General features: G+C 47.1%; 109 protein-coding genes, 1 tRNA gene and 1 pseudogene (1 of these 111 running past the window's edge). 63 read left to right on the top strand and 48 right to left on the bottom strand.

The genetic code is table 11. The annotated features are described in order from the left end of the window. Window positions 1-1,295 carry the 5' portion of an OprO/OprP family phosphate-selective porin gene (locus tag BLU57_RS04715; protein WP_090317128.1) on the bottom strand. 421 nt of this gene lie to the left of the window's left edge, so only the first 1,295 of its 1,716 coding nucleotides appear in the window; the start codon lies at window positions 1,293-1,295; its stop codon lies beyond the left edge, outside the window. A 375-nt stretch (window positions 1,296-1,670) separates the two neighbouring features. Here BLU57_RS04715 and BLU57_RS04710 point away from each other — a divergent pair, with 375 nt between their 5' ends. The 8 genes from BLU57_RS04710 (at window position 1,671) to hslU (ending at window position 8,257) form a co-directional block, all read left to right on the top strand. Further along, complete coding sequence (locus BLU57_RS04710) at window positions 1,671-2,480, top strand: methane monooxygenase/ammonia monooxygenase subunit C (RefSeq protein ID WP_090316992.1); 810 nt, start codon at window positions 1,671-1,673, stop codon at window positions 2,478-2,480. A gap of 148 nt (window positions 2,481-2,628) precedes the next feature. Beyond that, a complete protein-coding gene (locus tag BLU57_RS04705; protein WP_090316984.1) occupies window positions 2,629-3,066 on the top strand; it encodes a PGPGW domain-containing protein in 438 nt (145 codons plus the stop codon). 205 nt (window positions 3,067-3,271) lie between these two features. Further along, the gene (locus BLU57_RS04700; RefSeq protein WP_090316981.1) at window positions 3,272-3,793 is read left to right on the top strand and encodes a GNAT family N-acetyltransferase; all 522 of its coding nucleotides are present in this window, start codon (window positions 3,272-3,274) and stop codon (window positions 3,791-3,793) included. A gap of 20 nt (window positions 3,794-3,813) precedes the next feature. Then, on the top strand, window positions 3,814-4,641 hold the full coding sequence (gene dapF, locus BLU57_RS04695) for a diaminopimelate epimerase (protein ID WP_090316978.1): 828 nt from the start codon (window positions 3,814-3,816) through the stop codon (window positions 4,639-4,641). Between the two features lie 14 nt (window positions 4,642-4,655). Then, a complete protein-coding gene (locus BLU57_RS04690; RefSeq protein ID WP_371113140.1) occupies window positions 4,656-5,366 on the top strand; it encodes a DUF484 family protein in 711 nt (236 codons plus the stop codon). Continuing rightward, window positions 5,350-6,243, top strand: coding sequence for a tyrosine recombinase XerC (xerC, locus tag BLU57_RS04685; RefSeq protein WP_090317125.1), 894 nt, complete (start codon window positions 5,350-5,352; stop codon window positions 6,241-6,243). Before BLU57_RS04690 ends, xerC begins: the two co-directional genes overlap by 17 nt. A gap of 66 nt (window positions 6,244-6,309) precedes the next feature. Next, window positions 6,310-6,831 (top strand): ATP-dependent protease subunit HslV, encoded by a 522-nt coding sequence (hslV, locus tag BLU57_RS04680; protein ID WP_090316972.1) that lies wholly within the window; start codon window positions 6,310-6,312, stop codon window positions 6,829-6,831. Window positions 6,832-6,925: 94 nt separating this feature from the next. Beyond that, window positions 6,926-8,257, top strand: coding sequence for an ATP-dependent protease ATPase subunit HslU (gene hslU, locus BLU57_RS04675; RefSeq protein ID WP_090316969.1), 1,332 nt, complete (start codon window positions 6,926-6,928; stop codon window positions 8,255-8,257). Here the strand turns inward: hslU and BLU57_RS04670 are convergent, their stop codons facing one another. Then, on the bottom strand, window positions 8,258-8,953 hold the full coding sequence (locus BLU57_RS04670; RefSeq protein WP_090316967.1) for a laminin B domain-containing protein: 696 nt from the start codon (window positions 8,951-8,953) through the stop codon (window positions 8,258-8,260). Window positions 8,954-9,192: 239 nt separating this feature from the next. On the opposite strand from BLU57_RS04670, the gene BLU57_RS04665 reads away from it, so the two are divergent. From BLU57_RS04665 to nudB, 3 genes are all read left to right on the top strand, one after another. Next, the gene (locus tag BLU57_RS04665; protein WP_090316964.1) at window positions 9,193-9,498 is read left to right on the top strand and encodes an FmdB family zinc ribbon protein; all 306 of its coding nucleotides are present in this window, start codon (window positions 9,193-9,195) and stop codon (window positions 9,496-9,498) included. 102 nt (window positions 9,499-9,600) lie between these two features. Further along, the gene (gene aspS, locus BLU57_RS04660) at window positions 9,601-11,382 is read left to right on the top strand and encodes an aspartate--tRNA ligase (RefSeq protein ID WP_090316961.1); all 1,782 of its coding nucleotides are present in this window, start codon (window positions 9,601-9,603) and stop codon (window positions 11,380-11,382) included. 20 nt (window positions 11,383-11,402) lie between these two features. Beyond that, window positions 11,403-11,846 (top strand): dihydroneopterin triphosphate diphosphatase, encoded by a 444-nt coding sequence (nudB, locus tag BLU57_RS04655; RefSeq protein ID WP_090316958.1) that lies wholly within the window; start codon window positions 11,403-11,405, stop codon window positions 11,844-11,846. 542 nt (window positions 11,847-12,388) lie between these two features. Here nudB and BLU57_RS04650 read toward each other — a convergent pair. The 7 genes from BLU57_RS04650 to BLU57_RS04620 all read right to left on the bottom strand — a co-directional run bounded on the left by BLU57_RS04650 (window position 12,389) and on the right by BLU57_RS04620 (window position 23,452). Beyond that, window positions 12,389-12,616, bottom strand: a complete 228-nt coding sequence (locus BLU57_RS04650) for a hypothetical protein (RefSeq protein ID WP_090316956.1) — start codon at window positions 12,614-12,616, stop codon at window positions 12,389-12,391. A gap of 302 nt (window positions 12,617-12,918) precedes the next feature. Continuing rightward, complete coding sequence (locus BLU57_RS04645) at window positions 12,919-13,971, bottom strand: carboxysome shell carbonic anhydrase domain-containg protein (protein WP_176776362.1); 1,053 nt, start codon at window positions 13,969-13,971, stop codon at window positions 12,919-12,921. A gap of 45 nt (window positions 13,972-14,016) precedes the next feature. Beyond that, complete coding sequence (locus BLU57_RS04640; protein ID WP_090316950.1) at window positions 14,017-15,522, bottom strand: complex I subunit 4 family protein; 1,506 nt, start codon at window positions 15,520-15,522, stop codon at window positions 14,017-14,019. 1 nt (window position 15,523) lies between these two features. After that, window positions 15,524-17,119 (bottom strand): complex I subunit 4 family protein, encoded by a 1,596-nt coding sequence (locus BLU57_RS04635; protein WP_090316947.1) that lies wholly within the window; start codon window positions 17,117-17,119, stop codon window positions 15,524-15,526. 7 nt (window positions 17,120-17,126) lie between these two features. Then, complete coding sequence (locus BLU57_RS04630) at window positions 17,127-18,695, bottom strand: NADH-quinone oxidoreductase subunit 5 family protein (RefSeq protein WP_090316943.1); 1,569 nt, start codon at window positions 18,693-18,695, stop codon at window positions 17,127-17,129. A 1-nt stretch (window position 18,696) separates the two neighbouring features. Beyond that, on the bottom strand, window positions 18,697-21,969 hold the full coding sequence (locus BLU57_RS04625; RefSeq protein WP_090316940.1) for a DUF2309 domain-containing protein: 3,273 nt from the start codon (window positions 21,967-21,969) through the stop codon (window positions 18,697-18,699). 10 nt (window positions 21,970-21,979) lie between these two features. Next, on the bottom strand, window positions 21,980-23,452 hold the full coding sequence (locus BLU57_RS04620) for a complex I subunit 4 family protein (RefSeq protein ID WP_090316937.1): 1,473 nt from the start codon (window positions 23,450-23,452) through the stop codon (window positions 21,980-21,982). 660 nt (window positions 23,453-24,112) lie between these two features. Here BLU57_RS04620 and BLU57_RS04615 point away from each other — a divergent pair. After that, window positions 24,113-24,364 carry a hypothetical protein gene (locus BLU57_RS04615; RefSeq protein ID WP_090316934.1) on the top strand — a complete coding sequence of 84 codons (252 nt, stop codon included), beginning with the start codon at window positions 24,113-24,115 and terminating at the stop codon, window positions 24,362-24,364. Window positions 24,365-24,470: 106 nt separating this feature from the next. Here BLU57_RS04615 and BLU57_RS04610 read toward each other — a convergent pair whose 3' ends face one another. Continuing rightward, window positions 24,471-25,622 carry a class I SAM-dependent RNA methyltransferase gene (locus BLU57_RS04610; RefSeq protein WP_090316931.1) on the bottom strand — a complete coding sequence of 384 codons (1,152 nt, stop codon included), beginning with the start codon at window positions 25,620-25,622 and terminating at the stop codon, window positions 24,471-24,473. 41 nt (window positions 25,623-25,663) lie between these two features. Here BLU57_RS04610 and msrB point away from each other — a divergent pair, with 41 nt between their 5' ends. The 7 genes from msrB (at window position 25,664) to BLU57_RS15995 (ending at window position 32,064) form a co-directional block, all read left to right on the top strand. Further along, window positions 25,664-26,131, top strand: a complete 468-nt coding sequence (gene msrB, locus BLU57_RS04605) for a peptide-methionine (R)-S-oxide reductase MsrB (protein WP_090316927.1) — start codon at window positions 25,664-25,666, stop codon at window positions 26,129-26,131. Further along, complete coding sequence (gene nhaC, locus BLU57_RS04600; RefSeq protein WP_256206115.1) at window positions 26,115-27,575, top strand: Na+/H+ antiporter NhaC; 1,461 nt, start codon at window positions 26,115-26,117, stop codon at window positions 27,573-27,575. Before msrB ends, nhaC begins: the two co-directional genes overlap by 17 nt. A gap of 2 nt (window positions 27,576-27,577) precedes the next feature. Then, window positions 27,578-27,973 carry a lysophosphatidic acid receptor gene (locus BLU57_RS04595; protein WP_090316924.1) on the top strand — a complete coding sequence of 132 codons (396 nt, stop codon included), beginning with the start codon at window positions 27,578-27,580 and terminating at the stop codon, window positions 27,971-27,973. 270 nt (window positions 27,974-28,243) lie between these two features. Next, window positions 28,244-28,864: a PEP-CTERM sorting domain-containing protein gene (locus tag BLU57_RS04590; RefSeq protein ID WP_090316920.1), complete on the top strand. Its 621-nt coding sequence runs from the start codon at window positions 28,244-28,246 to the stop codon at window positions 28,862-28,864. Between the two features lie 186 nt (window positions 28,865-29,050). Beyond that, the gene (locus BLU57_RS04585; RefSeq protein ID WP_090316917.1) at window positions 29,051-29,986 is read left to right on the top strand and encodes a response regulator transcription factor; all 936 of its coding nucleotides are present in this window, start codon (window positions 29,051-29,053) and stop codon (window positions 29,984-29,986) included. 340 nt (window positions 29,987-30,326) lie between these two features. After that, window positions 30,327-31,019: a PEP-CTERM sorting domain-containing protein gene (locus BLU57_RS16435; protein ID WP_256206116.1), complete on the top strand. Its 693-nt coding sequence runs from the start codon at window positions 30,327-30,329 to the stop codon at window positions 31,017-31,019. Window positions 31,020-31,335: 316 nt separating this feature from the next. Further along, window positions 31,336-32,064 carry a PEP-CTERM sorting domain-containing protein gene (locus BLU57_RS15995; protein ID WP_176776361.1) on the top strand — a complete coding sequence of 243 codons (729 nt, stop codon included), beginning with the start codon at window positions 31,336-31,338 and terminating at the stop codon, window positions 32,062-32,064. A 222-nt stretch (window positions 32,065-32,286) separates the two neighbouring features. Here the strand turns inward: BLU57_RS15995 and BLU57_RS04570 are convergent, their stop codons facing one another. Next, window positions 32,287-32,724: a CopD family protein gene (locus tag BLU57_RS04570; RefSeq protein WP_090317109.1), complete on the bottom strand. Its 438-nt coding sequence runs from the start codon at window positions 32,722-32,724 to the stop codon at window positions 32,287-32,289. 120 nt (window positions 32,725-32,844) lie between these two features. Between BLU57_RS04570 and BLU57_RS04565 the strand changes: the two genes are divergently transcribed. Further along, window positions 32,845-34,350: a carboxypeptidase M32 gene (locus BLU57_RS04565; protein ID WP_090316892.1), complete on the top strand. Its 1,506-nt coding sequence runs from the start codon at window positions 32,845-32,847 to the stop codon at window positions 34,348-34,350. Window positions 34,351-34,363: 13 nt separating this feature from the next. Here the strand turns inward: BLU57_RS04565 and pbpG are convergent, their stop codons facing one another. The 5 genes from pbpG to flgA form a co-directional block, all read right to left on the bottom strand. Next, window positions 34,364-35,191, bottom strand: coding sequence for a D-alanyl-D-alanine endopeptidase (gene pbpG, locus BLU57_RS04560; RefSeq protein WP_090316889.1), 828 nt, complete (start codon window positions 35,189-35,191; stop codon window positions 34,364-34,366). Between the two features lie 485 nt (window positions 35,192-35,676). Further along, a complete protein-coding gene (locus BLU57_RS04555) occupies window positions 35,677-35,904 on the bottom strand; it encodes a hypothetical protein (RefSeq protein WP_090316886.1) in 228 nt (75 codons plus the stop codon). A gap of 203 nt (window positions 35,905-36,107) precedes the next feature. After that, window positions 36,108-36,476, bottom strand: a complete 369-nt coding sequence (locus tag BLU57_RS04550) for an Mth938-like domain-containing protein (protein WP_090316883.1) — start codon at window positions 36,474-36,476, stop codon at window positions 36,108-36,110. Window positions 36,477-36,602: 126 nt separating this feature from the next. Beyond that, complete coding sequence (locus tag BLU57_RS04545) at window positions 36,603-36,881, bottom strand: acyl carrier protein (protein ID WP_090316881.1); 279 nt, start codon at window positions 36,879-36,881, stop codon at window positions 36,603-36,605. A 143-nt stretch (window positions 36,882-37,024) separates the two neighbouring features. Next, window positions 37,025-37,720: a flagellar basal body P-ring formation chaperone FlgA gene (gene flgA, locus BLU57_RS04540; RefSeq protein ID WP_090316878.1), complete on the bottom strand. Its 696-nt coding sequence runs from the start codon at window positions 37,718-37,720 to the stop codon at window positions 37,025-37,027. Window positions 37,721-37,948: 228 nt separating this feature from the next. Between flgA and flgB the strand changes: the two genes are divergently transcribed. The 11 genes from flgB (at window position 37,949) to flgL (ending at window position 48,482) form a co-directional block, all read left to right on the top strand. Further along, window positions 37,949-38,359, top strand: a complete 411-nt coding sequence (flgB, locus tag BLU57_RS04535) for a flagellar basal body rod protein FlgB (RefSeq protein ID WP_090316875.1) — start codon at window positions 37,949-37,951, stop codon at window positions 38,357-38,359. A 3-nt stretch (window positions 38,360-38,362) separates the two neighbouring features. Further along, window positions 38,363-38,767: a flagellar basal body rod protein FlgC gene (flgC, locus tag BLU57_RS04530; RefSeq protein ID WP_090316871.1), complete on the top strand. Its 405-nt coding sequence runs from the start codon at window positions 38,363-38,365 to the stop codon at window positions 38,765-38,767. Between the two features lie 11 nt (window positions 38,768-38,778). Then, complete coding sequence (locus BLU57_RS04525; RefSeq protein WP_090316868.1) at window positions 38,779-39,447, top strand: flagellar hook assembly protein FlgD; 669 nt, start codon at window positions 38,779-38,781, stop codon at window positions 39,445-39,447. 12 nt (window positions 39,448-39,459) lie between these two features. Then, the gene (flgE, locus tag BLU57_RS04520; RefSeq protein WP_090316865.1) at window positions 39,460-40,722 is read left to right on the top strand and encodes a flagellar hook protein FlgE; all 1,263 of its coding nucleotides are present in this window, start codon (window positions 39,460-39,462) and stop codon (window positions 40,720-40,722) included. 50 nt (window positions 40,723-40,772) lie between these two features. Further along, window positions 40,773-41,516, top strand: coding sequence for a flagellar basal-body rod protein FlgF (gene flgF, locus BLU57_RS04515; RefSeq protein ID WP_090316862.1), 744 nt, complete (start codon window positions 40,773-40,775; stop codon window positions 41,514-41,516). A gap of 30 nt (window positions 41,517-41,546) precedes the next feature. Further along, entirely contained in the window at window positions 41,547-42,329 is a 783-nt protein-coding gene (flgG, locus tag BLU57_RS04510; RefSeq protein ID WP_090316859.1) for a flagellar basal-body rod protein FlgG, read from the top strand. A 74-nt stretch (window positions 42,330-42,403) separates the two neighbouring features. Further along, on the top strand, window positions 42,404-43,072 hold the full coding sequence (locus BLU57_RS04505; RefSeq protein ID WP_256206129.1) for a flagellar basal body L-ring protein FlgH: 669 nt from the start codon (window positions 42,404-42,406) through the stop codon (window positions 43,070-43,072). A gap of 51 nt (window positions 43,073-43,123) precedes the next feature. Further along, window positions 43,124-44,233 (top strand): flagellar basal body P-ring protein FlgI, encoded by a 1,110-nt coding sequence (locus BLU57_RS04500; RefSeq protein WP_090316853.1) that lies wholly within the window; start codon window positions 43,124-43,126, stop codon window positions 44,231-44,233. 17 nt (window positions 44,234-44,250) lie between these two features. Further along, entirely contained in the window at window positions 44,251-45,258 is a 1,008-nt protein-coding gene (gene flgJ, locus BLU57_RS04495) for a flagellar assembly peptidoglycan hydrolase FlgJ (RefSeq protein ID WP_090316850.1), read from the top strand. Window positions 45,259-45,341: 83 nt separating this feature from the next. Next, window positions 45,342-47,246 carry a flagellar hook-associated protein FlgK gene (gene flgK, locus BLU57_RS04490; protein WP_090316847.1) on the top strand — a complete coding sequence of 635 codons (1,905 nt, stop codon included), beginning with the start codon at window positions 45,342-45,344 and terminating at the stop codon, window positions 47,244-47,246. Between the two features lie 24 nt (window positions 47,247-47,270). Beyond that, entirely contained in the window at window positions 47,271-48,482 is a 1,212-nt protein-coding gene (flgL, locus tag BLU57_RS04485) for a flagellar hook-associated protein FlgL (RefSeq protein ID WP_090316844.1), read from the top strand. Window positions 48,483-48,488: 6 nt separating this feature from the next. On the opposite strand, the gene purD is transcribed toward flgL, so the two are convergent. The 5 genes from purD to BLU57_RS04460 form a co-directional block, all read right to left on the bottom strand. Beyond that, window positions 48,489-49,811, bottom strand: coding sequence for a phosphoribosylamine--glycine ligase (purD, locus tag BLU57_RS04480; protein ID WP_090316841.1), 1,323 nt, complete (start codon window positions 49,809-49,811; stop codon window positions 48,489-48,491). A gap of 12 nt (window positions 49,812-49,823) precedes the next feature. Beyond that, on the bottom strand, window positions 49,824-51,383 hold the full coding sequence (purH, locus tag BLU57_RS04475; RefSeq protein ID WP_090316835.1) for a bifunctional phosphoribosylaminoimidazolecarboxamide formyltransferase/IMP cyclohydrolase: 1,560 nt from the start codon (window positions 51,381-51,383) through the stop codon (window positions 49,824-49,826). Beyond that, window positions 51,380-51,622, bottom strand: coding sequence for a helix-turn-helix domain-containing protein (locus tag BLU57_RS04470; protein WP_090316832.1), 243 nt, complete (start codon window positions 51,620-51,622; stop codon window positions 51,380-51,382). Before BLU57_RS04470 ends, purH begins: the two co-directional genes overlap by 4 nt. Window positions 51,623-51,629: 7 nt before the next feature. Then, window positions 51,630-52,634: a tRNA dihydrouridine synthase DusB gene (gene dusB / locus BLU57_RS04465; protein ID WP_090316829.1), complete on the bottom strand. Its 1,005-nt coding sequence runs from the start codon at window positions 52,632-52,634 to the stop codon at window positions 51,630-51,632. A 169-nt stretch (window positions 52,635-52,803) separates the two neighbouring features. After that, the gene (locus tag BLU57_RS04460; protein WP_090316826.1) at window positions 52,804-53,976 is read right to left on the bottom strand and encodes an FAD-dependent monooxygenase; all 1,173 of its coding nucleotides are present in this window, start codon (window positions 53,974-53,976) and stop codon (window positions 52,804-52,806) included. Between the two features lie 331 nt (window positions 53,977-54,307). On the opposite strand from BLU57_RS04460, the gene BLU57_RS04455 reads away from it, so the two are divergent. Both BLU57_RS04455 and BLU57_RS04450 read left to right on the top strand, forming a co-directional pair. Continuing rightward, window positions 54,308-55,057: an ankyrin repeat domain-containing protein gene (locus tag BLU57_RS04455; protein ID WP_090316824.1), complete on the top strand. Its 750-nt coding sequence runs from the start codon at window positions 54,308-54,310 to the stop codon at window positions 55,055-55,057. An 83-nt stretch (window positions 55,058-55,140) separates the two neighbouring features. Then, a complete protein-coding gene (locus BLU57_RS04450) occupies window positions 55,141-55,815 on the top strand; it encodes a tetratricopeptide repeat protein (protein ID WP_090316821.1) in 675 nt (224 codons plus the stop codon). 64 nt (window positions 55,816-55,879) lie between these two features. Here BLU57_RS04450 and BLU57_RS04445 read toward each other — a convergent pair whose 3' ends face one another. From BLU57_RS04445 to BLU57_RS04435, 3 genes are all read right to left on the bottom strand, one after another. Continuing rightward, window positions 55,880-56,929 carry a class I fructose-bisphosphate aldolase gene (locus tag BLU57_RS04445; RefSeq protein WP_090316819.1) on the bottom strand — a complete coding sequence of 350 codons (1,050 nt, stop codon included), beginning with the start codon at window positions 56,927-56,929 and terminating at the stop codon, window positions 55,880-55,882. A 119-nt stretch (window positions 56,930-57,048) separates the two neighbouring features. Beyond that, the gene (locus BLU57_RS04440) at window positions 57,049-57,696 is read right to left on the bottom strand and encodes a response regulator (RefSeq protein WP_090316817.1); all 648 of its coding nucleotides are present in this window, start codon (window positions 57,694-57,696) and stop codon (window positions 57,049-57,051) included. Beyond that, a complete protein-coding gene (locus BLU57_RS04435) occupies window positions 57,665-58,879 on the bottom strand; it encodes an ATP-binding protein (RefSeq protein ID WP_090316815.1) in 1,215 nt (404 codons plus the stop codon). The genes BLU57_RS04440 and BLU57_RS04435 overlap by 32 nt, the downstream gene beginning before the upstream one ends. Window positions 58,880-59,116: 237 nt before the next feature. Between BLU57_RS04435 and BLU57_RS04430 the strand changes: the two genes are divergently transcribed. After that, a complete protein-coding gene (locus tag BLU57_RS04430; RefSeq protein WP_090316813.1) occupies window positions 59,117-61,510 on the top strand; it encodes a DNA internalization-related competence protein ComEC/Rec2 in 2,394 nt (797 codons plus the stop codon). An 81-nt stretch (window positions 61,511-61,591) separates the two neighbouring features. Here BLU57_RS04430 and BLU57_RS04425 read toward each other — a convergent pair whose 3' ends face one another. From BLU57_RS04425 to BLU57_RS04390, 8 genes are all read right to left on the bottom strand, one after another. Further along, a complete protein-coding gene (locus BLU57_RS04425; protein ID WP_090316810.1) occupies window positions 61,592-63,028 on the bottom strand; it encodes a sensor histidine kinase in 1,437 nt (478 codons plus the stop codon). A gap of 15 nt (window positions 63,029-63,043) precedes the next feature. Beyond that, the gene (locus BLU57_RS04420) at window positions 63,044-63,436 is read right to left on the bottom strand and encodes a response regulator (RefSeq protein WP_256206119.1); all 393 of its coding nucleotides are present in this window, start codon (window positions 63,434-63,436) and stop codon (window positions 63,044-63,046) included. A 173-nt stretch (window positions 63,437-63,609) separates the two neighbouring features. Next, window positions 63,610-64,464, bottom strand: a complete 855-nt coding sequence (hslO, locus tag BLU57_RS04415) for an Hsp33 family molecular chaperone HslO (protein WP_090316804.1) — start codon at window positions 64,462-64,464, stop codon at window positions 63,610-63,612. 30 nt (window positions 64,465-64,494) lie between these two features. Then, window positions 64,495-65,685, bottom strand: a complete 1,191-nt coding sequence (locus tag BLU57_RS04410) for a Kae1-like domain-containing protein (protein ID WP_256206120.1) — start codon at window positions 65,683-65,685, stop codon at window positions 64,495-64,497. Continuing rightward, window positions 65,609-66,526, bottom strand: coding sequence for a hydrogenase nickel incorporation protein HypB (gene hypB, locus BLU57_RS04405; protein ID WP_090316799.1), 918 nt, complete (start codon window positions 66,524-66,526; stop codon window positions 65,609-65,611). Before hypB ends, BLU57_RS04410 begins: the two co-directional genes overlap by 77 nt. 12 nt (window positions 66,527-66,538) lie before the next feature. Further along, on the bottom strand, window positions 66,539-66,880 hold the full coding sequence (gene hypA, locus BLU57_RS04400) for a hydrogenase maturation nickel metallochaperone HypA (protein ID WP_090316796.1): 342 nt from the start codon (window positions 66,878-66,880) through the stop codon (window positions 66,539-66,541). A 23-nt stretch (window positions 66,881-66,903) separates the two neighbouring features. Next, a complete protein-coding gene (locus BLU57_RS04395; RefSeq protein ID WP_218131632.1) occupies window positions 66,904-67,221 on the bottom strand; it encodes a HupE/UreJ family protein in 318 nt (105 codons plus the stop codon). After that, window positions 67,218-67,661, bottom strand: coding sequence for a hydrogenase maturation protease (locus BLU57_RS04390; RefSeq protein WP_090316791.1), 444 nt, complete (start codon window positions 67,659-67,661; stop codon window positions 67,218-67,220). The genes BLU57_RS04395 and BLU57_RS04390 overlap by 4 nt, the downstream gene beginning before the upstream one ends. Window positions 67,662-68,137: 476 nt before the next feature. On the opposite strand from BLU57_RS04390, the gene BLU57_RS04385 reads away from it, so the two are divergent. Then, window positions 68,138-68,737 carry an FxDxF family PEP-CTERM protein gene (locus BLU57_RS04385; RefSeq protein ID WP_090316788.1) on the top strand — a complete coding sequence of 200 codons (600 nt, stop codon included), beginning with the start codon at window positions 68,138-68,140 and terminating at the stop codon, window positions 68,735-68,737. A 77-nt stretch (window positions 68,738-68,814) separates the two neighbouring features. Here BLU57_RS04385 and BLU57_RS04380 read toward each other — a convergent pair whose 3' ends face one another. Together BLU57_RS04380 and recQ are read right to left on the bottom strand one after the other, a co-directional pair. After that, window positions 68,815-69,000, bottom strand: a complete 186-nt coding sequence (locus BLU57_RS04380) for a membrane lipoprotein lipid attachment site-containing protein (RefSeq protein ID WP_256206121.1) — start codon at window positions 68,998-69,000, stop codon at window positions 68,815-68,817. Between the two features lie 86 nt (window positions 69,001-69,086). Continuing rightward, window positions 69,087-70,907: a DNA helicase RecQ gene (gene recQ / locus BLU57_RS04375; RefSeq protein WP_090317103.1), complete on the bottom strand. Its 1,821-nt coding sequence runs from the start codon at window positions 70,905-70,907 to the stop codon at window positions 69,087-69,089. 303 nt (window positions 70,908-71,210) lie between these two features. Here recQ and glnA point away from each other — a divergent pair, with 303 nt between their 5' ends. The 3 genes from glnA (at window position 71,211) to BLU57_RS04360 (ending at window position 73,729) form a co-directional block, all read left to right on the top strand. Next, window positions 71,211-72,620 (top strand): type I glutamate--ammonia ligase, encoded by a 1,410-nt coding sequence (gene glnA, locus BLU57_RS04370; RefSeq protein WP_090316785.1) that lies wholly within the window; start codon window positions 71,211-71,213, stop codon window positions 72,618-72,620. A 172-nt stretch (window positions 72,621-72,792) separates the two neighbouring features. After that, window positions 72,793-73,242, top strand: coding sequence for a DUF4124 domain-containing protein (locus BLU57_RS04365; RefSeq protein ID WP_090316782.1), 450 nt, complete (start codon window positions 72,793-72,795; stop codon window positions 73,240-73,242). 37 nt (window positions 73,243-73,279) lie between these two features. Then, complete coding sequence (locus tag BLU57_RS04360; RefSeq protein ID WP_090316779.1) at window positions 73,280-73,729, top strand: DUF4124 domain-containing protein; 450 nt, start codon at window positions 73,280-73,282, stop codon at window positions 73,727-73,729. A gap of 7 nt (window positions 73,730-73,736) precedes the next feature. Here BLU57_RS04360 and xth read toward each other — a convergent pair whose 3' ends face one another. From xth to BLU57_RS04330, 6 genes are all read right to left on the bottom strand, one after another. Next, entirely contained in the window at window positions 73,737-74,504 is a 768-nt protein-coding gene (gene xth, locus BLU57_RS04355) for an exodeoxyribonuclease III (RefSeq protein ID WP_090316776.1), read from the bottom strand. 2 nt (window positions 74,505-74,506) lie between these two features. After that, on the bottom strand, window positions 74,507-76,192 hold the full coding sequence (locus BLU57_RS04350) for a hypothetical protein (RefSeq protein WP_090316773.1): 1,686 nt from the start codon (window positions 76,190-76,192) through the stop codon (window positions 74,507-74,509). A gap of 59 nt (window positions 76,193-76,251) precedes the next feature. Beyond that, window positions 76,252-78,174, bottom strand: a complete 1,923-nt coding sequence (locus BLU57_RS04345) for a DNA repair helicase YoaA (protein WP_090316770.1) — start codon at window positions 78,172-78,174, stop codon at window positions 76,252-76,254. Window positions 78,175-78,371: 197 nt separating this feature from the next. Beyond that, window positions 78,372-78,746, bottom strand: a complete 375-nt coding sequence (locus BLU57_RS04340) for an allophanate hydrolase-related protein (protein ID WP_176776360.1) — start codon at window positions 78,744-78,746, stop codon at window positions 78,372-78,374. A gap of 452 nt (window positions 78,747-79,198) precedes the next feature. Beyond that, the gene (locus BLU57_RS04335) at window positions 79,199-79,444 is read right to left on the bottom strand and encodes a hypothetical protein (RefSeq protein WP_090316766.1); all 246 of its coding nucleotides are present in this window, start codon (window positions 79,442-79,444) and stop codon (window positions 79,199-79,201) included. A gap of 419 nt (window positions 79,445-79,863) precedes the next feature. Then, window positions 79,864-79,939 (bottom strand) — tRNA-Lys (locus tag BLU57_RS04330). A 411-nt stretch (window positions 79,940-80,350) separates the two neighbouring features. Between BLU57_RS04330 and cysD the strand changes: the two genes are divergently transcribed. The 4 genes from cysD to galU all read left to right on the top strand — a co-directional run bounded on the left by cysD (window position 80,351) and on the right by galU (window position 85,366). Then, window positions 80,351-81,247: a sulfate adenylyltransferase subunit CysD gene (cysD, locus tag BLU57_RS04325; RefSeq protein WP_090316763.1), complete on the top strand. Its 897-nt coding sequence runs from the start codon at window positions 80,351-80,353 to the stop codon at window positions 81,245-81,247. After that, complete coding sequence (gene cysN, locus BLU57_RS04320) at window positions 81,247-83,154, top strand: sulfate adenylyltransferase subunit CysN (RefSeq protein WP_090316760.1); 1,908 nt, start codon at window positions 81,247-81,249, stop codon at window positions 83,152-83,154. The genes cysD and cysN overlap by 1 nt, the downstream gene beginning before the upstream one ends. A gap of 212 nt (window positions 83,155-83,366) precedes the next feature. Beyond that, window positions 83,367-84,401 (top strand): UDP-glucose 4-epimerase GalE, encoded by a 1,035-nt coding sequence (gene galE, locus BLU57_RS04315; RefSeq protein WP_090316757.1) that lies wholly within the window; start codon window positions 83,367-83,369, stop codon window positions 84,399-84,401. A gap of 74 nt (window positions 84,402-84,475) precedes the next feature. After that, window positions 84,476-85,366: a UTP--glucose-1-phosphate uridylyltransferase GalU gene (gene galU / locus BLU57_RS04310; RefSeq protein ID WP_090316754.1), complete on the top strand. Its 891-nt coding sequence runs from the start codon at window positions 84,476-84,478 to the stop codon at window positions 85,364-85,366. A gap of 154 nt (window positions 85,367-85,520) precedes the next feature. On the opposite strand, the gene BLU57_RS04305 is transcribed toward galU, so the two are convergent. Together BLU57_RS04305 and BLU57_RS04300 are read right to left on the bottom strand one after the other, a co-directional pair. Next, the gene (locus BLU57_RS04305; RefSeq protein ID WP_090316752.1) at window positions 85,521-86,504 is read right to left on the bottom strand and encodes a cupredoxin domain-containing protein; all 984 of its coding nucleotides are present in this window, start codon (window positions 86,502-86,504) and stop codon (window positions 85,521-85,523) included. Further along, complete coding sequence (locus BLU57_RS04300; protein WP_090316749.1) at window positions 86,501-88,210, bottom strand: multicopper oxidase domain-containing protein; 1,710 nt, start codon at window positions 88,208-88,210, stop codon at window positions 86,501-86,503. Before BLU57_RS04300 ends, BLU57_RS04305 begins: the two co-directional genes overlap by 4 nt. Window positions 88,211-88,645: 435 nt before the next feature. Between BLU57_RS04300 and BLU57_RS04295 the strand changes: the two genes are divergently transcribed. The 11 genes and pseudogenes from BLU57_RS04295 (at window position 88,646) to BLU57_RS04250 (ending at window position 101,570) form a co-directional block, all read left to right on the top strand. Next, window positions 88,646-89,746, top strand: a complete 1,101-nt coding sequence (locus BLU57_RS04295) for an efflux RND transporter periplasmic adaptor subunit (RefSeq protein WP_256206122.1) — start codon at window positions 88,646-88,648, stop codon at window positions 89,744-89,746. A gap of 11 nt (window positions 89,747-89,757) precedes the next feature. After that, complete coding sequence (locus tag BLU57_RS04290) at window positions 89,758-92,916, top strand: efflux RND transporter permease subunit (protein ID WP_090316744.1); 3,159 nt, start codon at window positions 89,758-89,760, stop codon at window positions 92,914-92,916. A gap of 68 nt (window positions 92,917-92,984) precedes the next feature. Continuing rightward, window positions 92,985-93,473, top strand: a pseudogene (locus BLU57_RS16430) (shikimate kinase); the annotation flags it as partial. Between the two features lie 108 nt (window positions 93,474-93,581). Continuing rightward, window positions 93,582-94,679 carry a 3-dehydroquinate synthase gene (gene aroB / locus BLU57_RS04285; protein WP_256206130.1) on the top strand — a complete coding sequence of 366 codons (1,098 nt, stop codon included), beginning with the start codon at window positions 93,582-93,584 and terminating at the stop codon, window positions 94,677-94,679. Then, window positions 94,676-95,797, top strand: coding sequence for a deoxyguanosinetriphosphate triphosphohydrolase (locus BLU57_RS04280; protein WP_090316737.1), 1,122 nt, complete (start codon window positions 94,676-94,678; stop codon window positions 95,795-95,797). The genes aroB and BLU57_RS04280 overlap by 4 nt, the downstream gene beginning before the upstream one ends. 150 nt (window positions 95,798-95,947) lie before the next feature. Beyond that, on the top strand, window positions 95,948-97,021 hold the full coding sequence (gene hemE / locus BLU57_RS04275) for a uroporphyrinogen decarboxylase (protein WP_090316735.1): 1,074 nt from the start codon (window positions 95,948-95,950) through the stop codon (window positions 97,019-97,021). Between the two features lie 31 nt (window positions 97,022-97,052). Beyond that, on the top strand, window positions 97,053-97,748 hold the full coding sequence (locus BLU57_RS04270) for a response regulator transcription factor (protein WP_090316732.1): 696 nt from the start codon (window positions 97,053-97,055) through the stop codon (window positions 97,746-97,748). After that, entirely contained in the window at window positions 97,723-98,997 is a 1,275-nt protein-coding gene (locus BLU57_RS04265) for a sensor histidine kinase (RefSeq protein WP_090316729.1), read from the top strand. Before BLU57_RS04270 ends, BLU57_RS04265 begins: the two co-directional genes overlap by 26 nt. A 300-nt stretch (window positions 98,998-99,297) precedes the next feature. Next, window positions 99,298-100,254: a sodium-dependent bicarbonate transport family permease gene (locus BLU57_RS04260; RefSeq protein ID WP_090316726.1), complete on the top strand. Its 957-nt coding sequence runs from the start codon at window positions 99,298-99,300 to the stop codon at window positions 100,252-100,254. 48 nt (window positions 100,255-100,302) lie between these two features. After that, window positions 100,303-100,620 (top strand): P-II family nitrogen regulator, encoded by a 318-nt coding sequence (locus BLU57_RS04255; RefSeq protein WP_090316724.1) that lies wholly within the window; start codon window positions 100,303-100,305, stop codon window positions 100,618-100,620. A 155-nt stretch (window positions 100,621-100,775) separates the two neighbouring features. Beyond that, the gene (locus BLU57_RS04250; RefSeq protein ID WP_090316722.1) at window positions 100,776-101,570 is read left to right on the top strand and encodes a lysophospholipid acyltransferase family protein; all 795 of its coding nucleotides are present in this window, start codon (window positions 100,776-100,778) and stop codon (window positions 101,568-101,570) included. Here the strand turns inward: BLU57_RS04250 and BLU57_RS04245 are convergent. From BLU57_RS04245 to BLU57_RS04235, 3 genes are read right to left on the bottom strand one after another with little or no spacing between them, the layout of a single operon-like run. Then, window positions 101,521-102,324 (bottom strand): symmetrical bis(5'-nucleosyl)-tetraphosphatase, encoded by an 804-nt coding sequence (locus tag BLU57_RS04245; protein ID WP_090316719.1) that lies wholly within the window; start codon window positions 102,322-102,324, stop codon window positions 101,521-101,523. The genes BLU57_RS04250 and BLU57_RS04245 overlap by 50 nt on opposite strands. Window positions 102,325-102,344: 20 nt before the next feature. Continuing rightward, window positions 102,345-103,151, bottom strand: coding sequence for a 4-hydroxy-tetrahydrodipicolinate reductase (gene dapB, locus BLU57_RS04240; RefSeq protein ID WP_090316700.1), 807 nt, complete (start codon window positions 103,149-103,151; stop codon window positions 102,345-102,347). Window positions 103,152-103,171: 20 nt separating this feature from the next. Beyond that, the gene (locus BLU57_RS04235) at window positions 103,172-103,642 is read right to left on the bottom strand and encodes an outer membrane protein assembly factor BamE (protein ID WP_256206123.1); all 471 of its coding nucleotides are present in this window, start codon (window positions 103,640-103,642) and stop codon (window positions 103,172-103,174) included. A 50-nt stretch (window positions 103,643-103,692) separates the two neighbouring features. On the opposite strand from BLU57_RS04235, the gene fur reads away from it, so the two are divergent. Beyond that, the gene (gene fur, locus BLU57_RS04230; protein ID WP_090316694.1) at window positions 103,693-104,133 is read left to right on the top strand and encodes a ferric iron uptake transcriptional regulator; all 441 of its coding nucleotides are present in this window, start codon (window positions 103,693-103,695) and stop codon (window positions 104,131-104,133) included. A 73-nt stretch (window positions 104,134-104,206) separates the two neighbouring features. Beyond that, entirely contained in the window at window positions 104,207-105,406 is a 1,200-nt protein-coding gene (locus BLU57_RS04225) for a lytic murein transglycosylase (protein WP_090317089.1), read from the top strand. Window positions 105,407-105,453: 47 nt separating this feature from the next. On the opposite strand, the gene BLU57_RS04220 is transcribed toward BLU57_RS04225, so the two are convergent. Beyond that, the gene (locus BLU57_RS04220; protein WP_090316691.1) at window positions 105,454-106,440 is read right to left on the bottom strand and encodes a malate dehydrogenase; all 987 of its coding nucleotides are present in this window, start codon (window positions 106,438-106,440) and stop codon (window positions 105,454-105,456) included. A 304-nt stretch (window positions 106,441-106,744) separates the two neighbouring features. On the opposite strand from BLU57_RS04220, the gene BLU57_RS04215 reads away from it, so the two are divergent. The 5 genes from BLU57_RS04215 to dapD all read left to right on the top strand — a co-directional run bounded on the left by BLU57_RS04215 (window position 106,745) and on the right by dapD (window position 111,404). Next, on the top strand, window positions 106,745-107,524 hold the full coding sequence (locus BLU57_RS04215; protein ID WP_256206124.1) for a DUF5995 family protein: 780 nt from the start codon (window positions 106,745-106,747) through the stop codon (window positions 107,522-107,524). Between the two features lie 110 nt (window positions 107,525-107,634). Continuing rightward, complete coding sequence (locus BLU57_RS04210; protein ID WP_090316688.1) at window positions 107,635-107,970, top strand: DUF4156 domain-containing protein; 336 nt, start codon at window positions 107,635-107,637, stop codon at window positions 107,968-107,970. 521 nt (window positions 107,971-108,491) lie between these two features. Next, window positions 108,492-109,190 carry a hypothetical protein gene (locus BLU57_RS04205; RefSeq protein ID WP_090316685.1) on the top strand — a complete coding sequence of 233 codons (699 nt, stop codon included), beginning with the start codon at window positions 108,492-108,494 and terminating at the stop codon, window positions 109,188-109,190. Between the two features lie 154 nt (window positions 109,191-109,344). Next, window positions 109,345-110,541, top strand: a complete 1,197-nt coding sequence (dapC, locus tag BLU57_RS04200) for a succinyldiaminopimelate transaminase (RefSeq protein WP_090316682.1) — start codon at window positions 109,345-109,347, stop codon at window positions 110,539-110,541. A gap of 38 nt (window positions 110,542-110,579) precedes the next feature. Further along, window positions 110,580-111,404 carry a 2,3,4,5-tetrahydropyridine-2,6-dicarboxylate N-succinyltransferase gene (dapD, locus tag BLU57_RS04195; protein ID WP_090316679.1) on the top strand — a complete coding sequence of 275 codons (825 nt, stop codon included), beginning with the start codon at window positions 110,580-110,582 and terminating at the stop codon, window positions 111,402-111,404. A 68-nt stretch (window positions 111,405-111,472) separates the two neighbouring features. Here the strand turns inward: dapD and BLU57_RS04190 are convergent, their stop codons facing one another. Beyond that, window positions 111,473-111,769, bottom strand: a complete 297-nt coding sequence (locus tag BLU57_RS04190; protein WP_256206125.1) for a BON domain-containing protein — start codon at window positions 111,767-111,769, stop codon at window positions 111,473-111,475. A 241-nt stretch (window positions 111,770-112,010) separates the two neighbouring features. Continuing rightward, entirely contained in the window at window positions 112,011-112,931 is a 921-nt protein-coding gene (gene miaA, locus BLU57_RS04185; RefSeq protein ID WP_256206126.1) for a tRNA (adenosine(37)-N6)-dimethylallyltransferase MiaA, read from the bottom strand. A gap of 46 nt (window positions 112,932-112,977) precedes the next feature. Between miaA and BLU57_RS16820 the strand changes: the two genes are divergently transcribed. The 3 genes from BLU57_RS16820 (at window position 112,978) to BLU57_RS04170 (ending at window position 115,046) form a co-directional block, all read left to right on the top strand. Continuing rightward, entirely contained in the window at window positions 112,978-113,364 is a 387-nt protein-coding gene (locus tag BLU57_RS16820; RefSeq protein WP_371113139.1) for a twin transmembrane helix small protein, read from the top strand. A 59-nt stretch (window positions 113,365-113,423) separates the two neighbouring features. After that, window positions 113,424-114,635, top strand: coding sequence for a BaiN/RdsA family NAD(P)/FAD-dependent oxidoreductase (locus BLU57_RS04175; RefSeq protein WP_090317081.1), 1,212 nt, complete (start codon window positions 113,424-113,426; stop codon window positions 114,633-114,635). Window positions 114,636-114,803: 168 nt separating this feature from the next. After that, entirely contained in the window at window positions 114,804-115,046 is a 243-nt protein-coding gene (locus BLU57_RS04170) for a hypothetical protein (protein ID WP_090316671.1), read from the top strand. The last annotated feature ends 297 nt before the right edge of the window (window positions 115,047-115,343 follow it).

Here is a 115,343-nt window from a genome sequence, read left to right as displayed (position 1 = left end):
ACACCGTTGATATTGGTGCGCAAATATTCCCCTTGCGCCGAGAATGGTCCGTAGACAAACCAGCTTTCCGCCCCATAACGATCATAGCTGGTGACTTGACGGCGATTCGGATCACTCAACTCACCGGTGCTCAGGTTACCGGTATTCAGGATATTGGTGCGGTCCACGTTGGTTCCGGGAAAGGCGAAGAATGACATACCACCGCCGCCGCCGATCTGGCCTTCACCGACCATGGTGCCATCGGCGCGATATTGTGTGTTGACATCGGTATGTCCCGCAGAAACACCGACATGGAAAAACTTGGTGTCATCAATCATCCAAGGCCTGCCGCTGACACGGCCAATACCTTGCCAGCCGGTATCGCCGGAGCCATTGTTACGGTTCTGGTTACCGTTGGCATTGACGGAAGTCGATGCGGAAGACCACCCGCCGATGGGTTCGGTTTGGAATGCAATACCGGTTTGAAATCTCTTAACCGCATAATTGGCACCGATACCCGTTTTGTACGTATTGGGATTATCGACGAACGAATTGACGGACATATGCCGTTCGATAAAAGTTAGATAGCGGTTACTGGCGGCTTCTTCCAAGCTGAACGGCTCCTTGAACGAACCCAGTTTGTAAGAGAGCGCATCGGTATGGTTCAAACGTACGAACGCATCGGTAATTCCCGATCCGACAGTACCGTTGCCTCGACTGAAGTCGTATTCGAACTTGTAATCCCAGATTTTGTAAAAAGTACCCTCAATGCCCAAACGCGCACGGCGGATATTCATGCCGCTATTCAATTCGTTTGCGGTACTCGCTCCGAAAGCGGGGTCGGGGTCATTGATAAAATTGTATTGCGAGGCTGGCTGAATCCGTCCATTCATCGATACCGAGAAATTGCCATCCTTGGTTGACCAATGTAAGCCGCGGTCATCAAAATTCCCGTGTATTTTTTCAACTTCCTTGACACGTTCCTCGAGTACCGAGACTTGGTTCTTAAGTTGTTCTTTCTCAGCCTTTTCACGCAATCTTACCAAGCGGTCTCCCGCAGGTTTATGCTCCGTTTCCGCTGTCCGTTCCTCATGGGTTGGAGTTTGTGCCGGCGCTACCAATACGCTTTTGGGGGCTTTTGTTTTGGCCGATTTCTCTGATTTTTCATAGGTACCCATATGAACGCGGCCGGGACCGGGTTCCGCAAAAATTTGCTTGGTTTTTGTATCGACATATAAATCGAGTGCATAGGCGCTGGATAGAACACCTAAATTGATTAACGCGGTGGTTGCCAAGGTAAGTCTGAATAATTTCATCATCTGTCGTTGATCCAGGGTTGAAAAAGTGAGTCATTTACGGTGGCAACCGTTATATAGAATCAATGTTACAGTTTTATGACAGTTACATTTTTTTTACGATTTTATGACACAGCCTGTTATCCGGAATCGTAGTGCTGGCAGGTTAACTACTTGAAATGGCAATTATTAATTCTTAAAGTACCGGATGCATTCAGCGCAAAAGTAACAATGACGTTGCGTAATGCATAATTTGATTTTCTTGGATTGACGGGAACTTTTATGACGATAGTGCCCGTCTAACCAGGTACTTAACATGGGAATATGATTTTTCGTGTTAAGTAACTAATTCTATTAACTAACTGACTTATTATTATTTAATAGGAGGAAAATAAAATGGCAACAACTTATGGCACGAGTAGCAGTGCATCAAGTGCTGACTATGATATGTCGCTGTGGTATGACTCAAAATACTACAAACTGGGCATGTTAACCATGCTGCTGGTTGCGATATTCTGGATCTGGTACCAAAGAACGTTTGCATACTCACACGGTATGGACTCGATGGAACCGGAATTTGACAAAGTATGGATGGGCCTGTGGCGCGTACACATGACCCTGATGCCTTTGTTTGCGTTGGTAACCTGGGGTTGGATACTGAAAACCCGTGACACCAAAGAACAACTGGACAACTTGGATCCGAAACTGGAAGTGAAACGCTACTTCTACTGGATGATGTGGCTGGGCGTGTATCTGTTTGGTGTTTACTGGGGCGGCAGCTTCTTCACCGAACAAGACGCATCCTGGCACCAAGTGATTATTCGTGACACCAGCTTCACACCAAGTCACGTAGTCGTGTTCTACGGTTCATTCCCAATGTACATCGTATGTGGTGTAGCGTCATACCTGTACGCGATGACCCGTCTGCCCCTGTATAGCCGCGGCACATCGTTCCCGCTGGTTATGGCAATTGCCGGCCCGCTGATGATTCTGCCAAACGTAGGTTTGAACGAATGGGGTCATGCATTCTGGTTCATGGAAGAACTGTTTAGTGCGCCACTGCACTGGGGCTTTGTGATTCTGGGCTGGGCAGGTTTATTCTCGGGTGGTATTGCAGCACAAATCATTACCCGTTACTCAAATCTGACCGATGTGATCTGGAATGGTCAAAGCAAAGAAATTCTGAACAATCGGATCGTTCCTTGATCCATTCTCTGTTACTGTAAACTAAGCCCGCTGCCTAAATTCAGGCAGCGGGCTTAGTTCTGTCCATCGCTTTCTTTACTCATTTGCAGCTGATCAATCTTCCGCTGGGTTTAAATAATTTCATTCGGAATACCTGTATTTTTACATCATGGAAGACTTGATAACTGTAATTCAACAGTGGATATCGACCGAAGCATTGATTGCGCTCTCAATAGCTTCAATCATTGGCTTCATTGGTTCTCTCATCGCCATTCCATGGATTCTGATCCGGTTACCGAGTGACTATTTCGATTTGCGCGTTCCCCGTCACTGGATGAAAGAGCACCACCCTGTATTGAGGGTGATTGGATTAATCATCAAAAATATTGCCGGCGCAGTTTTTCTAATGGCGGGTATCTTGATGCTATTTTTGCCTGGGCAAGGGATACTGACGATGCTGATCGGTATTTCTTTTATGGATATTCCTTACAAGCGCGAGCTTGAAGCCCGGATTGTCGGGCAACCCAGGGTATTTAATGCCATCAATGCCATGCGTCATAAATTCAATAAACCGCCACTCACGCTAGCCTTATCTCCCAAAAGTTAAAGTATTTGGGATACTTAGGGAAATGCTGATTAACCTGGTGAACGAAATGAAGCGCAAGGCGCGCGGAACACAGCAAACAAGATAGGCAAGGGAGCGGGTACCGCGCAACGAACTGATTCGTTCGTGTAATCAATGAATCAGTGTTCCCTTAGGCCGTTCTGATAGCCTGTTCATTACGTTGTAAGCAATGCATTAACCGTTTGAGATGAGAATAGACAAAAATATCGAGCAGCCGGAAATTTTGCCCCTGACGGCAGGGGATACGGATGCTATTTCAGCATTGGCTGAGACGATCTGGCGGCATCATTATGTTCATATTATTTCATCAGAACAGATCGAATATATGCTGCAGCAGCGTTACCAACCGGAATTGATCAAGAAGCAATTGTTGAATCCGGCTATCTGGTGGCGGAAGCTGATTTTGAATGAGGCGATCATCGGTTTCTCATTTTGCATGCTTACAAATAAGCCAGGTGAGCTTAAAATAGACAAGCTCTATATCCATCATGACCATCACCGTAAGGGTTATGGTGCTATGCTGGTTAGAAATGCGATTCAAATCATTCGGGAAAATAATCTGCAATCGTTGATTCTGACCGTCAACAAAGATAACCGCACTGCGATTTCGGCTTATCAGCATTATGGATTTGAAATTACAGGTGATAGTATTGTCGATATCGGCAATGGTTTTGTCATGAATGATTATTTGATGACTTGGAAAAATTAAACCGCTTGGCGGATTGATCTATGAAACTGAAATTCACCAAAATGCAGGGCTTGGGTAACGACTTTGTCGTTCTGGATGGTATAAATCAAGCTATTACGCTCGACCGGGAGCAAATCCGCAAACTTGCAGATCGCCATTTCGGCATCGGTTGTGATCAGTTATTGCTGGTTGAGAAAGCCGAGGGTCAGGCTGATTTTCGCTATCGCATCTTCAATGCCGATGGTGGAGAAGTAGAGCAATGCGGCAACGGTGCGCGCTGCTTCGTTCGCTATGTGCATGATCATGGTCTGACGCAAAAAAATGAAATTCGCATCGAAACCCTCAGTGGCGTAATATCGCCACACTTGGAGGTCAACGGCAACGTGACCGTCAACATGGGAAAACCCATTTTTGAGCCGGAAGCCATTCCTTTCATCGCTGAGAAGCGTGCTTTAACTTACCCGCTTGAATTGCCAGGCCAGCCGGTTACAATCAGTGCTGTCTCGATGGGCAATCCGCATGCCGTGCGTGTGGTGCCGGATGTGGACAATGCGCCGGTCGATACCGAAGGCGCGCTGATCGAGTCGCATCCCCGTTTTCCCAAACGCGTGAATGTCGGTTATCTGCAAGTGCTGGGTCGTACGCATATCAAGTTGCGTGTTTTTGAGCGTGGTGCGGGCGAGACGCTGGCGTGCGGAACCGGAGCTTGTGCCGCGGTTGTTGTGGGCATCGATCTTGGGCTGTTGGATCATCAGGTTAAAGTGAGCACACGCGGCGGTGAATTGACGATCAGTTGGCAGGGGAACGACGAGCCGGTTTGGATGACCGGTCCTGCCGTTACCGTGTTTGAAGGCGAAATAAATTTGTAATCAATCAAGGAACTATGATGAAACCGGAAGAAATCGCGCAGTATTTGCAGGAACATCCGCAATTCTTCAATGAATACGCTGATTTACTGGCGGATATTCAAATTTCTCATCCGCAGGATGATAAAGTCATTTCATTGAATGAACGGCAAATCTTGTCATTACGGGAAAGAAATCGCGTATTGCAGGATAAATTGCTGGAATTGATCAGCTTTGGCGAAGAGAACGATGCCATCGGTGAAAAGATGCACCGGCTGGCTATTTCACTGCTTTCCGTTTCCAGTCTGGACGAGCTTTTTAATGCATTGTATTTCAGCCTGAAGGAAGATTTTGCCGTTCCGCTGGTGGCTATGCGGCTGTGGAATATTACCAATAGCGCCGGATCGGCTGTTGAATTTACGCTGGTTAGCGACGATGTACGCACTATCGCGGAAAGTCTGCCGCAACCGTATTGCGGTAATCATGTTGCGGACGAAATCAAACAATGGTTCGGCGAGGGTGCGGAACATCTGCATTCATTTGCGATGATTCCGATGAAAACAACGCAAACCATCGGTTTGCTGGTTCTCGGCAGTCCCGATGCCGAGCGGTTTTACCCGGAAATGGGCACGTTGCATCTAAAACGGCTGGGTGAGCTGGTGTGTACAACGATAACCCGGTATGACCACGCCGAAGCCGCTGACGCTATCGCATCTCAAGATCATGCCGCCCATGAGCAGCAAACCTGAACCACTGGCAGCTGCATTTATTCATCACCTCACGCATGAGCGGCGCTTGTCGCCGCTGACCGCCGACAGTTATGCCCGGGATATTCGTCTTCTGCTCAGTCACCTGCATAAAGATGACTTAGCGCAGGTGCAATCGCCGCATATCCGTCAAGTCATCGCACAACTGCATGGCAAGGGCTTGTCGGGTAGAAGTCTGGCGCGCATGTTATCGGCTTGGCGCAGCTTTTACCGCTATTTGATCCGTAGTCACGGCTATCAGCATAACCCTTGTATTGGGTTGCGGGTTCCCAAGTCACCGCAAAAATTACCCAATGCGCTGTCTCCTGATGAAACTGTCCGTTTGCTGACATTTTCGGCAGATCATATCTTGACGGCGCGCGATAGTGCGATGTTCGAATTGTTCTATTCCTCCGGTCTGAGATTGGCGGAATTGGCCCAGCTTAAGCTGGCGGCCGTAGATTTTGCCGAAGGAACAGTCAGAGTGCGCGGTAAAGGCGGGAAAGAGCGCATTGTTCCCGTCGGTGATTTTGCCCTGCAAGCGTTAAAGGCATGGCTTGATCAACGTGCACAGATCGTCAAGCCGGATGTGACCGCGCTATTTTTATCGCAGCGTGGTGATGCGATCAGTACCCGCACCATCAGTCATCGCCTCAAGGGCAGGGCCAGGCAGCAGGGTATAAACCAGAATGTGCATCCGCATATCTTGCGGCACTCCTTTGCTTCCCATTTATTGCAATCCAGCGGCGATCTGCGTGCCGTGCAGGAAATGCTGGGGCATGCGCATATCACCTCTACGCAGGTTTACACTCATCTCGATTTTCAGCATCTGACCAAAATTTACGATATTGCACATCCGCGTGCAAAAAAACGGAATTGACTTCTACCGGAATCAGCCCGGTTTTATACGTTATAATGCGATTTTGTAACGAATAATACGAATGCCATGACAACAATTGTTTCAGTAAGACGCGGAAATCAGGTGGCCCTCGGTGGAGATGGCCAAGTAACGTTGGGGGCAGTGGTGGCCAAATCCAGTGCGCGTAAAGTGCGCAGACTCTATCACGACAAAATTCTGGCGGGATTTGCCGGCGGCACTGCGGATGCGTTCACACTGTTTGAGCGCTTTGAGGGTAAATTGGAAGCGCATCATGGACATATCATGCGCGCCGCGGTTGAGCTCGCCAAGGATTGGCGTACCGACCGGATCTTACGCAGACTAGAAGCCATGCTGGTGGTTGCCAATGAAGACGCCACGCTGATTGTAACCGGCGCTGGCGATATTATTGAGCCTGAACTGGGTATTGCCGCCATCGGCAGCGGCGGATCGTATGCGTTGGCAGCAGCGCGTGCGCTATTGGAAAATACCGATTTGCCATCGAAGGATATCGTGAAAAAAGCCCTCACCATCGCGGGCGATATCTGCATTTATACCAACCAGGATCATATTATCGAAACCATTGATTGATATCTGGTAATCGCTCGATACCGTTGTAAGGATCCAACCTGAGAACGGTATTTGAGCACTCTATTTACATCACACATATCACAGAATTAAAACCATGTCGCAAATGACCCCGCAGGAAATTGTCCATGAGTTGGACAAACATATTATCGGCCAGGATGCAGCTAAGCGTGCCGTGGCTATTGCCTTGAGAAACCGCTGGCGCAGGCAGCAAGTTGCCGATCCGCTGCGTCAGGAAATTACGCCGAAAAATATTCTGATGATTGGTCCGACCGGGGTCGGTAAAACTGAGATTGCGCGGCGTCTGGCAAAACTCGCAAATGCGCCTTTCATCAAGATTGAAGCGACTAAATTTACCGAAGTCGGCTATGTCGGACGTGATGTCGATTCGATCATCCGCGATCTGGCCGAAACCGCCGTTAAAGAATCGCGCGAAAATGAAACCCGTAAAAAGCAACCGCTGGCGGAAGACCGGGCGGAAGACCGCATTCTTGATGCCTTATTGCCCGTTGCCAGGGATTTTGATGTACACACGACCACCGAAGACCGGGATAGCTCGACACGGCAGAAATTCCGCAAGAAACTGCGCGAAGGTGAGCTGGATGACAAAGAGATCGAAATTGAATTGGCCGCGCCGCGCGCCAATATGGAAATCTTCGCTCCACCGGGAATGGAAGACTTGACCTCGCAAATTCAAGGCATGTTCCAGAATATGACCGGGGAACGCAAGAAAACCCGGAAGCTGACAATCCGTGAAGCGAGAAAAATTCTTCTCGAAGAAGAAGCGGCGAAAATGGTGAACGATGAGGAATTGAAGCTAACGGCGATCCAGAATGTGGAACAGAACGGCATCGTTTTTCTCGATGAAATCGACAAAATTGCCAGCCGGGCAGGGCATACCGGTGGCGATGTTTCCCGTCAGGGGGTGCAGCGCGATTTGCTGCCTCTGGTTGAGGGAACGACCGTTTCAACCAAATATGGCATGATCAAAACCGACCATATCCTGTTTGTCGCCAGCGGCGCGTTTCATATGTCCAAACCATCCGATTTGATTCCCGAGTTGCAAGGGCGTTTCCCGATTCGCGTTGAGTTGACTAGTCTGAGCGTCAGTGATTTTGAGCAGATACTCACTAATACCGATGCTTGCCTGACCCGCCAATACGAAGCGCTGCTGGCCACGGAAGGTGTTACATTGCAATTCGGCGATGATGCAATCAAACGCTTGGCTGAAATTGCCTTTTCCGTAAACAGCAAAACAGAAAACATCGGTGCCCGGCGATTGCATACAGTGATGGAGAAACTGCTGGAAGATATCTCATACGATGCACCAAAACACAGTGGAAAGACGATTGTGATTGATGCAGCGTATGTTGATCAGCGCCTTAAAGATTTGTCGCAAAGCGAAGACTTGGCGCGCTACGTGTTGTAATTACTCTGTTTGTAGTGTTTCTCTGCGGTAAGCGACAAAACCGAGCAACCCCAATCCGGCGAGCAACAGGGTGTAGATCTCAGGCTCGGGTACCGGTGATAGGAAACTGACGTTATCCAGAGCAATGACTTCCGTTACCGGTGTAAAGTGCTCGGCATTGATCCAAAGCGCATTCAGGTTGGAAAGAACAGCGAGTAATTGCGCATCGGTGGCCAAAGCGCCGGAAAAAGTATCGGCAACTCGCCAAGTATCTGCCACGAGTGCGGCATCGAAATGCGTCCAAACGGCTGGCAAGCTGTTAGTGGCTTCATAAACCAGCGTCAGTCCGGCGCCCTTTAAGACAATTTCCGCTTCATTGGCGTAACTCGTGCCCGCAACCACATACCGGCTATCGAATTGAAGGCTGCCGCCAAAAGCAGCGCTTTGATCGCCAAGGAATTTTCCGGGAGCGCTAAAATATGTCCATTGCGAATCGGGATCGGCGAGCGTAATGGAACCGGCAGGTACGCCGTCTGCGCTGTGTGCGGGCAATAAACCGCTGGTGATGACCGACCAGGAAGAAGAACCATCCGTTGTGAGTCCGCTCCAGCCATCGGCATCGCTATCGAAAGTGCTGGATACGAGTGAGCTGGCAGCAATCGTGGAATAACTCAGAATAGTCAAACAGCAAGCAACAGAAATGGCAGAGCGGATCATACATATTCTCCTTGGGTAGGGGTAAAGCTGGAAGTGTCCTAAAGTTGTAGTGAATATAGTTTGAATTCTCTCGGTTTGTCAAATAGATAAAGTCATCATTGTAGAAACGGCCTGAACAATGGTTTCGACTCTGCTGTATGTTGAGAGGCGCGGATACCGGAACAGCATGGATGCCTATTCAACAGGGGCGGTTAAGGTATAATACCCGGTTTCTCAATATTGGATTGTTGGAGGTCACTATGCCTATTTATGAATATCTATGCAATTCATGCGGTGCCGAGAAAGAACACTTGCAAAAAATTAACGATGCACCCATTGCGGTTTGTCCTGTCTGCGGCAGCAGCAATTATGTGAAGCGTATTTCTGCAGCTGGATTTCAGCTAAAAGGAAGCGGCTGGTATGTCACTGACTTTAAGAATAATAAAACACAGAAAACGGAATCCAAAGCCAGCGCAAAAGAAAGTACACAACCCGCGGCATCTGCCGCTGCGGATTCACCGGCAACAACAGAAAGCAATTCCGCTTCCACGGCAGCTGCTGACTAGCGGATTCGCAATATCTGAATAAAATGCGATGTATGTACTGGGCAACTGCCGGTAATACCGAAAAAATCACTCATCTCACCATTCTGACTACTGAATAGAATTATGCGTACAAATTACTGTGGAGCCATTAACACCGGGTATCTTGGTCAAACTGTAACTCTTTTTGGCTGGGTGCACCGGCGCAGGGATCATGGTGGTGTGATCTTCATTGATTTGCGCGATCGTGAAGGATTGGTACAGATCGTGTGCGATCCCGATAATGTGGAAACATTTCAAGTTGCGGAAAAAATACGCAATGAATATGTGCTGCAAATTACCGGTAAAGTGAGAAAGCGTCCCGAAGGAACGATCAATACCGCGCTGGTCAGCGGTGAGATTGAGATTCTGGTGGCAACCATTGAGGTATTGAATCCATCACTGACACCGCCATTCCTGATGGACGACGACAATATCAGCGAAGCGGTGCGGCTGGAACATCGTTATCTGGATTTACGCCGTCCCACTATGCAATCGAATCTGCGTTTGCGGCATAAAGTAGCGATGGCGGTGCGTGTGTTTTTGGATCAGCACGGATTTCTCGACATCGAAACGCCGATGTTGACCAAATCCACACCGGAAGGCGCGCGCGATTATCTGGTGCCGTCACGGGTGAATGCCGGTCATTTCTTTGCCTTGCCGCAATCACCGCAATTGTTTAAACAGCTTCTGATGGTATCCGGATTCGACCGGTATTATCAGATCACGCGCTGTTTCCGCGATGAAGATCTGCGTGCCGACCGGCAACCGGAATTTACGCAAATCGATATTGAAACTTCGTTTCTGTCAGCGGATGAGATCATGTCGCTGATGGAAGGAATGATTCGCGGTTTGTTCAAAACCGTGAGCAATGTCGATTTACCCGATCCTTTCCCGCGCCTGACTTATGCCGATGCCATGCACAAATACGGTTCGGACAAGCCGGATTTGCGTGTTCCGCTGGAATTCACCGAATTAACCGACATCATGAAAGATGTTCCATTCAAGGTATTCCGTGAAGCTGCGGAAAAAACCGATGGCCGTGTTGCGGCACTACGCGTGCCCAGGGGCGGGGAATTGTCACGCAAGGAAATCGATGATTACACCAGCTTTGTCGCAATTTACGGCGCCAAAGGTCTGGCGTACATCAAAGTCAATAATCTGGCCGATGGCGTAGAAGGATTGCAATCGCCGATTTTGAAATTCTTACCGGAAGAAACGATTAAAACCATTCTGGCGCGCACCCAGGCGCAGAATGGCGATTTGATTTTCTTTGGCGCGGATAAGACCAAGGTCGTCAACGAATCGCTCGGTGCCTTGCGTATCAAAATCGGACATCAGCACGGGCACGCGGAATCCGGCTGGAAACCCTTATGGGTGGTTGATTTCCCAATGTTTGAACGAGACGAGGAAGAAAATCGCTGGCAAGCACTGCATCATCCATTTACATCTCCGGCCGACGGGCACGAAGATTTGCTCGAAACCGATCCGGGCAAGGCGCTTTCCAAAGCGTACGACATGGTGCTGAATGGCTCCGAAATCGGCGGCGGATCGGTGCGTATACATCGCCAGGAAGTGCAGTCCAAGGTGTTTCGCGCACTCAATATCTCCGAACCGGAAGCGCAAGAGAAATTCGGTTTCTTGCTGGAAGCGCTGCAATACGGCGCTCCGCCGCACGGCGGGATTGCTTTCGGCTTGGATCGCATTTTGACGATGATGACCGGCTCGGAATCAATCCGGGACGTGATCGCGTTCCCTAAAACGCAGCGCGCCCAGTGCTTGTTAACGCATGCGCCCAGCACCGTGGATGAAAAACAACTGCGGGAATTGAGTATCCGTTTACGGCAGGTTGAAACCAAGCCTAGTTAACTGACAGCCGGTGTTTGCTGATGTACAAAATACCGGTATCTGTGTTGGTGGTGATTCATACTGCCGATCTACAGGTTTTATTGCTGGAGCGCGCCGATCATCCCGGTTACTGGCAATCGGTTACCGGAAGCCAGGATTCTGGTGAAACACTGATACAGACAGCAGCACGGGAAGTGTTTGAGGAAACCGGTTTGAACGTTGCCGATTATGCGCTGACTGATTGGCAAACTGAAAATCGCTATGAAATTTACGAAGAGTGGCGCTGGCGCTATGGACCGGATGTCCGGTTCAATACCGAGCATGTGTTTGGATTACGCTTACCCGGCATTGTGCCCGTCCGGATTGCCGCCAGAGAACATTTAAACTTCATGTGGCTGCCGTGGCAACAAGCAGCCAGTAAGGTTTTTTCAAGCAGCAACGCGGAAGCCATTCTCAAACTGCCGGAGCATTCGCAACCCGGATAAAATTCGCTAATTTGCGCCGCCTTTGCTAGCAAATCGTTCATATTTTTTTATGATCGCTCTGGTTCTAAGGTCATTAGCATAGCGCAGTACAATCAGGTTGACGATGCCATACATTGCCAGTGCCAGCGCAAACCTTTAAGAATACCGGTCTGGTAGACCAGCAGTGTGCACACTATTATTGGATAGTCAGACATCAAAGAATACCTGCGGACAAGGGAATTGCCATTGCGCCTGTAATGATTCCGGCTTGCAGATCGCGTGTAAGGAATTTAGCTTGGAATGCTGCGGAATTATGCAGGTACCATTAACCAGGTAGCTGATTCTTGTGAAAACTGAAGCGATATGGCCATTCATCACTGCCGGTTAAATCAACACGGAATCAAGCGCCGACCACGCATGTCTGTTTTAAGATGTTGAATATGAAAATATTGCAGGAAAATAATTCCTGCATTTGTAATTATAAGATTTTTACTGTTTATTTGATTTTCGTAATCGTATGTTACCGCACGAAATATATTTTTATATCAAATAGTGTAGGTTTATTAGAGACTTGTTTCTTGAGGCTCATCGTTATTATGCAATATATCCGCCTCGCTACTTGCTTGAATCTCAGACTCAATGCTTTCCGGCTTGATTTCAGATACATCTTGCAGTATTGAATCGCTGCCAGCCTGATCTTTATCATCACTTTCTATGTTGTTCTCGTTTGTTTTATTCTCTTCATCGTTTTTAGAACTGAAAAGACTTGTCAACCAATCAGATAAACCCATAGCACTTCTCCTTTTGTTGGAACAGCGATAAATTGTAAATCTAAGAGATATATGCACATAACATTGATTTTTTTAATCTAAGCTATGATGCCAATAAAATAAGTAGTTACCTCCTATCCAAAATTAATCTAATTGCGGCAATACATAAAAGAAATGGCCAAAACAAACCAGTTTATGAAACTAATCTGTAATGACCATTTATTATAGGAGTAATCATTTTTTGTTTTTTAAACAATCCAGCATGCTTATCTATGAGTTACATTGAGAAGCTTGCATCGAGTATTACTCATTGCTTACCACCCTTACCCAACCCTCTCAATCACTTCGAGTTTTCTGGTATGTAAGTTATTACAAGCTGTCAGTATTTGCAAATGAGGTGCTAGATCCGGAACTTTCTCCTTGATAATATTGAGCGCAAATTTGCTGAGAAACATCGCTTTTTCTTTCGCTAAGAGATATTCTGGGCCGGCCTCATCGCGATACACCCCGGAAGTCAACAGCACCACACCATCAGCATCAATCCGGCCTTCATCAATATTATTCTTGAGAAGCTTGGCTGCAGTTTCAATCGCGACGGAAAGATTCGGATCAAAAGGACCGACGATAAATGCTGTATTAATCACATGTAACCAATCAAAACCGCGTCCCACACCGAGGACCCATTCCTTGTGCTCAGCCTCTTCGACGGGGCGGTTTGTTGCCCGGATCTCGGCAACGTGTTTAATATTTCCTCGCACCAACGGCATCAAATCCCGGATAATTCGTTCGGGCATCGTGGGATAGAGCGACCGGAGCATTTCTTCAAGCTCGAGCTGGGACGATTCTTTTGCATTGGCTAAATCAATGGAGCGACCGTCTTCACCATGAAGAATCAAAGCGTCCAAGTCAGTTTCAATGCCGCATACGATAGGCATTACTGCGCCGTTTTTACCATACACTGATTGAAATTGATTTTTTAGCTTAACAGCTGCAGCTTTTGCCGCTTCCGTATCATAATGAAAGCCACGACAACCGCGATGCGTATCGCCACGTGCAAAGTGATAAGTCACAAAGACTAAACAATGTCTGCCGCGGCTGATGGAATACTCAACCCAATTATCGATAGCAGCCTGAAAGAATGGCCAGCCCAAATCAAAAATACCACCCAGATTGCGGAATGGTTGAATGATCCCAAGGGCGGTTTGTGTCATAACCGGTAAGTGCAATCGGCCATCCATACATTTTAATGCGGCTATCTCAGTTGGATGTTCCCCTCGGTATCTGCGGCGCTCTGTGGCCAAGTCCATGAAAGCTTGCGAATGTTTTGCATTTAAATCGAGTAAATAATCGATTCCTGTATTCGAATTTTTCATCATTCTCCTAAAAAAATTTAGCATATTTTATTAATTATGAGCTTATATCTAGTGGGTCGTTAAGGTTAATCGAGATAGCCATTCTTCCGAAGCAATTTGATTTATATTAAGAATGTAATCTGGATAAAAACCTAGAGCTAATATTAGCAGCGCCGGAATGAGTAGTAAAATCATTTCGCGCGATTGCAGATCAATCACTTGTTTCACATCATCATGAATGATCGGCCCCAAGAAAGTCCTGCGCGTATAGGAAAGCATATAGGCAGCGCTTAATATCGCACCCGATAACGCGGCGACACCTAAAACGGAATGTGCGCTGATTGCGCCAAGGATCATCAGTAATTCCGCCGGGAAACCGCTGGTGCCGGGTACTCCGATACTGGCTAAGGCAAATAGAAAATAGAAGGCAGTCAATTTCGGCATTACTTTAGCAAGCCCACCCAAGTGAATGGCTTCGGTACTGCCAAGCCGATGTTGTATAAAACCGGCAATCAGCATCAGGGAACTGGCAACCAGCGTAAAGTTCAACAACTGAAAAATTGCGCCTTGGAATCCTTGTATGTTCAGTGATGCAACACCAACCATAACCAATCCGACGTGACTGACGCTGGCATACGCGAGCAGACGCCGCAAGTTGGTTTGTTGCAGCGCGATCAAAGCGCCGTAAATTAGAGTAAAAGCGCCAATGACGCTCAAAATCCAGCTATATTCCATGGTAGCAAGGGGTGCTAGTGGCATCGCGAACCGTAAAATGCCATAAATACCCAATTTCAAGCCCACAAGAATAGCGACAACATGTGTTGGGCCTTCGGCCGCGACTGTCGGTAACCATGTATGCAACGGAACAAGCGGCGATTTCACGGCGAAACCGAATAACAACAAGAGAAAGACGAGTTTCTGCAGATCCTGCGGTAAAGCGGTCTCAAGTAGGATAGGTAAGCTGAAGGACAAGTCCGCAGGGATTTGCCCGCCGGATTGTATAGCATGATTTGTCGCCAATACAATGATCGCCAACAGCAAGGTGACGCCGCCGGATAACATGAACAAGGTATATTTCATTGCTGCGCTGCGCCGTTGCGAACCTATTCCCCATAAGCCGATCAAGAAGAAGAAGGGCGGTAACGTAAGCTCCCAGAACAGGAAAAATAACACCGTATCCAAAGCGCAGAATATGCCGATACTGACACCTTCGAGCGCCAGTAACAAAGAAAAATGAAAGCGTGCGGAATGGGAAATCGTGTTCCATGATGCCAGCATCGTGATGATGGTCAGCAATGCTGTCATCGGGAGAAATAAAACTGAAATGCCATCAACGCCAATCAGATATTCAATATTCAAAATTGGAATCCACGCGCGGCGTTCAACAAGCTGAAATTCGTTCTTACCGGCATCAAATAAAATGAGGGCACAAATGGTCAGAAGGAGCGATAGGACGGCGACAAAAAGAGCAACTTGTTTTGAGAAATCAGTGTTTCGTATTGATCCGGCCAATACGGCTCCTAAAAGTGGAACAATAATTGTCAGGCTCAGCAGCGGAAAGTCAGCTTCAATCATTCTAATTGTCCTTTGTAATCATAGAGTGCGTTGCCAACAGCTTATCGGTGTGAAGCGCATCTGTATTGTTATGAGAGTTGTTGCCGGTAGAACTAGAGTGAATATTTTGATCAATGATATTCAACCACGGCGAAGTATTGATTCCAGTTGCAAGGAGCAAGCCGCAAATGGCAATGGCAATAATCCACTCATTTCTGGGGGATGGCGGGGAACTGGCTTGATGTATGTTAACAAAGGGCCCTTGGAAGCGCTTTGGCGACGCAATGAATATTTGCTGAAAAGCGCGTAACAGTAATCCAACCGTCAAAACGTTACCGAATAAAATTGCAATGGCGATGAGCCATCCTTGACCTTGGATAGTGCCATCAATTAGCAAGTGGATGCCATCGAAACCGGGAGTGCCCGGCATTCCCATCGTACTCAGGGCACAGATCACAAACAGCACCGCAATCGCTGCGTTGGTATCAAATATACCGCCCAAGCGCGGAATGAATGCGGTGTGCGTGCGCTTGTATATCATACCGAGGCTCAGCAATATGCCGGCTGTCGCCATACCGAATGATATCGCCAAAACGATCCCTCCTTCCATGCCATGTGTGCTGAAGTCAAATAAGCCGACGGTAATTAAGCCGGTTTGGCTGATAATGGCAAAAGCGATTAACCGGCGGAAATTGATTTGCATAAACGCCAGTAATGCGCCGTAAAAAATTCCGATCAAACCCAGCATCGTGACAAACCATGCCCAGTGTTCTGCAACTTCAGGCAGCAGGGGAATTAAATAGCGTACGATGGCATAAATACCGAGTTTCAGGCTGACTAGAAAAATTCCGACACTCGCAATGGTTCCATGTTCAGCGACGACTGGTAACCATGCATGAAATGGAAACAATGGCATGCGAATGGCAAAACCAAATAACAACAAGAAAAAAATCAATGTCGGATATTCATGTGTGACGTTGCTTTCCTTCAGAACAAGCCAATCGAACGATAAGACGTCGGTGGTTAACATGATGCCGAATCCAAGCATCATGAAACCGGCTAACGTCATCAATAATCCGCTGCTAAAGTGTTGTAGCACTAATGCGACAACCCAGCGCCGGTTCTGGCTGGATCCCGATCGTAATGTCATTAAGACAATAGGGATCATTTCAAGAAAACACCATAACCAGAACTGCATGGCATTCAGTGCCGCAAAAGCGCCGATGAGAATCGCTTCATAACCCAATAGTGAAGCAATATGAGTGCGGTCTGACACATGCCGCGCCGTGAGGGTATAAATCAGTGTCAGCAACGCTAGCGTGGTTGTCAGCAGTATGAATAAAATATTAGTACCATCGACGCCGACTGTATAAGTTACACCCAGGCTCTGATAACGCTCATAGAGTTGTATACCCGCGAGATCTGCATTAAAAGCAGATAATAAATATACGCTCAGTAGGAATGTCGATACCGTTCCGGCAAAACCGAGGCGCAAGGCGGCTACGGGCGAGGATGTTAAGATTACCGCTATCATCGCTGCCACGGGTATGAGCGTCAGTATCGATAAAATTGGAAATGAAACTGTTTCCGACCAATAAGTAATATGTGTAATATCCATCGAAACCTCAAACTGAAGCAGCAATCATTAAGACAATGAATACGAACAAGACCAAATAGCGCGGCTTGAGAATAAGATGTTCAAAAGTATTCGCTATTTGTCCAAGTCTTCTGCCAATATCGACGGTATCCATACCGATACCACGCAAAACCAGGCGGTCTTCAAACCAGCTCATGATATTGGCTATCCATTCAAAGAATTTACCGGCTATGCCACTGCCACTGACAAATTCAATGTGTATACCATCGCGGATATCTTTATCCATGTTTTTCTCCAATTGCGTCAGCGATGAAATCGTATAGTTTGAAGAAACAGGCGCACCCATGGCTCGATCAATGATGTTTTTATCGAATCGGTCCAAATCATGCCCCAAACCGTAAATAGGTCTAACCAATGTTCTATCCGCAATGGGATCAAGCCAGAAGCGCTGCAACGATGCGATATATAACCAGCGTTTATTGGCGATTGCGGCGGCTACCGGTTTCATCGGATTGCCGTAGACATAGCGCAATAACGAAGGTGCCGTTAATACCTGATAATTTCTCACTATGGCATGCGCGCACAAGTGCCAGCTCGCCAATTCCCAGAAACCTAGACCACATTCCAGAAACATCAAACCAAGCTGACCCGATATGGCAAAGCAGAGCGAGCTTTTAGTATCCGTTTGCGTCAATCCGACTATATAGCTGTAAACTGCTGTGAAAAAGCCAATGACGACCAATACAGACATCGTAAGCGGCGCACACTCAATAATCGGCCGCAATAAAATGACCAGAAAGATACCGGCATGGATCATCACGGCGCCATAGAACACAGCACTTGATGGTGTGGGTCCTTCCATTGCCCTTGCCAGCCATGGCGTAAATGGCAGTTGTGCCGATTTTGCGACAGCTGCGACAACAAAACATAAGCTGATTACTGTGGCAGTTGGGGTGGATAGATTTGTGGCGATATCATTCAGCGTGATCCAATTGGTGGTTCCTGCATAGTAAAAAGAAAGCGCTATGCCTAAAATAAAACCGGCATCTCCAATCCGGTTAGTGACGAAAACTCGGGTGGCATTAATGACTGCAGTCGGCCGGTCATAAGCAAAAGATATTAATAAATAGGAGCATAATCCTGCAATTTCCCAGCCGATAAATGTGCCAATTGCGTTACCCGATAGTATCAGTAGCAGCATGCCCGAAGAGAATAAACATAAAACAAAGAAAAACCGGTGGAAGCCGGGTTCCGCGTGAATATAATTCGTTGAGAAGCGTGCGATGATGAGCAGAATAATCGAGAATAGTGCGGCTGCAATAACGCTGAAACCCGAAGTGATGAAATTGAATTCAACGGCAAGACTTCCGCTGTTCAACCATTTTCCCAGGGTGACATGGTTCGGGTTGATTCCGGATAAATCAGCGCCGAGTAAACCGATCGCGATCAAGCACGACAAGGTAACGGCGCTTTTCGCCGCTTTTGCCGTGATGAGCTCGTCTTGCTTACCGCTGATGCGATTGAACAAGATACCAAAACCGATGAATGCAGCAGCGAGGAATGGCAATAACGGTATCAAAAAAACCAAATAATCCATATTAAGCTCCTGTCACATGAGGTTGCTTGATTAGAACAGGCGGCAAAGGCACATTGATGTTCTGATAATAAGAAATCGACGATTCATATTCAGGCACCTGTTTCTTTTCCGCTTGCCAAGGGGCGAATCCAACGCCGCGTTCAAACACGGAGATTTCAGCTGTGTCGGGATCAATCGCACTCAGCAAAATCCAGCCGCCGCCCACAAGTTCCCGGATACTGGCTTGACGTTCATAGATCTGTCCCAGGATTTCGGTTTTTGCTTCAACCAGAACTTGCAATCGAAGCGGTTCATGAATTTCGATCATTTGTTTGGTTAAACCGGTTCGCAGATCGCTGCTGGTTCCTTCGAGTACACCGAACATGCCGGTAATGTTGTGTGTGACCTTGGAGCCGGAACCGAAATAATCGTTATTGACCGTGGAAAAGTAATATTCCAGATTGATACCCGCACCCACCGGGCCGACTGCTAGCAATAGGTTTTCCAGCAGCTTGCCATCGGCGTCCTGTGTAGGATCGTAGGAAATGAGAAAAACGCGCCGGTCCAGAAACGTTCCTTGCGAAACGGAGCGCCGGCCAACGATGGCCGCAGCAATCGTGGCATGGTTGAATTCCGGGAATGCTTGAGAAAAATCGTTTGCGCGTAGAGTTACATGTTCTTTTCCGGCTTCAAGCGTGCGTGGATTATTAGCAGAGACGAATCGCCGACAACGCTCGTGTGCGGAAGCTTTACTTGCTTTGATCAAATCATTTCTGAATGCTTCGAAAGCAGGCAGTGCGCTTTGCGGAATATCCTCAAGATCATACCAATAGTATTCATCGCTGCAGGTGTCGTGTTCAGCGCCGACAAACCAGGTATCGTCGGGAACGTGAACACCTCGTTCCGCCAGTAATTTTCTGACTTCCGGACGATTCGCCATGGCGGCAAAAAGGCGTGCATTCGGTCCGCCGCGTTTGCCGCTGCAGGCGCCGCAGTTGTAACCGAATTCATGCGGATTATTGAGATTGGTCGAGCCGTGCCCGGCCAAGCAAACAATCGGAGCGAAGCCGTACGATAAACCGGTTGTGCGCATGAAAACCGCTAACCGGTCGGCTTGTTCGGTATCGGTAAAACCCAGCCGTGGTTGATCCGGAGTTGCGGGAGTATCTGAAGCGGGAGCCTTGAACATTAGCTCGGTAGGGATTTTCTTTTCAATATTTTGCCGTATTGAAGTATTTAGCGCTACAAAATACTTAGGCAAAAATATCCTGCCCAGTAAACCGGCAAATACGACCGGCGCTAACGCATCAATGATCGCATGCGAGAAAATAAGACTGCGCCGCAGCGATTGATTCATCAAATAAGCCAGCTTTCTATAGAAACGATACCCTTTGGAATGTTCTTGCAATAACGGCTCCGCGCCTTTTCGCGGCACTTCATTGACATCATTGGCCGGCTGCACGACCACAGGGCATTGCATATTAGTTTCAATGTCGTCAATCCCTTTATAATTCATGGGTACACCAAAAAATCCTGCCGCGCCGATCGTCTCGATGGCAGGATTGATTTCTTCCAGTTGACGGCGCAGACTTTCTTCGCGGTCATCCATGCAGGTAACGATCTGCGCTTGCGGCCGCTGTGCGCGTTTGGCCCAGCGTCCCCGGTTGATATTGGCGCGCAAAACTTGAAAGAAATCTTCGCGATAGTGATATTCGTAAGCGTATAGCCAAATTTTGCTTCGTTCCGGTGCGGTAAATTCGTCGAGTACATTGAGCAACTGTAACAAATCGTTTTTTTGCATGCTTTGAATATCCGCAGCGGTCAGTCCCAGATGCTGGCACAAGCGGAAAAGCCGCCAGCCGCTATTAAAAGCAGCATGCTCGAAATCTTTTTTTACTAAGGGACTGAATTGCCAGGTCCATGTCAGATCCGCCAAAGACTGCCATTCCTCTCGTCTTTCGCGTTCAGAGCCGGTGCGCATAATCAGGTCTTTGGCGATAGTGGCCAGATATTCTGGTAAATCTCCGCCGTAGAGTTGCTTCCGAACCATAAACTCGGACAAGTTTCTGCGAAAATAATATTCGATCGTTCCCAGCTTAGCTTCTATTTTCCAGGTATCTTTACAAGCCTGATTGAGCCACAATCTGTTCAGTGTCAGGCGGATAGCTAGATAATCGGCCATATGCAGCGTTGCGTCATTTTCCGTATGGTAGTCGGGATTATGCTGGCGCCAGTTGATCATTCCCGACCAACCCGGCAACTCAAGCGCCAGTTGCTGGATATAACCTTCCCATTTATCTTGTGGAATCTCCATGTTGGTTAATTGCAGAATAATGCAATCGACCGGATCTTCCGGTGTTTCGTCGACAATGTTTTGCCAGTCAGGTAAATCGTGTAGAAAAGGATTCACGTCGAAATGCGCTGTCGAACGCCAAGCCGCATAGAGTCCCAGTTTGCTGCGGCCGGGCAATTGCCATGCCGCAACGCCTTCATCCAGCACCGATGCGCAGATTCGTATAATCTGCGGCCTAATGGAATAAAGAATATCGATACCGCTTAAAGCCAGAACAAAATCGCGTAATGTAATTTTGCTGCCGATTTGCGCCAACATGGCATTCAGCTCGGCTTCGGCATCCATTCTCATTTTTTGATGCACTGGAATGCCTTCCCCGTTGGCCAGTGTTATTTTGATTTTTTCCAGCCACTCTTTTGCCTGCTCCTCCGAGAGATCCAACATGTTCTCCGGATGCAAATCGGTGAGTTCAATGCCGAGTTTGCTCAAAATACTTTCCCAGAGATGTTTAACGACGATACTGGGATCCGAAATACAGCTGAGCATTCGCGCACGGGCTTCTTTAGAGACATCCGGTTGAATGGTATGCAACACATTCATCTCTTCAATCTGCCAGTTCAATTGACTGATCGACAGGGTGGGCAGCTCGTGCAATAACGCAACTTGATAAATATCCTTACGCCGGATTGTCAGATCGTTGGCATGAAATACAACCTGTTCGGATTGCAAGTTTTTGGTATGTTCGAATGCAGCCGAAAGATCCGTATCGGTAATCCGCCCTTGCTGATAAAGTTCGCGGTTCTTCGCATCCGGCAGATAACCATAAACACCGGTTAATTTTTCATACTCTGCCAAGCCTTCTTCAAACGGGAGGTGTTGAAAGCCATGAATCGTGTTGTGATGCACAAATTTGTGCAGCGGGCGTTGCCCTGGGAGAATATGATCCAAGTGATCAATTGTTTCAAGAATGTGGTGACGCAAATCGTGAGATTCAGAAGTCATATCAGTTATCCTATTGAATACTTTGAATGATGGTGCCATTCATTTGGTTCATGGTTGCCATGGAAAGGTCAATCAAAGGCGCTGGCCACAAACCGAACATAACGATTAATACAACCAAGAAGCCAGCCGCAATGAGTTCGTATAGCTTTAAATCCTCGATATTACGCATCTGAGGTTTTACTGGACCAGTGAACAACATACCGATGGTGCGCATGGCATAGGCTGATCCGATCATGATGCTGACTCCAAGCAGGATCATGAGATTGCCCCATTGCTGGAAGCCACCGACAATTGCGTGCAGCTCGGCAATAAAGCCGACAGTGCCCGGCAACCCCATGGCAGCAAATAATGTGATCGTCATGAACAAAGCGAAGCGCGGCATCACTCTTACCAAAGAGCTGTAGTCCAGAATATTGCGGGTATGGGTGCGTTCGTACAGCAAACCGACCAGCAAGAACATTGCTCCCGCCACCAGGCCATGTGCGGTCATCTGTAAAACAGCGCCAATCAGGCCCGTTTTATTCATCGTGGCAATATCGAGCAGGATGATCCCCATATGACTGACCGAAGAATAAGCTACCATCGCTTTCATATCCGTTTGCCGCCACGCCAGAACACCGCCATAAATCATTCCGATCAATGCCAGGGTTATTAAGAGCGTTTGCAGCATTTGCGTGGCTTCCGGCAGCATGACAATCACTCTTATCATGCCGTAAGCGCCCATCTTGAGAAGAATCCCGGATAGCAGGATACTGACCGGGCTCGGCGCTTCAACGTGTGCGAGCGGCAGCCAGCCATGTAACGGAAAAATGGGCATCTTAACGCCGAAGCCGATGAGAAAACCGATTAAAACCCAGATTTGCTCGTCTCTCGGCATACTCTGCGCAGCAACGGTCATCGCTGACATCAGAGTGCCGCCATGCGGCGGCATGTATTGACTGATCGCCAGCAAGCTGATCAGCATGAAAATTGAGCCGCCCATCGTATAAAGCACGAAATTTAAACTGGCGATATGACGGCGTGTGCCTCCCCAGCGGTCAATCAGCAGAAACAGCGGCGCTAAGGTCAACTCCCAGAAAATATAGAATAATGACCAATCTTGCGAAAGGAAGACACCCAACATACCAAGTTCCAGTAGCAAGATACTGACATAGTAGCTTTTGATGTTGCGCGCAATGTTGAAAGAAGCGAGTAGTGCTATTACAGTGAGCAGTGCGGCCAATACCACCATGGGTAGTGATAATCCATCGACACCTAATGCAAGTGCAGTATTTAGTTTAGGATTGAAAACAAAATACTCATAGAACTGTATCTGACCATCCGATCGATCATAATTAAGAACCAGCCAGAAACTTAAGAGAAACGCCAGGAGTGCGGTTAGATTAGCTGTGAAACGGATTTGGTTTGTGTTCTTACTCGGAATTAACGCAAGTATCAGAATACCTAATACTGGTGTTAGAAGTAATGTACTGAGTATTCCCATCGAGCGATTTATCCTTTTATTATAAGATTATGTTTTTATTAAAAATATTTATATATAATTCAATATATTAGTTTTAAATTTTTAAGTGAACCTAAATCTGATGAATGAACCGAACCAAAACTGCTTTGATGTCAGAAAAACTGCACTATCAGAAATCATTAAATCCCTGTTACCGTAAAAGTAAGCTAACACAATGAATGTGAATAAAAAGTGAAATGGGTGTGAATAAAAAGTGAAGATGGCAAGATATGAAAAAACTTTCTCAAACCGGTTGTCCGGCTACAGAGAATCGAATTCATGGTGTTTTAGCGGTTTTTAATTGGGCAAAATGCAGAGTATTCTTTTGCGTTAATTCAAAAGTGCAGATGCAGAAATTTTTTTTCGCTTGCAACAAAAAAATGAAAAGATGCGAAATCGTTACCCTATCTGGAATTAATGGGCCGCATTGACTGAAAGTTTTATCATGAATGTCGCTAAAACTGAATAAGTTACTGTGTATAAAATTTAATTAATTTTAGATATTCAATTTCGATTGGAAATATTGTGAATATTTTGTGAGAATGTTGTAAAATTTATGTGAAGTTTGCCGTTTTTGAGATTCTGAATTAATCGGAATGCGTCTGAATAGGCAAATTTGCAAACTCTTCTATAGGAGGCTTTATGAAAATGAGCCAATTTATTTTTGTGACGGCAATAAAAATCTGCTTTGTGGTGTTCGGTATTATTCCCTTGGTCAGCGTTATTTTATTTGGCGCTCTCCCGGCATTGCCACAAATACACTCTGTTGTAGGTTGGGTGGGATTGGAAGTGATGAGTGGATCAATTCTGTTTCTGAGCTATCTTGCTGTTGCAATGTTGTATATTGTGTCAAAAAATAAAGCGCATTTTTCTTCAGTAAAAGTTACAGCTTAAACCCTTATTAGCTTTACAAGGAGTCAATGCTTACAATCCGCCGTAAGTACTGACTCCTTTTTTATTCCTCTTCGATATACTTTCAATCCATAAACCCATACGGGTCTCAAATCTTTCGAAATTCCGCCAGTATTTCAATATGCGGGGTGTGCGGAAACAAGTCAATCAGTTGAACCTCGTTTATTTGCCAGCTGTTTTGTTGAAAGAACCAAGCGTCGCGCGCGAAAGTTTCCGGGTTACAGGAGATATAGATAATCGTTTTTAACGCTGCGAAGCAGGAAAAAAAGCCCTGATGCTTTTTTAGTCCGGCGCGTGGCGGGTCTAAAACCAAAGTTGTTGCATCGCATACCGTTTTTTGTATGTTCCGCCAAATTGATGGACTGAAAAGATCCGCAACTTGCGGGGTCACTTTGGCCAGAGCTTTGCTTTTCAATACTTGAATGGCATCCGGATCGGATTCGTAAGCGAGCAGTGCAGTGCAGTTTGATTCTGCAATGATTTGTGTGAAATTCCCCGAACCGCAAAATAATTCCACCACTTTTCCTATCTGGGAGTTGCGAGCGAGTGTGTTCCGCAACCACTGTTGCATCCATTGATTCTGCTGCGTGTTACCCTGTTTGAACGGGCGTTTCCGGTTTGTACGGATTTCGTCCGGTTGCATGTCGTCATCCAGCTCAATAAACAGCCAATTGTCTCCGGAGTTTTCCTGCCAAGTTTCATTGGGTAACTGCTGAATCGCTGTTTGCAGCAGGCTCCGGCAGCGTTCATTGAGTACCAAACAATCATCCATCGGTGCGATTTGCTGCGAGTTTTCGGATACGAAACCGAGCTTTATTCCGTCCGTTTTGATTTGACAGCGGTTGCGGTAGCCATAAATTTGCGGTGCTGGCTGAATAGCGTTGACATTCAACTGAGCCGGATCAAAACCGGCCCGCTGCATGGCATAAAGGAAGCGATTTCGTTTTTGCTCGAGCTGGCTTGTATAATCAGCGATCATCCAGGAGCAACCGGTACAGGCATTTTCTTCCAAACTGACAAAAGGGCATGGGGGTATTTGTCTTTGTGCAGAAGGATGTATGAGCTGTATCAATTTGGCATAGGCAAATTTTTTATTATTCAGTGGTTTGTCGATGATTTCAAACTCACCGCTATCTCCTGGCCAAGTGCCATAAACAAAATAAGAAATGTTATTCTCGGTGTTTTTGACAACACCCAAGCCCTTTTGCGATAAATGCGTTACCGTTCCTGTGAATTTCATGATGAATAGTCAGTTATATTTATTGAAAAGGAAAATCCGTTATGGCGAATCACTATGAAAATTTTGCTAAAGATCCTGAATTGTTGAAAGCCGATTTGTCACCATTGCAGTATCAGGTGACGCAAAATGCCGGCACCGAACGGCCATTCCAGAACGAATATTGGGATCACAAAGCTGCCGGGATTTATGTTGATATTGTATCGGGTGAACCGTTGTTTGCGTCAATTCATAAATTTGATTCGGGCACCGGTTGGCCTAGTTTTTACCGACCGATAAATGAGCAATATATTCGGCTTAAGAGCGATTACGCGTTGTGGATGCCGTGTACGGAAGCCCGTAGCCGTTATGCGGATAGTCATCTGGGGCACGTGTTCAATGACGGTCCGCCGCCAACGGGCTTGCGTTATTGCATCAACTCTGCCGCATTAAAGTTCATCAGAAAAGAGGATTTACAAGCAAAAGGCTACGGCGAGTTGATCGCATTGTTTGTGGATGAAGAAAGAAAATAGGCTCGCAATGACAGAAACCAAGCCATCCATTGAAGAATTGTTGACTACACAACGCCTGCCAACCCTATTACAAGCGCTTGTTTGCTTTGCCGGTGTTTTTCTGTTGATTTCGCTTGGTATGTTCGTATTTGCGATCAGCATTCATGCCGTTATTTTTCTGGCGTTGATCTGGGTGTGTCTGCAAGCGCGCTGGCTAAGTCATTCCTTTCTCGATATCCGGCGCATGATGGATGATGGCATCATCAAAGCGCTGCCAGCGATCTATATTTTTCTGTTGATCGGTATGGTCATTGCCAGTTTCATGCAGAGCGGCACTATCGCAAGCCTGCTTTATTACGGATTGGATTTGTTGAGCCCGGGCACATTTCTGGCGGCAGGGCTGATTTTATGTTGCTTCATGTCGGTTGCTACAGGTACTTCCTGGGGTACGGTTGGAACCATTGGGGTGGTGTTGATCGGTATCGGTGAAGCGATGAGCATTCCGCTGCCGCTCGTGGCCGGCATGATCATTTCCGGCGCCACTTTCGGCGATAAATTATCGCCTATCTCGGATACCACTAATCTGGCGGCCATGAGTGCCGGAACGAGCTTGTACCGGCATATTGGTTCCATGCTATACACAACGGCACCGACGTTACTGATTGTTCTGGTGATCTTCATTATTATCGGAGAGCACTACAGTGATAATGCCTTGCCGCGAGCGCATATTGATGAAATTCGTACTGCTTTGGCAGGTGCTTATCAATTAAATGGCTGGGTGACACTGTTGCCGCTGCTGCTAATGTTTGGTTTGAGTATCAAGCGCTACGCCGCCGAAGTGAGTATGTCGTGCAGTATCATATTGGCCATGATGATTGCCATCGCTTATCAAGACAGGGATGGCGTTGATGTGTTCAACGCATTGTGGGTAAATTCGCCGGGTACTACCGGAATTGAGAACATCGACGATTTACTCGGACGCGGCGGGTTGTACAGCATGGCGTGGACGCTATTATTGTCCATCATGGCGCTGGCGCTTGGTGGAGTGATGCATCATGCACGGTTTCTGCAAGTGCTGCTCACGCATATCATCGCACGCATTCAGCGCGTCAGCACATTGATCGCGACCACCATCCTGTCCGGATTGATCGGCAACATTGCGATGGGTGAGGCTTATATTTCGATTATTCTCAATTGCCAGCTGTTCAAGAGCATATATCTTGAAAGGAAGGTCGATAGGGCAGTGCTGTCCCGCTCAGTTGAAGAAGGCGCTACCTTGACTGCCGGACTCATTCCATGGACAACAGCAGGTACTTTTTATGTGGCGACACTGGGTATTCCAACATTGGATTATGCGCCCTATGCGTTGCTGAATTTATTGAATCCTTTTGTTTCCATTGCAATGGCCATCGTTGGAATCGGCTTGTTGCACGAGAAAAATACATCGCGATCGCATAAGGAATAGAGATGAAAGAAGTATCAAATCACCGCAGTCATTGGAAAACCATACGTATTATTTTGGCCGCTCTAATAGGCGGATTTTTATTGTCGTTTCTTGGCTTTGGCTTACTGTGGAGCGGTATCCCTTGGCATACTCAGTTAATCATGATTCTGCCATTTTTGCTTTTATCCTACGGCATATTGCGCTGGAGCAATGGTGCGATGGGGTTGTGTGCTTTTATCGGCATTGGCGCCGCGCCGCTTGGACTATTGATCATGCAGTTTCGTGATACAAACGGTTCGCACTTAATGACAATACTGATCGTGACCGGCTGGTTGATCGGAATCTGTGCCGGTTGCTATTGGGGGAAGCTGTCTCAGAAATCTTCGGTAAATTCGTCAAAAGATGTTGTTTCGTTTTGATTTTCTCTTCCGCAAGAAAGCCGCTTTTTTCTGCTTAAATGGCTTGGAGCAATGACATTCCCGGGACAGAGTTCCTGGTAATCTTAGTCATAACCTACTATTAACTCCTTATAAAATAAGGATTAACAGACTATAGATTTAAATTATCCCGCAGATTAACATGCCATTCGTCATGAATTCATGCACTGAATCCACTGAACAAAGTAGGGTAGTGAAATTCAAGCGATATCAATTTAATTTTTGCTTTATTAATATTTGCGGGAGTAAGAGATGAGTAAACCATTTTATCTACACAATACAATGATTGCGGCGATGATGTTGATGACTGGAGGGGCTGCGCACGCCGGGCTTTCATTTGTGGTAACCGATACAGCCACTCGAACTGAAGCATTTAACATCGCAGGATTTGCTACATTACCCACAGGCTCAGCAGTTAGCCTTGGACATCTCGATTACACCGGGCCTGGGGCGCAAACAGTTACTTATACCTATCTGGGCCAGGAATCCGGTTTTATTGACAAATTTTATAACACGTTAAGCGGAGCCAAGCTGCTTGAATCTGATGCGATTGGAACTTCAATCAGCTCGGTTGTGAGCGCGGCCGGCCCGCTAAGCTTCAAATTTGAAGGCGATACCGGTAAATTTGCCATTAACGGCGGTCACTGGAACGAAGGCACATCGATCGGATTGATTGGTACAAACATGCTGATCGGATCTACAACTTATGCCTATGTACTTGGCTACAATGACAGCGCAGGCACTAAGCATCTGGGAGATTGGGACGACTTCGTGGTCGGTGTAAGCGCTGTTCCTGAGCCGGAGACCTATGCAATGTTGCTGGTTGGGCTTGGTTTGGTGGGGTTCTCATTAAGCAAACAGAAAAAAAGATAAAGCTTCAATGCTGTTTGTTTTTTCTGATACTTCTACCGGTAAAAAGGCGCTATTGTGAATTGGTCTGTATCTGAACTGACTTACTATAGCGTCTATGCAATAAAATTAACGGAATCTCAGAAAAGAAGAACGGTAAAAAAATACCGCCCAATTTAGTTCTAAGAACAATAACGGAGTCATACGAAATTGAAATCATTTATCGATATTCAATGCTTGCAAGCTGATAAGAAACGGCAAGGGTATTCTGATTCCGCTTCTTTGAACCGGCGTTTGCATGATCGGGACCGGCGGCAGCATGACCGGCGCGATATATCGATTTTACGTGGACAAGCACGCTATGACCGGCGCCGGAATGATCGGCGCGATTTATCTATGCTGCAAAAGCAGCCGCTCACTATGCGCGCGGAATTAGTGAATGCTGGGTTAACACCGCTTTTTTCTACGGCGGCAGGTTATCGCGCTGATTTGCTTCGTATATGGACCATTACCGAGCAAGCAGATTTAAATATTCATCTAAACAGTTACTCGGATAATTTACCTTATATCTGTATAAATCAGTACAACATCAAAGAAGCTGAGGCCGCCAGTGCCAAATTAGGCGAAATATGTCCGGATGCCATCCTGATCGATATGCGACTAGCAGCTGACAAAGTGGTCGAGCAGTTGCGGATGATCAGAAAAAAGATGGCATCCGTTAAGATAATCCTGCTTTACGAGCAAAATCCGCCGGATTTTATCGATGAGATTATCGAGTTTCGTATATCCGGGTTTTTACCGGTTGGAACCGATCATAAAATATTCGAAAAAGCGATACAGGTAATCGTTCACCGAGAAGAATTGTGGTTTCCTCATCACGTGGTGCGGCGGATATTTGATGTGTTGTCCGGATGGCACAATACTTCTTGCGCTATTCCGCCAAGAGATATCGTGCTGACTAAAAGTGAACAAGGAATCATAAAGTTGGTAACAAAAGGGTTGACCAACAAGCAGATTGCGCAACAGCTTACTGTAAGCCCGGAAACGGTGAAGAAACATTTAAAATCGGTTTTTATTAAAACCGGTGTTCGTAATCGCAGCCAATTAGTATCCGGTTATTTTTTCAAAACAAACGATTCCAATTAACGGGGTGCTTATTACAAACTACAAACAATGTTGCTAAAGCGATGTAGCTGTCCGCTTGGGTTTGGCAACTGACCATTTGATCTACAGTAATTTTTCTGCTTCGCATGGTACCCATTTAGGGAATATTAATTTTAATCATAATGTAGGATTATATGAAGGCAGAAAAGATTTTTCTTAAACTTTGAAGAATTCTATTTGGTGTATCACGGAGCGTTTCAAGTTGATTCTGTAACTTGTGTTAAATGTAAGGCAGCGAGAGTTTATAAGTAACGGGTAAACAATTTATAGCAAAGCTTAAATTTATCTATCTGAATTTGTAGTTTTAAAAAAGGAGCTTAGAATGAAAAAAAAATTAGCAATTATAACGGCCTCGATACTAAGTATCATTGCAGCACCTTCATTTGCTAGTGTCGGCGACACAGCAACTTATAAATTCGATTTACCTGCTACATCGTCATTTGGCTCAGGCTATCCTACTGTTGCAGAACTTAAAATTACAGAAACAGCGATCGGTGTCGTCACGTTTGAATTAACTCCGAATTGGGCGTCTCCAGGCTTTTCACATGATGATTCAACAGTGAATCGACTCGATTTTGTCTACCAAGGACCGGCGCTGACAGGTGCAAACTTTTCACAACCGGCAATTCACGGGGCTGATATTGATAAATTCACTTACCACAGTGATACCACGATGGACAGTAGTTACAAATCAGATGATCAGCATATCGTGATCGATTGGTTTGCACACAATAAATCCAACCGGTTTGACGATACTCCTTATACCAACAGTATTTGGACAATATCCGGTACTGGTGTAGACATTACGGATTTTACCGGTACACAGGCTACAACGACTTCGGGTAAGCCAGAACCTATTTTTGGAATTATATCGGTAGATCCTTATTCTCTGACCGATCTTCACCCAACACCTTCAAACTGGGTTTCAGCGGTTCCAGAGCCAGAAACCTATGCTATGTTGCTGATTGGATTGGGATTGATTGGATTTACACTGCGTCACCAAAGAAGTTTGTGATTGATATCTAATAAAGATAAAAATAACTATTTTCTTTTTTAGCGCAAACTAGAAAAGAAACTTTACGAGAGATTCAATGATTCTGATTGAATCTCTTTTTATTTTTTATGACTGTTAATTACAGTAAAGTTTTTTCATACTTATTGCAGTAATTACAAGTGTGAGTTTTTGCTAGGACAAAAGTCCTAATAAATCAGGAGCATTGGTCTATTGAATTAGATTGCACTTGAAGTTATTGTTACTACAAGTGACGGAATTTATTTCTATCTAAAATAATAAAAAATCAGAATTAAGTATCTTTATAGGAGCATTTAAAATGCGTGTTTTATCTGTTGTATCACTATTCACCTTGCTAAGCGGCCCAGTAGTAGCGGCGCCTGTAGTTTTTGACTTTGCCAATCTTAAGTATAGCGGCGGTATTAATACCGGTTTTCTGCCAACCGATGGTATTGCCTGCAGTGGCGGCGATCTGTGCAGTTCAAACATTGCATCGTCACTCAGCGGTGATCTAAGTTTCACCAATGGCGGACTTACCGTACACGCTAAAGGCTCATACAATAGTGGCGCTTTTGGTTCTGGAGCAGCTGTTGTTCAGGATCATGAAAATGGCTACAACGGAAAACTCTCTGGAAAAGATGCAATCGGCGCTGGTTTGGGTGTTTATCACAAGAAAGATGATACCAGTGACGATAACATCACTGAAAAAGAAGCAATCTGGCTGCATTTCGACCAGAATGTTTCATTGTCTTCAGTCGGTTTTCGTGCGGAAGGGCATAATACGACGGGTTGGATTGCTAATGCGACTTTCCAATACAGTTTCGACAATTCAACCTGGACTACAGGATTACTACCAAAAGACGTAGGCCAATTCGCTTTGAGTCACACCGGGCATGACTTTTACTTCAGATTCGGTGGCGGTAGCAAAGCAGATCAATTTTATATCAGCTCAATGACGGTATCGGCAGTTCCAGAACCGGAGACTTATGCGATGCTGTTGATCGGATTGGGTTTGGTAGGCTTCTCATTACGCAATAAGAAGGGATAATTAAAATAAAGATAAAGAATCTGTGTCTTTCTAACGTAGGCTAAAGAAGGAACACTTAAGAGAGATTCAAGCGTTTTGAATTGGATCTCTCTTTTTTATTCAAAGCTTCCGTAAGCCAGAGAAGCTTCCAGACTGAGGGAAGAACAGCAAGAGATCAGCTAGCTATCACTTGAAAATTGAGAATCATGCCGACGTTGTCGTTCCGAGCGGATGTGAGCAATCTTAAAGCTCAGAAACTATCGCTAATAAATCCGGTTTTACCACTACCAATATCACTACCGCAAACAAAACCAGAACCGGAAATTCGTTAAACCAGCGATAAAACACGTGGCCATGCTGGTTTGCGTCGTTTTTAAACGCTTTGACGTATTTTCCGCAGTAATAGTGGTAGTAAATCAATATCAAAACCAGCGCTACTTTGGCATAAAGCCAATCACCGGAAAAGCCATAACCCACCCACAGCCACACACCGAACACCACGGTCAGCACTGCACCGGGAGTCATGATGCCGTAATACAGTTTGCGCTCCATGATCTTGAAGCGTTCCTTGCCCGGCGCGTCTTCGCACATGGCATGATAGACGAATAAGCGTGGCAGGTAGAAAAGTCCTGCAAACCAGGTGACCATGAAAATGATGTGCAGTGATTTTATCCAAAGCATAGCAGTACGATTGATTAGTGTTAAAGTTGGTATGATACTGGGCTTGCGATGTTCGCGCCATCCCTTGGAATCGATGAAACCTGCACACTGTTTAAAATTGAAATGAGAAGTGAGATTACGATGAATCAGCACTATCAGAATTTAGTTCAGAAACTGGAAGAGATTACGCATTTGAACGGCGTCATGAGCACGTTGGGCTGGGATCAGGAGGTGATGATGCCGGCGGGGGCCAGCGATGCGCGGGCCAAGCAGATTGCGACGCTAGCAGGGGTGATTCATGAACGTATGACTGATCCGGCGTTAGGCGAGTGTTTGCACGAGCTCAAGGAGAAGGATTTTGCCGCTCTGGGTGAGATGGAACGCTGCAATATCCGTGAAGCGTTGTACAGTTATGAACTGGAAACGAAGGTGTCGAAACGGCTAGTGCAGGAGCTGGCCGAATTGGGTTCGCGCGGTCATAGCGTATGGGTGACAGCCCGTCAGGAGAATAAATTTGCCGATTTTGCTCCGGTGCTGAAGCGTTTTTTACAGTTGAAGACCGAGTGGGCGCAGTGTGTGTCGCCGGATTTAGAGCCTTACGATGCGAATATCGATCTATTTGAACGTGGTACGACAATGAATGTGATCACGCCGATCTTTGAGCGCCTGAAGCAGGAATTGATACCGCTGATTGCTGCCATTCAAAGCCACCCTGTTCAGCCGGATACGTCGTTCTTGCAGGGCAGGTTTGCGCTGGACAAGCAGGAAGTATTGGCGCGCAAAATCAGCCAGGACATGGGTTTTAATATTGAGCAGGGACGTATCGATGTGTCGGTGCATCCGTTTTGCGGCGGCAGTCATCCGACCGATGTGCGCATTACCACGCGCTATAAGGATAGCAATTTTGTCGAATCCTTGTATTCGGTGATTCATGAGACCGGTCATGCGTTGTACGAACAGGGGCGCCCGCATGAACTTGGCGATTTACCGGCTACGGAATCATTGACGATGGGTATCCATGAATCCCAGTCGCTGTTCTGGGAGCGTATGATCGCGCAAAGTAAGCCATTTTGCGCGCATTATTTTGAAACGATCCGTGCGGCGTTTCCAGAAAATCTGCAATCTGCGACTGTGGATTCTTTTTATCGGGCGATCAATACGTGCAAGCCAGATTTTATCCGAGTGGAAGCGGATGAAGTGACGTATCCCCTGCATGTTATTTTGCGATATGAAATCGAGAAAGGGTTGTTTGACGGGTCGATGAACGTCGATGATTTGCCGGAAATCTGGAATGAATTAATGCAAAAATACTTGGGAATTAAACCGCCGACCGATACGCTGGGGGTGTTGCAGGATTCACATTGGAGCGGTGGGGCGTTTGGATACTTTCCTTCGTACACGCTGGGTGCGATGTATGCGTGTCAGTTTTATAACACGTTGCTGCGCGAGCAACCCGGTACCGGACAAAACATCGCCACAGGAAATTTTGTGCCCATTAAAAATTGGTTAAACGAAAAAATCCATCGCCAGGGTAAGCTATACACACCGCAACAGTTAGTTGAGCGTGTTACTGGTGAACCGCTGAATCCGGATTATTTCGTCGAGTATCTAAAAAACAAGTACAGTGAAATTTATCGGCTCGCCTGAGCGCTCACCGGTTTTATGCCTGCCGACGGCCTTGATTGCTCTCGATCCATTTTTTGACGCGATTGGCGTCGCCGATACGGGTGTTTTTACCCCAGGAATTGAGCAATACAATCACCATTGGCTGTCCGGAAATTTTCGCTTGCATCACCAGGCAACGTCCGGCTTCGCTCAGATAGCCGGTTTTGGAAACATTGATATCCCAGCCTTGATTGCGCACCAGACTGTTGGAATTGACATATTGCAATTGACCGCGTTTGTTTCCAGGTGATACGGAATGCTGCGATGTGGTGGAGAATTCACGAATAGCAGCGTAATTATTTGAAGCTGCAACCATTTTGGCCAGATCGCGTGCGGTTGCAACATTGCCGCTATTCAAGCCGGTAGAATCGATAAATCGGGAGTTGTTCATGCCCAATTTCTTGGCTTTGGCATTCATGGCACTCACAAATGCTTTGGCACCGCCCGGATAAGTGCGGCCAAGCGCCGCTGCAGCACGATTTTCGGATGACATCAATGCTAATCGCAACAGCTCTTGACGTGGATAAGTGCTGCCAACAGGCAAACGTGACGATGAGTGTTTTAACTTATCGACATCGGCATTCGTAATCGTGATTTTTTCATGCGGCGACAGACGCGCATCAAGGGTAACCATGGCCGTCATTAACTTGGTAATGGAAGCAATGGGCATTACTTTGTCAGCATTTTTGTCATAAATAACACGATCATTTTTCGCATTAAATACGAGTGCAGCTTGAGATTTGATATCCGGATTGTTTTTTTGTGCTAAAGCATTGCTGGTTAAAAAAGACAGAACACAAATTAAAAAAATTCCCCATTTCATTCTTTTTCTCTCCGATTGACAAAAATTACAGGTTCTTATGAATTCATCGAAATATTTTTATGAACGAGGATAGTGCCAATTCAATTTAGAGTTTTTTTGTATGCTTCGCGCCTAATTTTACTATATCTTAATCTATATTTTTATAAAAATTTGCAAATAAATTCTTTATTTGCAAAAAGTTAAGAGATTTTATTAGTAATTAAATTGCAGGGTTCTGTATAACGTAATGATATTTAATGATTTAATGTCATTAGCAATTGAGAACCAAAGTGTGTGATTTTACAGACTACTCATAGGTAGTGCGTGTTGCTGAGGTTTGCGCGTAAAGCTGAAAGGCCTTTTGTTTCTGAGCAAAAAAGATAGGCCAAGTCGATATTTGCTGAATATTTCTCTCAATTCAATCTGCTTCTATATCGAATGTAGCAAAAATCAGCCTGTTTATCTAACTTGACCTATTCGCCAGTTACTATAAAACTGACTTATTATTACTTACCAAAATTTGGTTGTTTGATTTTGGCAGGACAGGTAATCATTTCACCATCGGTGCGATCTCTAATCTTTTCGCCGTCTTTTTTACCTTCGCAAGACAATTTGTTCAGAATATCTTGAGCAGCCATTGGTGGCATTTTAGATTCCTTGTTTCCACTTGCCATGGTGACAGAAGAACCCATCAAAAAAACCAAACCAACTGCAGCGATAAGAAATTTGTTCATTTTCCACTCCTATATTAATGTTATGAAGGAAGCCAATTTTAATATACCTGACTTACCAACCATGAATTTATCACAATCATAACTGTCAGGCCATTTCTTTTTAAAATCTTGTGTATTGAAGAAGCGAATTTTTATATTTTAACTGTAGCTGATCAAGCCGAAATTCAGCGACACAGAAAGAGATCTGTTTCTTTATTGAAACGCTAAATCAAAAGAGCCGCAGCGACACGACGCCCTTCCTCAACCAGGATATTATAAGTGCGGCAACAAGCTTTTGTATCCATTATCTCAATTCCGATTCCTAATTTTGTCAGTTGACTGAGCAATGTGTGACTGGGGAATTTATGCTGAGCGCCGGTACCGAGGAGAATGATTTCGGGTGAGTGCGGCAACAAGCTTTCAAAATGCTGAACTTGGAGCTCTTGCACGGATAGTACAGGCCAATCCTCAATCAAATGATCAGGTAGCACAATCAAGTTTTTTTCGTAGCGTGTTTGATTAATCAATACATATCCTTCACCATAACCCGTGAAAATATATTGCTGTGCGAAATTTGCGAGATGAAGCTTCACTGATTTGTTTCCTCGTGTTTGCGAATCTATCGTGAGCGATTATGCATGATTCCGATCAAAAAACAATCGGTGCCACAAAAGTTTTACCTGTTCGGTGGTGATTGGTCTTTTATACTTGTGCTGGTTCTACACGAATTGTTTATCACGGTCTGTTATTTTCTGTTCTACAAAATCAACTAAGGTACCGAGTGTCGCAAATGTTTTCGCACTGATCTCATCATCTGTTATTGCGATGGAAAAATTTTTTTCCAAAGCGAGAATGATCGTTACAACTGCAACGGAGTCGAGTTCAGGAATATTGCCGAGTAATATTGTGTCAGGTTCTATTGCATCGATCCGGTTACCCAGTCCCAAGATATCAGCCAGAATCTTTTTTATTTCAGTGGTATGGCTTGTGTTTGTCACAATGAGGCGCTTGATTATTATCAGTATTAAAGAAATCTAGCGCTTATTATAAAGCTGATTGAAGATTATGATTGCGGGATTACGCAGTGCTTGCAGAAAATTCCCAATGACTGCGGGTGTAAGGGATGAAAACGCTCAGTATGTTACGGCTGAATTTCCACAATTGAATTTGCACGTGCAAGTCCACTGAGGATCCGGCCTGATTTATTACGAACCTGAATGACTTGTCCTTCCGCTGCGTTGGCCAACGCCTGACCTTCCGATCGAATACTGAATCCACGCCCTTGGACTACTAAATTCACTGTCTGGCCGCGCATGATCACGTAGGGTGCTCGCAGCATTTGCGGACGTATCGGTTGACCGGCGGGCAAGTTGGTGGCAGCCACTTTACCGACAATTTGAGCCGCATCTGTGAGTATGCCATCCGGCATCTGCGTCAGATTGACATTCTGCGGTGCGATATCTTCATAACTCAATGTTTGTCCGGTTGATACGGGTCGTGCGATATGTAAAACATCTGCCATGACATTGATCTCAGTCTGAACATAAATAGTCCACGCTGCGAATTCACTGTCACAACGAACGCCAATAGAGGTTTTTCCCCATAAACGTCCGCCTGCCGGAATAAAAGGTTCTAACTGAGGGCACTTGGGCAAGGTTAAATGCTTGTCAATTTGACCAACATTGATCTGCACTAATCCCGGCAGTGACGCTGTATTGTTGTAAAGAAAATTCTCAATGGCGTTTTTGATCAAAGGAATTTCTTGATGCGCCACTGTAGCGTTGTGCTGTGAGGCCAGCGCAGAAGAAGCAAGCACTGGTAAACAGAGTATCGTCATTAAGCAACGTATCATAGATTGATCTCACTATTCATTTTTGCCGTATCCGGCAATTATTGCCGCTACCCGACGCTATATTAAATGAGCATGAAAAAATCCAAGTGCAAAGATAGCACCGCTTTCATGTCTTATTTGCGGATTGGTTGATTAACGTGTGCATATATTATTGCTGGCATGCTAAATGCTAATAGATGAATAGAAAATAATTTCAATCAGGTGGTAGAGACGATGATTAACAAACTTGATAAAGAATTAAATTATCACCACAACGCTCTCAGTTTGAGAGTCGGAAGGCAAGAGTTACTTTCCAGCAATGTGGCTAATGCCGATACGCCAAATTTTAAGGCGAAGGATATCGATTTTGCCAGCATGCTTCAGGAAAGACTGTCATCGACGCCTAGTCTGAAAAAGGTAACTATGAATACGACATCATCAATGCATATTAATTCTGCTGGATCTGGAATATTCGGCGATAGCGTTTTGTACCGGGTTCCTTTGCAACCCAGCGCGGATGGAAACACGGTGGATATGGATATGGAGCGGACTCGATTTGCTGATAATGCCATTAAATATGATGCCAGTATTACATTTATTAACAACGAATTTAGAAACTTAACATCGGCAATGATGGAGAGATAGAAAATGTCACTATTTAATGTATTTGGTATCGCAAGTTCAGCCATGTCCGCACAATCGCAGCGTTTAAATGTGGTTGCCAGTAATCTTTCCAATGCCGACAGTGTAACCAGTTCGACCGGTGAGCCCTATCGTGGCAGACAAGTGGTTTTTAGTACTTTGCAAGCGGATGCGAACGGTGCTAGTGGCGTTAAAGTTGCCGGTATCGTTCATGATCCATCGCCCATGCGGCAGTTGTTTGAACCGAAGCATCCGCTTGCGGATAAAAACGGTTACGTGACGATGCCGAATGTCAACGTTGTCGATGAAATGGTGAATATGATGTCGGCATCGCGTTCATATCAGAACAGCGTCGATATGATGAATACCACCAAATCCTTGTTACAAAAAACCCTGACTATTGGTCAATAAAGGAGCATGTAATGGATGCAGTTCAGCAAGCAAGTTCACAAACAGCCGCAACGGGTGCAGCTACGGGTATTACAAGTAAGAAAGATACTGAAAATCCCCAAGATCGGTTTTTGAAGCTTTTAGTCACGCAGATGAAAAATCAAGATCCGTTAAAACCTTTGGATAACGCCGAGGTTACCAGTCAATTGGCGCAAATCAGTACAGTATCGGGTATTGATAAGCTGAATTCGACGCTACAGCAATTGGTTACCAGCGCTGAAGATAATCGTTCTGTCGAAGCGCTGGGACTAATCGGACATCAAGCATTCGTACCTGGAACATCGATCAAGTTGAGTGGGGATGGTGCTATAGCCGGCATGGAATTGGCGCAGCCCGTCGATCAGCTAAAAGTCACCATACTGGATAGTGCCGGAATTGCCATTCGCACAATGGAGCTTGGCGCGCAACCGACAGGACTCAGCACGATCGCGTGGGATGGTAAGACTGATAGTGGAACTCAGGCAGTGGACGGAGACTATACCTTTGCGGTAAGCGCGAAACAAGGCGGTAATGACATTAAAGTCGATACCCTCTCATTTGGTAAGGTAAATAGTGTAATGCCTGGGGAGGGTGGTGCGCACCTGGATATGGGAGATAAATTGGGATTAGTTGGTTTGTCTGACATTAAACAGGTGTTTTGATAGGAGATTATTATGACTTTTCAGCATGGTTTAAGTGGATTAAATGCAGCATCAACCAACCTGGATGTAATTGGCAATAACATTTCCAATGCGAATACCGCCGGGTTTAAGCAATCTGTCGCACAATTTTCCGATATTTTTGCAAATTCCATGGAGGGGACAGATACCGCTCAAGTAGGGATAGGATCAAAAATATCTTCGATTGCGCAGCAATTTGGTCAAGGTACGATTACACCGACCAATAATCCTTTGGACATTGCGATCAACGGACAGGGTTTTTTCCGTATGAGCGATAACGGTACGGTAAATTACAGCCGGAATGGACAATTCCATGTGGATGATTCGGGCTTTATCGTTGATGCATCAGGCGCCAATCTGACAGGTTTTATGGCCGATGAGAATGGTGATATCAAGGCAAGCGGGGTGCCGGCAAATTTAAAATTCAGTACTTCCGATCTTGCACCGCGAGCAACCACAACATTTGATCTGGGGTTTAATTTGGATGCACGGAAACCCGCCATTACTACCGCTTTTAATGCGACCAATCCAAAAACTTATACCAGCACAACCTCGGGAACAGTAGTTGATAGTCTTGGAAATTCGCATGTCTTGTCTATGTTTTTCCAGAAAGCCACGACTGCAAATACATGGACCGCCTTCGCAACTGTCGATGGGAAGGTAGACGCTTCCGGTGTACCCATTGGCGTCACCATTGGTGGAAGTCCTTCGCAGTCGATGATATTTGACGGAAATGGTGTATTACAGAATATTACTACTCCCCTGACCTTAAACATTGATTTCAGTCTAATTAATCCAACACTTGGCGCAACAACGCCGCAAGCTGTCAGTTTCGATATGACGACTGCCACTCAGTATGGTTCTGATTTCGGTGTCAATGCGATTACACAGGATGGTTACACTTCTGGCCGTATGTCAGGTTTCACCGTGAGCGCTGAGGGAGTAATTCTTGGAAACTATAGCAGCGGTCAAGCAAAAACACTGGGACAAATTGTACTGGCTAATTTCGTGAATCCACAAGGCTTGGTTCCAATCGGAGATGGTCACTGGGCGGAGACTCCGGCATCTGGAGAACCTTTGGTAGGTCCGCCGAAAACTGGCAATCTAGGGGTGCTTCAGTCCAATGCCGTTGAAGATTCTAATGTGGATTTGACAGCGGAATTGGTGAAAATGATTCAAGCGCAACGCTTGTACCAAGCCAGTGCTAAACAAATTGAGACACAAGATCAGATTATTCAGACAATCACTCAAATTTAACCCGGCTTTCATACATAAAAAAACAGATTCTTATTGGGATTGAGTAGAAAATGGATCGACTGATTTATACATCAATGACCGGAGCCAACCATACGCTGAATCAGAAAGCGACCGTTGCTCAGAATCTTGCTAATGCATCAACGACCGGGTATCGCGCTGAAAGCAATGCATTTCGCGCAGTTCCGGTATACGGTGATGGTCTGCCTACACGCGCCTTTGTCGTGGATTCAACAACCGGTGCCGATTTTACTCCGGGTGCAATGCAAACTACCGGCCGTGATCTTGATGTTGCGGTCCGCGGTTCCGGATGGATTGCGATTCAATTGGATGATGGCAAGGAAGCTTATACGCGTAATGGTAGCTTGCAAGTCAGTCCCAATGGCATTCTGCAGACGAATGGCGGACATAAAGTGAAAGGCGATACGGGCATTATTTCCCTACCACCCGATACTCGCATCACGATCGGGATTGATGGAACCGTTTCATCCGTGCCGATCACGCCTCAACCCAATACCGTCGCGCAAGTAGGCCGGATCAAGCTGGTAAATCCTCCGGAAGATAAGCTTGTAAAAGGCACGGATGGCTTGTTCCGGCTCAAGGATGGCGGTGAAGCGCCTGTTGATGCCAGAGTTAAGCTGGTCGATGGCACATTGGAAGAGAGTAACGTGAATGTTGTGCATGAAATGGTCAACATGATCGACCTGGCCAGGCAATTTGATATGCAAATGAAAATGCTGGATAACGCGCAGAATAATGCTCAGAAAGCCAGCGAAATAATGCTAGTAAGAGTCTAATTCGATAATAAATTTTAATAGGTAAATCATATGATACGTTCGTTATGGATCGCTAAAACAGGGCTTGATGCGCAACAAACCAAAATGGATGTGATTTCTAATAATTTAGCGAACGTCAGCACCAATGGATTTAAACGGGCCCGCGCTGTTTTTGAGGACCTGCTGTACCAAACAATACGTCAGCCCGGTGCTCAATCATCGCAACAAACGCAATTACCCTCCGGGTTGCAGTTAGGAACGGGTGTTAAGCCGGTTTCTACCGAAAGTATATTTACCCAAGGTGGATTGCAACAAACAGAGAACCAACGTGATGTCGCCATACGGGGAGTGGGTTTTTTTCAGGTTTTGCTACCGGACGGTACAACGGCTTATACCCGCGATGGGGCATTTCAATCCGATCTGAATGGCCAGCTTGTGACTTCCAGTGGTTACGCCGTTCAACCTGCGATTACCGTTCCACCGAATGCGCTGGGTGTCACGATAGCACGTGATGGTACGGTAACCGCAACAGTTCCTGGGGCGGTTGCGCCTATTCAAGTTGGCAATATTCAATTGGCAAGCTTCGTTAATCAAGGCGGATTGTTAAAGATGGGTGAGAATTTGTATCAGGAAACCGCATCGAGCGGAGCTCCCAATCAGAATGCGCCAGGTACCAACGGATTGGGGTTGCTGGAACAGAATTTTGTGGAAACTTCGAATGTAAACGTAGTGGAAGAGCTGGTGAATATGATTCAGACTCAGCGCGCCTATGAAATGAATTCCAAATCAATTGAAACTTCGGACCAAATGTTGCAACGATTGGCACAACTTTGATTGATAGGGTTACCGGGGGTAGCGTGATGGTGAATGGCAATCGAGTGTTAAATAATTTCAGCCGGTATTTTTTCATGCTCGTGCTAGGCGCACTTGCAACCGGTTGTGCAATGACGCCTTCCACCACGACTTACCAGCCCAATACATTACGTGCTCCGCAACATGCAGCCGCAGTGGCTCAACCCAATGGCGGAATTTTGCAAATGGTTCACAGCACAACAGGCGGGGTGCGCTATACACCGTTATTTGAAGATCGGCGCGCGCGAAGTATTGGCGATACGATTATTGTCACTTTAAATGAAACAACCAATGCCAGTAAGAGCTCGGGAAGTAACGCGAGCCGCTCTGGCAGCATTGATTTTTCCGTGCCGAGCTTGCTGGGGATTCCGTTAAGTTTATTAAAGAAACACGCAACGGTTGAAGCTAAATCGAATAATAAATTTGATGGCAGCGGTGAAAGCTCAAGTAAAAATAATTTTAGAGGAACCATTACTGTAACGGTTATCGAAGCGCTACCGAATGGAAATCTGGTCGTGAGCGGTGAGAAACAGATCGGTATCAACCAAGGCCAGGAATTTATCCGATTGTCCGGGATTGTGAATCCGACCCACATCATGGGAAATACGATTTCTTCAACGCAAATTGCTGATGCGCGTGTTGAATATCGAAGCAATGGCTATATTGACGAAGCGCAAACGATGGGATGGTTGTCTCGATTCTTTCTTTCGATTACGCCTTTCTAAGCGGGATATTGCGCAAATTGATAAACACTTCAGAGATCGGTATCTAAGATTATGAAAAGCAGAAACGTCATTATTCTTTCTTTACTTGCGTTGAACTTGCTGCTGCCGGGTATCAGCTTTGCCGATCGCATTAAGGATTTAGCATCGATTCAAGGTGTTCGCAACAATCAATTGATCGGCTATGGATTGGTAGTGGGTTTGGATGGTAGTGGCGATATGACAACGCAAACGCCATTTACAGTTCAGAGTGTCATCAATATGCTGGGCCAATTAGGCGTTAATCTGCCGCCTGGCACTAACCTGCAATTACGCAACGTTGCCGCTGTCATGGTGACAGCGACCATGCCGGCGTTTGCCAAGCCCGGTCAACATATCGATATCACAGTTTCTTCCATGGGTAATGCCAAAAGTTTAAGGGGCGGAACACTGTTGCTGACTCCATTGAAAGGAGCCGATAATCAAGTATATGCCATGGCTCAAGGAAATATTCTGGTCGGCGGTATCGGAGCCGCAGCTGGCGGTAGCAGTGTGCAAGTGAATCATCTCAGTGTCGGACGTGTTACAAGTGGAGGTATCGTAGAACGCGAGATTCCAACGACGGTTGGGCAGGGTGATTTTATCAATCTTGAGTTAAATACAACCGATTTCACGACAGTAAACCGTATTGTTGATGCGATCAATGGACTTTATCCCACAGCTGCATCGGCGGTGGATGGCAGAGTAGTGCAGGTGAAAGCGCCGGTAGACAATAGCCAGCGAATTATGTTTATTTCTCAGATTGAAAGTCTGGATGTCAAACCGGCGAGAGCATCGGCAAAAGTAATTGTTAATTCACGTACCGGTTCAGTGGTCATGAATCAGGCGGTAACGCTTGAATCAAGTGCGGTTGCGCATGGCAATCTGTCCATAATCATTAATACCGAACCGGTGATCAGTCAGCCTGGTGCATTCGCACAGCGCGGTGAAACAGTGGTTACACAGCGATCACAGGTCGAAATCCGTACCGATGAAGGAAATTTAATGTTATTGCCGAATGGTGCGGATCTTGGTGAAGTTGTGAAAGCTTTAACGGCGATCGGCGCTACCACCCAGGATTTGCTATCTATTCTTCAGGCGCTGAAAGCTGCCGGTTCGTTGCGCGCGGATTTGGAAATTATTTAACTTACTGGATATTAAGAATGGTTATTTCACCGGATATTTCAAGCAAACTTGCCGTTGATGCCAAAAGTGTTGATGACTTGCATTTAATGGCCAAAAAAAATCCAGACGAAGCGTTACAAAAAGTTGCGCAACAGTTTGAAGCATTATTTATGAACATGTTGCTTAAAAGCATGCGCGAGGCGACACCTAAGGATGGGATATTTGATAGCCAGCAAACGCAGTTTTTTACCCAGATGCATGACCAACAGCTTGCGCAAAAGATATCCACCAAAGGAATTGGCATTGCTGACATGATGGTTCAGCAATTATCTCGAAATAATAAATCGATCGAACCACAGACTTCGATCAGCCAAACAAATAACATTTTGTCAACGATTAACTCCAATCAACAAGCGCCATTGATAGAAGGTATGCATCCAAATGATAAATCAGGGCAACTGTGGTCAGTCTATCGGTCCCCATCCAATGCGGTGATGTCAGCAGGAAAAATCGATTCTGCAATTGAAGGACTCACTGCGCCGATTCAGGGGGACATACAGAAGAAAAGCGCTCCTAGCCAGCTGGCAAATTTTATCGATAGGCTTTTACCGCATGCCAAAACAGCATCCGAATCAACCGGTATTCCACCTAATTTCATGCTGGCACAGGCTGCGTTGGAAAGTGGATGGGGTAAACATGAGATTCGTCATGCGGATAATAGTCCAACTCATAATCTTTTTGGCATCAAGGCTGGTGCTAATTGGAAAGGGGACGTTGTGGAAAAAACAACGACTGAATATATCAATGGTGTGCCACAGAAAGCGATTGAAAAATTTCGCGCTTATAGCTCGTACGCAGAGGGATTCAATGATTATGCCAAGTTGCTTATGGATAACCCACGCTATGCCAAAGTATTGAATTCGACGGATGCCGCGACATTTGCCAATGGCCTTCAGCGCGCTGGGTATGCTACTGATCCTATGTACGCTGAGAAATTAATGCGTATTCTGAATAGTGAGAAATTACAAAATCGCGAATTTATCTAATACGGAATTTTTCTTTAATTCTTTGACCAGTATGCCGATATTGTCGTTATATATTTTTTAAGATCAAGAACTGAAAGAACATTATGGGAAATGGAATTCTTGATATTGCAGTTACTGGTTTAGCAACTGCGCAAAACCAATTATTGACGACCAGTCATAATATTAGCAATGCTGGCACGCCTGGTTTTAATCGCCAGCAAGTCTTGCTCAGCACAAATACACCGCAATCCGGTGGTGCAGGGTTTATCGGGCGCGGCGTTCACTCTTCTACAGTGCAACGGATATACAGTCAATTTCTTACTACTCAGTCGCTACAGATACAAACACAGAGCCAGTCACTTGACAGTAACTATACTGAGATAAAGCAGCTGGACAACATGTTTGCCGAGGCTACATCGGGACTTTCACCCACATTGCAAAATTTTTTCAGTGCCATACACGATGTTGCCACAAATCCCGGCGTTATTCCCTCGCGTCAATCGATGCTGAGCAATGCCGATGCCTTAGTTGCACGTTTTCATAGTATGGATCAACGCATGTCGCAAATAAGGGAAGGGATAAATACACAAGTCAGCAGCACGGTTGTTCATATCAATTCACTGGCCAAGCAAATTGGAGAGATCAATAAGCAGATAATATGGGCGGAAGGTTCAGCCGGAGGGCAGCCTGCTAACGATATGCTGGATCAACGCGATGAGCTTATTAATCAATTGAACAAATTGGTTAATACCGATACAGTGCGTCAAAGCGATGGTACGATGAATGTATATATTGGGAATGGGCAGGCATTGGTGGTTGGTGCGCAAATCCTTTCCTTGGAAGCGATTAAAACACCGGATAGTCCGAATAATTTAACGATTGGGCTGGTTAATGGTAACAGCACTATTCAGCTTCCCGAGGATCAGATCACCGGTGGTACCTTAGGCGGTATTTTTTCTTTTCGCAGTAATACGCTTGATAATGCACAAAATTCGCTTGGGAGAGTCGCACTCACCTTGGCGCAGACTTTCAATGCACAACATCAACTCGGTATGGACTTGAATGGCGCCATGGGAACCAATTTCTTCGCGTTACCGGCACCTAACGTGATCTCTGCATCTACTAATAACTTAGCATCCAATATCTCGACCTCAATTACTGATTATAGTGCGTTGACAACCAGTGATTACGAGCTTTCTTACGATGGGACAAACTATACATTGACCAGATTATCCGATAACGTATCGGCTACACCATCGAGCAGTTTGCCGCTAACACTGGATGGTATATCGGTGACAAGTGCCACGATGCTGGCGAGTGAAAGATTCCGCATCCAGCCTACGATTAATGGCGCAAAGGATATTGCGGTCAATATTAATGACACAACTAAGATAGCTGCGGCAGGTCCTAACCGGACCAATGCCGCATCAACCAATAAAGGTACTGGCACCATCAGTGCCGGAACCGTAAATCCGTTACCGCTCGATTCCAATCTTCAGCAACCACTTACCATTACGTTTCATACGCCTTATAATGGGCAATTTGATGTCGCAGGAACTGGGACAGGGCTGCCTGCTACTAATCAGACGTATACAGCGGGTACGGATATCAGTTTCAATGGCTATACATTTCAAATTAGCGGTAGTCCTGCTGCTGGGGATGTTTTTACTGTCACCCCTAACAATAATGGTGTTGCCGATAATCGCAATATGTTGCTGCTGGGTGCATTGCAAGCAACGAATACGCTGGAGAACGGTACAGCCAATTACCAGACTGCTTACGGCCAGCTTGTCAGTCAGGTTGGTAACAAAACACGCGAGTTACAGGTAACGAGTAAAGCGCAAGCCAATTTGCTGGCACAAACTGAACAATCTATTCAATCGGTATCCGGCGTGAATCTGGATGAGGAAGCTGCGAATTTGCTGCGTTTCCAGCAAGCTTATCAAGCCTCCAGCAAAATCATTGAAATGAGCAGTACTTTATTTGACTCAATTCTTCGTTTCGGTTAAAAAATAGAATAGAGGTAACTTCACATGCGAGTTAGTACAGGCACAATTTACGAAACTGGAACTAATTTAATGCTCCAGCAGCAAGAGAAACTGATTAATACGCAACAACAATTGTCTACCGGGCGGCGAATTTTAACACCCTCGGATGATCCAATCTCAGCGGCGCAAGTATTAAATATTTCTCAATCAGCAGCGCTCAATGAACAATATTCGGTGAATCGATCCAGTGCAGGTTCCTCGCTTCAACTGGAAGAAAATGTACTGAGGCAAGTTAACGGAATCCTGCAGGATGTGCATAGCTCAACTGTGTATGCGGGGAATGCGACACTGACCGATGCTGACAGAAAGACGCTTGCTACTGAGTTACGCAGTAAACTGGAGTCACTCGTTGGTTTAGCCAATACAACCGATGAGAAAGGACAGTTTTTATTCTCAGGATTTCAAGCTAATACTAAACCTTTTGCGCAGACAGGATTAACTGTGCAGTACGTTGGAGATCAAGGGCAACGCTTAAACCAAGTGGGTCCTGCACGTCAACTGGCAGTCAGTGATTCCGGCACGGATGTTTTCGAGCGCATTAAGAACGGAAATGGTGTTTTTGCTACCGCCGCTAGTTCGTCAAACATCGGTAGTGGTGTGATTGATGGGGGATCGGTGATAACTCCTTCAAGCCTTACCGGTGGTAATTATGAGATTACATTCGCTGTGTCGGCAACTGGTGTTACAACTTACGATATCGTTAACACCTCAACAGGATCGACTGTTTCATCGGCTAATCCTTATGTGAGCAACAATACAGTCAGTTTTGATGGAATGCAATTGAGTATTAAAGGAAATCCGGCTAATGGAGATAAATTTACAGTATCTCCAAGTAGCAATCAAAGCATTTTCAAAACAGTGGGAGACTTGATTACTGCATTGGAAACGCCAGCAAGCGGACAAAGTGGCGGTACCCGGCTGGCGAACGATTTGAAATCAACATTACAAAATATTAATAATAGTTTGGAGCATGTGCTGTCGAAACAGGCTTCAATCGGAGCGCGGCTGCAAGAGATCGATACTTTGGAAAGTGTTGGCAGTGATCAAAATATTCAATTTGAGCAAATGCTTTCACAACTGCAAGATGTTGACTTTGCGCAAGCAACGTCGGATTTGCAGCGGCAGCAGCTTTATCTTCAAGCTGCGCAGCAGTCATACATTAAAATTTCCGGACTGTCTCTGTTCAATTATATTTAGAGTCACTCAGCTTCGCTTTTCGCTAGTGCCGCGCTGGTAGTTTATGCCTTGATGGCCGATATCGTGACGAACCTGCGCCCCATCAAAACGGATGTTTTCAACCAATTTGTATGCCGCCTGATGCGCCATCTTCACACTATCGCCCAATACCGTTACGCATAAAACACGTCCACCTGCTGTCACAATTTCATTTCCGTTCTTCCCGCCCATCGACGTTCCGGCATGAAAAATATGAAAGTTGCCGGCATTTTCCTGTTCTGTGATCAAGTCTTGTAAACCGTAAATCGCATCATTTTTTCTCGGGTTCTCCGGATAACCTTGCGCAGCCATCACAACACCGAGTGCGGTACGCCGGTCCCATTCAATATCCGCCTGATCGAGTGTGCCATTAACAGCGTGCTCGATAAGCGGTAAAAGATCGCTTTTCAAACGCAGCATAATCGGTTGCGTTTCCGGATCGCCTAAGCGGCAATTAAATTCCAATACTTTTGCCTGATCTCCGGCTGTGATCATCAAACCGGCATAAAGAAATCCGGTATAGCGGATACCATCTTGTTTCAGTCCATTGATCACAGGGTCAATGATATTGCGCATGATTTGCGCGTGCAGGCTGGGAGAAACAAAAGGAGCCGGGGAATATGCACCCATTCCGCCTGTATTGGGGCCTAGATCGCCATCATTAAGCCGCTTATGATCCTGGCTGGTTACTAACGGCAGAATATGATTACCATCCGTCATGACGATGAAACTGACTTCTATGCCTTGAAGAAATTCTTCGATAATAATTTCTTGTCCCGCGCTGCCAAGGTGCTTTTCCACTAACAGTGCACTCACAGCGGAATGTGCTTCTTCTCGGGATTGCGCGACGACGACACCTTTCCCGGCTGCCAGACCGTCGGCTTTGATGACAAGCGGGATTGGGTGCTGCTCGATGTAGGCGTGCGCCAATTCGGGATTTGTAAATCTTGCATAGGCAGCAGTCGGTATGTGATGCCGTTGCATGAATTCCTTGGCAAAGATTTTTGAAGTTTCAAGTTGCGCGGCTTGCCGGGTCGGTCCAAAGATTTTCAGGCCAGCTGCCCGGAATGCATCCACTATGCCGGCGGCTAAGGGAATCTCGGGGCCAACTATCGTGATTGCAATCGATTCTTTGGTTGCAAACTCGATTAATTCGGGTATGGCGGTAATTGAAATATTTTCTAGTCCGGGCTCTAATGCGGTGCCTGCATTGCCCGGCGCCACAAATACTTTATGCACACGCGGCGAAAGGCTTAATTTCCACGCCAAGGCATGTTCTCTGCCACCGCCGCCGATCACTAATAGTTTCATGATAGCGGGTAACTAGTGCCTGAAATGGCGGACACCAGTAAATACCATGGTGATCCCTTGTTCATCAGCCGCTGCAATCACTTCCTGATCACGGATACTGCCGCCCGGTTGAATAACGGCTGTAGCGCCCGCTTGAACGACTACATCCAGACCATCGCGGAACGGGAAGAATGCATCCGATGCGACAACGGATTCTGCAAGTGTCAAACCGGCTTGCTGTGCTTTGATGGATGCAATGCGTGCGCTATCGACACGACTCATTTGCCCGGCACCGATGCCCATCGTCTGGCCATTGCGGCAAAATACAATCGCGTTGGATTTAACAAATTTTGCGGCGCGCCAGGCAAACAGCAGATCATCTAGCTGCTGCGGTGTGGGTTTTAATTGCGTAACGATTTTTAAATCGGAAACAGTGATGTTTTGAATATCCGGCGTTTGTACCAGAAGACCGCCGCCAATCCGCTTCAGATCGTACGTATTGTTTCCTGCCTGTAACGGCAAAACCAGTACCCGGATATTGTTTTTCTGTGCCAGAAGTTGCTGCGCTTCCGGTGTGATTTCAGGTGCGATAATGACTTCAACGAATTGTTTTAGAATCGCTTCAGCGGTGTCTTTGCCAATGCTCCGGTTAAATGCGATGATGCCGCCGAAGGCAGAGACGGGGTCAGTCGCAAATGCCAGCTGATAAGCGCGTAGCGTGGTTTCCGCAATGGCTATGCCGCATGGATTGGCGTGTTTGACAATCACACAAGCGGGGTTGTCGAAAGTTTTGACACATTCCCATGCAGCGTCGGTATCGGCGATATTATTGTACGATAGCTCTTTGCCTTGTAGCTGTTGGTAATTCGCCAGACTGCCTGGTGTGGGGGTTTCGTCCTGGTAGAAAGCCGCTTTTTGATGCGGGTTTTCGCCATAGCGTAAAGGCTGTGCGATAGTGAAATTCAGATTCAGCGAATCGGGAAAATCTTTGTGCTGGTAATCGCTGTCCAGTGCGGTTAAATAATTACTGATGGCGCTGTCGTAAGAAGCGGTGTGCGTAAACGCTTTTTGCGCCAGTTGGAAACGTGTGGCCAAGCTGATGGAGCCACTATTTTCCGCCAGCTCCTGGCTGAGCGGTAAATAATCCTGGGGATCGGTGACAATAGCAACTTTCCGGTAATTTTTGGCGGCTGCACGCACCATGGTGGGACCACCGATGTCGATATTCTCAATGGCATCATCAAAACTGCAATCCGGGTTTGCGATCGTTTGTTTGAAGGGGTAGAGATTCACGATTACCAATTCGATATTGGGAATCGATGCTTGTTCGAGCGCCAGTTGATGATCGGGTAAATCGTTACGTGCCAGTATGCCGGCATGAATTTTAGGGTGCAGCGTTTTGACCCGGCCGTCCAGCATTTCTGGGAAGCCGGTATAGTCGCCCACCTCGATCACGTTGATGCCGGCTTGTTGCAATAATTTGGCGGTGCCGCCTGTGGACAGGATGGTGATGCCATGCTGAATCAATTTTTGGGCCAGTTCTATAATTCCGGTTTTATCCGAAACACTGATGAGTGCGTATTTAATGGTCATTTAATTTGATATTGCTTCATTTTTTGACGTAAGGTATTGCGGTTTATCCCCAGTAACTCAGCGGCCTGAGTCTGATTTCCTTTGGTGTATTGGATAGCGATTTCAATTAAAGGCTTTTCAACGCTGTGCATGACCATATTGTAAATAGGGCATGGTTTTTCCCCGTCCAGGTCATTGAGATATCCGCTGATAGCTTTGCGTATGCAAGATGCAATTTCATTTTCCTTGATTGCATTCATAAACTGACTACTCCCCCTCTTTGATATAACTCAATCGTTGACCTTTCTCAGCTAATGTAGAGAAAAACTTATTGGTTTCATAAATTTGCTGATCACTGGTTTGTAACTGATTCATTGACTGACGAAAGCTGGCAGATCCAACGAGTCCCTTGGTATACCAGGAGATATGCTTGCGTGCGATGCGGACACCGGAGTACTCACCATAAAATTCATATAAATCATGCAAATGATTAATGAGCACATGGTGAATTTCAGATACTTCGGGTGCTTGTAAATGTTGTCCGGTGGCGAGGTAGTGATTGATTTCACGGAATATCCATGGTCTGCCTTGCGCGGCGCGGCCTATCATAATCGCGTCCGCATTGGTGTAGGCAAGAATATGGCGGGCTTTTTCCGGCGTTGTGATATCGCCATTGGCGATGACAGGAATCTTAATTGCGGCTTTAACCGCTGCGATGGTATCGTATTCCGCGGTGCCAGTATATGCGCACGCGCGCGTGCGGCCGTGGATTGCGAGTGCTTGAATACCGGAATTCTCAGCGATATGCGCAATGGAAAGGGCGTTTTTGTGTTGCTTATCCCAGCCAGTTCGTATCTTGAGCGTTACCGGAATATCGACGGCTTTAACCACGGCGTCCAAAATTTTTCCCACTAATTGCTCGTCTTGCAAGAGCGCGGAACCAGCCATGACATTACAGATTTTTTTGGCTGGGCAACCCATATTAATATCGATGATCTGGGCGCCATTATCCATATTGTAACGTGCTGCCGCCGCTAGCATTTGCGGATCAGCCCCTGCAATTTGCACGGAAATCGGCGAAACCTCGCCTTCATGGTCGGCGCGCCGTTGCGTTTTCTTGGAGCCCCACAACAATGAGTTACTGGATACCATTTCTGACACCGCCATGCCTGCCCCCATCGTTTTGCACAATTGCCTGAAGGGGCGGTCGGTAACTCCCGCCATTGGCGCGACAATGAGTTTGTTTTTCAGAATGTGTGTGCCAATTTGCATGTAAGCGGTGTGTGTGGGTTAAATAAGCAGTGATTTGATTACTGGGAAGCTTTAATCCGAATGACTGACGTCTAAATCGCTGATGGGAATATTCGCATAATTCCTGCAGCGCACAATGGCGAATTATAGCTTTTGTTTTGTCAGGCAGATAGTGGATAGAGAAATGAAATTATCCGCGCGCGCCGAATATCATGCGGCGGGCGACAAATCGTTTCAGTGGCGGCATGCAATCCAGCGTGCTTAAACCGATTCCACACACATGTTTGAGTATTGTACTGTCATTGGAAAAAAGCTTAATGAGTGAGTCGGTAAAAATTCTGCCGCCGCTGCTGTCCATTTGTCTTTTTTGCTGGTAGCCGGACAGCATCGCTGTTGTGCCGATTTCCCGCGATGCGCTTTGGGTATTGATGGCCTCGCATGCTAACTCGTATGCGTCTCTAAGTCCTAGATTAAATCCTTGTCCTGCGACGGGATGTAATGTCTGCGCAGCATTGCCGATCAATGCCGTGCGTTGCGAGGTAGTGGAAATTGCGTGTTTCAGTGTGAGCGGGAATGCCGATCTTTTTCCGGCGTGCGTGAATTTTCCAAGCCGATCGCCAAAATGCCGGTGCAAGCGAAGCAGAAAATCACTATCGCCTAACGAGGTGATCTCTTGAACTGCTTCAGGGCTTACCGTCCAAACCAATGCGAAATCTTCATCATTGGGTAGCAATGCGACGGGGCCATCGGCAGTAAAGCGTTCATATGCAATACCTGTTTGTTTTTTTTGCGCTTTAATATTGGCGACAACGGCGTATTGATGGTAATCGTGCGTTTGGTAGGTGATATCAGGTAATTGCTGGGCCAGTTTGCCGCCATCGGCCAGGACGAGCAACTGAGCGGTTACTGTCTGCTCTTTTCCCTGGTAATTAAAATGCACCGTGCCTAAGTTTTCTGTGGTCTCTAACCGGGTGACTATCGCACCGGCAATGTAACCGGCGCTGCTAGTAGTCAAGCGTTGATGCATCGAGCAAAAAAGATCGTGGTAGTTGACCACGAATCCTAGTGCAGGGACACCGGCATCCTCTGGCGTTAAAACAGTCTGGCCGAAGCTGCCGCGATTGGAAATATGAATTGTCGTGATCGGTGTTTTTTTTGCCAGCTTGTTCCATACACCCAAACGATGCAGGATTAAGTGGCTGCCGTGCGATAATGCCAGCGGGCGGGGATCTTCATCTTTTTCCGGTACGCCGCGTGCTTCCAGCAGTAGACTTGAAATACCGGTATCCTGCAGCGCAAGCGCCAAAGCCATGCCCACCGGTCCGCCGCCAATGATAACGATGTCGTAATGATCGGTGATCATAGTGTTTCTTGAAATTTTTGCAGAATATTCATGTGTAGTTTATAGACCGGATGCCATATTTTATCCGGGAACTGCCGGCGGCAGCCCATGCATTCCGGTTGGAGTCATGATTGCTGCGTGTTGAATACGGCAGGAGAATAGCATATTGCCACGAGTCGTGGAATGTGCGATTGGGTGAGTCTGCCATGATGCGCAGGCAAGAAAGCGGCTTAAACTGTATAATTGCAGCGGTTATTGATTTGAAATGGATGCAGCCGGTTTCATGAAAGCGATACTGCGGTGATAATTTGAGAATTTTCTGTGTGAATAAGAGGATAGGAAGGAATTTTGCATGATGAGATTTTTTGAAAATAAATTGGCAGGATGGATAATATGTTTACTTGCTATTATTTCCACTGAAGTCTGGTCAGTGAATGTGGATAGCGAATTGATCAATGCCGCGGACAAGGGCAACTTTCCACTGGTAAAAAAGATATTGGATTCGCAGCGCATTGAGCAAGACGAACTCAACGCCGCTTTCCTAGCGGCGGTTAAAAAAGGTCATGCGACTGTAATTGAACGATTTATACAAGCGGGTGTGGATGTTAATTTAAGAGCGGATGATGACTATACCCCGTTGATGCGGTCAGCTCGCGATGGCCGTGATCAGGCGGTGGAAATTCTGCTGGCTGCAGGCGCCGATGTCAATGCGCCTGCTGCGGAAGATGGTACCGCATTAATGATGGCGGCCGAGAAAGACCGCAGAAAAGCCATCGATCTGTTGCTGGCGGCAAAAGCCGAAGTAAGTGCAAAACGCGCCGATAGTATGACAGCACTGACGCTGGCTGCGCAGCAAGGTCATCGGCAAGTCATTCAAACATTGATCAATGCCGGCGCCGACGTTAATTATCAATTGGAAAACGGCGCGACAGCACTGATGCTGGCGGTACAGCTTGGCCATTTAGGCGCGGTTCATACATTGCTGGCGGCAAACGCCAATCCTAATCTGAAAGCCAGCAATGGCGCGACCGCACTGACTTTGGCCAAACTTTATCATCATAAGGAAGTGATTGAATTATTGGTAAAGGCGGGGGCCAAGTAGTAACTACTATGCTATCTTGATGCCCGCCCGGATTTGAAAACACGCTGTTATCGTTATAACCCAATGAATAGAGGAAATTCTAGATGAATGTTTTGGCTGCTTTATTTCTTGCTGCGACTGTTGCATTGCTTACCGGTTGCGGGGGTGAATCGAAAAGTGATAAATCAGAAGCGGACTCAATATCCGCGCCGCTGAATGAGATCACCAAACTGGGTGAGATTCCGTCCATCATGAGCGAAGGACTGACAGAGGAAGAGAAAGCTGAGTTAAGAGATCAGATTATGCCCGGCGGTGTCGGTGACGTTAAAGCCGCCGAAGAGAAATTTAAAGCGTTAATGGCCGATGCCAGAGCAGGCGACCCGGCTGCGCAAAATAGCTTGGGTGTCATGTACTACACCGGGGAAGCCGTATCCAAGACCTTATCCGGTCAAGTGTTGAATACTGATCCGGAATTGGCTGCCGGCTGGTTCTTCCGTGCTGCCGAACAAGGCTATGCCGATGCGCAGTTTAATTTAGGACTGATGTACGCAAATGGTGAAGGTGTGCCGCAAGACCTGACGCAGGCGGCGGAACTGTTCAAGAGTGCGGCCGAACAAGGTCATGTCGATGCGCAGAATAACCTGGGGGCAATGTATTTCACCGGAGAAGGCGTAGACAGGGATGAGAAAAAAGCGGTCGAATGGTTTAAAAAGGCGGCCGCGCAAGGAAATGAAGATGCGCAAGCTAATCTCGATGCGATTAAAGCATCCGGAAAATAATAGCTCTGCTTTCCGGCCGTGCGCTGTATGGCACGGCCGTTTACTATTGCTTAACCGGGACTGCCTAAGCAATATTGACTTCGTTGGATAAATACACATCCTGAATGGCGTGCAGCAATTTGACGCCTTCGGCAAAAGGTTTCTGAAATGCCTTGCGCCCGGAGATTAACCCCATCCCGCCCGCCCGTTTGTTGATGACCGCAGTACGGATCGCCTGATGCAAATCATCACTGCCGGATTCACCACCCGAATTGATCATACCGATCCGTCCCATGTAGCAATTGGCAACTTGATACCGCACCAGGTCGATCGGGTGTTCCGTTGTCAGCTCACTGTATACCTTAGGGTGTGTTTTGCCGAATTTAATCACATTGTATCCGCCATTATTGGTCGCCATTTTTTGTTTAACGATGTCGGCGCCGATGGTTACCGCCAGATGATTGGCTTGACCGGTCAGATCAGCGCTGACGTGATAATCCTTTTCAGCGGTTTTGAACGCAGCGTTACGGGTATAAGCCCACAAAATGGTGACCATGCCCAGGTTATGCGCATGTTCAAACGCGGCAGAGACTTCCTGGATTTGACGGCGGGATTCGTCCGAACCAAAAAAAACAGTAGCGCCCACGGCGCACGCGCCCATATCAAATGCCTGATTGATGCTGGCAAAAAGTGTTTGATCGTATTTAGTGGGATAAGTCAGCAATTCATTGTGATTGATTTTAAGAATCATCGGAATTTTGTGCGCATAGCGCCGCGCTACAATACCCAGGACGCCCAGTGTGGATGCGACACCATTGCATCCGCCTTCAATCGCCAAATCGACAATGCTCTTGGGATCAAAAAACATGGGATTGGGGGCAAATGAAGCGCCGGCTGAGTGTTCAACACCCTGGTCTACGGGGAGTAATGACAAATAACCGGTACCCGTTAAACGCCCTTGATTATAAAGCGCTTGCAGATTGCGTAGTACGCAGGGTTTACGGTTGCTCAGTGCCATGACGCGATCGACAAAATCCGCACCGGGCAGCTGCAGGCTTTGCTTCGGTATGGTATGGCAGACATGATTGAGCAGCAGTTCGCTTTCACTACCCAGAACGGCGGAAATATGTGTCATTTTTGCTCCTGATTAAGGGACTATGGCTTGTTTAGAGTAGTCATCTTAATCGATGCGCCGGGTTGAGAAAATAAGCATTATGCTTATTTCCAAAGCACGTCAATTAAGTTACGCTGTCTTTATGTTTGAATGACGTTATTGTTAATCGCTAGGCGAATGAGTTGTGTGGTGTTTTGTAATTGCAATTTTCGCATCAGGTTGACATGATGAACGCCGACGGTTTTTGGGCTGATGGCGAGTTTTTCCGCAATTTGCGTGCTGGAATTTCCTTCCGCGATCAGTTTGAATATTTGAAATTCCCGTTTGGTGAGCATATCCAGGGGGTTTTCGCAGGTATCCTTGCGTGTTGCGTTGAGTGCCAGCGTTGCGGCTAACTCCGATTCGATATAAATTTTTCCCGCATTGACTTGCCGCACCGCCTGAATCATTTCTCCAATTCCGCTTTGTTTGCTGAGAAATCCGGTGGCTCCGGCTTTTAATGACCGTTGCGCCATCGTGACATTATTCAACATGCTGAACACCAGGACGTGTGCTGCGGGATCTCTGGCTTTGATGCGCCGGATGGTTTCCAGTCCGCCAATGCCTGGCATGTTCAAGTCCAGAATCGTCACATCCGGTTGATATTCCAGGTAGTATTGGTAGCCGGACTCACCGTCGTCGGCTTCCCCGACGACACATATATCGGGTGTGCTCTCCAGCAATCGGCGATAGCCGGTACGTACTACGGGATGATCATCAATCAACAGGATAGAGATTGGTTTCGTCATAATCTGAGTGTTCAATGGGCAGTTTAATATTGATTTCAGTGCCTTCATTGCATGCGCTGCGCACCGACAATGTGCCACCCATGGCAATGACGCGCTCACGCATACCGAGTAATCCTAATCCGCGAAATTGTTGATTGATATTATACCCCTTGCCGTTGTCCTCGATGGTGAGCAGCAAACAATCCTCCATGCATTCTAAATCGCTCTCACGGCTGAGGCTTATTTGTGCCCAGGTGGCCTCGGAGTGGTTGTAGATATTGTTCAAACCTTCTTGAATGATACGAAAGATGGCGATATTGATCGATTCATGCAATTTATCCAGTTCACCGTTTACTTTGAATTCAAGAATGATCTGCGGGTGGTGTGTGCTCCATTGCCGTTTCAGTTCCAATAAGGCATCGATCAATCCCAGCGTATCCAGTAACATGGGCCGCAATTTATGCAGCATTTCATGAATTACTTCGTTCATTTTCTGAGTACAGTCACCGATAGCGCGCGCACTGGCAGCGCTCATCGAATCGGCTGGAGTATTATTCAGAATGACTTCATTCTCGATGCGTATCACCGTAAGCCATTGTCCTAACTCATCGTGCAATTCACGCGCGAGTGAACGCCGTTCTTTTTCTTGTACTTGAAATAGTTCTTTCATCAACCGCCTATTTTCATTTAATAAGTTGCGGTTAAGATTGATGGTTTTCTTAAGCTGACTGATATCGGACATGATCATGAGGCAAGTGCTGCTATCGCACATGACTGTGCTTTGCAACCGGATATAGTTGATATGCTCATCCGCGTTCTTGATTTTTAGATCAACTGTGGTTTTTCCTGTGGTAATGAAAACTTTCTGCAAATAATCGGTAAAGACCTGTTTGTTGATATCAAAGAAACATTCCATGAAAGATTTGCCAATCAACGATTCCCGGTCATTGTTGAGTAATTTTGCACCTCTGAGATTGAGCGATAAAATATGCCCGGTTTTGTCTAAGGTTAGATAGCCGACCGGTGCATATTCGTAAAGATCTTCAAAGCGGCTGTGAGATTCACTTAGTTGCTGCTGTGTTTCTTTAAGCTCCCGGTACTGCATTTCCAGTTCAAAGTGAGAAGTCTGCAATTCGCTCAGTAGCTCGGTTTTGCTGAATTTTATGTCGTCATCTTTTCTTCTTTGCTCTTCACTTTGTGTCATACCATCTCCTATTACTCATCCCGCGCGTATGCTGGAGCTGTGCCCGGTGATTCAAGCATAACTGTATTTCATCTGCTAAGAATACATAATGTTATAGTACCAAATTATTACAAATCATAACGCTATAATTTTATGAGAAAAATCCTACAAACGAAGAGCTGGAGATTACAGTGAAGGTTGTGGATGCCGTACTGATGTTTTAAGCATTGATTTGCACGTGATGAAGGTTGAAACGGTTTGTCAGTACGATTAAACATTCTGGCTTTTGTTTTTGGCGTTGGTTTGCTGCAGCAGCAAGCTGAATTACCCGTACTCGATTGGGCTTGGGGTTTAATGCCGATCCTGGCCGTCAACGGATTACTTGCGCGTTATTCATCGGGCGCGTCGATCATGCTGCGCAGAATCTTACTGTGCCTGTTTTTCTTGGGGATCGGGTTTTTCTGGGCTGCGGCCTTGGCACAGTGGCGTTTGTCCGATTTCTTGCCGCAAAGCTGGGAGCGGCAGGATATACAAATAACCGGCGTAGTAGCGAGTGTGCAGCAAAGCAATGAGCGCGGTACCCGCTTCCGTTTTGATGTAGAGCAGGTGATTACGCCCGGTGCGGTTGTACCTCAACATCTACTAATTTCATGGTTCAAAGTGCGGCAAACAGGAGCGCATCCTTTGGAGCGGCCAATCCTGCATGCGGGGGAACGCTGGCGGATTACAGTGCGGCTCAAGCAGCCGCATGGCAGCATGAATCCACATGGCTTTGATTATGAAGCCTGGGCATTGGAGCGCAATATCCGTGCAACCGGATACGTGCGTCCATCAACTGATAATGAGCTTCTGCAGCCGATGTTTTCAAGGCCGAAATACTGGATTGAGCATATTCGCGAGGACATTCAACAGCGCTTTGCCGCTCATTTATCCGGCCATTCGTATGCGGGTGTATTGCAAGCCTTGGCCATGGGCGATCAACACGCTATCCCGCGCGATCAATGGCAAATTTTCACCCGGACCGGCACCAATCATTTGATGGCGATTTCCGGATTGCATATCACGATGATTTCCAGCATGGTCTTTGCACTGGTTTTCTGGTTATGGCGCCGGTTGGCTTATTTGACGCTACGTTTGCCAGCACGCCGGGCTGCTGTTGCGGCTGGACTGGTTGTGGCATTGGCTTATGCGGTTCTGTCCGGTTTTGCAATTCCCGCGCAGCGGACGCTCTATATGCTGGCCGTTGTGGCCATCGCAATATGGCGAGGGCGGCAATCTGCCGCAACAACAGTGCTGGCTTGGGCGCTGTTTTGGGTGGTTCTACTTGATCCCTGGGCCGTCATGGCGCCTGGATTCTGGCTGTCGTTCGGTGCCATCGGGCTTATTATGCTGATCACAGTAGGGCGGATTGGCAGAGTTCATTGGTTAATCGATTGGCTGCGGGTACAGTGGGCGATTACCCTGGGGCTGATCCCGCTGTTACTGGTTTTCTTCCAGCAAATACCGATGTTATCGCCGTTTGCCAATGCCATTGCCATTCCACTGATAAGTCTTGTGGTTGTGCCGCTAACGCTATTGGCAGTGATACCGCTGTTTGACTTTATTCTGCCGCTTGCACACGAAGTTTTAAGTTTCGTCATGGCGGTATTGCACGCGCTGAGTGATTTTCCACAGGCTGTATGGCAACAGCATACGCCACCGCTGTGGGCAATCTTGGCAGCAATTTGCGGAATTTTGTGGATGCTGTTGCCCGGAAGTTTGGCAAGCGGATTTTTTGCAGGTTTTCCAGCGCGCTGGCTTGGGGTGGTGGCGTTATTGCCGGTGTTTTGGGTATTGCCTGCGCAGCCCAAAAGCGGTGAATTATGGTTGACGATCCTAGATGCCGGTCAGGGATTAGCCGTTGTGGCGCGTACGGCGCATCATACGGTGTTGTTTGATACCGGACCTGGTTTTGGCGATACCGATAGCGGTAGCCGCATTGTCGTGCCGTTTTTGCGTGGTGAAGGCATACGGAAACTGGATGCCATGATCGTATCGCACGCGGATACAGACCATAGCGGTGGTGCATTGTCGATAATGGATGAAATGCCGGTTGAGTTGCTGTTGTCTTCTTTGAGCGATCAGCATCCCATACGGCGCACTGTAAAGCATCACGATCAATGCCAGGCCGGACAGTCATTGCATTGGGATGGTGTGCATTTTGAATTGTTGCATCCATTGCCGCAGGATTATGCAAATCCACAACGCAAAGTCAATTCAAATAGTTGCGTGCTAAAGATCACATCGAAGCATGGCAGCGTGTTATTACCGGCGGATATTGAAGGTAAAGATGAATTAGCGCTACTTAGCCGCGCCAGTGAGAAGCTTCCGGCAACCGTGCTGATCGCGCCACATCATGGCAGCCTGTCATCCTCAACAATGAGTTTTGTGCAGCAGGTGAGTCCGGCATTGACAGTTTTTACGGTCGGTTACCTTAATCGCTATGGCCATCCGCGCGAAGAAGTAATGGCACGTTATCTCAACTTGAACAGCCGCTTGCTGCGTAGTGACAGAGACGGTGCGATCTTGCTGCGTTTTACCGGTAATGGCTGGTCGGCTGAGAGTTGGAGACAACTAAAGCGACGCTACTGGCATCACAGCACAATCGAATAGGTTGGATTGAGATGATGGGACAACTGCACTGAGTATCAATAGGGATGGTATCGATAACCGGAGGTTGTAAGTAAATTTTTCCTAGTGATCGTCGTCATCGGGCAATTCGATATCGTTAAACACTACGGTGAACGAAGTACCCGCGCCGGGTTCACTGGTCACTTTGATTTTTAGCTTATTATTTTCTGCCGCGATTCTTACGATGGACAAGCCGATGCCGCTGGTTGCCTTATTATGCAGCGCCGCTCTGGGTGAATAAAAATATTCGTTGAATATGTTAGGTAAGTCTTTATTCTCTATACCTATGCCGTGATCAGTAATGGTGATGCTGGCACTCCGGTCCCGCTGATTAATGACGGATGTAATCTCTACCGCTGTATTATCATGCGAATAGGTAATCGCATTGGTAATAATATTTTCCAGAAGTATTTCCAGTTGATCGGGGATAACCTTGCAATAGAAATTTTCAATCGTTAGATTGAATGCGATATGCTTGGCATTGGCAACGAGCGTTAATTTCTCGATACATTTTTGCAGTGTGGTTTGAATGTCGACTGTCTCGAATACTGCGGTATTAAGACAGGTATCTTTCAAGCGTTCGAGCCTAAGCAAGTCCAGAATCAAACTCGACATGCCTTGCGCGCGGCTATCAATCTTGTCCAGCGCCTCATTTACGCCGTCTGAAGCATCTCCGCAATAACCCCCTTTAATCAAATTGATTTTGCTGCGGATGGCATCCAGCGGTGATTTAAGCTGGTGCGTCATGAGCACGGCGTATTGATCCTTTTCGACTTGCGCCTGATTAATTTGCCTGTAGGCATCCAGCAGGTGTCGCTCATGCGCGCGAACGATCAGGGAAAGCCTCGAAACCACATACCAAACGATAAAAAATAAGATATCGAGAAAAAACATCCATAACATTGCACCATCTAGTCGCGCATTCTCGGACAGAAGATGATTGTTGACTAATGTTGACAATGGCGTTTGCGTGATCAGAAAGTTATCAACAATGATAACTATCGTATCCATGAGACACACTAAAATGGTGACATACAGGCTTTCGCGGGTAGAAAAAAAGATGCAGGCCAGCGCAATATGCAGCACATAGAAAAATGAAATGGGCGTAGTCGTGCTGCCAATATAATGTACGACAACGGACAAACAGATCAAATCGACAATGATCTGCACCCATAAATTGATCGAGGGGGAGTTATATTTACCCGGTTTGCAACGGTCTAATGCAAAGATGTAAGCAATATTAGCGACAACCAGCACCATGATGATGGCGACCGGCCATTTTTCCTGTTCGCTGATGCCAAATTGCGTCAATACATTCGACGCCGATAGCATCAGGATTTCGAAGAAAACCAACGAGACAATCAATGCCCAGCGGAAAGTAATAAACCAGCGAATATTACTGATTAATACATCATCGCTGAGCTTGAGTTTATCGCCTTTTATTTCAAGCAGAATATTTTGACTATTGGATTTATCCCAAGAAAATTCAGTGGTTGCCATTTTCAAATAGTCCGGTTAGGCAGCTTCTCCTGTATGCTTTAATCGATCGTTGATCGTTGCCAATAAGCTTACCGGTTCAACAGGTTTTTCCATGATACACACCCATTCGTGCGAGCCATCTTCAAAATAAGGTCTGATCATATCGCCTAAGGAAGTGAGAAAAATGGTCTGTATTTGTGGAAATCGCTTGTGAATCTTTGCATAGGTAGTCAAACCGGAATCCATGGATTCCACCATTACATCAAGGATCGCCAGATCAGGGCGGTTGCTTTCATCTTCCAGTGAATCGATAAATTCTTGCATAGATAGATAACTGCTGACTTCATATCCATTCTTGCAAAGAATCCGCTCAACTGCTTCGCGGATATCCGAATCATCGTCAACATGTGCTATTCGTGGTGCCATCATAATTCTCCTAACTTCATCGTGTGAACCCGGCCGGGCTTCTTACAAGACAGAAACCGTTTGCTCACCGGGGATATTCTTGAGCCGATCATATCTTAGCAAATGTGAAAAATATGTGAAGTGCAAAACGGCATATATTAAGAATATGTGAGTTCTAGCAAAATATATGCAGTAACTCAATGAATCGTTGAGCCTGCCTCGCGGAATACTGCATCAACAGCGATCGCATCCAAGCGATATTCACGGTTACAGATGTCATCATTAACGACAACTTCGCCGAATTCTTTCAGGATTGAATCGACTTCCTCACGTCCGAGCGAGCGCAGCAGGGCGTAAATCTTGGCGGGATCTTCCCCGCAGCCGTATTGGATGGTTTGCGCATCGAAAATGCGGATAGTTTCTTGATAAAACAAGCGAGTCAATATTTCTTCCGTAGTCAAATCGAATAAGGCATGGTCATGCACTGTCGCTGCCAGTGCTTCGGCGCGTGTCCAGCCATCGGGATCCTGTTGGTCAGCATTGGGCAATTTTTGCAGCAACAAGCCAAAAATCGCGGTGTCGGTGGTAATCAGGAATAAACGTGAAGGCAATTGCTCGGATTGCCGGAAGTAATGTTCAAAGATTTCGGCGATGTTATCACCGTCGAGCGGTACGATGCTTTGATAGCATTCGCGCATGGACGGCATATCCAATGTAATCAGCAATTGACCGTGACCGAGCAGTTCGGATACAGGCTGTGCTGCGATGTTTTCTGCGTGTTTTGCCATGCCGCGAATATGTAATGTATCGGTGCAGTCGATAACCAGCATCGAAACCGGACCGTTGCCATTCAATTGTATGGTCAGCCGGCCGGTTTGTTTGAGGTTTTCACCCATCAGTAAGGTGACGGCGCTCATCTCGCCGAGCAGCCGGGTTACCGGTTGCGGATAGTTGCGCCCGGTTAACATCGCTATCCAAACGGAATCGAGGCGTACTATGGCACCGCGGATATCCAGGTTTTCCAGAAGAAAGCGTTGTACATAGTTGCTCATTCTAAGGCCTTCGGTTGTAAGAAACCGTCATTATAACCGGTTGTGTTGCAATGCTACCCATGCCTGACCTAACGCAATCGCGCTGTCGTCCGGTAACATTTGCCGCGCGTGAAATATTTTCAGAGACGATGCAGTCAAGCGGCGGATCAAGCCGTGCCGCAATATTGTGTTATGAAAACACCCGCCGCCCAGTGCCACATGTGCAATATTATGTTGCTCGGCCGCTGATTCAATCCATGCTGCCAATCCGGCAATCAGTGTGGCATGAAATAACGCGGCACCGTAGGCAACATCGTGTCCGGCATCACGGCAATCGATCAGTGCTGACAATAGGAGCGAGAAATCCAGTTGGTTATCAGCGTTGATGCGATAACCGTCCATCAGCGCACCGGTTTCTCCATGTTGTTCAGCGAATTGTTGTAATTGAATGGCGGCTTGTGCTTCGTGCGATTGCATTGCATTAATGCCCAGCAATCCGGCCGCTGCGTCAAATAAACGCCCCATGCTGGATGTTTGCGGGCAATTCAGGTCTCTTGCCAGCATCGCCGCAACCGTTGCAGCTGCCGGTTGATCCTGGAAACGAGGGATAATTTCAGCGCCGCGATTTAGACGGAATAATGCCGCCGCCGCCATGCGCCACGGTTCCTGTGCGGCGCGGTCTCCACCTGGTAAAGCTAAAGTCATTAGGTGACCCAGCCGGTCAAAACGGGCGCCATCAACCAATAGCAACTCGCCGCCCCAAGGCGTGTTGTCCGTTCCCAGGCCGACCCCATCCAGCGCCAGACCTAATACCGGTTGGGTCAATTGGTGTTCGGCGCAAATGGCGGCAATGTGGGCATGATGATGTTGCACGGCCAATACGGGAATATGCCGCTGTCCGGCGTATGTTTGCGCAAATTGCGTGCTGTAAAAATCCGGATGCAGGTCGTGCGTAACGATTTCCGGTTGAATTGCATAATCCAGACATAAGCGCTGCACGGTTCGATCCAATTGCTGACGAGCTTCCACCGTTGCCAAGTCGCCAATGAGCGGAGAGAGATGCGCGCTATTTCCTTGCGTCACACAAATGGTGTTTTTCAGCCAGGCGCCGCAGGCTAGAACGGAAGGGCCGCCAATAGCCAGCGCGATAGTGGTGTTGTGTGGATTAACCAAGCGTGGAATCAATGTGTTGCAGAGACGGGCCTGCTGCTGCGCTATGGCACCCCTCGCAAATCCAATCAATCCATGCCTGCATACCGCTGCCTTGCGTGGCAGAAATTTGCATCACGGGCAATCCGGGATGAACACGGTGCGCATAATCAATGACCAGATCGACGTCAAAAGTTAAGTGGGGCAGCAAATCGCATTTATTCAGAAGCATCAAATCGGCGGCATAAAACATGTCGGGATATTTCAGCGGTTTGTCTTCGCCTTCGGTGGCGGACAGAATCACCACTTTGTGCGCTTCACCCAGATCAAAACCGGATGGGCATACCAGATTGCCGACATTCTCGATGAATAACACGCTGTTATCCGGTATGGACATTTGCTGCAAAGCTTGGCCGATCATGTGCGCATCCAAATGACAGCCTTTGCCGGTGTTGATTTGCAATGCTGGAACACCGGTTGCACGGATACGCGCGGCATCGTGGTCGGTTTGCTGATCGCCTTCGATCACAGTAATCGGGAACCGGTCGCGCAGCATTTCAATCGTTTTGACGAGCAACGTGGTTTTGCCGGAACCCGGACTGGACACGAGATTCAGCGCAAAAATGCCGTGCTCTGCTAAATACTGGCGATTTCCGGCGGCAAACTGGTTATTTTTTGTCAGAATGTCGCGCTCGATTTTAACCATTCTGGATTGGCTCATCCCGGGTGCGTGCGTACCCGCGATGCCGCTGCCAAAATGCAGCGTATCAGCTGCGTGATCCACGGTTACAGGCACTGCTACTTTTTCATGCGCATGATCATGCGCGGATTGCAACGTACGATACTGAAGCCGGGTATTTGAATGATGCCGCGATTGCATTGATTGACCATTAATGCGCGTCTGCCCAATGCCGCAACCACAAGTTGTACACATAATCGATTCCTTTTATTCCACTTCCAGTTCCTTGATGCGCATGCCATTCCCTTGCGTGACATGCAGCGCGTAGCTGCCGCACTGCGAACAGACCTGGTGGTAGGTGGCGATCATCATAACTTGATGGCATTGATCGCACATAGCCTGTCCGGCAATGTCGATAATTTCCAGCTTGGCTTGCCGGGCGATACTGTCTTCCGTTACCACAGTAAAAAAGAAGCGCAGCGATTCCTGTTCGACACAAGCCAGCTGACCGACTTCCAGCCATACCGTTTTGACTTGTGTGAATTTTTGTTCAATCGCGGCGTCTTCGATGAGTTGTAAGATACTTTCGGCAAGCGATAGCTCATGCATGTATTACCTCATCATCCAGCGGCTTACGGGATTAATAAAAAACCACCATAACCGGCAATGATGATACCGCTGAAGCGAATCCACCGGGTGCCGGTAAATTTTTTGCATAACAGGGCTAAGCCGATGCCGCATAGATGCAATAGCATAGTCGCCAGCATAAAACCCGCCGCGTAGGAGGCAGCGATATATTGGATGGCATTTCGCTGCCATGCGCTTGTGAGGCCCATAAGCCGATGGCAACCATCGCCAGTATGTGCAAATACCAGTGGGGATGTAATCAGCAATAGTGCGATCAACAATAAAAGCGGGAAAAATTTCACTGGCGGAACCGGTTTTTTCATTGTTGCTGTGGAATCCATTGCTGAATTTTTAAAATGGCGGCCGCCAGATTTTCATTGGCTTGCATGCTTAAATAATCGCCCAGTTCAAAACGATAACCGCGGATACGCAGCAGAATAGCAGGTGGCGCGGCGTGCGAATGGATTTGCTGGTAAACATACAGCACCGCCGCTGGTGTTAAAGCATGGCTGGTATAGCTGGCGTCTTTTTCCGCAGTCACGGTTGAAAACTCAAAAGGTTCCTGGCACGACATATCCGCATCCACAAATATAATCCGGTCAAAGTCCGTTAAATCGGCAGCATGCTCAATCAGCAATTGCATGTCAACGAGGCAAGCTACATCCGCCAATTGTAACTGAGCGATATGCTCGACCAGCAACGGACCTAATGCATCGTCCCCGCGTCCTGGATTTCCATAGCCAAGTAGCAATAGCTTGTTCATGCGCTGCTCGAGTTGATTAGCTGAGTGGTTTTATTGCTGTGAGATTGTTTCATTAAAACTTGCCCGTGATCTGTGATGGTTATTTTATTCACTGTTTTATGGAAAGTATGATTTTTCTTTGGATACTTGCGGATTAACTACCGACTCTACTCAAAATTAATGTGTCATCCAGGATGAATAAACCTTCATTACGCAGCTTGCTTACCGGTACACATTCTATTCTCAGTATTGCCGATTTCAGTCATAAATAAGTCACTTACCAAATTCAATTTCGCTGTAATGCTTTACCAACCGGGACATCCGCCTCTCAACTCCCGGTTAATCCCGACTACAAACTGACTAGGGCACTTTTGGTGCATTCATCTCATTAATTTTATGACACTTTTACCTATTTAATTCAGAGTGCTTGCTGCATCATACGCACCATGATTTATCAGTGAATCGTTTGGCGCGCAAGTTAATTTTAGAGGAGTGAAATGATGCAGAGTTATTTACGATTGATAGCGGTTTCTGTTGCAGTTTGTTTGGGTTCAGTTACCAGTATCGCTAATGCCGGTGTTTTTGACGGACATACAGTCAATTATCAGTACTATTTACCGAACTTGAGTACGCCGTATGCGTCGGCGGGTAATGGCGATTATCGGGTCGATACCGGTGTGGAAATATCGAATGTGGTCGATGGTTTCGGTACGCTAGATTTCAGTGGTGATGAATTTGTGATTTCTTTCGCGCATGGCGGCAATTTCTCGCCGACTGCATTTAATGGCTTTGCTATTAGCGATGTATCCGCGAGTATCAACCCGTTTACATCATTCAGCCTGGTTTCAAATACCGCGGTGAGCGGCACACCCATCTTGAGTTTTGATGCAAACCATTTGTATGTGAATTGGGCGGGGCTTAATTTCAATCGGGGTGAGCTTGTTTTTTCGGTAAGTTCCCTAACGACACACCCCAATTCACATCCGGTCACTTCTTTTTCCCGTACCATCAGCCCTGTTCCAGAACCTGATACTTATGCGTTATTACTGGTTGGGCTAGGTCTAGTAGGTTATAGCGCCCGCCGCAAGCAAATTTGATGTGTATCGGTTTCCTAGCCATAAAAAAAACCGCCACTTCGGGCGGTTTTTTTATTTGATGCTTTGATACTTGAGGGTTAGTGCCCAGGTTTGCTGGTACCACCAAAAGGCCGTGGATCTTGTCCTTCTTTGAGACATTCACCATTACCACCCACGCCAAACTTACAATCATCTGCGCTCGCATTAGGATCACCCATATTTGCGTTTGAACAAGCAGCTAAGAAAATTACTAAAGTTGCAGCAAAAATTGATTTTTTCATCATTCTAATCGTTCCTTTCTTTTTAAAATACCCAAATTTAATTAGGGATTCGAGTATATAACAGAACGCCAAATATTCAAACAAGTAGTTTACTGTCTTAGCCCAGACTCACAACTACGAAGGATTTCAATCAGATAGCCGCCGTATTTATCAAGCTTGCGTGCGCCGATACCGCTGACCTGACGTAATTCATCTTGCGTTTTTGGACACTGCCGCGCCAGTTCGCGCAAGGTGGCATCGTGAAAAATAACGTACGCTGGCACACCATGCTCTTTAGCCATTTTCGCTCGCCATGCGCGTAGCTGCTCCCAAAGATACCGTTCGGTTGCATCCAGCAACATCAAATCGCTGCTTGGTCGTTTTTCAAATGCGTGCCCCGCCTGAGTTTGCAGCCGCAACTGCACGGTTTGTTGTCCCTTTAGCACTGAGCGGCTTGCTTCAGTCAGGTGCAATGCGCCATGACTTTCACTGTCTGCTGATAGCAGACCCAGTGCGATGATCTGACGGAATACCGCACGCCAGGTTTTTTCCGGTAATTCTTTACCGATGCCGAACGTAGTCAACCGGTCGTGATGCCATTCTTTGACACGTTCGGTCAGATTGCCGCGCAAAATATCGATTAAATGACCCGTACCGAAATTTTGCCCGGCACGGTAAACGCACGACAATGCTTTCTGCACTTCTACAGTGGCATCCCAAACTTGCGGCGGGTTCAAACAAACATCGCAATTGCCGCACGCCGCCATATCATCGGTGGTTTCACCGAAATAACTCAGCATGCGCAAGCGGCGGCAGGTGGTTGTTTCGCACAGCGATAGCATGGCTTCCAGTTTGCGAGCGGCAACTTGTTTAAATTTGAGCTGCGCTTCCGATTCTTCGATCATGCGCCGTTGCTGAATGACATCGCCAAGACCATACACCATCCAGGCATTGGCCGCTTGCCCGTCGCGCCCGGCGCGGCCGGTTTCCTGGTAATAACCTTCAATGCTTTTGGGCAAATCCAAATGCGCGACAAAACGTACATCCGGCTTATCAATGCCCATGCCAAAAGCTATAGTGGCAACCATGACAATACCTTCTTCGCGCAAAAATCTTTCCTGATTCTGGCTGCGCTCTTGCATGTCCATACCGGCGTGGTATGGCAACGCGCGCAAACCCTGCGCAGTCAGCCACGCTGCTGTTTCCTCGACTTTTTTGCGTGACAGGCAATACACGATACCGGCATCGCCGGAATGTTCCGTTCGCAGAAAAGACAGTAGTTGTGCCCGGCTATTGGCTTTATCGATAATCTGATAGCGGATATTCGGGCGGTCAAAGCTGGAAACGAATAACCTGGCTTCATCCAATCCCAGCCGTTCAATAATCTCCTTGCGGGTATCCATGTCGGCTGTCGCGGTCAGCGCAATGCGCGGCACTTCCGGGAAACGCTCGTGCAAAACCGACAATTGTATGTATTCCGGACGGAAATCATGCCCCCACTGTGACACGCAATGCGCTTCGTCGATGGCAAACAGCGCGATCGGGGTGCGTGCGATCAGATTCAGAAAGCGCGCCGTCAACAACCGTTCCGGCGCGACATACAGCAAATCATAATCACCCGCCAGAAGCTTTTGCTCAACCTCCGCGGCCGCTTGCTGCGATAGGGAGGAATTCAAAACCGCCGCGCGCACTCCTAATTCATGCAGCGCCGCTACTTGATTTTGCATCAAAGCGATCAGCGGGGACACGACGATGGCAACGCCATCGCGCAATAACGCCGGAATTTGGTAACACAACGACTTACCGCCGCCCGTCGGCATCAGCACCAAACAATCACCGCCACGGGCAATGTGTTCGATCACTTCCGCTTGCTGCCCGCGAAATGCGGGATAGCCGAAAACTTCTTTAAGTATGTTGAGTGCGTTGGACATTCCGGGTGTGGCTACTGCATGGTCTTGATTTTCTTCGGTAAGAAACGCTATTTCTCTGATTTCACGGGAATAAGCAGCACAATTAAGCGATTGCTCCATCTTACTGTTGTGTGAATCGTAAAGACTTGACCGGCGATAGTACAGTAGAATGCACACCCTGACACTTGGAAGTTTCTGCTGGGTCAGTCCGTTTGATGGCAATCGTGTGCATCGTTTCAAATCATTCGCGTTATTGTGCTGGTATAATTCTATCTAATTGCATCTTTATTTATACAATTTGTCACGCTAGTCTGGAGAGAAAAAATGGTGGTAAATGATGTTTTGAAATTGATTCAAGACAATGAAGTTAAGTTTGTTGATTTACGCTTTACCGATACCAATGGTAAAGAACATCATGTTACCGTACCTGCGCATACCTTCGATGCGGATAAATTTGAAGATGGCCATCCTTTTGACGGTTCATCGATAGGCGGCTGGAAAGGCATTCAAGCATCCGATATGTTGTTGATCCCCGATCCGGATACCGCCAACATGGATCCTTTCATGGATGAACCGACATTGCTGATGACGTGCGATGTGGTCGAGCCGGCAGACGGCAAGGGCTATAGCCGCGATCCGCGTTCATTGGCCAAGCGGGGTGAAATTTACTTAAAATCAACCGGTATTGGCGATGTGGCTTACTTCGGTCCGGAACCGGAATTTTTTATTTTCGATTCGGTGCGCTGGCATACCGGTATGTCCGGATGCTCGGTCAAAATCGAATCCGAGGAAGCCGCCTGGAGTTCTGCGATCAAATACGAGAGCGGCAATATCGGTCATCGCCCGTCCATCAAAGGCGGTTACTTTCCCGTACCGCCGGTCGATTCGCTGCAGGATATCCGTTCCGCGATGTGCCTGACATTGGAAGACATGGGCATTGGTGTCGAAGTGCATCATCATGAAGTCGCCACGGCGGGTCAATGTGAAATCGGCACCCGCTTCAACAGCCTGGTTAAACGCGCGGACTGGAACCAAGTGCTCAAATATGTCATTCACAATGTCGCGCATTCGTACGGTAAAACAGCTACTTTCATGCCCAAGCCGATCGTGGGCGATGCCGGATCCGGCATGCATGTGCATCAATCCATCTGGAAAGACGGTAAGAACTTATTCTCCGGCAATGGTTACGCCGGCTTGTCCGAGATCGCGCTGTATTACATCGGCGGTATTCTGAAACATGCCAAAGCGCTGAATGCCATTTGCAATCCCAGCACCAACTCGTACAAACGGCTGGTTGCCGGATATGAAGCTCCAGTCAATCTGGCTTATTCCGCCAGCAACCGTTCGGCCTCTATTCGCATTCCGCACACCAGCAGCCCCAAGGGGCGGCGTATCGAAGTCCGTTTCCCCGATCCGACCGCCAATCCGTATCTGGCGTTTACCGCGTTGATGATGGCCGGACTCGACGGCATTCAGAACAAAATTCATCCAGGCGATCCGATGGACAAAAATCTGTACGATTTGCCGCCGGAAGAAGCTGCCAAAGTGCCGAATGTGTGCGCGTCATTGGATGAAGCACTGGATTGTCTGGATAAAGATCGCGATTTTCTGATTCGCGGCGGTGTCTTCTCCAATGACATCATCGATGCGTATATTCAACTGAAAATGGATGAAGTGATTTTGCTGCGCACAACGACGCATCCGGTTGAATTTGATATGTATTACAGCTTATAAATTTAATTCAAATTGATTTTAGCCATCGTGACGGAATCGGTAGGCATGAAAAAATAGAACCGTAAAGCGCAATAAGCAGGATTTATTAGCTCTTTTTTTGCTTTTCGTTAGAGAAATCATTGGTAGACTGATCGGGTAGCGGTAATTGTGATCAACATTCTTCTAGCAAAATATGAAAACCGGAACATTATTAATCCTATTCGCCCTTATTTTGTTGAGTTCTATATCGCAGGCCATTGCTGAAACGAACATCTACAAGCATGTTGATAAGGACGGCAATATCACTTTTACCAACCGCCGCATCCCTAACTCGGAGAAAATATCTATTGCATCGTATTCGAGAAATTCCGAACCCGGTCCGGCCAAGTCACGATCCAATGGAAATGCGCCCCGTGTAAAAGATACAACGCAAAAGGAACGCGATACGGTACGCCGTCGGATTCTGCAAAAGGAATTGTCGGCCGAAGAAAAGCATTTCGTCGATACGCAAACGCATCTCGATCAATTCGGCGATGCCGCTGAAGCAAGTAATTCTCATGAAAAAGTCGTGCAGCTAAGAAATAAATTATTCCAGCATCAAAGAAACATCACCGCTTTAAAGAAAGAACTCGCCAGACTGTAGCTGCTCTAAAAATCACAACCGGTCCATAGGGTGATGCATGAAAAAAAATAATTTCTTGTTGATTGTTCTGGCTTTTTTTTCCTATTCGATACAAGCCGGTGTTTATAAGCATGTCGACGAGCGTGGTAACGTGACTTATTCCAACGTACCGTCGAGCAACGCCAAAAAAATTGACTTACCGCCGATTGTGGTTGTGCCTTCGGTCGATTCCGGCGATGTCGAAGAAAGAATCGCAAAACGCCGCGAAGCGATGAAACTCGAGGAACAGCGCGAGAAAATACAAAGCAGAATAACGGAAGAAGAGAAACGCCTCGGCGAATTAAAAAGCGATTACAAAGACGGTGCTCCGGATCGCTTGGGCAGTGAGCGTAATTACCAGCGCTATCTCAATCGGGTCGAACGGATGCGTGAAGAAATCGACGCACGGGAAAAGAATCTGGAGACTTTAAAAAAAGGACTCCAGGAAGTATCCCGCAACAATCCGTAATTCCGGCTCAGGCGGTTAATTCGGCCACAACGGGCGCGTGATCCGAAGGACGTTCCAGCTTGCGTATCGCTTTATCAACCGTGCAGCTTGTACAGACACTTGCGAGCGCATTGCTGAGTAGAATATGGTCGATGCGTAGTCCCCGATTCAGGCGAAAAGCCATCATGCGGTAATCCCACCAGGTATACGATTTTTCCGCTTGTTCAAATAAGCGGAAGCTATCTGTCAATCCCAGCTGCAATAGATCACCGAAAGCCGCGCGTTCGGGTTGACTGCACAATACTTTACCTTGCCACAATTGCGGGTCGTAGACATCGCGATCTTCCGGCGCGATATTAAAATCGCCCAAGATGGCCAGTTTTTGATGATTCTTTAGTTCCTGTCGCAACCATCCGGTCAAGGCGGGTAACCAGCGCAGTTTGTATTGATATTTTTCCGATTCGACCGTGTCGCCGTTCGGCACATACACGGAAATGACGCGCACATCGCCATAGGTTGCCGCCACCACGCGTTTCTGCTCGTCTTCAAACCCGGGTATTGCGGTAATAATTTCGCTTCCTTTTTGCTTGCTGAGAATCGCGACACCGTTATAGGTCTTCTGCCCGATAAATACCGATTCATAGCCGATCGCGGCAATTTCTGCGGCCGGAAAATTTTCATCGGATAATTTGGTTTCCTGCAAACACAGCATATCCGGCTGGTTCGTTTGCAGCCAATCGATTACCTGCGGCAGCCTTACTTTGAGCGAATTTACATTCCAGGTTGCTAATTTCATGATTAATCCTTGGCGTTATGAATAACCAGCTGGTTAAACGGTATGACCCACTGCTGTTGATTGCAAACCTCAACCGCATAACGCTGTAGCGCCCGTTTAATGGCGAACAGATCTCCCGCAGCCGTGCCATCGAAAGTAGCGGCAATTTTGTAATCCAGCGACGACGTATTGGCATGAGCGAAATGCACCACTAAATTATTCAGTGAATGACCAAAGGATTCCAGCAGCAAGCCGCGGTGGATACCGGCACATAATATTTCCGGGATCACGGTGGCGCATTGGGATTGATGCTGGTAATCGATACCGAAATCGCTAGTTACAGTAAACCCCAGGGAAAAATTCTTAGGCTGCTCGGCCAAGAAATCGGCAATGCTATATGTGATCGGCATGACACCGTTTGGCTGCGATAGCACAATGCTTTCCAGAGTAATGCATTTCACCATGGCAAAGGTATTATCGGAAAGCATCACGAAATCGCCCCTTTGGCATGGAAACCAGGGCTCGTCAGCCGAGTACGGACGGGAAACGTAATTGGCCAGTTCCGCCAAAGTGAGCCGCAATTCCAATCCGGGCAACATGGGATTGGTCAACTTGCTGTAATAATTCAAACTTTCCACCAGCAGCGGGATGCCATTGTAGTTGATGCATTCGCCTTCCCTGACTGATCCGGTATTCAATAGTATCCGTAGCTCATTGATATAACTGGGAATAGAGCTCTTCAGCAGCCAAATAATACTCAGCAGCAGTAACACGGTAATACCGATTAACACCTGGTCGTTACGCACACTCAGCACATAAAACACCGCTGTGATCGACAACGCCGCCATCAGAAAATGATAAAACAATGTGCTAATACGCTGGTAATAGGTTCTTCTTTCCTCTTTCTTGCGATGATTCAGCCAGTGCAGCAGCTTCTGCAACGATAGCATCGAGAAATACACGGAAATAAAAGCAGTCAACGCCATCAACAAGGTGGCGCCGCGTCCCGCGGCAAATTGTTGTACATGTTCACCCAAGGATATTTCTTTAGCGGATTGTGATTTAATCATCTCCTCGAGTTGTAATTGTGCAACTTCCAGAAGATGCTGGTTTTCCAGCAATTGATCATTCCATTTTTTGCTGATGCGCTCAAACTCGGCTAAAGCCTCTTTTTCAAAACCGGCTTTATTGATTTCCCCAATATGTTTAAGTACTTCATTGATGACGCGGATTTGCGATTTATAGAAATCGATTTTCTTTTGCAAGCTATCCGTTTTACGCTTATTCTCGGTCAATTGACGCAATTCGCTCATGATCGGTTGGACGATTTCCAGTAAATCTTTCTGCCAATCGAATTCTCTTTTTTCTGACGCTTCCTCTTTGCTTAGCTCCAAGCCCGCCGTCAGAATCATTTCAAATGACGATTTCTGCTCCGCGATGGCATTGTTTAATCCAGTCAATTCCGCCTGAATTCTGTTTTTCTCCTGCTCTGTCTTGGCTTTCGTCAACGCCTTCGACATTGCTTCCGCCTGATCTTTTCGCAGTTTGATGCTGCTGATAATGTCATTCAGCTTCTCAACAGCCAGTTCTTTTTGCAGTTCCCTCTCGGTAGCAATCAACGGAATATCCAATGTGCTCGCGCTGACGCCGGAAAGCACCAGTGCCAGTAAAAAGAAAACAAACCAACGTAAAGCAAAATTAATTTTCATGTTTTATCGAATCAATAATTGGATTTTGATTATCAGCGCAACAGCCGTGGGAAGGCATCTCAGACAGCAAAGAAACGTTCGACTTCCGCCAGATCGCGTGTACGTTTCATCGGTGGCAGACTTTGCCATATTTGTTTGCCATAGGCTTTCGTAGTCAAGCGTGGATCACAAATCATCAGCACCCCACGGTCCGCTTCATCGCGGATCAACCGGCCGGCGCCTTGTTTCAGGTTAATGACTGCGCGCGGCAATTGGTATTCCATAAATGCATTGCGTCCTTCATTGTTCATTTTGTCAATCCGCGCAGCCAGCACCGGATCGTCCGGCGGCGCAAACGGCAATTTATCGATGATGACCAGCGACAACGCATCGCCGCGTACATCGATACCTTCCCAGAACGATTGACTGCCAATGAGCACGGCATTGTTCAATGCGCGAAAACGCTCCAGCATATTGGAGCGGGAACCTTGTCCTTGCAGCAGCAACGGGAAATCGAAATCCTCGGTGGCTTGCAACAACTCGTGCACACGCTGCATGGCACGTAAACTGGTACAAAGGAAAAAGGCCCGTCCACGGCTCGCGCGTAATACCGGCAGCGCCGCCTGAACCACTTGATCGGTGTAATTCCTCTGTTGCGGTTCCGGCAAGCCGGGCGGAACGTACAATAACGCCTGCTGCGCAAAATCGAACGGACTTTCCCAGCACGCCGTTTGCGCCGCGGTCAGTCCCATTTCGTTATTGTAATGGCTGAAATCCTTTTTCACCGATAAGGTTGCGGAAGTAAAAATCCAGGCACGCGGCGATGCAGCCATTTGTCTTTGGAAAATTTCCGCGATCGACAACGGCGTGGCGTTCAGCTGTAAAGCGTGGTGATAGACTTCGACCCAGCGCACATGCTCCTGCATTTCCGTTTCATCGCGCCAGCGCTGCAGCAGATACAAATGCGCCGCCGCGCGCTGGCGGCAATTCTCCAATCCTTCGGATCGTTCCGCTTGGCTTTCCAGTAACTTGACCAGCGTGGTCAGTTTTTCTAGCATATTCCCCAGCGCTTGACTAAAACCGCTATTTTGCATGGCAGCCGCCAGCGACAAGCGCGTATTCTCTTCCGTAATCGTCAAGCGCAAATCGCGCACAGCTTTTTCCATTGCCGCGATCGAATCGGGCAATCCGGTAAAATCCCCGGCGGCTTGAACCGCTTCTACTTTGGCATCGCGCGCCAAATCGAGCAATTGGCCGGTACTGATCGATTCGCCAAAAAACAAACTGGCGGTTTCAGGTAATTGATGCGCCTCGTCAAAAATAACTGTATTACAGGCAGGCAACAGCTCGGACAATCCTTCATCTCGCAGCATCACATCCGCGAAGAACAGGTGATGATTTACCACCACGATATCCGCAGTGAGTGCTTGCTTGCGCGCTTCCATGACAAAACATTTTTTGTAACTGGGACATTCCGAGCCCAGACAACTGTCGCGCGTGGACGTGACGTTTTGCCAGATCGCTGCATTTTCTGGCACTTCACTCAAACCGCTTTTATCGCCGCTCTGACTGCGGCTGGCATAACGCTCGATCAGTTGCAGATAGTGAATCTCATCGCGGTTGATAAAGCTGAGGTGAGTATCCTGCAAGCTTCTCTCCAAATGGTAGTGGCACACATAATTCGCCCGCCCTTTCAGTAAAGCTACCGTGACCGGTATTCCTAGCGCTGCACGCACGGTCGGAATATCGCGATTGAATAATTGGTCCTGCAATGTTTTAGTACCGGTCGAAATAATCACCTTGCCGCCCGCCAGCAATGCAGGCGCGAGATAAGCGAACGTCTTGCCCGTACCGGTTCCAGCTTCGGCCACCAGAATTTGATGCTTGGCGATTGTATCCGCGATCGCCTGCGCCATTTCCACTTGCTGCGCGCGCGTGCGGAAACCTGCAATGTGTTGGGAGAGTACGCCGCCGGGCGCGAAAATGGCATTGATATCAAGCATAAAATCAGAAGAATGGCTGTCCGGAATCAATCTGCAGTCTGCTTTGATGGAACCGCCACGCTCGGGAATGGATCAAGAAAAACTTAACGCATTATACTGCGATGCACACCGGTTAGCGATCGATGTTCGTTTTGCCGTGAAGTATGAAGGAGATAATGCAAATTGGATGAATCATTCAAGGTCTGCGCAGAGTGAAATTAACGCAGCCCCTTGTATTCCCGCCATCCTCCAAATTGAGTTATCTCTTGCATCCCTTCGCAAAGATACGATTCTCCAAGGATTCCTAATACTTCCCGGTTGTCAGCCAAGAGAATTTTTCCAACCGAGAGCCCGGCCGGTTCACGGCTTAACAATTCACCGATTTTGGATGAATCTATAGACCAAATCTCCAAGGAAATTTGCCCGCCGCTGGCGAAACGTTGCATGGCGGGATGCTGATCGTTAATCGACCAAAGCCGGTAGAAAGGCGCGGTTAGCGCTTCTTCCACAAATACACCGCCCAACTCCAGCAAATTGTGGTTTAACGCCAAACCTCTCATTAACGTACCGTTGACGGCAAGCTTAATTTGCATAATTATCTGATTATTAATATCTTAAGACGATGGATTTTGCTAATTTGTGTTGCGCGGAATTGCTGACATTGTGCTTGCATATTGGATATTCATAAATTAAAAAAGCACTTAGAATTGTATTCCTAAGTTCTTGTTTTTGGTAGGTCGTGGCAGATTCGAACTGCCGACCAACGGATTAAAAGTGTGGTGTGCTCTATATGCAAGTTTTGGACTCATGCTATTTCCTTAAATTGAGTATTTTGTGAGCAGTAGCTCAACTCGAATTATTTCCTCAAATTCTTGATTATTTCTTTTATTGCTATGAAAATCATCCCGGCCGAAATAACGCAGAGAATTAATGCCAATAAGGCCTTTGTCATTACGAAAAAGGTACAGACACTAAAAACCAGTTCACACGGCCATTCGAAAAAACTCATTTCATCCTATCCTTATACGATCTAATCTCAATAATCCTACCGTGCTTCACGGACTACGCCTGGCGCAGCATGCTTTATCAGCTCTATTGCTATGGTACATAATGTTTTCACGTCAATACGAATCTCTTCAATTATTTCATCTTTATCTAATAGATACTTGTCATGAATTTGAGAGTAGAGCGGTATTTCGCAATCCCATGTGATTTTTTCTGCTTCTCTATACCTTGCGACATCCCTAAATTCGTTACTTCTGGCGTTTTTAGTTGTTTCTATTAGAATCATTCGCTCACGTACTTGAATCCGTCAATAACTCCAGTGAAATCGTGTTCTTCTATAGCTTGCTTCTCCTTTATTTATAATCGTAAGTCTGAAATGAGACAATCCTATCGCCCCTCATTACGTGCAAGACCCGCATCACAGCTAACCGTAATAATGATGATAGGAGGAGGGGGAACCAATGAAGGTTAAATTACTCTAATCCTTTGAATCAACTCTCCCTTCTTTGATTCTATAACCGCATCAACCAGTGCATAACACATCAGTGCATAGTCGGATGGTTGTACTTATCCTTCCCCAGTAGGGTCAGATGCAGCGGCTACTCACAATGTTTACAGAGATTTAATTGAAAGTTCAAATGATTAATTTTTTTAGAAAATAAAAAAGGACTATAAGTCTATGACCTGTAGTCCTTTTATTTGTTTTGGTAGGTCGTGGCAGATTCGAACTGCCGACCAACGGATTAAAAGTCCGCTGCTCTACCGGCTGAGCTAACGACCCAAAGCGCGGCATTATACCTGAATCAATTGCCGATATAAATGGCTTTCTCAGATTGTGTGCTCATTTTTATAATAAGAAGTGAATATAATGTTTTGTTGACTGACATTATTGCGAGTATCGGATAAAATATTCTTATAGGTTGAGGTTGGCAAGAATAGGTAAAAAATTTACAGTAAATCGCACTAAAAACTCGACGTTGTAAATAATATTCCCTGAGCTATAAATCAAAATCCACATCCCGTTTGGGATTTATTCTGTCTAAGATTAATGGACGTTTTTGACGTGCTAATCACCATTCTGCGGCAGTAAATGACTATAAGAAAAAGTAGTTCATTTCATATTAAATGCATCTGAGGCCATTTAATATAACGCTATACCGGTTGTGTTTACCAATAAAGGAAACAATTAATAATGCTGACACATTTACAGCGCCTTGAAGCTGAGAGTATTCAGATCATGCGGGAGGTGGTTGCGGAATGCGAACACCCGGTGATGCTCTATTCCATTGGAAAAGATAGTGCAGTGATGCTGCATCTTGCGATGAAAGCATTTTATCCTTCAAAACCGCCGTTTCCGTTGCTGCATGTCGATACCACCTGGAAATTCAGGGAAATGATTGAATTTCGCGATGTTATGGCGAAAAAGCTTGGACTCGAGCTGATCGTTCATATCAATCCGCAGGGTGTGGAAAAGAAAATTAATCCATTCACGCACGGCTCGGCGATTCATACGGATATCTGGAAGACTGAAGGATTGAAGCAGGCGCTGGATAAATATGGTTTTGACGTGGCATTTGGCGGTGCCCGCCGCGATGAAGAAAAATCCCGTGCCAAGGAACGTATTTTTTCCATCCGCTCCGCGCAGCATCGCTGGGATCCCAAGTTGCAACGCCCCGAACTCTGGCGGCTATACAATGCGCGTAAGCATAAAGGTGAGAGTATCCGGGTGTTTCCGCTTTCTAACTGGACAGAACTCGATATCTGGCAGTATATCTATTTGAATAATATACCTATTGTGCCATTATATTTTGCCAAGGAACGGCCTGTCGTCGAGCGCGATGGTACTTTGATCATGGTGGATGACGAGCGTTTACCGATGCGGGAAGGCGAGCAGCCGATGATGAAAAGCGTGCGATTCCGTACATTGGGATGTTATCCGCTCACCGGTGCGATTGAAAGTGAAGCCAATACGTTGACGGCCATCATTCAGGAAATGCTGCTTACCAGAACATCCGAACGGCAAGGGCGGTTGATTGATCATGATTCAACCGGTTCAATGGAGAAAAAGAAGCAGGAGGGCTATTTCTAATGGCGCATGTATCTGATTTGATAGCCGAGGACATCGAGCTGTATTTGAAAACACACGAGAACAAAAGCCTGCTTCGCTTTATCACATGCGGCAGCGTGGATGACGGAAAAAGCACTTTGATCGGGCGTCTGCTGTATGAATCCAAGATGTTGTTTGAAGATCAACTGACTCAGTTGGAAGCCGATTCCAAGAAAGTGGGTACGCAAGCCGGAGATTTGGATTTTGCGCTTTTGGTGGATGGACTGACGGCTGAGCGCGAGCAAGGTATTACCATTGATGTCGCGTACCGTTTCTTTTCTACTGACAAGCGCAAGTTTATCGTAGCGGATACGCCGGGGCATGAACAATATACCCGTAACATGATCACCGGCGCATCGACCGCGGATGTGGCCATTATTTTGATCGACGCGCGCAAGGGTGTATTGACGCAAACGCGGCGGCATAGCTATTTGGTTTCGTTAATCGGCATCCGGCATGTGGTGCTGGCAATCAATAAACTCGACATGGTGGGATATTCCGAAGAGGTTTTTAACCGGATCGATCACGACTATCGTGTATTCGCCAAAAAGATCGGGTTGCAAAACATTGCCGCCATCCCGATGTCGGCTTTGAAAGGCGATAATATTACCGAGTTGAGCAGGAATACACCGTGGTATAGCGGCGATACATTGATGAGCTACCTGGAGAATGTTCAGGTAGAAGATGCCGCTGAACAATCCGGTGTTTTTCGTATGCCGGTACAGTGGGTAAATCGCCCCAATCTGGATTTCCGCGGTTACTCCGGCATGGTGGTGCGCGGTAGTGTCAAACCGGGCGACGCCATTTGCGTTCTGCCATCCGGAAGAGAAAGCCACGTCGCGCGCATCGTCACGCAAGAAGGCGATCTGGAAACAGCTATTTCCGGCCAGTCGATTACACTGACACTCACGGATGAGATTGATATCAGCCGGGGTGATGTTCTGGCGACTACCGATTCACCGCCCGGAGTGGCCAATCAATTTGAAGCCACGGTGGTTTGGATGACCGATGAAGCGATGCTGCCCGGCAGGCCTTACTTGATGAAAATTGGCACAAAAACAGTCACGGCCAATGTTTCAACGGTAAAACACAAGGTTAATGTCAATACACTCGAGCAAGTTGCCGCGACGAGATTAGAGCTCAATGAAATCGGAGTTTGCAATCTGAGTACGGACCAATTGATTGCATTTGATCCTTATAGCGAAGATCGCGATACCGGCGGTTTCATCATGATTGACCGGCTAACCAATAATACCGTTGGTGCCGGTATGTTGCATTCAGCCTTGCGCCAGTCGCGCGATAATAGCCAGTGGCAAAATATCGATGTCAATAAGCAGGCGCATGCCGCGATCAAAGGACAGAAGCCGTTTATCATCTGGTTTACCGGGTTGTCCGGCAGCGGCAAATCGACCATCGCTATTTTGCTCGAGAGAAAGCTTTATTCGTTGGGTAAACATACTTATTTGCTGGACGGAGACGCTATTCGTCATGGTTTGAATAAAGATCTCGGTTTTACCGATGCCGACCGGATTGAAAATGTCCGGCGCACTGCGGAAGTCGCCAAGTTGATGGTTGATGCCGGGCAAATTGTTCTGGTTTCAATGATTTCACCGTTCTCCGCCGAGCGCGAGATGGCGCGTGAATTGGTAGCGCAGGGTGAATTCTTTGAAGTATTTGTCGATGTACCGATCCAAGCGGCGGAAGAGCGAGATCCCAAAGGATTGTATAAAAAAGCGCGTAGCGGTGAACTGAAAGATTTTACCGGACTTGATTCACCTTACGAAGCGCCGGAAAACCCCGAAGTCCGCATTGATACGACGACTCAAACACCCGAGCAGGCGGTCGAGCATATTATCAATTATTTGCTGGGCATCGGTGTTCTCGGTTGATTTAATGTAGTCGACCGTATTGGCTAGAACAGTGCGTGCATCGGGATAGCCGGATCGGTGAGATTCCAGTCAAAAAACTGGCAAATCAATGCCCGGCAAGCTTGAATGCCGTACGTTACATGAGAGCCGAAGAATAACACCCCGTATTGGCGCTTACGATTCCCGGGTTTTTTGGCGTTATATACCGGTCATTTATAGTCGAGGTCACAATCATGATTCTTGTTACGGGCGGTGCCGGATATATTGGTTCGCATACTTGCGTGGAATTGTTGAATGCAGGGCTTGACATAACCGTTTTCGACAATTTTTGTAACAGCAATCCCGAAGCATTGGCCCGGGTGCAGAAAATTACCGGCAAGAAACCTGCATTAATAACCGGTGATTGCCGTGACCGCGCCGCTTTGGTCACTGCCTTGCAGAAAAGCAAAGCCAAAGCAGTAATCCACTTTGCCGGACTTAAAGCCGTCGGGGAATCGGTAGAACAGCCGCTTTCCTATTACGATAATAACGTAAGCGGTACATTACGGTTATTGGAGGCGATGCAGGAGTGCGGTGTCAAAACCCTGGTATTCAGTTCTTCCGCCACAGTTTATGGTGACCCGGTGCGGTTACCGCTGACCGAGGATCACTCGCTGTCCGCAACGAATCCCTATGGACGCAGTAAGTTGATGATCGAAGAGATTCTGCGCGATTTACAGCACAGCGACGCTTCATTCCGCATTGCCATCTTGCGTTATTTTAATCCGGTGGGCGCCCATGCGAGCGGGTTAATCGGCGAAGACCCGCAGGGAATCCCCAATAATTTGATGCCTTTCGTGGCGCAGGTCGCGATAGGGCGAAGGGAAACTCTGAACGTGTGGGGAGATGATTATCCCACACCGGATGGCACCGGCGTGCGCGATTACATTCACGTGGTCGACTTGGCGCTGGGACATCTGAAGGCGCTGGAAGCGCTCGAAGCTGCACGCTCCGGACAAAGTGATCAATATTCCGGCTGTTTGACCGTAAATCTAGGCACTGGACGAGGTTATAGCGTACTGGATGTAGTGCGGGCCTACGAGCAGGCAAGCGGGCAGCCTATTCCCTATAAGATCGCTCCCCGGCGCTCCGGTGATATTGCGTCTTGTTATGCGGATCCAAAACGTGCGCTCGAGTTATTGGGCTGGCAAGCAAAACTTGGATTGGAAGATATGTGCGTGAGCAGCTGGCACTGGCAGAGTATCAATCCCAAGGGTTATCAAAGCTAATTGGAATTTTTGTTCCGGTTCACCGGAATCGCGTTAAGGCGATAGTGGCGACTTAATATTAAGGAGAACTATAAATGAAAGCGATCAGAAAAGCGGTCTTTCCTGTGGCTGGATTAGGCACGCGTTTTTTGCCGGCAACCAAGGCGAATCCCAAGGAAATGCTGCCCATCGTTGATAAGCCGTTGATCCAATTTGCTGCTGAAGAAGCGGTTGCCGCGGGTATTGATGTGTTGATTTTTATCATCGGGCGTAACAAAAGCTCGATACCCGACCACTTCGATAAAGCGTTTGAATTGGAAGCGAAACTGGAAGCAGGAAGAAAACAGGAGATGCTGAACATTGTCCGCAATATTCTACCGCCGCATGTGGATTGCGTTTATATCCGTCAAGCTGAAGCACTCGGGCTGGGGCACGCTGTTTTGTGCGCGCAATCGGTTGTCGGCGATGAACCTTTCGCGGTATTACTGGCTGATGATTTAATCGATGGCGGTGACCGCAGTTGCCTCAGTCAGATGGTGGATATTTACGCTCAGCATCATTGCTCGATTCTGGGAATCGAGCAAGTACCACCGAATACGGTTAACCGCTATGGCATCATCAGCAGTGCGCCGATTGCCAGTAACCTGTCCAAGGTCAATGCCATTGTTGAGAAACCGCCGATAGACAAGGCACCATCCAATCTCGCAGTGGTTGGCCGCTATATTCTAACGCCACGTATTTTCAAACTGCTGGAAAAAACGGAGCGGGGAGCCGGTAACGAAATTCAGTTGACGGATGCCATCGCGAAGCTATTGCAAGATGAAACGGTGCTGGGTTATGAATTTGACGGCAAGCGCTTTGATTGCGGCAGCAAATCCGGGTATCTACAGGCAACTGTGGAGTTTGCTTTACAGCACCCCGAGCTGAAACAGGAATTCGAGGCCTACTTGAGCGATTTGGTTAGAAAATTTCCTCAAACGAATTAATACGCTGATCGCATCGCCGTGCATTAAATTCAGGTTGCTACATACAGGCTTGCGGAATCAGCGGCGATAATCAAAAAAAACCGGCCGGATACACTCACAAGTGGAGGTATCCGGCCGGTTTTTTTATTGCTGAACTGATCGACTGTTACCGAACTTAATCAGCTTTCTTTGTACGCAACGGGATTTTCTTAAACAGTGGTATACATAGAAGCCCGATCAGCGCGCCAATCAGCATCATGCCATAGTTCTGGAAATTATTATTCGTGAACGACGTAATTTGCCGCACCATTGCGCTTTGTTCAGCTTTATCCGAGACTTTAGGTAGATTTTCCGCCTCGTAAGTATCGTTGATGTTATAAGGCGTTACACCGGGAATACTCGGTATGTTCTCGGCTCCTTTTCCAACCACCAACTGCGCTTTCATACCTTTTTCCATGTGATGGGAAATGTCGCAATGGACGAGAAACGTATCGTCCGATCCCGGTACGATGATAGTGCCGGTGACCGTTTTGGGTCCGGTTACTTCCAGATGGAACATGCCATATTTATACAAATATTTGGGCAATCCGTGCATCATGAATTGGTGCCGGATATTATCTTCGTTGACAAAATGCCAAGTGACCTTAGAGCAGGGTTTGACATGCCATTGCTGTTGATCGAATGCAAAAGCGGTACCGGGAAATTTGGCGGAATATTTTCTGCCGGCGCGCACGGTAATTTCCACTTCCTCGGAAATGCTTTTACAGCTGCTGGGCAGTTTGTCGAGGTTTTGCCCCATGATCATGGTACCTTCGTGATCCATAATATGATCATGATCCATGTGGTGATGGTGGTGTCCATCGCCGTGCTCAGCGGATTGCGCACTGGTGTCGTGTGCGCTGTGATCAATATGCTGTTCTGCGCTAATGTCATGCGCATCACTATGATCATGTGCACTTTGGTCATTTGAACTGTGATCATGGCCGCTATGATCCTCGGTCTGCTGCTTCTCAGCCGCTGCTGGAGCTTGATTCACGCCGTGACCGCTATGATCGGAGTGATCATGTGAACCGCCGTTTGTTTTTTGCTGAGCAATGGCATTCGAGCTGACCGCGAGAATTCCAGCCAGTAAGAAAGTAATGGTTGTCGACTTTATCATTTTGGGTTACTCCCTTTGGCCCCTTTTAGGCGAGAAACTGCCGCAATAGCGCTTTGTTTGATTTGCTCCCGTTTGGCGAAAATCAGATAGATTACCAGTCCTATCAGCAGACCGATCACACCATTCAATAATGAGGTCTGCTCTTGTGCGCCGAGACCGGTTTGCCCGCCGGGTGAACCGAGGCTGGACCATTCATCCAGATCCTGCCAGACCGGAAGTCTTCTTTCGTAATATTCCTTGGTAAAGAATTTGTTGAGATCAATGCCGAAGTGATTAACCTTGGGCAAACCGCTGTCATGCAGGTAGGATTTGTACACAATGGAACTCATACTGCCGCCTTCGGCCATGCCGTTGGTGGTAATCCCTTTTTCCCGGTGATCATGAATCAACCAATCGCCTTCGCCATAACTGTGTTTTCCATCGTTGACGGTTTCCAGCTTCAGGTCGAGGCGTTGCGCCGGCGCCATGTCGAATACGTCGCGCATGATTTGAGCAACCGGATTATGTTCCACACCGTCGTAATGTGTGATCGTGGCATGATGGCCGTGCGTATGAACCGCAATCGATTCACCGCCGCTATTGAGCAGGCGCAATTTAATTTTCTGATCGGGTTCAACAATAATAAGCGATTCTCTCAGAGTGTAAGGGTATGACAGGCCATTCAGCGTGTAATAATCTTCGGTCGAATCGGTGATGTCGTAGCGTTGATTCATGTCGCGTGCGATGAGCCGCGGATCGTTGTACTTCTGGATAATATCGCTCAGTTCTTTATCCATCGCGTGATAGTGCAGATCGTATTCCTGATCAAAATTCTCGCGCACTGCGACAGATGGGTGACGGACATGACCTGCACCGATATTCAGGGTTTGCAACCAGTTGTTCGGCCGGTTTTCTTCCACGACAATCATCCCCGCCAGTCCCATGGCCAGATGGGTATGCGTTTGTACGTGACAGTGGTAAAACATAGTACCTGGCTGTCTTGCCTGGAATTCATACACACGACGTCCGCCCGGCATCAATTCCACTTCGCTGGTTTGCGGCACACCGTCCTGACCGGCATGGTCACCGTGCGAGAAAGGATGGTCTACGCCATGTAAGTGAATGCTGTGCGGAAAATAATGCGTGTTTTCCAGTACGATTTGAACGATATCACCCACTTCAACCCGAATCACGGGTGATGGTAGGCGCAGTAGGGGATTAGCACGGACGCTTTCAAAATTCTCGGTCGACATGCCGCTGGTTTTTGGCGCAAATACCCAAGCGCCCGGTTGTACGCCCGGAGCAATGTCGAATGTTGGCACTAAACCGGGGAAATCCGGGGATTTGCCATTCAGCTCCATGATTTCCAGTTTGATGATAATCCGGTCGGGATCACCGTCTCCGTCCAGATCATCGGTTTTGATGATGGCATCCGGCGAAAGACCGGTTTTCATCAAGGTATCCATGGAGACGTGATTGGTTCCTTTGACTGCCGCTGCAATCCAGGCGGGATTATCCGGACTGCAACCGGGCGATGCTGCAATTTTTACGCCATCAATTTCCTGGGCTTCCCGCCATGCTGGTGAAATCTTAGGATCGCACATCGGTTCAGCGGTTAACGCGGCCGGATCAACTTTCACTGTTTCTGGTAGCTTCAGCGATGCCTGGACCGCTGCTGACGACAGCAAGGAGAAAATCAATAGGGCAATAACAATACGAATAGGCATATTAACGCACCTTTAAAATTTATCGAGTATTAAAAATAAATATGGCTGATCAGATCAAGCAGTTTTAATACGACCGGTATCAGTTCAATAGCCAGATCTAACGGCTATGACAGAACTGTAGGCACAAACACTTAACTGTGTATTTGCTGGCAGGTAAAATTATGAGGAATATCTTATCTTCATATATGCAATACTTCTACATTATCCGTCAAGCTACCATGAGCAGCTATTATACAGAACCCATTTCTGCTTTTGTGGTTTTTCCATAGTGAATAGAATTTTGAATTTTGAATTTTTTAAGTAATGACTCGAGTGATAATTCCCGGTTTTTTAGCTTTTTTCGTCTACTACTATCCAAAATTTCTGCGAACCGCCGGAATCGATAAGCAGAGCTGTGTCAATTTCTGCTGTTATGGTTTGATGGTTTTTTTGCTGATGGCATGTAACGGTAACAAACCCGCGCAACCGGCACCCGGTAAAAATCAAGCCATACCGGCCACGATTGTGGCTGTGCAGCCGGTGATAATGCCGGTCAGCCTGGAAACGATCGCGCAAACCGAGGGCGCCAAGGAAATTGAAATCCGTACGCGTGTAGGCGGTATTTTGCTCAAACGCTTGTATACCGAAGGAATGGCTGTGGAAGCCGGTCAGCCGTTATTTTTGATCGATCCGGAGCCATTTCAGAATGCTTTGGCGGAAGCAAAGGCGGCGTTGCAAGAACAGAATGTGCGGGTACTGCGCGCGAAAAGCGATGAAGACCGGCAACGGCAGTTGCTAGCGGAAAATTTTGTCAGTCAACGCGCCTATGACTTGGCTACGGCCGATCTGGCGATTGCCGCGGCTGCTCTACAGGCGGCCAAAGTCCGTGTGCAGCAAGCGGAACTCAATCTTTCCTATACTACCGTCAGAGCGCCGGAAAAGGGTGTAACAGGCCGCTCGCAATTGTCCGAAGGCACGCTGGTATCAGCCAATAGTAGCTTGCTGACGACCTTGACGCAATTATCGCCGATCTGGGTGAGATTCAGTTTCGCGGATAATGAAGTCGCTCGATTGGGCGGGCACTTAAGCGAAAAAAATGTGCATCGTGTAAAAATGATTCTGCCGGATGGATCGGAGTATGAGCAGGAAGGGAAAATCAATTTTGCCGCGAGTAAAATCGATCCTCAGCTCGGTACGCAGCAATTGCGCGCAACTTTTGCCAATGAAGATCAGCGCGTATTTCCCGGACAATTTGTCCGGATACGGGTCACCGCCGGGGAATCGAGGGCAGTTTTCATGGTGCCGCAGGTAGCCGTGCTGACTTCGGATAGAGGGCGTTTTGTCTATGTGCTAAACGACAGCGATGAAGCCACGCAACGCCCCGTTATCGTGGATAACTGGATGGGGAAAGACTGGATTATTCTGGAAGGATTGCAAACGGGTGATCGCGTGGTGGTTGACAATCTCATCAAGCTGATGCCGGGCAAAAAGATCGAGCCGCAAGTGCGAGACCAGCTCCCTTCTTTACAACCGGGCCTAGACTCCATCAATAACTAACAATTGCATTCATGGTCCAATTTTTTATTACTCGACCGATTTTTGCATCGGTATTATCGATCATTATCGTTTTAGCCGGATTGGCAGCAGCTACGCAATTACCGATTGAACAATATCCGAAAATCACGCCGCCGACGGTTATCGTAACCGCCACCTTTCCAGGCGCAAATGCCGACACAATGATCAAAACGGTGGCTGCGCCGATTGAGGAAAAACTCAGCGCCATCGAAGGTTTGCTGTATTTTAGCTCCAGCGCGGATTCCAGCGGACGGCTGACCATCACCATTACATTTGAAATCGGCACTGACATAGACCGTGCCACGTTCAATGTCAGTAATGAAATCAACACGGCATTGGCGCGTTTGCCCGATGAAGTCAGACGCTCGGGTATTACCGTGCAGAAGCGTTCAAACGATTTGTTGCTGGTTTTTGCCGTAACTTCAAAGGATCCCAAACATACCACGCTGTTCTTGAGCAACTTCATCACTAACAACATTCTCGATGATTTGCGGCGTGCAACCGGTGTTGGCGAAGCGCGGATTTTCGGTGCGCAAGATTACTCCATGCGCATTTGGTTGAGGCCCGACCGTATGGCGCAGCTGGGTATCACCACCAGCGATATCGCGAATGCCGTCCGCACGCAGAATGCGCAGCAGGCCGTCGGAAAAATCGGCCAGGAGCCTGCGATTGCCGATCAGCAATTGGTATACACCGTAACCGCAAAAGGACGGTTATTGGAACCGGAAGAGTTTGAAAATATCATTTTGCGTTCGGACGGGCCGCGTGGTGTGCTGTATCTCAAGGATGTGGCGCGCATTGAACTGGGTGCGCAGGATTATTCCGCACAGACATTGTTGAATGGCGAACCGGGTTTGGGAATCGGCATTTTCCTGCGTACCGGCGCCAATGCGCTGGAAACCGCTGCGGCTGTGAAAACCCGCATGAACGAGCTGAAGCATTATTTTCCCGAGGGTTTGGAATACTTTATTTCGTATGACACCAGCGTATTTGTTAAAGCATCTATTTGGGAGGTGGTGAAAACGCTGGGTGAAGCGATGTTGCTGGTGGTTCTGGTGGTTTATGTGTTTTTGCAGAGCTGGCGGGCGACGTTGATTCCCATTATTGCTATCCCGATTTCCTTGATCGGTACGTTTGCCGGATTGTGGTTACTCGGGTATTCGATCAATACACTGACACTGTTTGCGATGGTGCTGTCGATTGGTATTGTGGTCGATGATGCGATCGTTGTGCTGGAAAATATTGAGCGGTTGATGTCGCAGGAAAATCTGTCGCCGATCGATGCCGCCATCAAGGCAATGCAGCAAGTATCGAGCGCGGTGGTAGCAATGACGATGGTTTTGGCGGCGGTTTTTATTCCGGTGGCTTTTCTGGGCGGTATTGCCGGCGAGCTGTACCAGCAGTTTGCCGTGACGGTGGCGGTTGCCGCGGTGATTTCCGGTATTGTGGCATTGACTTTGACGCCGACACTGTGCGCGGTATTACTGCGCTCCTCGCATCGGCGCTCGGTTTTTTTTGATTGGTTTAATAATCATTTTGAGCGTGTGCGCCGGTTGTATGTCGATATGGTCGGTTTGAGCCTGCGCCATACCGGCCGGAGCATATTGCTGTTTGTGGTGATGATTGGCGGCCTGGCTTATCTGGTCAAAAATATTCCGGATAGTTTCGTGCCGCCGGAAGATCAAGGTTATGTGATTGCGGCGGTCATCCTGCCCGATGGTGCGACACTGGCGCGAACCACCAAGACGGCCAACGCCATCAGTACCGAGATGAGCAAGGAATCCGCCGTGGCTTTTCAGTTTGCCGTGAATGGGCTGGATTTCATTGGTGGTGGTAATAAAACCAACGTATCGACCATGTTTGTGCGGTTGAAGGATTGGTCGGAACGCACGACGACAGCAGCCGATATTGTCGGTAAGCTCTTCCTGGTCGGTGCGCAGCAGCCGGATGGTCTGGCGATCGCGTTTAATCCACCGGCAATACGCGGCTTGGGAAATACCGGCGGGTTTGAATTATATGTGCAGAGCCGCACCAATTCGGACACCGCGCAATTGACCGCGGTGGTGAACGAGTTGATGCAAGCGTTGAAGCAAGATCCCAAGCTGGCCAGCGTCAATACCTTTTTACGCTCGACGGTGCCGCAATATTTTATCGAAGTCGATGAAGCCAAAGCGATCACGCAAGGTGTTCCCATTTCGGAAATCTATGCCACGTTGCAAAGCACCATGGGTTCCTTTTACGTGAACGATTTTAACCGCTCCGGACGTACCTATCGCGTGCAATTGCAGGCGGAAGCGGCTTATCGCATGACTGCGGAGGATTTGGGGAAAGTGTACGTGCGTGCGCAGTCCGGCGCGATGATTCCCTTATCGGCGCTGAGTAAAGTAAAACATATCGCCGGTGCGGAGCAATTGGAGCGGTTTAATGGATTATTGTCGGCCAAAATAGTCGGCAGTGCGGCGCACGATGTCAGTTCAGGCGAAGCGATTGCACTGGTTGAACGGATTGCCGCCGAGACGCTCCCGGAAGGTTATCAAATTGCCTGGACTGGCACTGCATTTCAGGAAAAGAAAATGGGTTCGGCGGCGATTTTCGCTTTCAGTTTGGCGGTGGTGATGGTTTTTCTGATTCTTGCGGCGCAATTCGAAACCTGGGCCTTGCCGCTGGCGGTCATTATGGCGATTCCATTTGCGATGGTAGGCGCGCTGGTGGCGATTTTGCTGCGTGATATGCCCAATGATATTTATTTCCAGATCGGTATGGTGACGTTAATTGGGTTGACCGCAAAAAACGCCATTCTATTGGTTGAATTCGCCAGCCAGAAAATGAAAGAAGGGGTGAGTATTCAGGCGGCGGCCATTCAGTCGGCGCAGCTGCGTTTCCGGCCTATTGTCATGACTTCGATGGCGTTCATATTGGGTGTGGTACCTTTGGTGATCGCCACCGGCGCCGGTTCGGCGGCGCGCCAGTCCATGGGAACTGGTGTTTTTGGCGGAATGATCATGGCCACTTGTGTGGCGACGATATTCGTACCGTTATTTTTTTCCTGGTTTGTGCGCAATCAAAAAAGCATGCAAGCTGAAACCCGGCAGAAAGTGGCGCGGCAGTCCGCAACATTGTCTTATAAACCCGTCAATAAACCCCGCGAGTAGTTTATTGGCAGCGCTGAAACCGTAGGTGCCCCTGCGAAGGGAATGCGAATTCGGCTACAATCGCACCTATGAATTTAAGCAAAACAAAAATACTGCAACCCATTCAGAAAAAACTGGGGAGTACCAATATCATTCTGGTCGGTATGATGGGAGCCGGAAAAACGACTATTGGCAAAGCCTTGGCTAGTTCGCTGGATAAAGAGTTCGTCGATTCCGATCATGAGATTCAGGAACGCACCGGAGTAAAAATTCCGGTTATTTTTGAGATTGAAGGCGAAGCCGGTTTTCGCAAACGCGAATCGGAGGCGCTACTTGAGTTGAGCCAAAAACGGAACATCATTTTAGCGACCGGCGGCGGCGCCATTCTCAATCCTGAAAACCGGCAATTGCTGAAGCGCAGTGGTATCGTGATCTATTTACGCGCATCGGTTAACGATCTGTACCGGCGCACCCGCCACGATAAAAACCGGCCATTACTGCAAACACAGAATCTGTACGCCCGATTGAATGAACTCTATGTGCAACGGGATGCGCTGTATCGCGAAACCGCGCATGTCATCATCGACAGCGGAAAGCAAGGTGTGCGCTTTTTAGTGCAAAAACTGATTAACAAATTAATATCGATTGATTTCAACACTATCATGCAAGGTGATCAGAGCAATATTATGCAAACCATTATGGTTGATTTTACTCCGTCAGCGGAAAAGCGCAGTTACCCGATCCATATCGGACACGGTATTCTGCAGCACATTGATTTGATTGTGTCGTGCTTGCCGCAAAAGCGCGTTGCGATTGTCAGCAATTCCACCGTCGCGCCGCTCTATCTGGAGAAACTGCAAACGGCGCTGGAAAAGCAGGGGGTTCGTACGATGCCGATTATTCTGCCGGATGGTGAGACCCATAAAAACTGGGAAACGCTTAATATCATCTTCGATGCGCTGTTAAAAAATCACTGCGAACGGAATACCACGATATTGGCGCTTGGTGGCGGTGTGGTCGGTGATCTGACCGGATTCGCGGCGGCGACTTATTTGCGCGGCGTGCCTTTTATCCAGATTCCGACAACACTGCTGGCGCAGGTGGATTCATCGGTAGGCGGTAAAACCGGCATCAATCATCCGTTGGGTAAAAATATGATTGGTGCTTTTTATCAGCCGCTGATGGTATTGGCGGATAGCGCAACGTTAAATACCTTGCCCGATCGAGAGTTACGTGCGGGTTTGGCGGAAGTTATCAAGTACGGTTTGATTCGCGATCCGGCTTTTTTTGATTGGCTGGAGCAAAATATGCACCGCTTATTGGCGCGCGATCCTGTGACATTGAACGAAGCGATTCAGCGCAGTTGCGAAAATAAAGCGGAAATTGTCGCCGCGGACGAAAAAGAAAAAGGCATCCGGGCTTTGCTGAATCTGGGACATACTTTTGGCCATGCGATTGAAAATGGCATGGGCTATGGCGTTTGGCTGCATGGCGAGGCCGTGGCGGCCGGAACGGTAATGGCAGCGGAATTATCCCGGCGCATGAAACTGATCAGCGAGGCGGATGTTCAGCGCATCCGCAAGATTTTTATCCAGGCGGGATTGCCGGTTGTTGCACCGGAAATGCCAGCGGAGAAATATTTAGAGCTGATGCTGCTGGATAAGAAGGTGGAATCCGGAAAAACGCGCTTTATCGTGCTCAATCGTATCGGTGAAGCAGTGATGCGCGCGGACATCACACCCGCCGTTTTGAACGAAACCATCCTGGCTTGCATGACGGAATGAGTAAACGGGTTGCTTATGCCGTGTCTTGCGATAATTCGCGCGGGCGGGCGATTCAGGAAGAACTGGCGAGCGGGCGCAGTGAATTTCAGCGCGACCGTGATCGCATCATACACTCCGCTGCATTCCGCCGCCTGGAATATAAAACTCAGGTGTTTGTTAATCATGAAGGCGACTTGTTCCGCACGCGCCTGACGCATAGTTTGGAAGTGGCGCAAATCGGGCGCTCGATTGCAAGAAACTTGGGATTAAACGAGGATCTGGTCGAAGCCATTACGCTGGCGCATGATCTGGGACATACGCCGTTTGGGCACGCCGGTCAGGATGCACTGAACGACTGCATGCGCGATTACGGTGGTTTTGAACATAACCTGCAATCCTTGCGCGTGGTTGATGTGCTGGAAGAGCGGTATGGAGCTTTTGACGGCCTGAATCTCTGTTATGAAACGCGCGAAGGAATCATCAAACATGTGGCGAGGAAAAATATTCCCAAGCTGGGTTCCCTGGGTGAGCGTTTTTTGCAGCATAAAAGGCCTTCTCTGGAAGCGCAGCTGGCTAATTTCGCCGATGAAATCGCTTACAATAATCATGACATCGATGATGGGCTGCGCTCAGGTTTAATCACATTGGGACAATTGCAAGAAGTATCTATTTTTTCGCGTCATTTGCAGCACGTGCAAGATAAATACCCCGTGTTGCCGGAACGCAGAATGGTGTATGAAACAATCCGCAGCATGATCAATACACTGGTTACCGATCTGACCCGGCAAAGCACCTGTAACATCCTGGATGCCGGTATCGAGCATCTGGTCGATGTGCATGCAGCGCCGCCGCTGATCGGTTTTAGCCAGCAGATAAAGCAAGAGCAGCAGGAATTGAAGAAATTTTTGTTTGATAATTTGTACCGGCATTTTCGTGTCGTGCGGATGAGTAACAAAGCGCGCCACACGATTGAACGGTTGTTCGCGGCATTCAGCACGGAAGTACAATTGCTGCCGGTTAAGTATCAGAAAAAATTTGCACAGGAAGGACACCAGGCAATCGCAGATTATATTGCCGGGATGACAGATCGCTATGCGATCAAAGAATATCAGCGCTTATTTGCCATCGCGGAGAGTTAATTTTTCAGCATTTGTAAAGTGCCGGCTGCTGCATGTGCCGGATTAGCAATATACGTGATCGCTATTCGCTGGTAATATTAACGATTGAAAAAAGGCCTGATTCTAGATAGAAACAGCCTTTCAAAAGAAAGATAAAACATAGGCTTTTTAATGACAACACTGAAGAATGATACGTTCCTACGCGCATTACTGAAACAACCCATTGAATACACACCTGTCTGGCTGATGCGGCAAGCAGGCCGCTATCTGGCGGAATATAATGCTACCCGGGCACGCGCCGGGGATTTCTTATCCTTGTGTAAAAATCCTGGATTTGCAACCGAAGTCACCCTGCAACCTCTGGCTCGTTTTCCGCTGGATGCCGCCATATTGTTTTCGGATATTTTGACCATACCTGATGCCATGGGGCTGGGATTATATTTTGCCCAAGGTGAAGGACCGATGTTTAAACATCCTCTGCGCGAGGAAAAAGAAATTCGCGCATTGAAAGTTCCGGATCCCAATACGGATTTACGCTATGTCATGGATGCGGTTTCGGAAATCCGTAACGCATTGGATAACCGTGTGCCTTTGATTGGTTTTTCCGGTAGTCCCTTTACATTGGCGTGTTATATGGTGGAAGGGCGCGGGGGTACCGAATTCCGTGAAATTAAAACCATGCTGTATCAACGCCCCGAATTGCTACACCATATACTGGATGTGAATGCAAAGGCGGTGATCGCTTATCTTAACGCGCAAATTGAATCCGGTGCGCAGACGGTTATGATTTTTGATACATGGGGCGGTGCGCTTTCGCATTCAGCTTATAAAGAGTTCTCGCTGCGCTATATCCAGCAAATTATTGCCGGATTGAAACGGGAACACGATGGCGTACGCATTCCCAACATTGTGTTTACCAAGGGTGGGGGACTGTGGCTGGAAGCGATTGCGGACATCGGCTGCGATGCGGTCGGATTGGATTGGACAATCGATATCGGCGATGCGCGGCGGCGTGTGGGCAATAAAGTTGCTTTGCAGGGAAATTTGGATCCATCGGTGCTTTTTGCACCTCCGGAAGTCATCACCGCGGAAGTAGCGAAGATATTGGCCAGTTATGGCAACGGAAGTGGCCATGTGTTTAATCTGGGGCATGGCATTTCTCAGTTTACGCCGCCGGAAAATGCAGCAGCCCTGGTGGATGCTGTTCATACCTTAAGCCGTGAATTCCATGCGGTAAGGGGTTAACAAGAATTAAATCATCACTGCAGGTGGTTGTATGCATATATTGATTATTGAAGACGATTTGGCGATTGCCGCCAATCTGTATGACTTTCTGGAGTCCCGGGGGCATACGGCGGATGCGGCTGTCAATGGTGTAGCAGGACTTCATCTTGCAGTGACACAGCGATTTGATGCCATTCTGCTGGATCTAGGATTGCCCGGCATGAACGGTATGACGCTGTGCCGGAAATTGCGCCAGGAATCGCAGATCGATACGCCGATTCTGATGCTTACTGCGCGAGACACGCTGGAAGATAAGCTAGCGGGCTTCGAACAAGGGGCGGACGATTATCTGATCAAACCCTTTGCGTTAAAAGAAGTTGAAGCACGTTTGCTGGCAATGCATAAACGCTATGTCGGTAAAGTTGCCAACCGCACATTGGAATTTGACAAACTTTCCTTTGATCCTAAAACACTTTCCATTCGTTTTGAAAACAAGAACGTCAAGCTTCCGCCCAAGTGTATTCGTTTATTGGCATTGATGATGAGCGAACCGGGTAAAGTATTCAGCCGGGAAGAACTCGAGCTGGAAGCGTGGGAGGATGTTCAGGAAACCAGCGGTACGTTGCGCAGCCATATGCATATTTTACGGCGTGCACTCACCAAAGCTGGCGGATATGATCCTATTGAAACAGTTCATGGACTTGGCTACTGCTTAACTTCTCGTGCACAGATTTCCGATAGAACGTAGCCTTCGCTACCGTGTCGCTGTGGCGTTGGCGACATTCAGTATTTTTACTGTAGGCACTTTGTGCATCATTCTTTATTTTGCTTCCGACAACATTGAGGAAGCGCATATTGAGCAAGTGATTAAGATGGAAATGGATCATCTTGTTCAACGCTATCAAAAACACTCGGATTTTATTTCCCAGGTTGGTTCACATCTGAAGAGTTACGTCGTCCATAATATGGAGGAGGAGCTGCGGCTTCCCGCGTATTTGCGGGGGCTCAACCCGGATTATCATAAAATCTATTACGGAGTGGATGATTTTCATGTCTTAGTCCATGCCATCGGTGAAGTAAAATTTGTGGTGGCCTATCGCATTACGTTACATAAGCAGCGGTTGCAGGAACTCAGGCTATTGATTGTCATGTCATGGCTCGTCGTGGTTGCAATCGCCTTTTTTGTAGGTTATTTATTGGCCAGAGTGCTGGTTCAGCAAGTGACGGACTTGGCGGAACGAGTTAATCGATTAGCTCCGGGTGATGTTCAACATGGGCTTTTGGCCCAGCAGGACATGGACGAGGAAGTTGCCCAGCTTGCGCGGGCGCTGGATGATTATCAGAACCGGATTAAACGGATGCTGCAACGTGAACAAGAGTTTACGGCGAATATCAGTCATGAATTAAGAACCCCCATCACCACCATTCTGACCAGCTGTGAATTACTGATTGCGGGCGCAGATATTCCAATTAAAGCCTACCATCGCGTGAAGATGATCGAAGCAGCCGCCGCCCGTATGGGGGAACAACTGCAAGCTTTGTTGTTTCTTGCACGCGAACAAGCGTTGGGTGTCATTGAAACTGTGGCTGTGGCTGAATGTGTTTATGACGCCGCAGATCCATTGTGTGTCGAGATTGCCAGGAAAAATCTTACTTTTGAAGTTCTAATTGCGCCGGATGTCGTGTTGACGGTCAACCGTCAGGCATTACATACGACATTAATGAATTTGATTCGTAATGCTGTGCAATATACTCAAAAAGGATACATCCGGATCGAATTTAATAATCGGCGGTTATCCGTTTCAGATTCCGGTATAGGAATAGAACCGGCCTATTTGCCGCTACTCTACGAACGGTTCTTCCGCGGTTCGACGCAAGGAGAAGGGCTGGGGATAGGGCTTGCGATTGTTAAGCGAATTTGCAATCACTACGGTTGGAATATCGAAGTCGATAGCACGCCAGGAAAAGGCACCACTTTTCATATCATTTTTCCTTAATTATTTAGTAAGTAGCATTTCTTTTTCTTCACGATTTCTTCACATTTCCTATGTTAACGTTTCCGTGTGAAAGGCTGTTCACTCACGGGTTTCCAGATCTAAGATGTGTGCTTCTTGTCGCCACAGATTCCCGAGATTTTTACTTTTTGTAAAATCTCGGTTTTAACGGAATGGATTTACCCAAGAAACCTTACAGTTTCCTGGCATCTTTTTGTTTCGTTTCTAGTCTGCGGCGTCTTCTTGGATGCTGTTTGTTAAAGATTTTTATAAACTATATAACTAATAAATAGGGAGTGTTGAATGACTACTATACAACCGGTAGTTTTCTTTTTTGTTGCGGGGGTCTTGGCAGGTGTTATTAAATCTGACTTGAAAATTCCCGAAGCGCTGTATAAGAGCTTAAGTCTCTTTCTGTTGATCGCTATCGGCTTTAAAGGCGGTGTATCGATGGCCAAGTACGAGATTATGGAAGTACTGCCTATCGCTGTTTCTATGGTTATTTTAGCAGCATTGATTCCACTAACCGCATATCCGATTTTAAGATTCATTGGTAAATTCACCCAGGCGGATGCAGGTGCAATCGCTGCGCACTATGGCTCCGTCAGTGCGGTGACTTTTGCCGTAGGTGTGGCTTTCCTGGCTGCGAAAGATGAACCTTCCGAAGGTTATATGGTTCTCATCATGGCACTGATGGAAATTCCTGCTTTGGTAACCGGTACAATCTTGGCGCGCGCGGGTGCTGGCGGTGAAAAAACCCAGTGGGGCAAGTTGATGCACGAAATTTTGACCGGTACCAGTCTTTATCTGCTGATTGTTGGCGTGTTAATCGGTTATTACGCAGGCGTGGTTAAGCTGGTGTCACCATTGGATAAAATGTTCATGGACTTATTCATGGGTGTTTTGGCATTCTTCCTGCTGGAAATGGGTCTGCTCGCAGCAGCACGGTTGAAAGCGGTGATGGATAAAGGTGTCTTCATTATTGCGTTTGGTATTCTGTTCCCGTTAACCGCTGGTATGTTTGGTGCATATCTGGGTTGGATTTTCGGTTTATCGGAAGGCGGTACGATGTTGCTGGCCGTACTGTATGCTAGCTGCTCTTATATCGCTGCACCCGCTGCTATGCGTATTGCTGTGCCCGATGCGGATCCTGCGTTGTCAATTGGCGCATCTCTGGGTGTGACCTTCCCCTTTAACATCTTTATCGGTGTACCGATTTACTGGGAAATGGCGCATTGGTTCCATGGCATTGCAGTCTAAAAACTATTGCCGTTTATTTAATAATTATCTGACTTTTCGGGAAAAAATATGAATAATTCAATCGCAATGAAACGATTCGAGATTGTTGTTGGTATTGAACAACTTGAACAATTAACGGAATTGTTAGAAAAATGCTCAGTGCGTGGTTACACTGTTCTTAAACAGGCTGGTGGGCTCGGATCACGCGGTGTGCGCGATCCTGGTGATGTTTTGATGGAACAGGAGAACGTGATGGTTGTTCTCGCCTGTAAAGACGAACAAGCACAAAAGATTGCCAGTGAACTGAGACCTGTGCTGAAAGGCTTGGCTGGCATGTGTCTGATTTCGGATTGCCTGTGGCTTGAAGGACCGGCTGTTTCTTATTAGTTGTTGATGTTTTTTGTATAGACTCACTGTTTAGTTTCTGTAATACACGCAAAAAAATCTTGCGTGTATTACAGTTCCCTTAGTTTTTTGCAAAATAATGATAGGGTTGGTCGCAGCAACCATTACCAAGCCAGTTCCTCTGCACAGTTCTCTTCATGCAAAAAAATACACCGCTGCTATTGCGCATCATCCGCCTGATTCATTTACTGCTGCATGTTATCTCAGGTTTATTGCAATCAATTGTTTATCCCTATTTTCCTTTGTCGATTCAGCGCACCATGATGCAACGCTGGGCGACCGGTTTATTGTCCACTCTTGCGATCCGGTTGCATTGCCACGGTAAATTACCCACGACGGATATGCCGAGGGTATTGTTTGCAGCGAATCACGTATCCTGGCTGGATGTTTGTGTTTTGATGGCGGCATGCCCGACTCGTTTTGTTGCCAAAGCCGAAATTAGCCGCTGGCCTGTCTTAGGTTTGCTAAGCCGGAATGCTGGTACATTGTTTATAGAACGTGCAAAACGCAGCGATACGCTGCGTATCAATCAACAAATTAGTGATGTGCTGGATAAGGGAGAGCGAGTAACGATATTTCCTGAAGGCACCACAACCGATGGGACGCAGATCAACCATTTTCATGCCTCATTGCTGCAAGCGGCGGTTACTGCGGATGCCATGCTGTATCCGGTTGCAATCGGCTATCGCAATAACCTCGGTGGCATTTGCAAGGAAGCCGCTTATATCGATCCCTCATTGGTCTTGTCGTTGCAAAAAATTCTGAGTCTTACAAGTATTGATGTAGAACTGACATTTGATTCGCCGATTCCCTGCGGCATGAAAAACCGGCGGGAACTGGCGCGTTTGTCTGAGCAAGCAGTTGCGAATGCTTTATCGCTGCCTATTGCGCACAAGGAATCTGAAAAACTTTCCGATCTTCCAGCCGGATAGCGGACAATTGACCTCCCCATACGCAACCGCTATCCAACGCGATTAAATGATCCGTAATGTGCAATCCTAATCCGGACCAATGTCCGCAAACGATAGTGGTGTTCTGACTGATCCGGTGCGGTACGCTGAACCATGGCATATAGCCGTCCGGGATGGATTGCGGATTACCTTTAAAAGCGAAATTCATCCGCCCGTCCAGCGTGCATACCCGCATGCGTGTCATTGCATTGATGATGACCCGAAGCCGGATATAACCGGTCCAATCGTCTTGCCAGTAATTGGGCTCGTTGCCGTACATCCGGGCGAATAACTCATGGTGATCGTCGTGACGCAACGCAGTTTCAACTTCATGGGCAAGTTGTCCGGCTTGTGCAATAGACCACGATGGCAATAATCCGGCATGCACCATGGCGTACTGGCCTTCAACGTGAAATAATTTTTGCTGTCGTAGCCAATGCAACAGCTCATTACGGTCAGGTGCATCGAGAATCGCTTGAATCGTGTCGCTGGGATGATTTGCGGCCATTCCCGCTGCAACCATGAGCAAATGCAAGTCATGATTGCCGAGAACCATGCGTATCGCATCGCCGGCCTGTTTGATACAACGCAACAAGGGCAGTGAATCGGGGCCGCGATTAACGATATCGCCTACCAGCCAAAGTTTATCCTGGGCGGGATCAAAGCGAATAACTTCGAGCAATTGTTGAAATTCAGTGAAGCAGCCTTGCAAATCACCGATCGCATACGTTGCCATGAAAATAGCGGTAAAGAATGTTAACGCAGACCCAGTACATCCTGCATATCAAACAAACCATTGGGCTTGTCGGCAAGAAAGCGCACGGCGCGCAATGCGCCCATGGCAAAAGTCATCCGGCTGCTGGCTTTATGGGAAATTTCCACGCGTTCACCGATACCGGCAAACATAGCGGTATGATCACCGACAATATCGCCAGCACGAATAGTCGCAAATCCAATGGTCTCCGGCTTTCTTTCGCCGGTTACGCCTTCTCGGCCATATACCGCTACTTCACTTAAATCTCTTTTCAGTGCATCAGCGATGACTTCACCCATACGCAAAGCAGTGCCGGATGGCGCGTCCACTTTATGGCGGTGATGCGCTTCGATGATTTCAATATCGTAGCCTTCATTGAGCACTTTCGCGGCGATTTCCAATAATTTGAAAGTGACGTTCACACCGACACTCATATTGGGCGCAAATACGATGGCGATATCTTGAGCGGCTTGTTGCAGTAAAGCTTTTTCTTCCGGCGAGAAGCCGGTGGTTCCGATTACCATTTTTACACCCGCTTCGCGGCACACGGAGAGATGGGCAAGGGTACCTTGGGGGCGCGTGAAATCGATTAAATGATGACAACTCCTCAGGGCTTGCGCATAATCACTGACAATAGGGACGCCGCAATGCGCGCCGATTAACTCGCCGGCATCCTTATTCAAATAAGGACTATCAATTCTTTCCAATGCCGCTCCAAGCTGCATATCGGGTGCTTGCGTCACGGCTTCCAGCAAAGTACGGCCCATACGGCCGGAGCTTCCGGCAATAGCGATTTTTTGCGTAATCATTTTCTGCAATAGTTTGATAATTAAGGTTTTATAGAGACTGTGCTGGGTACGTTACAGAGATCGTCATCATCGTCAGGAACCATTTCTTTTTGTCCGGTTTTTTGCTCTGTTTTTGCTTGAACCGGTTTGGGCTTTATGGGATCCGGAGAACTCGCTAAGTAATTTTCAATACTAGACAAGGAATCATCCGCAAAGAAAAGAGTTACTCGTTTTTGTTCAACGAGATCCCCATGCTTACGAAAAAGATAAACATAATCCCAGCGATTGTCGCGGAAAGCATCCATGATGAGCGGCGAGCCTAAAACAAAAAGTACCTGGGATTTGGTCATGCCGGGTTTTAGTTTCTCCAGCATTTCTTCTGTAACAACATTACCTTGCTGTACATCGATTTTATAGAGAACATGAGGAAGCAATGAACATCCTGTCAGCAGCAAGAAAGCGATCAATACGGAAAATTTTGCAACCATTTTGTTGATATTATATGTTTCCAAAGTGAACACAGCATATGATACAGTAAATAATTTTCTAGACAGAGATAACCATGGGTAACTTCGACGATCTGAAAAGTATTGATCTCAAAAATATTGGTCTTAAAACAACACTGCCCAGACTTAAAATATTAAATTTATTTGAGCAAAGCAGTGTGCGTCATCTGTCGGCAGAAGATGTTTATAAAGAGCTGATCAGCGAAGGCGAGGATATTGGGCTGGCTACTGTCTATCGCGTTTTGACACAATTTGAGCAAGCCGGATTATTGGAGCGGCATCACTTTGAAAGCGGCAAAGCCGTGTTTGAGCTGAAAGGAGATGGCCATCATGATCACTTGGTATGTTTGCAATGTGGCCGCGTTGAAGAGTTCTACGATGCGGAAATTGAGAAACGGCAGATAGCCATTGCGAAGGAACGCGGTTTTACGCTGCAAGAACATTCATTGTCACTTTACGCGGATTGTACGAAGCAAAACTGTCCGCACCGAAAATAATATGATACCAGCGGCCATTCCTCATCACATTCGTGATCTATTTCATTTCGCAAAAAAGCGGAGTTGGTGGAAAATGCGATGGGGTGCGGCACTCATAGTTTTGACGTGCGCACAGCCGGTCTATGCTGATGACAGCGGTTTTGGCGAATGTATTGCCCGAATGAAATCGCAAGCGCGCCTGGAAGGTATTTCCGATAAGACAGTCAATCAAGTGCTGAGTAGGGTCAAACGGCTGCCACGTATCATTGAGCTGGATCGGCGCCAACCTGAGTTCACGCAAACATTTGCAAATTATTTCACGACACGGATCAACGAAGATCGCATACAGCGTGGCCGGGATTTGTATGCCAAACATCACACTTTACTGAATCAGATTCAACGGGACAGCGGTATTCCGGCACAATTTCTGATTTCCTTCTGGGGACTGGAGACCAGTTACGGTGGTCATTTTGGCGACTGGTCGGTGTTGGATTCTTTAGCTACGCTGGCCTGTGACACGCGCCGGAGCACTTTTTTTACTCAAGAGCTGTTTAACGCCATGCGGATTGTGGAGGCGGGCGATATCACCGCGGAACGCATGATCGGTTCCTGGGCGGGTGCCATGGGGCATATGCAATTCATGCCATCGACTTTTTTGCGCTATGCCAAGGATGTCGACGGAGACGGGCGGCGCGATCTATGGGGCAGTATTCCGGATGCGATGGGTTCGGCGGCCAATTTTTTGCAGCAGTTAGGGTGGATTCCTGGTTTAAATTGGGGGCAAGAAGTGCTTTTGCCCCGATCCTTTGATTACTCGCTCGCTGGGCGTGATCAGATGCTGAGTTTTGAAGAGTGGACAAAATTAGGGGTTACGACGACTTCGGGAGCACCATTGACGCCGGCGGCACAAAAAGCAGCGTTAATCATTCCTTCGGGTTATCAAGGCCCTGCATTCTTGGTCACCAAGAATTTTTATATCATCATGCGTTGGAACCGTTCCGAGTTCTATGCGCTATCGGTTGGACACTTGGCGGATCGCATCGCAGGTGCGGCTCCTTTATTCCGTGCGCCACCGGTGGACTCGGCAAAAATATCCCGGGAACAAGTGCGTCAACTTCAAATGGATTTAACCACGCTCGGAATTGATGCCGGAGAAGCGGATGGCATATTAGGTTCAGCCACCCGTAAGGCAATCAGTCTTTTTCAGCAAAAGACACAACGTATCGCGGATGGTCATTTAGATGCGGGAATATTGATTGCCGTTCGCGAAGCGGCTAGCATCGGATCGCGCTAAAGCGCTTACAAAGCGGGTTGCGATTTCTTATAGAGTATTGCTGCAGTTTAAGCCAGTAAATGCTTGATCGCTTCTTGCTCGGTAACGAGTTCCTGATAGCTTTTTTGCATTTTTTCCCGGTCCGATGGACTTATTTCCAGCCCTTCGACAATTTTATATTGACCGTTCTGACAGGTAACGGGAAAACTGTAGATAACGCCTCGTGGTATATCGTAGCTGCCGTTCGAGGGCACACCCATCGACACCCAGTCTCCTTCCCGGGTGCCAAAAATCCAATCCTGCATATGATTGATGATCGCATTGGCTGCGCTGGCCGCGCTAGACTTGCCGCGGCGTGCTTCGATAATGGCTGTGCCACGTTTCTGTACGACCGGGATGAAATAATTTTCTATCCACGCAGGGTCGGTAATTAAAGAGGAAACACTGTTGTTCCCAACGGTGGCATGACTTAAATCAGGAAATTGCGTATTGGAATGATTTCCCCATACGATCATTCGCTTGATATCCGATACCGGCACGTGAAGTTTTAACGCAACTTGTGACAATGCGCGATTGTGATCCAGTCTCAACATCGCGGAGAAATTGCTTGGATCGAGATCAGGGGCATTTTTTATCGTGATGTAGGCATTTGTGTTGGCGGGATTGCCAACGACCAATACTTTGACATTGCGTTTTGCAGCGGTATTAAGTGCTCTGCCATTCTGGATAAAAATGGGACTGTTGGCTGCCAGCAGATCCTTGCGTTCCATATTTTCGCCGCGCGGACGCGCGCCAACGAGCAAAACAATATCCGCGTTATTGAATGCGACTTCGGGATTATCCGTGGTGATAATTCCGCTTAGCAACGGAAAAGCACAGTCATATAATTCCATGACGATACCATCAAACAATGGTTGTGCTTCGGTAATGTCATGTAATTGCAGAATAACCGGCTGATCTTTACCAAGCATCTCGCCTGCTGCAATGCGATATAACAGGTTATAACAAATCTGTCCGGTTGCGCCGGTAACAGCAATTCGAATAGGCGATTTCATTTTTTTCCAATCCTCTAAAAGCCACCAATAAGACTGGAAAATTGGCGGTATATGGGGAAAAGTGAACGGAATTATACTTGCAATCAGAGTCTCGTGGAAGAGCAAGTTTGTTTATGAAAATAAGATTGCGATAGCGTGTTGATTGCATAACAGAATAGTAAGAGGCAACCAACCCGGCCAAAGTTGCATTGCAGGATTCGACGCGAAGCTTATGTGGAATGACCGGTTCTATTCGCATCCGTTACTTGCATCACGGCAAGCATTGCGTATGATGCGAAAGTTCATAAATATATTAGGAGATTTTATGGCAGATACCAGCTTTCCTTCCGCAATAGCGACCCCCGCGACTACAATCGATGAAGTGATCGTGCAGCTCACTGCCATCGTTGAGTGGTCAAAACAAAATGATTCCCGCATGGGCTACTTTGCCGCTCTATACCGTAAGGTCACGATTCAAGTGAAGCATGGTATTGCAGAAAACTACTTTGACGACGGTCCGCGCATGGAACGTCTCGACGTGATCTTCGCCAACCGCTACATTCATGCATGCTATCTATACCAGACCGGACAAACACCGACAAAATCCTGGGTGCGCGCATTTGATGCGACGCAACATTGGTGGCCGATTGTGTTACAGCACTTGCTGCTCGGCATGAATGCGCATATCAATCTGGATCTGGGAATCGCTGCGGCGGAAACCGTACCGCCGGGAGAATTGCAAAACCTCAAAGGGGATTTTGAGAAAATCAACCAAGTATTGGCGGGTTTGGTTGGCGGTGTGCAAAGTGAGCTGGCGGAAATATGGCCTATTCTGGGGTTGCTCAATCGCTTTCTCGGTAGTGTCGAAACCGCCATCATCAACTTCAGCATGGAAAAAGCGCGCGATGCGGCCTGGTCATTCGCGGAAAAACTATCGCCTTTGTCCGAAGTGCAGCGTAAGCAGGCTATCGTTGAAAAAGATGGCATGATGGCATTGTTCTCAAACGTGATTTCCCATCCGGGTTTTTACGGATCACTGATTATCGGCATCATTCGCCTGGGCGAACGGGGAACAACGCGTCAGCGTATTGAAATTCTGGAATGATGTATTGTGGCTGTATGTCCAAGACTATTTGCAGCTAATGAAGGATAATAATTCAAAGCGAAAGAGCAGCCATCTGCTCAAATCTTATTGCCTCATACAGGAGCTATCCCATGAAAATAATCTTTACTGCTATTGGTAGCATTTTAATACTGTCTTCCTGCGCATGGGTGCAAGTCACACCGCAAGGCGAAGGTGTGCGCTTGGTGCAATCGGCTAAAGCGATCGAGCCGTGCAAACGGCTGGGCAAAGTGAATGCAAAAGTTGTCAGTCGTGTCATATTCAGCCGCGATGCAGACAAGGTGGCCGAAGAATTGGCCGATCTCGCACGCAACGAAGCGGCTTTGATGGGAGGCGATACGATCATCCCCATTTCGGAAATTGGCGACGGCAGACGCAGTTTTGCTGTTTATCAGTGCTTCCAACCCAAACGCACGAATATGAATTAACTTTCTTCTCTAACCATAAAACAAGCTATTGCAACCTGGATTCGTGGCTGCCCGCTGATCCGGGCTTGTAAGGGATGGAATTTCAATAAAAAAGTCAAATGGACAATTAAATCCATTTGACCGGGAAATATCTTCAACTTTATCGGCGTAAGTTGAAGCGCTGAGCAGAAGAGAAAGGAGGGAGATTCGTTTCTGCATTCTAGCCATTGCAGTATCCAATAATTGCCTCCCGATGTATGTGATTTTTACCACAGCGCTGTGCAGGGATTCATCAGTAGATGAACGTCCAAAAAATGAGACTGAAATTATGTTTGCCGACCGAGCCGCAGCGGGACTATGTGTGTCGTGTGGTACCACAACGACGTTCAATTTGACGCACTGCTATGTGCGCGGTCTTACCAATTGAGTGCGCCGGGATTGCCGGGAAAATGAACTTTCGTTCATGCTGCATTTCTTTTCCTTCGATCAACTGACCATCTTTCCATACACACTCATTAAATAACAATACGGAGAGACTAATCATGAAATCAATGAAATACAAAGGTGTTGTATTCATGCTTTTGCTGATGGTTGCATCGTTACCGCTGCCGGGTTTCGCCGGACCTTTACTTATGGCTGCTGAAGGCTATGTCTATGGTCAACTAAGCAATGTGCGCCAAGAACGTAGTATTAATAAGGTTTACGTAGGAGAAATTTCGCTGGGGCATGAGAGTTTCTCGAATATTGGTTCAGCGCATTTGTGGCAATTCTGTTTTGAAAAAAACCGGTATGAGGAAATTGAAAGTTTTATCGGTAAGAATGTGGTCGTTGAGTTTAAATTTCCAAAAAGCAATGATTTGTTATCTTGTGCACAACCTAATGAATTACTGGAAATTTACCCAGTCGATCAGGATTTTTCATGGGAGCAGAAACATTTTATCGGCAATATCCATACTTCCGATCCTGAGGTATCAAGTGGAGTCAAGGTCGGTAGAATTACCAATTTAACCAGAAACAAGAACGTGAGCAGAATTTATTATATGACGCTGCAGATTGGCCGCGGCGGTAGTAACTTTCATCATTTAATGATTGATGATCACGACCTGTATGATTTTGCGATCAATGCGTTAAAAAATGCTGCATTGGTGAAAGTACATTACAGCGATCGCAGATCATACGGAAATGCCTACGGATTAGGTCTCAGATCGGTTGTTGCGGAAATCGAAGTCATTGATCGGTGAGTTCGATAGGACAATGGAATGGATTGCGGGTTTTTATGCTGCACAAGTTGGTCATTCTCTCTCACCCGCTTTATAATCCGTGCATCACAACTAATCTAATCTTTCTGGATGAGCGGTGTAAATGCACATAACTAAGCACTGCATCCAATAGCGTATGAATCCAAATCTGAATCAACTGCAACCTTATCCCTTCCAGAAACTGCGGCAACTATTTGACGGCGTGACACGTAATGCGGCACTAAAACCCATTGAGCTGCAAATCGGCGAACCGAAACATGCCACGCCTGGGTTTATCCGTCAGGCGCTGACGGATAATCTGGATGGTTTGTCGACTTATCCGACGACATTGGGGATACCGGCGCTGCGCAATAGTATCGCGGGATGGGCCAAGCGGCGTTATAACCTTGCAGGGATCGATCCGGAGACTGAGGTTATTCCGGTCAACGGCAGTCGCGAGGCGCTATTTTCTTTTGCGCAAACCGTGATCGATAGCTGCAACGCCAAACAACCGGCGGTGGTTTGCCCTAATCCGTTTTATCAGATTTACGAGGGCGCTGCGTTTCTGGCGGGCGCTGAACCGCATTTTATTAACACCTTGCCGGAAAACCATTTCAAGCTGGATTACGGTCAGTTACCGGAGACGGTATGGTCGCGCACGCAATTGATTTATGTCTGTTCACCCAACAATCCGACCGGTAGCGTGATGACGCTGGACGATTGGCGTGCGTTGTTCGCGTTGTCGGACCGGTACGGTTTTGTGGTGGCTTCGGACGAATGCTATTCGGAGATTTATATCGATGAAAAGAATCCGCCCCTCGGTGCACTGGATGCGGCCCAACAATTGGGGAGAACCGGTTTTCCCCGTCTGGTGGTGTTTAATAGTCTATCAAAACGCTCGAATGTGCCGGGGTTGCGTTCCGGTTTCGTGGCCGGGAATGCGCAATTATTGGAGAAATTTCTGTTGTACCGCACGTATCATGGTTCCGCGATGAATCCGGCGGCGCAAGCGGCCAGTGCCGCAGCTTGGGGTGATGAGGCGCATGTCATAGAAAACCGCCGTTTGTATGCGCAGAAATTTTCCAGCGCTGTCGCAATATTGTCGGATGCAACCACTGTACAGATGCCGGATGCAAGCTTTTATTTGTGGATTAAAACCCCCATCAGCGATACCGAATTCACCAAACGGTTGTATCAAGATTATAATGTGACGGTGCTGCCGGGCAGTTTTCTGGCGCGTGACGCGCATGGTGCAAATCCGGGAAAAGATTTTGTGCGCATTGCACTGGTTACATCCCTGGAAGAGTGCATTGAAGCCATGAACAGAATTAAGCGTTTGCTGCAAATACTATGATTCGACAAAGTTGAGAATTAAATTACAGGAAAAATTAAATGACAAATGAATTGCAAGCCACCATCGAAGAAGCTTTTGATCGCCGTGCGGAGATTACCCCGCGTAATGTCGATGCCAAATTGAAAGAGTCGGTTACTCAAGTTCTTGCGATGCTGGATGGCGGTAAATTACGCGTGGCTGAGAAAATCAATGGCGAATGGGTAACGCACCAGTGGTTGAAGAAAGCAGTGTTGTTGTCGTTTCGCATCGAGGACAATAACTTTATCAAAGGCGGTTTTTCCAATTATTTTGACAAAGTACCATCGAAATTCGCGGATTACAGCTCGCGGGATTTCCGTGATGGCGGTTTCCGTGTCGTGCCGCCCGCCGCCGTGCGTAAAGGCTCATTCATCGCCAACAACGTTGTATTGATGCCGTCGTATGTCAATATCGGCGCGTATGTCGATGAAGGCACGATGGTCGATACCTGGGCTACGGTCGGTTCGTGTGCGCAAATCGGTAAGAATGTGCATTTGTCTGGCGGTGTCGGTATCGGCGGTGTATTGGAGCCGGTGCAGGCGAATCCGACGATCATCGAGGACAATTGTTTTATCGGCGCTCGTTCGGAAGTTGTGGAAGGCGTTATTGTCGGTGAAAATTCGGTGATTTCGATGGGTGTTTACATTGGCCAAAGCACAAAAATTTATAACCGCGAAACCGGTGAAGTCAGCTATGGCCGTATTCCGCCAGGATCGGTTGTCGTCTCGGGCAATTTACCTGCTGAGAATGGAAAATACAGCTTGTATTGCGCAGTGATCGTCAAACAGGTGGATGCCAAGACCCGGTCAAAAACGGGTATCAACGAGTTGTTGCGCGGTATCTGATTTAATTAGATATTTCAATAGGGCGTAATAAAAAATCCCCGTTCAGGGGATTTTTTATTGATGGGTGCTTACTTCCTGATAGTCACTTGGTTGTCGACTTTTTTCACACCGTCCACGATCCAGGCGTGCATGTTGATGCGCGTCATCTGATCTTCGTTACTGACAGCGCCTTTCAAGGCGACATTGCCGTCTTGTACTTTGATATCGATATTGGCGCCTTGCAATACAGGATCCGATTGTATCGCCTGTGTAATACGCGCGAAAATGGTCGAGTCGTCATAAACCGGACCGGATGGTGGTGTGATCCAAGATTCGTGTGTTTTCTCGGCATAGTTTTCACAGCCGGTCAATATAATCATACTCATCAAGAGTATGATTAAAGTGAATAAATGAATACGCGTTTGCATAATGTTTCTATCCTATCGATGATTTCCTGAAATTAAATTCGAGTATTGTTAAATACGACGAAAGCGTTATGTCATGCTATTTTTAGTGAATTATGATATTAATCCCTTGCCGTAGTATGGAATCATAACGCTACAAGCCGCAGCTAGACAAGCCAGTTTATGCAAAATGTATCGAGAACAAGCGTTTTCCCATACTACATCAATTTTTTTCAATCGTTGCTTGCAAAAAATGTTGTACGTGCGTGGACAAATTATTTGCCAGACAATCGAATTCTTGCACTGTACCGGTTTTCATGCCGCGCAGCCAGGTGAGTTGACGTTTGGCCAACTGGCGGGTGGCGGCTATGCCCATGTCATGCAATTCAGTGCTGGTGATTTCGTTATCCAAGTAAAGACAGGTTTGACGATAACCGACGCAACGCATCGCGGGTGATTCAGTACCGAGTGAAGAAAACTTACCGCGAATTGCTTGAACTTCGTCGATGAGTCCATGCTTCAGCATCGCTTCAAAACGATGCGCGATGCGTAGGTGTAATTGACTACGTTCACTGGGTATGAGTGCGATGTTGATGGTCTGAAAAGGAAAATTACTTTTCCGGGGTGCTTTTAGAATTTCGGACATCGGTTGTTGAGTCAGGAGACATACTTCCAGCGCGCGCTGAATCCGCTGACTGTCGGTGGGCTTGATTCGTGCAGCCGTTTCCTGATCCAATTCTGCGAGCTTTTGATGCATGGCTGGCCAGCCCAGTTCCTGCGCCATGTTTTCCAGCTTTTGGCGAAGATCTGGATTCGCGGAAGGCAACGGAGAAAGACCTTCTTGCAGAGCGCGGAAATACAACATGGTGCCGCCCACTAATAATGGAATCTTATTACGTTGGGTAATGTCATGCATCATACCAAGCGCATCCCGTTGGAATTGCGCGGCGGAATAATGCTGATCCGGATCGATCAAGTTGATTAAATGATGTGGTATCTTGTTCAGCACCGCTGGATCGGGTTTTGCAGTTCCTATATCCATGAAACGATAGACTTGAGCGGAATCCACGCTGACAATTTCAACCGGAAAATTTTCCGCGATATCCAAAGCAATCCGGCTCTTACCACTGGCAGTTGGACCCATTAATAGAATTGCGGGCGGCAACCCGATTGAATTTTGCATTGCTGTGATGTGGTTGTTGGATGAAAGAAATCAGGTATCGTCTAAACAGACAATAGCTTTGGGAATGCCATGGATTATTGCCGTTTTATCGCTAAATAGCCATTGGACATTCAGTGAAACTCGGCTAAACTTTGGTAAATTTAATTTTTCTAGGAACAAACCATTGAAAATCTTTGCTGCCGTATTATTTCTCCTCATATTATATAGCTTAGGATCTGCACTATATTACATGTATAACGATAAAGGTAACTCCACACGCATGGTGAGATCTTTGAGCATCCGCATTGGTTTGTCGCTTTTTTTATTTATTGTCATGATGGTATGGTACAGATTGAATATGGATACTGATTGTTTAGATATGGCAGCTGATTGCTTAGATATGGTTACTGATTAAGATGATTGCAGTATTCAAGGAATATTGATGCGCTTGTTGTATCAGTGGCCTTGAGAAAAATTTCCAAAGATGTCGCCATCATCGGTGCAGGCGCGGCCGGCATGATGTGTGCGATTGAAGCTGGTAAACGAGGCCGTAGCGTCATACTGCTCGATCATGCGCGAAAGCTGGCCGAAAAAGTCCGTATTTCCGGCGGTGGCCGGTGCAACTTCACCAATCGACATGCCACTGCGGAAAACTATCTTTCCGCAAATCCGCATTTTTGCCGTTCCGCATTAGCGCGTTTTACACCACAAGATTTTATTGCGTTGGTTGAAAAACATGGCATTCGCTATCATGAAAAAAAATCAGGGCAATTGTTTTGCGATAATAGCTCGCAGCAGATTATCGATATGTTGCAGCATGAATGTGCGAAGGCGGGTGTGGAGTGGCAAATGCCTTCCCAAGTACAACGAGTTGAACACGTTTCCGTCAATAACGACGAACAATACGCCAAGAAAAAATTCCTAATCACAACCGAACGCAATATCGTTGCTGTGGATTCATTGGTCATTGCGACGGGTGGCTTGTCCATTCCGCAGATCGGCGCCAGTGCATTTGGTTATCAAATAGCCGATCAATTTGGCATTCGTGTGACATCGTTACGTCCTGGTTTAGTGGGTTTGACTTTTACCGCTGGAGATTTTGCAGGCTTTAAAGATATTTCGGGAATATCAGTCGATGCCGCAGTCAGTTGCGCCGGTGTTTCGTTCCGTGAAAATGTTTTATTTACTCACCGGGGCTTAAGCGGTCCGGCTATTCTGCAAATTTCTTCCTATTGGCAACCAGGTAAACCGCTACATATCGATTTATTGCCACAACAGAACGCACAACAGATTTTCCTAGAATATAGGCAAAGTGCATTGATGCTATCAAATTTGCTAGCGTGCTATTTACCCAAGCGGTTTGTGCAGATCTGGTGTGCGGTGAACTTTGCTGAGCTATTGATCACGACAAAACCAATGAATCAATTTCATGACAATGAATTACGTCAAGTGGCGGATAAAATTCATGATTGGCAAGTTGTGCCTAGTGGAACAACCGGCTATAAGAAGGCGGAAGTAACATTGGGCGGTGTTGATACGCATGAATTATCTTCCAAAACAATGGAATCCAGGCACATATCGGGGTTATATTTCATCGGAGAGGTGGTTGATGTTACCGGTCAACTGGGCGGATATAATTTTCAATGGGCTTGGTCATCGGGGTATGCAGCTGGTCAGGCGGTTTGATTGATAATTGCAAATATCTATTCCGATAACTGGTGCATAACTTATCGATTGGGATATATAGAGTCAGTTTCGCAGTTGAGATAATTTGAACAAATCGACTCCATGCTTATAGTAAATCCATTTTTTACAATGGATTAGATTTATAACATAGCTTTTTTACTTGAAAATATGAAAACAAATAGTGATGAAAAAAACGAAAATATTTCTGACAATGATAAGCCTGTCGTTTCAAGCGGGCAAAATATAGCAATTATTATCGGTACTATACTTTTTCCTGTCATCGGGGTTGCCATGGGTTATACCTTTTATAAGAAGGATAATCCGGCTGCAAAGAAAGCAGGAAGAAATTGGCTAATACTCGGAATTATAATGTTCATAGTTAATATATCGGTTGTAAGTACTATGAAATGAAAAGAAAAAAGAAGAGAATTCTTGATATCTTTTTGAAGCTGCCCGGAATATATTAAAGGATCGTTTTTGTGACAAACGGAAGGTCAAATTCTGCAATCGATAATTAATTTTTCTAAAATCATTAGTGAGTGGGTCATTATCAATTAATCCTTGTAGATAAAGGGGAAATGAGAGAGGGTGGAGATTAAATCCCTTGAGGAAGGGAGGAGATTTTATGACAAATGACTTGACTTTGAGGGGTAAGGTCGACTAGCCTGAGAGGCGTGGTTAAATTAAGGGTAAAAATAGGTTAATTTA

Source organism: Nitrosomonas oligotropha (assembly GCF_900106555.1).
GTDB classification, from domain to species: Bacteria; Pseudomonadota; Gammaproteobacteria; order Burkholderiales; family Nitrosomonadaceae; genus Nitrosomonas; species Nitrosomonas oligotropha_A.
The sequence above is the reverse complement of the archived record's forward strand: the minus strand, read 5'-3'. Positions and strand labels throughout refer to the sequence as shown.

Coding starts and splice junctions, on each gene's coding strand:
- BLU57_RS04710 (WP_090316992.1), top strand. CDS start 1,671: ATGGCAACAACTTATGGCACGAGTAGCAGTGCATCAAGTGCTGACTAT.
- BLU57_RS04705 (WP_090316984.1), top strand. CDS start 2,629: ATGGAAGACTTGATAACTGTAATTCAACAGTGGATATCGACCGAAGCA.
- BLU57_RS04700 (WP_090316981.1), top strand. CDS start 3,272: ATGAGAATAGACAAAAATATCGAGCAGCCGGAAATTTTGCCCCTGACG.
- dapF (WP_090316978.1), top strand. CDS start 3,814: ATGAAACTGAAATTCACCAAAATGCAGGGCTTGGGTAACGACTTTGTC.
- BLU57_RS04690 (WP_371113140.1), top strand. CDS start 4,656: ATGATGAAACCGGAAGAAATCGCGCAGTATTTGCAGGAACATCCGCAA.
- xerC (WP_090317125.1), top strand. CDS start 5,350: ATGAGCAGCAAACCTGAACCACTGGCAGCTGCATTTATTCATCACCTC.
- hslV (WP_090316972.1), top strand. CDS start 6,310: ATGACAACAATTGTTTCAGTAAGACGCGGAAATCAGGTGGCCCTCGGT.
- hslU (WP_090316969.1), top strand. CDS start 6,926: ATGTCGCAAATGACCCCGCAGGAAATTGTCCATGAGTTGGACAAACAT.
- BLU57_RS04670 (WP_090316967.1), bottom strand. CDS start 8,953: ATGATCCGCTCTGCCATTTCTGTTGCTTGCTGTTTGACTATTCTGAGT.
- BLU57_RS04665 (WP_090316964.1), top strand. CDS start 9,193: ATGCCTATTTATGAATATCTATGCAATTCATGCGGTGCCGAGAAAGAA.
- aspS (WP_090316961.1), top strand. CDS start 9,601: ATGCGTACAAATTACTGTGGAGCCATTAACACCGGGTATCTTGGTCAA.
- nudB (WP_090316958.1), top strand. CDS start 11,403: ATGTACAAAATACCGGTATCTGTGTTGGTGGTGATTCATACTGCCGAT.
- BLU57_RS04650 (WP_090316956.1), bottom strand. CDS start 12,616: ATGGGTTTATCTGATTGGTTGACAAGTCTTTTCAGTTCTAAAAACGAT.
- BLU57_RS04645 (WP_176776362.1), bottom strand. CDS start 13,971: ATGATGAAAAATTCGAATACAGGAATCGATTATTTACTCGATTTAAAT.
- BLU57_RS04640 (WP_090316950.1), bottom strand. CDS start 15,522: ATGATTGAAGCTGACTTTCCGCTGCTGAGCCTGACAATTATTGTTCCA.
- BLU57_RS04635 (WP_090316947.1), bottom strand. CDS start 17,119: ATGGATATTACACATATTACTTATTGGTCGGAAACAGTTTCATTTCCA.
- BLU57_RS04630 (WP_090316943.1), bottom strand. CDS start 18,695: ATGGATTATTTGGTTTTTTTGATACCGTTATTGCCATTCCTCGCTGCT.
- BLU57_RS04625 (WP_090316940.1), bottom strand. CDS start 21,969: ATGACTTCTGAATCTCACGATTTGCGTCACCACATTCTTGAAACAATT.
- BLU57_RS04620 (WP_090316937.1), bottom strand. CDS start 23,452: ATGGGAATACTCAGTACATTACTTCTAACACCAGTATTAGGTATTCTG.
- BLU57_RS04615 (WP_090316934.1), top strand. CDS start 24,113: ATGAAAATGAGCCAATTTATTTTTGTGACGGCAATAAAAATCTGCTTT.
- BLU57_RS04610 (WP_090316931.1), bottom strand. CDS start 25,622: ATGAAATTCACAGGAACGGTAACGCATTTATCGCAAAAGGGCTTGGGT.
- msrB (WP_090316927.1), top strand. CDS start 25,664: ATGGCGAATCACTATGAAAATTTTGCTAAAGATCCTGAATTGTTGAAA.
- nhaC (WP_256206115.1), top strand. CDS start 26,115: ATGAAGAAAGAAAATAGGCTCGCAATGACAGAAACCAAGCCATCCATT.
- BLU57_RS04595 (WP_090316924.1), top strand. CDS start 27,578: ATGAAAGAAGTATCAAATCACCGCAGTCATTGGAAAACCATACGTATT.
- BLU57_RS04590 (WP_090316920.1), top strand. CDS start 28,244: ATGAGTAAACCATTTTATCTACACAATACAATGATTGCGGCGATGATG.
- BLU57_RS16435 (WP_256206116.1), top strand. CDS start 30,327: ATGAAAAAAAAATTAGCAATTATAACGGCCTCGATACTAAGTATCATT.
- BLU57_RS15995 (WP_176776361.1), top strand. CDS start 31,336: ATGCGTGTTTTATCTGTTGTATCACTATTCACCTTGCTAAGCGGCCCA.
- BLU57_RS04570 (WP_090317109.1), bottom strand. CDS start 32,724: ATGCTTTGGATAAAATCACTGCACATCATTTTCATGGTCACCTGGTTT.
- BLU57_RS04565 (WP_090316892.1), top strand. CDS start 32,845: ATGAATCAGCACTATCAGAATTTAGTTCAGAAACTGGAAGAGATTACG.
- pbpG (WP_090316889.1), bottom strand. CDS start 35,191: ATGAAATGGGGAATTTTTTTAATTTGTGTTCTGTCTTTTTTAACCAGC.
- BLU57_RS04555 (WP_090316886.1), bottom strand. CDS start 35,904: ATGAACAAATTTCTTATCGCTGCAGTTGGTTTGGTTTTTTTGATGGGT.
- flgA (WP_090316878.1), bottom strand. CDS start 37,720: ATGACGATACTCTGTTTACCAGTGCTTGCTTCTTCTGCGCTGGCCTCA.
- flgB (WP_090316875.1), top strand. CDS start 37,949: ATGATTAACAAACTTGATAAAGAATTAAATTATCACCACAACGCTCTC.
- flgC (WP_090316871.1), top strand. CDS start 38,363: ATGTCACTATTTAATGTATTTGGTATCGCAAGTTCAGCCATGTCCGCA.
- BLU57_RS04525 (WP_090316868.1), top strand. CDS start 38,779: ATGGATGCAGTTCAGCAAGCAAGTTCACAAACAGCCGCAACGGGTGCA.
- flgE (WP_090316865.1), top strand. CDS start 39,460: ATGACTTTTCAGCATGGTTTAAGTGGATTAAATGCAGCATCAACCAAC.
- flgF (WP_090316862.1), top strand. CDS start 40,773: ATGGATCGACTGATTTATACATCAATGACCGGAGCCAACCATACGCTG.
- flgG (WP_090316859.1), top strand. CDS start 41,547: ATGATACGTTCGTTATGGATCGCTAAAACAGGGCTTGATGCGCAACAA.
- BLU57_RS04505 (WP_256206129.1), top strand. CDS start 42,404: ATGCTCGTGCTAGGCGCACTTGCAACCGGTTGTGCAATGACGCCTTCC.
- BLU57_RS04500 (WP_090316853.1), top strand. CDS start 43,124: ATGAAAAGCAGAAACGTCATTATTCTTTCTTTACTTGCGTTGAACTTG.
- flgJ (WP_090316850.1), top strand. CDS start 44,251: ATGGTTATTTCACCGGATATTTCAAGCAAACTTGCCGTTGATGCCAAA.
- flgK (WP_090316847.1), top strand. CDS start 45,342: ATGGGAAATGGAATTCTTGATATTGCAGTTACTGGTTTAGCAACTGCG.
- flgL (WP_090316844.1), top strand. CDS start 47,271: ATGCGAGTTAGTACAGGCACAATTTACGAAACTGGAACTAATTTAATG.
- purD (WP_090316841.1), bottom strand. CDS start 49,811: ATGAAACTATTAGTGATCGGCGGCGGTGGCAGAGAACATGCCTTGGCG.
- purH (WP_090316835.1), bottom strand. CDS start 51,383: ATGACCATTAAATACGCACTCATCAGTGTTTCGGATAAAACCGGAATT.
- BLU57_RS04470 (WP_090316832.1), bottom strand. CDS start 51,622: ATGAATGCAATCAAGGAAAATGAAATTGCATCTTGCATACGCAAAGCT.
- dusB (WP_090316829.1), bottom strand. CDS start 52,634: ATGCAAATTGGCACACACATTCTGAAAAACAAACTCATTGTCGCGCCA.
- BLU57_RS04460 (WP_090316826.1), bottom strand. CDS start 53,976: ATGATCACCGATCATTACGACATCGTTATCATTGGCGGCGGACCGGTG.
- BLU57_RS04455 (WP_090316824.1), top strand. CDS start 54,308: ATGATGAGATTTTTTGAAAATAAATTGGCAGGATGGATAATATGTTTA.
- BLU57_RS04450 (WP_090316821.1), top strand. CDS start 55,141: ATGAATGTTTTGGCTGCTTTATTTCTTGCTGCGACTGTTGCATTGCTT.
- BLU57_RS04445 (WP_090316819.1), bottom strand. CDS start 56,929: ATGACACATATTTCCGCCGTTCTGGGTAGTGAAAGCGAACTGCTGCTC.
- BLU57_RS04440 (WP_090316817.1), bottom strand. CDS start 57,696: ATGACGAAACCAATCTCTATCCTGTTGATTGATGATCATCCCGTAGTA.
- BLU57_RS04435 (WP_090316815.1), bottom strand. CDS start 58,879: ATGACACAAAGTGAAGAGCAAAGAAGAAAAGATGACGACATAAAATTC.
- BLU57_RS04425 (WP_090316810.1), bottom strand. CDS start 63,028: ATGGCAACCACTGAATTTTCTTGGGATAAATCCAATAGTCAAAATATT.
- BLU57_RS04420 (WP_256206119.1), bottom strand. CDS start 63,436: ATGATGGCACCACGAATAGCACATGTTGACGATGATTCGGATATCCGC.
- hslO (WP_090316804.1), bottom strand. CDS start 64,464: ATGAGCAACTATGTACAACGCTTTCTTCTGGAAAACCTGGATATCCGC.
- hypB (WP_090316799.1), bottom strand. CDS start 66,526: ATGTGTACAACTTGTGGTTGCGGCATTGGGCAGACGCGCATTAATGGT.
- hypA (WP_090316796.1), bottom strand. CDS start 66,880: ATGCATGAGCTATCGCTTGCCGAAAGTATCTTACAACTCATCGAAGAC.
- BLU57_RS04395 (WP_218131632.1), bottom strand. CDS start 67,221: ATGAAAAAACCGGTTCCGCCAGTGAAATTTTTCCCGCTTTTATTGTTG.
- BLU57_RS04390 (WP_090316791.1), bottom strand. CDS start 67,661: ATGAACAAGCTATTGCTACTTGGCTATGGAAATCCAGGACGCGGGGAC.
- BLU57_RS04385 (WP_090316788.1), top strand. CDS start 68,138: ATGATGCAGAGTTATTTACGATTGATAGCGGTTTCTGTTGCAGTTTGT.
- BLU57_RS04380 (WP_256206121.1), bottom strand. CDS start 69,000: ATGATGAAAAAATCAATTTTTGCTGCAACTTTAGTAATTTTCTTAGCT.
- recQ (WP_090317103.1), bottom strand. CDS start 70,907: ATGTCCAACGCACTCAACATACTTAAAGAAGTTTTCGGCTATCCCGCA.
- glnA (WP_090316785.1), top strand. CDS start 71,211: ATGGTGGTAAATGATGTTTTGAAATTGATTCAAGACAATGAAGTTAAG.
- BLU57_RS04365 (WP_090316782.1), top strand. CDS start 72,793: ATGAAAACCGGAACATTATTAATCCTATTCGCCCTTATTTTGTTGAGT.
- BLU57_RS04360 (WP_090316779.1), top strand. CDS start 73,280: ATGAAAAAAAATAATTTCTTGTTGATTGTTCTGGCTTTTTTTTCCTAT.
- xth (WP_090316776.1), bottom strand. CDS start 74,504: ATGAAATTAGCAACCTGGAATGTAAATTCGCTCAAAGTAAGGCTGCCG.
- BLU57_RS04350 (WP_090316773.1), bottom strand. CDS start 76,192: ATGAAAATTAATTTTGCTTTACGTTGGTTTGTTTTCTTTTTACTGGCA.
- BLU57_RS04345 (WP_090316770.1), bottom strand. CDS start 78,174: ATGCTTGATATCAATGCCATTTTCGCGCCCGGCGGCGTACTCTCCCAA.
- BLU57_RS04340 (WP_176776360.1), bottom strand. CDS start 78,746: ATGCAAATTAAGCTTGCCGTCAACGGTACGTTAATGAGAGGTTTGGCG.
- BLU57_RS04335 (WP_090316766.1), bottom strand. CDS start 79,444: ATGATTCTAATAGAAACAACTAAAAACGCCAGAAGTAACGAATTTAGG.
- cysD (WP_090316763.1), top strand. CDS start 80,351: ATGCTGACACATTTACAGCGCCTTGAAGCTGAGAGTATTCAGATCATG.
- cysN (WP_090316760.1), top strand. CDS start 81,247: ATGGCGCATGTATCTGATTTGATAGCCGAGGACATCGAGCTGTATTTG.
- galE (WP_090316757.1), top strand. CDS start 83,367: ATGATTCTTGTTACGGGCGGTGCCGGATATATTGGTTCGCATACTTGC.
- galU (WP_090316754.1), top strand. CDS start 84,476: ATGAAAGCGATCAGAAAAGCGGTCTTTCCTGTGGCTGGATTAGGCACG.
- BLU57_RS04305 (WP_090316752.1), bottom strand. CDS start 86,504: ATGATAAAGTCGACAACCATTACTTTCTTACTGGCTGGAATTCTCGCG.
- BLU57_RS04300 (WP_090316749.1), bottom strand. CDS start 88,210: ATGCCTATTCGTATTGTTATTGCCCTATTGATTTTCTCCTTGCTGTCG.
- BLU57_RS04295 (WP_256206122.1), top strand. CDS start 88,646: ATGGCATGTAACGGTAACAAACCCGCGCAACCGGCACCCGGTAAAAAT.
- BLU57_RS04290 (WP_090316744.1), top strand. CDS start 89,758: ATGGTCCAATTTTTTATTACTCGACCGATTTTTGCATCGGTATTATCG.
- aroB (WP_256206130.1), top strand. CDS start 93,582: ATGCAAACCATTATGGTTGATTTTACTCCGTCAGCGGAAAAGCGCAGT.
- BLU57_RS04280 (WP_090316737.1), top strand. CDS start 94,676: ATGAGTAAACGGGTTGCTTATGCCGTGTCTTGCGATAATTCGCGCGGG.
- hemE (WP_090316735.1), top strand. CDS start 95,948: ATGACAACACTGAAGAATGATACGTTCCTACGCGCATTACTGAAACAA.
- BLU57_RS04270 (WP_090316732.1), top strand. CDS start 97,053: ATGCATATATTGATTATTGAAGACGATTTGGCGATTGCCGCCAATCTG.
- BLU57_RS04260 (WP_090316726.1), top strand. CDS start 99,298: ATGACTACTATACAACCGGTAGTTTTCTTTTTTGTTGCGGGGGTCTTG.
- BLU57_RS04255 (WP_090316724.1), top strand. CDS start 100,303: ATGAATAATTCAATCGCAATGAAACGATTCGAGATTGTTGTTGGTATT.
- BLU57_RS04250 (WP_090316722.1), top strand. CDS start 100,776: ATGCAAAAAAATACACCGCTGCTATTGCGCATCATCCGCCTGATTCAT.
- BLU57_RS04245 (WP_090316719.1), bottom strand. CDS start 102,324: ATGGCAACGTATGCGATCGGTGATTTGCAAGGCTGCTTCACTGAATTT.
- dapB (WP_090316700.1), bottom strand. CDS start 103,151: ATGATTACGCAAAAAATCGCTATTGCCGGAAGCTCCGGCCGTATGGGC.
- fur (WP_090316694.1), top strand. CDS start 103,693: ATGGGTAACTTCGACGATCTGAAAAGTATTGATCTCAAAAATATTGGT.
- BLU57_RS04225 (WP_090317089.1), top strand. CDS start 104,207: ATGCGATGGGGTGCGGCACTCATAGTTTTGACGTGCGCACAGCCGGTC.
- BLU57_RS04220 (WP_090316691.1), bottom strand. CDS start 106,440: ATGAAATCGCCTATTCGAATTGCTGTTACCGGCGCAACCGGACAGATT.
- BLU57_RS04215 (WP_256206124.1), top strand. CDS start 106,745: ATGGCAGATACCAGCTTTCCTTCCGCAATAGCGACCCCCGCGACTACA.
- BLU57_RS04210 (WP_090316688.1), top strand. CDS start 107,635: ATGAAAATAATCTTTACTGCTATTGGTAGCATTTTAATACTGTCTTCC.
- BLU57_RS04205 (WP_090316685.1), top strand. CDS start 108,492: ATGAAATCAATGAAATACAAAGGTGTTGTATTCATGCTTTTGCTGATG.
- dapC (WP_090316682.1), top strand. CDS start 109,345: ATGAATCCAAATCTGAATCAACTGCAACCTTATCCCTTCCAGAAACTG.
- dapD (WP_090316679.1), top strand. CDS start 110,580: ATGACAAATGAATTGCAAGCCACCATCGAAGAAGCTTTTGATCGCCGT.
- BLU57_RS04190 (WP_256206125.1), bottom strand. CDS start 111,769: ATGAGTATGATTATATTGACCGGCTGTGAAAACTATGCCGAGAAAACA.
- miaA (WP_256206126.1), bottom strand. CDS start 112,931: ATGGGTCCAACTGCCAGTGGTAAGAGCCGGATTGCTTTGGATATCGCG.
- BLU57_RS16820 (WP_371113139.1), top strand. CDS start 112,978: ATGTGGTTGTTGGATGAAAGAAATCAGGTATCGTCTAAACAGACAATA.
- BLU57_RS04170 (WP_090316671.1), top strand. CDS start 114,804: ATGAAAACAAATAGTGATGAAAAAAACGAAAATATTTCTGACAATGAT.